At 45.3% G+C, this 115,343-nt stretch carries 94 protein-coding genes, 1 tRNA gene and 1 other RNA gene (2 of these 96 cut by a window edge); 59 read left to right on the plus strand and 37 right to left on the minus strand.

Annotated elements, in window-relative coordinates; translation table 11 throughout:
* The 10 genes from ACO1NU_RS14105 to xseB all read left to right on the plus strand — a co-directional run.
* Positions 1-207: the 3' end of a GlxA family transcriptional regulator gene (locus ACO1NU_RS14105; protein WP_448819134.1), read on the plus strand. The gene continues 780 nt to the left of window position 1, outside the view; 207 of the gene's 987 nt are visible here — the last part of the coding sequence; the start codon falls outside the window, past its left edge; it ends in the stop codon at positions 205-207.
* Positions 208-283: 76 nt separating this feature from the next.
* Complete coding sequence (locus ACO1NU_RS14110) at positions 284-1,105, plus strand: hypothetical protein (RefSeq protein WP_448819135.1); 822 nt, start codon at positions 284-286, stop codon at positions 1,103-1,105.
* Between the two features lie 122 nt (positions 1,106-1,227).
* A complete protein-coding gene (locus ACO1NU_RS14115; RefSeq protein ID WP_448819136.1) occupies positions 1,228-1,863 on the plus strand; it encodes a TlpA family protein disulfide reductase in 636 nt (211 codons plus the stop codon).
* The gene (locus tag ACO1NU_RS14120) at positions 1,860-4,091 is read left to right on the plus strand and encodes a response regulator (protein WP_448819137.1); all 2,232 of its coding nucleotides are present in this window, start codon (positions 1,860-1,862) and stop codon (positions 4,089-4,091) included. The genes ACO1NU_RS14115 and ACO1NU_RS14120 overlap by 4 nt, the downstream gene beginning before the upstream one ends.
* Positions 4,092-4,222: 131 nt before the next feature.
* A complete protein-coding gene (gene nrfH, locus ACO1NU_RS14125) occupies positions 4,223-4,873 on the plus strand; it encodes a cytochrome c nitrite reductase small subunit (protein ID WP_448819138.1) in 651 nt (216 codons plus the stop codon).
* 55 nt (positions 4,874-4,928) lie between these two features.
* Positions 4,929-6,416, plus strand: coding sequence for an ammonia-forming cytochrome c nitrite reductase (nrfA, locus tag ACO1NU_RS14130; RefSeq protein WP_448819139.1), 1,488 nt, complete (start codon positions 4,929-4,931; stop codon positions 6,414-6,416).
* Positions 6,417-6,510: 94 nt separating this feature from the next.
* Positions 6,511-9,690, plus strand: a complete 3,180-nt coding sequence (ccsA, locus tag ACO1NU_RS14135) for a cytochrome c biogenesis protein CcsA (RefSeq protein WP_448819140.1) — start codon at positions 6,511-6,513, stop codon at positions 9,688-9,690.
* A gap of 278 nt (positions 9,691-9,968) precedes the next feature.
* Complete coding sequence (locus ACO1NU_RS14140) at positions 9,969-12,788, plus strand: M16 family metallopeptidase (protein WP_448819141.1); 2,820 nt, start codon at positions 9,969-9,971, stop codon at positions 12,786-12,788.
* 5 nt (positions 12,789-12,793) lie between these two features.
* Positions 12,794-14,125: an exodeoxyribonuclease VII large subunit gene (gene xseA / locus ACO1NU_RS14145; RefSeq protein WP_448819142.1), complete on the plus strand. Its 1,332-nt coding sequence runs from the start codon at positions 12,794-12,796 to the stop codon at positions 14,123-14,125.
* Complete coding sequence (gene xseB, locus ACO1NU_RS14150) at positions 14,122-14,328, plus strand: exodeoxyribonuclease VII small subunit (protein ID WP_448819143.1); 207 nt, start codon at positions 14,122-14,124, stop codon at positions 14,326-14,328. Before xseA ends, xseB begins: the two co-directional genes overlap by 4 nt.
* Here xseB and ACO1NU_RS14155 read toward each other — a convergent pair.
* The 3 genes from ACO1NU_RS14155 to ACO1NU_RS14165 form a co-directional block, all read right to left on the minus strand.
* Positions 14,325-14,879, minus strand: coding sequence for a hypothetical protein (locus ACO1NU_RS14155; RefSeq protein WP_448819144.1), 555 nt, complete (start codon positions 14,877-14,879; stop codon positions 14,325-14,327). The genes xseB and ACO1NU_RS14155 overlap by 4 nt on opposite strands.
* A 134-nt stretch (positions 14,880-15,013) precedes the next feature.
* Complete coding sequence (idi, locus tag ACO1NU_RS14160; RefSeq protein ID WP_448819145.1) at positions 15,014-15,562, minus strand: isopentenyl-diphosphate Delta-isomerase; 549 nt, start codon at positions 15,560-15,562, stop codon at positions 15,014-15,016.
* Between the two features lie 57 nt (positions 15,563-15,619).
* The gene (locus ACO1NU_RS14165) at positions 15,620-16,057 is read right to left on the minus strand and encodes a DUF6526 family protein (RefSeq protein WP_448819146.1); all 438 of its coding nucleotides are present in this window, start codon (positions 16,055-16,057) and stop codon (positions 15,620-15,622) included.
* A gap of 95 nt (positions 16,058-16,152) precedes the next feature.
* Between ACO1NU_RS14165 and ACO1NU_RS14170 the strand changes: the two genes are divergently transcribed.
* The 18 genes from ACO1NU_RS14170 to ACO1NU_RS14255 all read left to right on the plus strand — a co-directional run bounded on the left by ACO1NU_RS14170 (position 16,153) and on the right by ACO1NU_RS14255 (position 43,247).
* Positions 16,153-18,045, plus strand: a complete 1,893-nt coding sequence (locus ACO1NU_RS14170; protein WP_448819147.1) for a M1 family metallopeptidase — start codon at positions 16,153-16,155, stop codon at positions 18,043-18,045.
* A 23-nt stretch (positions 18,046-18,068) separates the two neighbouring features.
* Positions 18,069-20,105, plus strand: coding sequence for a BatA domain-containing protein (locus ACO1NU_RS14175; protein WP_448819148.1), 2,037 nt, complete (start codon positions 18,069-18,071; stop codon positions 20,103-20,105).
* A gap of 15 nt (positions 20,106-20,120) precedes the next feature.
* Positions 20,121-21,389 carry a dihydroorotase gene (locus ACO1NU_RS14180; protein WP_448819149.1) on the plus strand — a complete coding sequence of 423 codons (1,269 nt, stop codon included), beginning with the start codon at positions 20,121-20,123 and terminating at the stop codon, positions 21,387-21,389.
* A gap of 5 nt (positions 21,390-21,394) precedes the next feature.
* The gene (locus ACO1NU_RS14185; RefSeq protein ID WP_448819150.1) at positions 21,395-22,069 is read left to right on the plus strand and encodes a hypothetical protein; all 675 of its coding nucleotides are present in this window, start codon (positions 21,395-21,397) and stop codon (positions 22,067-22,069) included.
* The gene (locus ACO1NU_RS14190) at positions 22,070-22,654 is read left to right on the plus strand and encodes a DUF4199 domain-containing protein (RefSeq protein ID WP_448819151.1); all 585 of its coding nucleotides are present in this window, start codon (positions 22,070-22,072) and stop codon (positions 22,652-22,654) included. It abuts the gene before it with no gap.
* A 19-nt stretch (positions 22,655-22,673) separates the two neighbouring features.
* Positions 22,674-23,624 carry a glycosyltransferase family 2 protein gene (locus tag ACO1NU_RS14195; protein WP_448819373.1) on the plus strand — a complete coding sequence of 317 codons (951 nt, stop codon included), beginning with the start codon at positions 22,674-22,676 and terminating at the stop codon, positions 23,622-23,624.
* Positions 23,624-24,595, plus strand: coding sequence for a glycosyltransferase (locus tag ACO1NU_RS14200; protein ID WP_448819152.1), 972 nt, complete (start codon positions 23,624-23,626; stop codon positions 24,593-24,595). Before ACO1NU_RS14195 ends, ACO1NU_RS14200 begins: the two co-directional genes overlap by 1 nt.
* Positions 24,592-25,380 (plus strand): hypothetical protein, encoded by a 789-nt coding sequence (locus tag ACO1NU_RS14205; RefSeq protein ID WP_448819153.1) that lies wholly within the window; start codon positions 24,592-24,594, stop codon positions 25,378-25,380. The genes ACO1NU_RS14200 and ACO1NU_RS14205 overlap by 4 nt, the downstream gene beginning before the upstream one ends.
* A 7-nt stretch (positions 25,381-25,387) precedes the next feature.
* Positions 25,388-26,887, plus strand: a complete 1,500-nt coding sequence (locus tag ACO1NU_RS14210; RefSeq protein WP_448819154.1) for a GH3 auxin-responsive promoter family protein — start codon at positions 25,388-25,390, stop codon at positions 26,885-26,887.
* Between the two features lie 15 nt (positions 26,888-26,902).
* Positions 26,903-28,057, plus strand: coding sequence for a 1-deoxy-D-xylulose-5-phosphate reductoisomerase (locus tag ACO1NU_RS14215; protein ID WP_448819155.1), 1,155 nt, complete (start codon positions 26,903-26,905; stop codon positions 28,055-28,057).
* A gap of 30 nt (positions 28,058-28,087) precedes the next feature.
* Positions 28,088-29,410 (plus strand): RIP metalloprotease RseP, encoded by a 1,323-nt coding sequence (gene rseP, locus ACO1NU_RS14220; RefSeq protein ID WP_448819156.1) that lies wholly within the window; start codon positions 28,088-28,090, stop codon positions 29,408-29,410.
* A 96-nt stretch (positions 29,411-29,506) separates the two neighbouring features.
* A tRNA-Leu gene (locus ACO1NU_RS14225) sits at positions 29,507-29,586 on the plus strand.
* A gap of 946 nt (positions 29,587-30,532) precedes the next feature.
* Positions 30,533-33,697 carry a SusC/RagA family TonB-linked outer membrane protein gene (locus tag ACO1NU_RS14230; protein ID WP_448819157.1) on the plus strand — a complete coding sequence of 1,055 codons (3,165 nt, stop codon included), beginning with the start codon at positions 30,533-30,535 and terminating at the stop codon, positions 33,695-33,697.
* 11 nt (positions 33,698-33,708) lie between these two features.
* The gene (locus ACO1NU_RS14235; RefSeq protein ID WP_448819158.1) at positions 33,709-35,595 is read left to right on the plus strand and encodes a RagB/SusD family nutrient uptake outer membrane protein; all 1,887 of its coding nucleotides are present in this window, start codon (positions 33,709-33,711) and stop codon (positions 35,593-35,595) included.
* Positions 35,596-35,630: 35 nt separating this feature from the next.
* Positions 35,631-38,669, plus strand: a complete 3,039-nt coding sequence (locus ACO1NU_RS14240) for a SusC/RagA family TonB-linked outer membrane protein (protein WP_448819159.1) — start codon at positions 35,631-35,633, stop codon at positions 38,667-38,669.
* A 19-nt stretch (positions 38,670-38,688) separates the two neighbouring features.
* Positions 38,689-40,452, plus strand: coding sequence for a RagB/SusD family nutrient uptake outer membrane protein (locus tag ACO1NU_RS14245; RefSeq protein ID WP_448819160.1), 1,764 nt, complete (start codon positions 38,689-38,691; stop codon positions 40,450-40,452).
* A 107-nt stretch (positions 40,453-40,559) separates the two neighbouring features.
* Positions 40,560-41,534, plus strand: coding sequence for a DUF5627 domain-containing protein (locus tag ACO1NU_RS14250; RefSeq protein WP_448819161.1), 975 nt, complete (start codon positions 40,560-40,562; stop codon positions 41,532-41,534).
* Positions 41,535-41,558: 24 nt separating this feature from the next.
* Positions 41,559-43,247, plus strand: coding sequence for an endo-1,4-beta-xylanase (locus ACO1NU_RS14255; protein ID WP_448819162.1), 1,689 nt, complete (start codon positions 41,559-41,561; stop codon positions 43,245-43,247).
* Positions 43,248-43,328: 81 nt separating this feature from the next.
* Here ACO1NU_RS14255 and ACO1NU_RS14260 read toward each other — a convergent pair whose 3' ends face one another.
* Complete coding sequence (locus ACO1NU_RS14260) at positions 43,329-43,781, minus strand: rhodanese-like domain-containing protein (protein WP_448819163.1); 453 nt, start codon at positions 43,779-43,781, stop codon at positions 43,329-43,331.
* Positions 43,782-43,962: 181 nt separating this feature from the next.
* Here ACO1NU_RS14260 and ACO1NU_RS14265 point away from each other — a divergent pair, with 181 nt between their 5' ends.
* A complete protein-coding gene (locus tag ACO1NU_RS14265) occupies positions 43,963-45,321 on the plus strand; it encodes a glycoside hydrolase family 28 protein (RefSeq protein ID WP_448819164.1) in 1,359 nt (452 codons plus the stop codon).
* A gap of 82 nt (positions 45,322-45,403) precedes the next feature.
* Here ACO1NU_RS14265 and ACO1NU_RS14270 read toward each other — a convergent pair whose 3' ends face one another.
* The 10 genes from ACO1NU_RS14270 to ACO1NU_RS14315 form a co-directional block, all read right to left on the minus strand.
* Positions 45,404-48,775, minus strand: coding sequence for a PAS domain-containing protein (locus ACO1NU_RS14270; protein WP_448819165.1), 3,372 nt, complete (start codon positions 48,773-48,775; stop codon positions 45,404-45,406).
* Between the two features lie 227 nt (positions 48,776-49,002).
* Positions 49,003-49,416, minus strand: a complete 414-nt coding sequence (gene mnhG / locus ACO1NU_RS14275) for a monovalent cation/H(+) antiporter subunit G (RefSeq protein ID WP_448819166.1) — start codon at positions 49,414-49,416, stop codon at positions 49,003-49,005.
* A gap of 1 nt (position 49,417) precedes the next feature.
* Positions 49,418-49,684: a monovalent cation/H+ antiporter complex subunit F gene (locus ACO1NU_RS14280; protein WP_448819167.1), complete on the minus strand. Its 267-nt coding sequence runs from the start codon at positions 49,682-49,684 to the stop codon at positions 49,418-49,420.
* Complete coding sequence (locus tag ACO1NU_RS14285; protein ID WP_448819168.1) at positions 49,681-50,157, minus strand: Na+/H+ antiporter subunit E; 477 nt, start codon at positions 50,155-50,157, stop codon at positions 49,681-49,683. Before ACO1NU_RS14285 ends, ACO1NU_RS14280 begins: the two co-directional genes overlap by 4 nt.
* A 6-nt stretch (positions 50,158-50,163) precedes the next feature.
* Positions 50,164-51,666 (minus strand): proton-conducting transporter transmembrane domain-containing protein, encoded by a 1,503-nt coding sequence (locus ACO1NU_RS14290; protein WP_448819169.1) that lies wholly within the window; start codon positions 51,664-51,666, stop codon positions 50,164-50,166.
* Complete coding sequence (locus ACO1NU_RS14295; RefSeq protein ID WP_448819170.1) at positions 51,663-52,019, minus strand: Na+/H+ antiporter subunit C; 357 nt, start codon at positions 52,017-52,019, stop codon at positions 51,663-51,665. Before ACO1NU_RS14295 ends, ACO1NU_RS14290 begins: the two co-directional genes overlap by 4 nt.
* 1 nt (position 52,020) lies before the next feature.
* Positions 52,021-52,434, minus strand: coding sequence for a Na+/H+ antiporter subunit B (locus ACO1NU_RS14300; RefSeq protein WP_448819171.1), 414 nt, complete (start codon positions 52,432-52,434; stop codon positions 52,021-52,023).
* A gap of 1 nt (position 52,435) precedes the next feature.
* Positions 52,436-54,751 (minus strand): putative monovalent cation/H+ antiporter subunit A, encoded by a 2,316-nt coding sequence (locus ACO1NU_RS14305; protein ID WP_448819172.1) that lies wholly within the window; start codon positions 54,749-54,751, stop codon positions 52,436-52,438.
* A 187-nt stretch (positions 54,752-54,938) separates the two neighbouring features.
* Positions 54,939-55,370, minus strand: coding sequence for a nuclear transport factor 2 family protein (locus tag ACO1NU_RS14310; RefSeq protein WP_448819173.1), 432 nt, complete (start codon positions 55,368-55,370; stop codon positions 54,939-54,941).
* Between the two features lie 208 nt (positions 55,371-55,578).
* Positions 55,579-56,274, minus strand: a complete 696-nt coding sequence (locus ACO1NU_RS14315; protein WP_448819174.1) for a hypothetical protein — start codon at positions 56,272-56,274, stop codon at positions 55,579-55,581.
* 99 nt (positions 56,275-56,373) lie between these two features.
* Between ACO1NU_RS14315 and ACO1NU_RS14320 the strand changes: the two genes are divergently transcribed.
* Positions 56,374-57,618 carry an aldo/keto reductase gene (locus ACO1NU_RS14320; RefSeq protein WP_448819175.1) on the plus strand — a complete coding sequence of 415 codons (1,245 nt, stop codon included), beginning with the start codon at positions 56,374-56,376 and terminating at the stop codon, positions 57,616-57,618.
* A gap of 29 nt (positions 57,619-57,647) precedes the next feature.
* On the opposite strand, the gene ACO1NU_RS14325 is transcribed toward ACO1NU_RS14320, so the two are convergent.
* A complete protein-coding gene (locus ACO1NU_RS14325; protein ID WP_448819176.1) occupies positions 57,648-58,889 on the minus strand; it encodes an MFS transporter in 1,242 nt (413 codons plus the stop codon).
* Positions 58,890-59,114: 225 nt separating this feature from the next.
* Positions 59,115-59,750, minus strand: a complete 636-nt coding sequence (locus ACO1NU_RS14330; RefSeq protein ID WP_448819177.1) for a DUF4468 domain-containing protein — start codon at positions 59,748-59,750, stop codon at positions 59,115-59,117.
* A 161-nt stretch (positions 59,751-59,911) separates the two neighbouring features.
* Here ACO1NU_RS14330 and ACO1NU_RS14335 point away from each other — a divergent pair, with 161 nt between their 5' ends.
* The 6 genes from ACO1NU_RS14335 (at position 59,912) to ACO1NU_RS14360 (ending at position 67,077) form a co-directional block, all read left to right on the plus strand.
* Entirely contained in the window at positions 59,912-61,945 is a 2,034-nt protein-coding gene (locus ACO1NU_RS14335) for a M13 family metallopeptidase (RefSeq protein ID WP_448819178.1), read from the plus strand.
* 66 nt (positions 61,946-62,011) lie between these two features.
* A complete protein-coding gene (locus ACO1NU_RS14340; RefSeq protein ID WP_448819179.1) occupies positions 62,012-64,375 on the plus strand; it encodes a beta-L-arabinofuranosidase domain-containing protein in 2,364 nt (787 codons plus the stop codon).
* Between the two features lie 136 nt (positions 64,376-64,511).
* Complete coding sequence (locus ACO1NU_RS14345; protein WP_448819180.1) at positions 64,512-64,904, plus strand: hypothetical protein; 393 nt, start codon at positions 64,512-64,514, stop codon at positions 64,902-64,904.
* A 461-nt stretch (positions 64,905-65,365) separates the two neighbouring features.
* Complete coding sequence (locus ACO1NU_RS14350; RefSeq protein ID WP_448819181.1) at positions 65,366-65,815, plus strand: GNAT family N-acetyltransferase; 450 nt, start codon at positions 65,366-65,368, stop codon at positions 65,813-65,815.
* Between the two features lie 64 nt (positions 65,816-65,879).
* On the plus strand, positions 65,880-66,452 hold the full coding sequence (locus ACO1NU_RS14355) for a helix-turn-helix domain-containing protein (protein ID WP_448819182.1): 573 nt from the start codon (positions 65,880-65,882) through the stop codon (positions 66,450-66,452).
* Between the two features lie 13 nt (positions 66,453-66,465).
* A complete protein-coding gene (locus ACO1NU_RS14360) occupies positions 66,466-67,077 on the plus strand; it encodes a hypothetical protein (RefSeq protein WP_448819183.1) in 612 nt (203 codons plus the stop codon).
* Positions 67,078-67,081: 4 nt separating this feature from the next.
* Here the strand turns inward: ACO1NU_RS14360 and ACO1NU_RS14365 are convergent, their stop codons facing one another.
* Positions 67,082-68,944: an Nramp family divalent metal transporter gene (locus ACO1NU_RS14365; RefSeq protein ID WP_448819184.1), complete on the minus strand. Its 1,863-nt coding sequence runs from the start codon at positions 68,942-68,944 to the stop codon at positions 67,082-67,084.
* A gap of 102 nt (positions 68,945-69,046) precedes the next feature.
* Here ACO1NU_RS14365 and ACO1NU_RS14370 point away from each other — a divergent pair, with 102 nt between their 5' ends.
* A complete protein-coding gene (locus ACO1NU_RS14370; RefSeq protein ID WP_407430841.1) occupies positions 69,047-69,517 on the plus strand; it encodes an Lrp/AsnC family transcriptional regulator in 471 nt (156 codons plus the stop codon).
* Here the strand turns inward: ACO1NU_RS14370 and ung are convergent.
* A complete protein-coding gene (ung, locus tag ACO1NU_RS14375) occupies positions 69,514-70,188 on the minus strand; it encodes a uracil-DNA glycosylase (RefSeq protein ID WP_448819374.1) in 675 nt (224 codons plus the stop codon). The two genes, ACO1NU_RS14370 and ung, sit on opposite strands and share 4 nt — an antisense overlap.
* A gap of 69 nt (positions 70,189-70,257) precedes the next feature.
* Between ung and ACO1NU_RS14380 the strand changes: the two genes are divergently transcribed.
* Complete coding sequence (locus ACO1NU_RS14380) at positions 70,258-70,809, plus strand: DUF2892 domain-containing protein (protein ID WP_448819185.1); 552 nt, start codon at positions 70,258-70,260, stop codon at positions 70,807-70,809.
* Positions 70,810-70,821: 12 nt separating this feature from the next.
* Here ACO1NU_RS14380 and ACO1NU_RS14385 read toward each other — a convergent pair whose 3' ends face one another.
* From ACO1NU_RS14385 to ACO1NU_RS14405, 5 genes are all read right to left on the minus strand, one after another.
* Positions 70,822-71,037 (minus strand): hypothetical protein, encoded by a 216-nt coding sequence (locus ACO1NU_RS14385; protein WP_448819186.1) that lies wholly within the window; start codon positions 71,035-71,037, stop codon positions 70,822-70,824.
* A gap of 89 nt (positions 71,038-71,126) precedes the next feature.
* Complete coding sequence (gene lysS / locus ACO1NU_RS14390; protein WP_448819187.1) at positions 71,127-72,848, minus strand: lysine--tRNA ligase; 1,722 nt, start codon at positions 72,846-72,848, stop codon at positions 71,127-71,129.
* A 59-nt stretch (positions 72,849-72,907) separates the two neighbouring features.
* Entirely contained in the window at positions 72,908-74,821 is a 1,914-nt protein-coding gene (locus tag ACO1NU_RS14395) for an AMP-dependent synthetase/ligase (protein ID WP_448819188.1), read from the minus strand.
* A gap of 99 nt (positions 74,822-74,920) precedes the next feature.
* Positions 74,921-75,247, minus strand: coding sequence for a HesB/IscA family protein (locus ACO1NU_RS14400; protein WP_448819189.1), 327 nt, complete (start codon positions 75,245-75,247; stop codon positions 74,921-74,923).
* 85 nt (positions 75,248-75,332) lie between these two features.
* Entirely contained in the window at positions 75,333-76,517 is a 1,185-nt protein-coding gene (locus ACO1NU_RS14405) for an IscS subfamily cysteine desulfurase (protein ID WP_448819190.1), read from the minus strand.
* Between the two features lie 218 nt (positions 76,518-76,735).
* On the opposite strand from ACO1NU_RS14405, the gene ACO1NU_RS14410 reads away from it, so the two are divergent.
* The 6 genes from ACO1NU_RS14410 (at position 76,736) to ACO1NU_RS14435 (ending at position 81,573) form a co-directional block, all read left to right on the plus strand.
* The gene (locus ACO1NU_RS14410) at positions 76,736-76,984 is read left to right on the plus strand and encodes a type B 50S ribosomal protein L31 (RefSeq protein ID WP_407430827.1); all 249 of its coding nucleotides are present in this window, start codon (positions 76,736-76,738) and stop codon (positions 76,982-76,984) included.
* Positions 76,985-77,047: 63 nt separating this feature from the next.
* Positions 77,048-78,235: a putative sugar nucleotidyl transferase gene (locus tag ACO1NU_RS14415; RefSeq protein WP_448819191.1), complete on the plus strand. Its 1,188-nt coding sequence runs from the start codon at positions 77,048-77,050 to the stop codon at positions 78,233-78,235.
* Between the two features lie 3 nt (positions 78,236-78,238).
* Positions 78,239-79,006, plus strand: coding sequence for a triose-phosphate isomerase (tpiA, locus tag ACO1NU_RS14420; RefSeq protein WP_448819192.1), 768 nt, complete (start codon positions 78,239-78,241; stop codon positions 79,004-79,006).
* Between the two features lie 3 nt (positions 79,007-79,009).
* Positions 79,010-79,846, plus strand: a complete 837-nt coding sequence (prmA, locus tag ACO1NU_RS14425) for a 50S ribosomal protein L11 methyltransferase (RefSeq protein ID WP_448819193.1) — start codon at positions 79,010-79,012, stop codon at positions 79,844-79,846.
* 9 nt (positions 79,847-79,855) lie between these two features.
* On the plus strand, positions 79,856-81,220 hold the full coding sequence (locus tag ACO1NU_RS14430) for a UDP-N-acetylmuramate--L-alanine ligase (protein WP_448819194.1): 1,365 nt from the start codon (positions 79,856-79,858) through the stop codon (positions 81,218-81,220).
* Between the two features lie 11 nt (positions 81,221-81,231).
* On the plus strand, positions 81,232-81,573 hold the full coding sequence (locus tag ACO1NU_RS14435) for a helix-turn-helix domain-containing protein (protein WP_448819195.1): 342 nt from the start codon (positions 81,232-81,234) through the stop codon (positions 81,571-81,573).
* A gap of 28 nt (positions 81,574-81,601) precedes the next feature.
* Here the strand turns inward: ACO1NU_RS14435 and ACO1NU_RS14440 are convergent, their stop codons facing one another.
* The 9 genes from ACO1NU_RS14440 to ffs form a co-directional block, all read right to left on the minus strand.
* A complete protein-coding gene (locus tag ACO1NU_RS14440) occupies positions 81,602-82,720 on the minus strand; it encodes a GNAT family N-acetyltransferase (protein ID WP_448819196.1) in 1,119 nt (372 codons plus the stop codon).
* A gap of 71 nt (positions 82,721-82,791) precedes the next feature.
* Complete coding sequence (locus tag ACO1NU_RS14445; RefSeq protein WP_448819197.1) at positions 82,792-82,926, minus strand: hypothetical protein; 135 nt, start codon at positions 82,924-82,926, stop codon at positions 82,792-82,794.
* Positions 82,927-83,071: 145 nt separating this feature from the next.
* Positions 83,072-83,635 (minus strand): SMC-Scp complex subunit ScpB, encoded by a 564-nt coding sequence (gene scpB, locus ACO1NU_RS14450; protein ID WP_448819198.1) that lies wholly within the window; start codon positions 83,633-83,635, stop codon positions 83,072-83,074.
* Positions 83,636-83,813: 178 nt separating this feature from the next.
* Positions 83,814-86,771 carry a two-component regulator propeller domain-containing protein gene (locus ACO1NU_RS14455; RefSeq protein WP_448819199.1) on the minus strand — a complete coding sequence of 986 codons (2,958 nt, stop codon included), beginning with the start codon at positions 86,769-86,771 and terminating at the stop codon, positions 83,814-83,816.
* A gap of 5 nt (positions 86,772-86,776) precedes the next feature.
* On the minus strand, positions 86,777-87,547 hold the full coding sequence (locus ACO1NU_RS14460; protein ID WP_448819200.1) for a LytR/AlgR family response regulator transcription factor: 771 nt from the start codon (positions 87,545-87,547) through the stop codon (positions 86,777-86,779).
* A gap of 54 nt (positions 87,548-87,601) precedes the next feature.
* Entirely contained in the window at positions 87,602-88,726 is a 1,125-nt protein-coding gene (locus ACO1NU_RS14465; protein ID WP_448819201.1) for a CofH family radical SAM protein, read from the minus strand.
* Positions 88,727-88,795: 69 nt separating this feature from the next.
* Positions 88,796-89,779 (minus strand): YpdA family putative bacillithiol disulfide reductase, encoded by a 984-nt coding sequence (locus ACO1NU_RS14470; RefSeq protein ID WP_448819202.1) that lies wholly within the window; start codon positions 89,777-89,779, stop codon positions 88,796-88,798.
* 57 nt (positions 89,780-89,836) lie between these two features.
* Complete coding sequence (gene fsa, locus ACO1NU_RS14475) at positions 89,837-90,496, minus strand: fructose-6-phosphate aldolase (protein ID WP_448819203.1); 660 nt, start codon at positions 90,494-90,496, stop codon at positions 89,837-89,839.
* A gap of 124 nt (positions 90,497-90,620) precedes the next feature.
* Positions 90,621-90,718: signal recognition particle sRNA small type (gene ffs, locus ACO1NU_RS14480), an RNA gene on the minus strand.
* A 283-nt stretch (positions 90,719-91,001) separates the two neighbouring features.
* Between ffs and gltB the strand changes: the two genes are divergently transcribed.
* Together gltB and ACO1NU_RS14490 are read left to right on the plus strand one after the other, a co-directional pair.
* Entirely contained in the window at positions 91,002-95,522 is a 4,521-nt protein-coding gene (gene gltB, locus ACO1NU_RS14485; RefSeq protein ID WP_448819204.1) for a glutamate synthase large subunit, read from the plus strand.
* Between the two features lie 2 nt (positions 95,523-95,524).
* The gene (locus ACO1NU_RS14490) at positions 95,525-96,994 is read left to right on the plus strand and encodes a glutamate synthase subunit beta (protein WP_448819205.1); all 1,470 of its coding nucleotides are present in this window, start codon (positions 95,525-95,527) and stop codon (positions 96,992-96,994) included.
* Between the two features lie 85 nt (positions 96,995-97,079).
* Here the strand turns inward: ACO1NU_RS14490 and ACO1NU_RS14495 are convergent, their stop codons facing one another.
* From ACO1NU_RS14495 to ACO1NU_RS14505, 3 genes are all read right to left on the minus strand, one after another.
* Positions 97,080-97,619, minus strand: coding sequence for an RNA methyltransferase (locus ACO1NU_RS14495; protein ID WP_448819206.1), 540 nt, complete (start codon positions 97,617-97,619; stop codon positions 97,080-97,082).
* A gap of 5 nt (positions 97,620-97,624) precedes the next feature.
* Complete coding sequence (locus tag ACO1NU_RS14500) at positions 97,625-98,779, minus strand: galactokinase (RefSeq protein ID WP_448819207.1); 1,155 nt, start codon at positions 98,777-98,779, stop codon at positions 97,625-97,627.
* Between the two features lie 82 nt (positions 98,780-98,861).
* Positions 98,862-99,881: a LacI family DNA-binding transcriptional regulator gene (locus tag ACO1NU_RS14505; protein ID WP_448819208.1), complete on the minus strand. Its 1,020-nt coding sequence runs from the start codon at positions 99,879-99,881 to the stop codon at positions 98,862-98,864.
* 158 nt (positions 99,882-100,039) lie between these two features.
* On the opposite strand from ACO1NU_RS14505, the gene ACO1NU_RS14510 reads away from it, so the two are divergent.
* The 4 genes from ACO1NU_RS14510 (at position 100,040) to ACO1NU_RS14525 (ending at position 106,772) form a co-directional block, all read left to right on the plus strand.
* Positions 100,040-101,524, plus strand: a complete 1,485-nt coding sequence (locus ACO1NU_RS14510; protein WP_448819209.1) for a xylulokinase — start codon at positions 100,040-100,042, stop codon at positions 101,522-101,524.
* 5 nt (positions 101,525-101,529) lie between these two features.
* The gene (gene xylA / locus ACO1NU_RS14515) at positions 101,530-102,861 is read left to right on the plus strand and encodes a xylose isomerase (RefSeq protein ID WP_448819210.1); all 1,332 of its coding nucleotides are present in this window, start codon (positions 101,530-101,532) and stop codon (positions 102,859-102,861) included.
* Between the two features lie 142 nt (positions 102,862-103,003).
* Positions 103,004-103,870 carry an EamA family transporter gene (locus ACO1NU_RS14520; protein WP_448819211.1) on the plus strand — a complete coding sequence of 289 codons (867 nt, stop codon included), beginning with the start codon at positions 103,004-103,006 and terminating at the stop codon, positions 103,868-103,870.
* 139 nt (positions 103,871-104,009) lie between these two features.
* Positions 104,010-106,772 (plus strand): PAS domain S-box protein, encoded by a 2,763-nt coding sequence (locus tag ACO1NU_RS14525; RefSeq protein ID WP_448819212.1) that lies wholly within the window; start codon positions 104,010-104,012, stop codon positions 106,770-106,772.
* Here the strand turns inward: ACO1NU_RS14525 and ACO1NU_RS14530 are convergent.
* A complete protein-coding gene (locus ACO1NU_RS14530) occupies positions 106,769-107,377 on the minus strand; it encodes an arylesterase (protein WP_448819213.1) in 609 nt (202 codons plus the stop codon). The two genes, ACO1NU_RS14525 and ACO1NU_RS14530, sit on opposite strands and share 4 nt — an antisense overlap.
* Before the next feature lie 245 nt (positions 107,378-107,622).
* Between ACO1NU_RS14530 and ACO1NU_RS14535 the strand changes: the two genes are divergently transcribed.
* The 9 genes from ACO1NU_RS14535 (at position 107,623) to ACO1NU_RS14575 (ending at position 115,047) form a co-directional block, all read left to right on the plus strand.
* Positions 107,623-108,936 (plus strand): MFS transporter, encoded by a 1,314-nt coding sequence (locus tag ACO1NU_RS14535; RefSeq protein ID WP_448819214.1) that lies wholly within the window; start codon positions 107,623-107,625, stop codon positions 108,934-108,936.
* A 42-nt stretch (positions 108,937-108,978) separates the two neighbouring features.
* Positions 108,979-109,707 carry a (Fe-S)-binding protein gene (locus tag ACO1NU_RS14540; protein ID WP_448819215.1) on the plus strand — a complete coding sequence of 243 codons (729 nt, stop codon included), beginning with the start codon at positions 108,979-108,981 and terminating at the stop codon, positions 109,705-109,707.
* 108 nt (positions 109,708-109,815) lie between these two features.
* A complete protein-coding gene (gene thrS / locus ACO1NU_RS14545) occupies positions 109,816-111,741 on the plus strand; it encodes a threonine--tRNA ligase (protein ID WP_448819216.1) in 1,926 nt (641 codons plus the stop codon).
* Between the two features lie 14 nt (positions 111,742-111,755).
* Positions 111,756-112,331 (plus strand): translation initiation factor IF-3, encoded by a 576-nt coding sequence (gene infC, locus ACO1NU_RS14550; RefSeq protein ID WP_448819217.1) that lies wholly within the window; start codon positions 111,756-111,758, stop codon positions 112,329-112,331.
* Positions 112,332-112,354: 23 nt separating this feature from the next.
* The gene (gene rpmI / locus ACO1NU_RS14555) at positions 112,355-112,555 is read left to right on the plus strand and encodes a 50S ribosomal protein L35 (RefSeq protein ID WP_106292689.1); all 201 of its coding nucleotides are present in this window, start codon (positions 112,355-112,357) and stop codon (positions 112,553-112,555) included.
* A 71-nt stretch (positions 112,556-112,626) separates the two neighbouring features.
* Positions 112,627-112,971, plus strand: a complete 345-nt coding sequence (gene rplT, locus ACO1NU_RS14560; protein ID WP_448819218.1) for a 50S ribosomal protein L20 — start codon at positions 112,627-112,629, stop codon at positions 112,969-112,971.
* A 65-nt stretch (positions 112,972-113,036) separates the two neighbouring features.
* Entirely contained in the window at positions 113,037-113,957 is a 921-nt protein-coding gene (locus ACO1NU_RS14565; protein WP_448819219.1) for a DUF72 domain-containing protein, read from the plus strand.
* Positions 113,958-114,067: 110 nt separating this feature from the next.
* Positions 114,068-114,706, plus strand: coding sequence for a peroxiredoxin (locus ACO1NU_RS14570; RefSeq protein WP_448819220.1), 639 nt, complete (start codon positions 114,068-114,070; stop codon positions 114,704-114,706).
* Positions 114,707-114,849: 143 nt separating this feature from the next.
* Positions 114,850-115,047: a cold-shock protein gene (locus tag ACO1NU_RS14575; RefSeq protein WP_448819221.1), complete on the plus strand. Its 198-nt coding sequence runs from the start codon at positions 114,850-114,852 to the stop codon at positions 115,045-115,047.
* A gap of 108 nt (positions 115,048-115,155) precedes the next feature.
* Here ACO1NU_RS14575 and ACO1NU_RS14580 read toward each other — a convergent pair whose 3' ends face one another.
* Positions 115,156-115,343, minus strand: partial view of a THUMP-like domain-containing protein gene (locus ACO1NU_RS14580; protein WP_448819222.1) — the final stretch only. 994 nt of this gene lie beyond the right edge of the window; 188 of the gene's 1,182 nt are visible here — the last part of the coding sequence; its start codon lies beyond the right edge, outside the window; the stop codon is at positions 115,156-115,158.

Genomic DNA, 115,343 nt, shown 5'->3' on the forward strand with positions numbered 1-115,343 from the left:
CCCATTGAATATATTCAGCGGGTGAGGATAGAGGCTGCAAAGCAATTTTTTGAGGTGTCACGGAAAAATGTGTCAGATGTGATGTACGATGTAGGTTATACGGATACAAAAGCTTTTAGAGAAATTTTCAAAAAGATTACCGGTCTTACACCCATAGAATATCGGAATAGGTTTGCGAAAGCAGGGCTGAGTTTGAGATATGAATGATGATGTTTTATTCAGGTGCGGGAGCATTATTATTTAGAGGATTTTTCTTAGATTGTGCTACACACAATTTATAGATATGAAAAGCCTAACTAACCTCCTTTTATCCGGGATCTTACTATTTAGTCTTAGTTCCTGTTCTACGTATTACATCAATACGCTAAGCAGCACCAATATGGCAAAAGATGAAACGACCGGGGATTTCGAATTTGAGAATGACTCTCTAAAAATTTCCTATCGCTTTGCCGGAGAAGATGCTCCGGTTAAAGTAAAAGTGTATAATAAGCTGAGTACTCCCGTTTTTGTAGACTGGACCAAGTCTGCATTGGTCTTTGATGGACAAGCTAAAGGCTTTATTCCTGAGGAGATTAAGTTTAAAGGCGATATTTCAACTAGTGCATGGAGAGATGGCAATTGGTCTTCCGCTGAATCTACAATAAGAGGATCTGTGCAGAATCAGAAAAGCACTTCGTTCATTCCACCTGCTTCAGGTATGGAAACCACCATCAAATCTTTTGAGGAAGGGACTTTCGGTGCTCTGCCTGAATCCGTTTTTAATGAAGTTGACTTCTTTTCAACTCTGCAGGGTGACCTAAAGGTAAAAGTTGGAAGATTTGACCGTTCTAATTCTCCAATGATTTTCAGAACCTACCTTACCTTGTATACGCAAGATGGCCAAAAGAATAACACATTTTCATTTGATCGCGAATTCTATGTGTCTAAGTCTGTGAAAACAACCGGCAAACCCTATACTATACTTGAATACAACCGTGATGCTGGGGATGTATTTTACACTTCAAAGCTCACAGGTTACGGAAAAACTGTTATGGGTGTTGGAGTAGCAGCAGCGGTTGTGGGAGCGGCTGCACTGGCGCCTACAGATGAGACGAAGAGCAAGTAGACAGATTATTTAATGTTCCGACCTTCAAGGGTATTATGTTGGTGTAGATTTTATGATAATGTCCCGCTTTTGTAATACCTTTGAAGGTTGACCGGAGGAATAGATCTGCCGGTCTGGTATATATGTTGAAGTTCTTTTCTGGCTCAGGCGGTTTGAAATCCCGCAAAATATTGGTGGTTTGTCTGCTCATCCTAATAATTTCAGGGATAGCTACAATCTTTTGGTATCAGGCATATGTCTACAGCATCCCTACGGATGTGCCACATGATTACCAGGTTGTTAATAATGGTACCCGCATTCTCCTGGAGAAACATATAGATATAAAGCCAGGGAAACCTGTTTTTATCCATTTTTTTAATCCTGAATGCCCATGCTCACGATTCAACCTCAAGGAGTTCAAATCTATTGCACAGTACAAGTCCCCTGAAGCCACGTTTGTTGTCGTAGTTCTCGGTCCTGAGAAATATTCTGCGCAAGAAATTCGGGAACGTTTTCATATTGATTATCCTATCGTTTTCGATAAGTCACTCGCCAGAGAGTGCGGCGTTTATTCGACACCACAGGCAGTGATTCTGGATAAAGATTTTCGTCTCCATTACCGGGGAAACTATAACAGGAATCGCTATTGTTCAGATTCCAGGACCAGTTTCGCCAGGATAGCGCTTGATCAGCTGAGTAACAGAGAGCAGGAATTTAAGTTCGGCCCTTCCGCGCTGAAAGCTTATGGATGTTCCATTGAAAAGTGTGTGGAGCAATGAAGAAGGAGGTAGCGTACTACGATCAGCATGCTGATCAGATTCTAAAGCATGAGTTAAGTGTAAAGGATAGGGCAGACAGGCTGATAGATTATTTCCTGATCAGCTATTTTACCACCGGTCTGATCTTTGCTTTTGCGTTCGACACCTGGTTGATCGCTCTCGGCGTGGGTTCGCTCTGTCTCGCTGCATATTATCTGACAAAGATTCTATTACCCGAATCCCGACTTTATCAATATGTGCTGAGTTTAATCCTCGGAATATTCATGGCACAGTTTATCTATCAGATGCACGGTCTCTTCGAGATGCATTTCTTTGCATTCATTGGCAGTGCCATTCTGATTATTCACCAGAACTGGAAGCTTCAGTTGCCTATGCTGCTTTTTGTGGTGATACACCACAGCCTTCTCGGATACTTGCAAAGTATCGGTTATGAGGATGTGTTCTTTTCCCAACTGGACATCGTCGGCTCTCAGGTTATCCTGATCCATCTTCTTCTGACTGTTATTATATACTTTATCGGCGGGCTCTGGGCGTACAATCTGGCGAAGTATAATACTGCTCAGGTGGCTATGGCCATGCACATTAAAGAGAGCAAAGAGTACAAGGATATTCTCGAGAAGAAGAATGAGGAATTGAAGGAAGCATCTGAGGCTGCCGAAAAAGCAAGGAGGGAAGCTGAGCAGGCTAATCAGGCGAAGAGTATTTTCCTGGCGACAATGAGTCACGAGATCAGGACCCCGATGAACGCGGTTGTGGGAATGTCGGCATTATTAAAGTCCACTGATCTTAATCCTGAACAGCGTGAGTATACCAAGGTTATCACCAGCAGTGCAGATGTACTACTGACAGTCATCAACGATATCCTGGATTATTCAAAGATAGAATCAGGTAATATGTACCTGGAAGATCAGCGCTTCAATCTTTATCATTGTATTGAGGATGTAATGGACATTTTTGCGATCAGTGCAGCCGAGAAGAACCTGGATCTGGTTTATGTGATTGATCCCTCCGTTCCGCATTTTATTATGGGAGACAGTCACCGTCTGCGGCAGATTCTGATCAATCTGGTTAACAATGCGCTTAAATTCACGTCGAAAGGTGAAGTGCTGGTCAAGGTATCGCAGGAGACGAGGGAGGATGGAAGCATGACCGTGTTCTTCAGTATCCGGGATACAGGTATCGGTATCCCGAAAGATAAGTTGCCAAGGTTGTTCAAATCATTCTCACAAGTTGACCCCTCCAACACGCGGCGATATGGGGGAACCGGACTTGGCCTTGTGATCAGTGAGCGTTTGACCAAACTGATGGGGGGTGAAATTTCGGTGAGTAGCGAATTCGGCCGGGGATCGACGTTCTCATTCTGGATCAAGACGACATCTGTAAAAATGGATACCCAGCCGAGTGAGCCTGATCAGCATGTGGAACTCAGTGGTAAAAAAGTCCTGATTGTGGACGATAATGCAACTAATCTCAGGATACTTTCAGCGCAGCTTGAACAATGGGGACTATATTCGGTTTCTGCATTGTCTGCTGCTGAAGGGATCCGCATTCTGGACGGTGGTTTGGAGGTGGATATGGTGGTCACTGACATGCAGATGCCGGAGATGGACGGACTTGCCTTTGGTAGAATACTGCGTCAGCGGTATGCTAAATTGCCTATAGCGCTGCTGAGTTCTATAGGCGACGATACAGGGGCACGCTTTCCGGGAATATTCAGTGAGGTGCTTGTTAAACCTGTGAAGCATCAGTTGCTATATAAATCGATTGAGCGACAGCTCAACAAGCGCGGAGTCAGCAAAGCACCCAGACCTACAATTGCATCGCTGCTGAATACGGACCTGGCCGGACGTTACCCGCTGAATATTTTGGTCGCTGAGGATAATCCGGTTAACCAGCGCCTGGCCCTGCTTCTTCTGCGGAAGCTGGGTTACGAGGCCCAGTTTGCCAATAACGGAATAGAAGCCATAGAGAAAGCCCGCGAAAATCATTATGATTTGATATTCATGGATGTATCGATGCCTGAGATGGATGGTTTTCAGGCCACAAGAGCGATAAGAAATCTGCCGGGCAAACAACCCGTGATTGTAGCGATGACTGCAAATGCCATGGCTGAGGATCGGGATATTTGCCTGAAGTCAGGTATGGACGACTATCTAGCGAAGCCCATTCGTGTAGAATTACTTACCGATACATTGCTGAAAGCACATAAGCTGGCATCAGGCAAATAGGGTGTCTCAAACTTTTATGTGCAGTATTTGTTAAAAATATCGGCATAAGTTTACAAATGCATGAGAATTTGTTTATAAATTTGATCGCAGCATGACAATCATGCGAGGCTAAACACCAAGAATATTGACCTATGACGAGATTCCGGAAGTTAAAACGCTTTCTCTTCAGATTCAACCTAATCCCTCCGAAGAAGTGGAGGCCAGCTGCAATAGTGGCAGTGGCATCATTCGTTGGAATGGGCCTGTACATTATCAAGCTGAGTAATGCAGCTTCCTACCTCTCTGATGACCCGCAAGCGTGTGTGAATTGTCATTTGATGACGCCACAATATGTTACCTGGAATCATAGCTCACACCGGGAGGTGGCCAGTTGTAACGACTGCCATGTGCCTCATAATAATGTATTCAATAAGTATTATTTCAAAGCGAAGGACGGACTGTATCATGCATCGATCTTTACGCTTCGTGCGGAGCCTCAGGTAATTAAGGCGAAAGAACCGTCAGTGGAAGTTATTCAGGATAACTGTGTACGCTGTCACGCAGACCAGGTTACTGACGCCAAGCTTGTGGGTTATGTAGCAGACCATTTTGAAAAAAGAACGGATCGTACGTGCTGGACATGCCATCGGGAGGTACCTCACGGTAGAGTAAAGAGTCTTTCATCAGTTGGACTCCAGATTGAGCCGATACGTGCGCATGCTCCTCCGGGACAGAAAGTGGTACCAGACTGGCTGGAAGAATCCATGAACCAGAAGAAAGAAACTGAAGCAAAAACCAAATAAGTATTGATGATCCGCCGGAGCATCATTGTTGTACAAATAATAAACTAAATTCCAAATGAAAAACTGGATACTCTTCATTGCTACCATTGTAGTTGTGTTCCTCCTCTCGATGCTGGTCTACTCGATCATGGACAGGAAAACCGAGGCGCGTTTTGCCTATCACCCTCAAGTTGCCATTGAGGGCATCGAACCCCGGGACACCTTGTGGGGTATGAATTATCCGCGGCAGTATCAGTCTTATCAGAAGACTCTCGACACGACCTTTAAGAGCAAATACAATACAAGCGGTTTTCGCGATGCTCTGGAGGAAAACCCTGAGTCCATCATTTTGTGGGCGGGATATGCCTTTAGCAAGGGATATAACCAGCCAAGAGGACATAATCACGCTATTCGGGATGTGCTGAGCTCAGTTCGTATCGGTGCCCCTAAAGATCCGGAAGCGGATAACATGCCAAGCACCTGCTGGACCTGTAAGAGTCCCGATGTTCCTCGTCTGATGAGCGAGCTGGGTGTTACGGAGTTCTACAGTAAGAAGCTTTCAGATTTTGGTAGCCAGATCATCAATCCGATTGGATGTGCGGACTGCCATGACCCCAAGACCATGAACCTGACCATTACAAGACCTGCTTTGGTTGAAGCTTTCAAGGCGATGGGCAAAGATGTTAATAAAGCCTCTCACCAGGAGATGCGCTCACTGGTTTGCGCGCAGTGCCACGTTGAATATTATTTTGATAAAAAGAAGCCGGGTGCTGAAGGTGCAGCTTACGTGACCTTCCCATGGAAGAACGGGTTTACTGTTGAAGATATGGAGAAATATTACGACAGTATCGATTTTGCCGACTGGGTACATCCGCTTAGCAAGGCCCGTATGTTAAAGGCCCAGCATCCTGATTATGAGATCTATTCTTTCGGTGTTCACGCGAAACGCGGTGTGTCTTGTGCAGACTGCCATATGCCTTATGGTACAGAGGGAGGGCAGAAATTTACGGATCACCATATCGGTTCGCCTCTCGCCAATGTGGAGAACTCTTGTTTTGTTTGTCACCGCGAGAAGGTTTCTGATTTGGTAAATGATGTTTACGAGCGCCAGACTAAGGTAAGACAAAGCCTTGTTAAGTTACAGCGGCATCTTGCTATGGCTCATTTAGAAGCTGAGAAAGCATGGAAATTAGGTGCAACGGAAGCGAAAATGGCCGGTATCCTCAAGGGTATTCGTAATGCACAATGGAGATGGGATTATATCGCGGCTTCACATGGAGCCGGATTCCATGCACCATTGGAATCAAGTCGTATCCTGGCTTCAGGTTCTGCCATCATTCAGGATGCCCGGGTTGAACTTGCACGGGTTCTGGCATCACTTGGTCATACTGAGCCTGTGAAAATGCCTAACCTGAGCAGCAAATCTGAACTGCAGGCTTATATCGGTGTTGATCTTGAGAAGGAAAAGATTCAGAAAGCGAATTTCCTGGAGCAGGTTGTTCCGAAGTGGCTTAAGGAGGGTAAGGCACGTGAAGCGAAGATGAAGATCAATATGGTGAACTAAGCCGATACTGCTCAAAATATCAAATCCTGCTGGAAGATATTCAATTTTTCTATGCCCGGTCCCACAAGGCGTCCGGGCATTTACACGCAATAGCATGACGTATTCCAAATTCTTTTTCTCTACCAAAATATCACTTGTTCTTCTTATTGCTTTCGCGGTGTCAAATGCGGTAGCTACGTTTATTGAAAATGATCACGGGACCGCAGTCGCCAGGGGCCTGGTTTATGAAGCCTGGTGGTTTGAGCTTATAATGCTCTGGCTGGCGATCAATTTTATTGCGCATATCGGAAAATATAAGTTGTTCCATAAGAGCCGTTGGCCGGTAGGTTTATTTCATATAGCTTTCGTTATTATCCTGCTTGGAGCGGGAGTCACGCGGTATTTTGGCGAGGATGGTGTAATTCACATTCGGGAGAAGCAACAGGAAAATACTTTTTACAGCAGCGCCCGCTATCTGCAAATCAAACAGATGGGTGATAAAGAGAGAAAGAGATTCGAAAAGCCTGTCAATCTGATCAGTCACAATTTCCAGCCGGTAGAGACCGACGCGAAGTTTAAGGATGCGTCTTTTCAGGTGACCTTCGAGGAATTCATTAAAGGAGCCAGGGAGGAGATGGTGCCGGGATCAGAGACCTATCTGGATATGGCGGTAGCTATGGGAGAAGGAAGGACCGATCACCTGATCACAGCAGGCGGATCATTGCAGATGGGAGAGATACTGCTAAATGCCAGTGAGGAGGGTCCCGGCAAGGTGAAGATCTTCAAGGAAGACAGTATCTGGATGATCAGATCTGATGTTCATCTTCAAATGATGGAAATGGCCACTCAAAAGATCGGTGTGCTTCATGCCGGAGAGACCCGGCCTTTGCAAATCCGCTCGCTGTATCAGTGGGAGGGGGGAGCTTTCATTGTGAAGGCCATTCATGAGAAGTCGTCGATGAAATACACCCGCGAAGATGATGAGCAGATGGCAAAGAACCTGCCTGATGTGGTGAAGCTAAGCGTTAAGGATGAAGGAGGCAAGTTGCTTCTCTCGCGATATGTTAAAATGGTGAGTCTGGAACCTGGATGGTTGCCATTTACGCATAATGGGAAACAGTACTCTATCACGTATGGTCCGAAGGCTGAAATATTACCCTTCAGCCTCTTTCTGAGAGAGTTCGAGTTGAAGCGCTATCCAGGCAGTCAAAGTCCGGAGAGCTATGCAAGTGAGCTGACCGTGATCGACGGTGAAAAAGAATTTCCATATCGTGTGTTTATGAATAATGTACTCGACTACAAGGGTTTCCGGTTTTATCAATCGTCATATGATACAGATGAAAAAGGTACAGTCTTGTCTGTAAATCAGGATCGTCCGGGTACCTACCTGACCTATCTCGGCTATTTCCTCTTATCTCTGGGAATGTTCCTGACACTATTCGCGAAGGGTAGCCGCTTTCGTATTCTAAACAAGAAGCTGGAAAGTATCCGGAGAAAAGCTGCGCCAGTAAGCATCGTTGCCCTGCTGCTGTTGACCGGGCAGGCAAAGGTCTTTGCACAACAACAACAACAACAACAACAACAACAACAACAACAACAACAACAACAACCGTCTTCGAGGGTCTTTGTTGTTCCAGACGATAAGGCGGCTGAGTACGGAAAGCTGATTGTACAGGATCTGGACGGGCGTATGAAGCCTCTCAATACGCTTGCAAATGAGATCTTGCGTAAGCTGAATGGAAAATCGCGCATATCCCTGCCTTCGGGTGGTTCTGAGGTTACACTCAGCTCGGAGCAGTTTCTGCTTGCGGTACAGATGGATCCTATTCTTTTCAGCGAGCTGCCAGTGATCAGGATTGACAAGGAAAAGTCCGGGCAGGCGTTTAAGGCACTTGGAATCCAGCCGGTAGACCGTATTAGCTTTAAAACATTTTTGAACGAAAATGGAGATTATCTTCTGCATGACCTTGTGGAGCAAGCAAACAAACTGAAGCCCGCGGAACGGAATGAAGGACATAAGGAGCTGCTGAAAACAGATGAGCGATTTAATATATTTTATGCGCTTTTGACAGGAGATTTCCTTCGCATCTTCCCGAACAAGCAAGATGCCAACAACACCTGGTTTACCAGTCAGGAGTCTCAGAAGGGGTTTGAAGAGGAGGACGCCAATTTTGTGAAAAACATTACCAATCTGTATCTCACGGGACTCCAGAAGGGAATCCAGCAAAACGACTGGAAACAGGCAGATGAGGCATTGGGATATATGCATCTCTTTCAGCAAAAGGCAGGGGAGAAAGTTTACCCTTCTCAGGGAGATATTCAAGCGGAGCTTCTATATAACGAACTAAACCTGGCCAATAAGTTATTCGGGGTTTTCTGGTTAGTAGGACTAGGAATGCTCATTCTTGGCATTGTTATGCTTTTTCGGGAATCTAAGTGGATGGACGCTATGTGGCTGGGTGGCAAGATCCTTAGCTGGATCGGGCTGATTGTTTTCACCTTCCACCTGGCCTTACGCTGGTATATTGCAGAGCATCCACCCTGGAGTGACGGCTTTGAAATGCTGGTGTTTGTAGCATGGGGCATCTTGTTGTTTGGGCTGGTATTCTCAGGGAAATCACGCTTCACCATCCCGCTTGGACTGCTGTTTTCGGGAACATTGCTGTTCGTCAGTTTTCTGGACTGGCTCAATCCGGAGATTACCAATCTGATGCCTGTTTTACACTCGTATTGGCTGAAAATCCACGTGGCCATTATCGTTAGTTCATATGCACCTCTGGCACTTGCAGCGATACTTGCTCTTCTCAGTTTGCTGTTCATTATTTTCAAACCCAAAAATCCGACTGCTAACTGGTGGATCAGTATGCAGGAGCTTACCATTGTAAATGAACTGGCGATCACGAGCGGTCTATTTCTTCTGGCCGTAGGAACTTTCCTGGGAGGGGTGTGGGCAAATGAAAGTTGGGGACGTTATTGGGCATGGGACCCAAAAGAGACCTGGGCACTCATCTCTGTAATCGTTTACGCCTTTGTTTTGCATCTCCGTCTGATTCCAGCTTTGCGGAGTGCTTTTATTTATAATCTGGCGAGTCTTTGGGCATTTTCTTCCATCGTGATGACCTCTTTTGGTGTGAACTACTATTTATCGGGTCTGCATTCCTATGCTGCCGGCGATCCTGTACCGGTTCCTGTTTGGGTATATTGGGTTGTAGCGGTATTGTTGCTGATATCTGTGACAGCGGGTGTGATGCACAAGAGGATGTCTACGGCGGATAAGAAGAATCTGGTTGTTTGATGACACTGGAATTGAGGTTCATATTGATGGTCATCTGACTTCGACCGGACCTGAGTATGGTTCTGATGTATTGATCTGATTTTATTCGGATGAGGTAAATTCGTATATTTCGGCCACAATCCCTTTGAAAACATGCTTCCATGCGGGCTCCACCAGGATGTCTCACAGGAACCTGCTTGTTTTCAGGGAGAGTTCGTTTACAGTGATCATTTTAAGCATAATGCAGATCAGTCCTGGACGTTTAATCAGTCGGTATTCTCTTTATTAACCTCATATCAATGAACTATATTAATCGTATCGTTGTCGTGCTTGTGGCTGTCAGCACAAGTGTACTATCCTTGAATGGCCAAACAAAGTTGCCATTGGACCCTCAGGTCAAAACCGGCAAACTGGCTAACGGATTCACATATTACATACGCAAGAACACGGAGCCTAAACAGCGGGTTCAGTTGTATCTTGCTCTTAAGGCAGGTTCCATACTTGAAGATGAAGATCAACGTGGTCTTGCCCACTTCATGGAGCATATGAGCTTCAATGGGACAAAGAACTTTCCCAAAAACGAACTAGTTAACTACCTCCAAAAGTCAGGTGTCCGATTCGGTGCCGACCTAAACGCCTATACCAGCTTTGACGAGACGGTGTACCAGCTCCCTCTTCCAACAGATGACCCGCAGCTTTTGAAAAACGGGATGCAGATTATGCGCGACTGGGCTCAGGAAGCATTGCTTGATCCTGAGGAGATTGAGAAGGAACGAGGCGTTGTACTGGAGGAAAAGCGCCTGGGGAAGGGTGCACAACAACGCATGCAGGAGAAATTCCTTCCGATGATCTTTAATAATTCGCGTTACGCGAACCGCCTTCCAATCGGTACGGACGGAGTGTTGACGAAATTCAAGCCTGAAACAATCACGAGGTTTTACAAGGATTGGTACAGGCCAGACCTCCAGGCGCTGATTGTTGTAGGAGATATTGATGTTGCCCAAATGGAGAAGATGATCAAGGATATGTTTTCTGATCTGAAAAATCCCGCAAAATCAAAGAAGAGGACAGAATATAATATCCCTTTGTTGAATAAGAACCAGTTCATTGCCGTTACGGACAAAGAATTTCCGTATACGGTTGCGCAGGTTATTATCAAGCATCCAGAAAAAGATATTAATACGACTGCAGATCTGCGGCATAATATCATTCGCTCCCTTTATAATCAGATGATGGATGAACGTTTTGGTGAGTTGATGAAGCAGGCAGAGCCGCCATTTTTACAAGGTGGAAGTGACATCAGCTCTTTCATGGCGGGTTTAGATGCAGCTACTGCGGTAGTTGTTGCAAAGCCAGGAGAACTTGAGAAAGGATTCAAAGCTGTGTTTACCGAGCTGGAACGTGTAAGGAAATATGGATTTACAGCCACGGAGCTGGAGCGTGCAAAAGCAAGCTATCTCACATCGATGGAAGCAGCACTCAAGGAAAAAGACAAAACAAACTCGAGCTCATATGTTCAGGAATATCTGCAGCTGTTTTTGAAGGGAACCGCAAGTCCGGGCATCGAATATGAGTATGCGTTTGCAAAGAAGGAAGTTCCTGCTATCGCGCTCAATGAAGTAAATGGTCTCACCAAACAGTATCTTACAGAGGTTAATCGGGATGTAGTGATTATGGCTCCCGAAAAGGAAAAAGAGGGACTACCGAATGAAGAGACAGTGCGTTCATGGATTCGGTCGGTTTCTTCGTCGAATGTTGTTGCTTACGTAGATCAGGTATCAGATAAACCACTGATGGCCAAAGTACCGTCTCCGGGTAAGATTGTTGCAGAGAAGAAAAACGAGAAGGTGGGGTTCACAGAGTTGACGTTGAGCAACGGAGTGAAGGTTGTTTTAAAGCCAACCGACTTCAAGAACGATGAGATACTGATCAGCGCATTTAGTCCTGGAGGAACATCATTGTACCCTGATTCACTATATGAAACTGCTTCTTTCTCAAGCGCAATTGTTTCAAGAAGCGGCCTGTCCTCATTTAATTCAATTCAGCTGCCTAAGTTACTAAACGGAAAGCGGGTTAATGTCAACCCTTACATTACGGAAAGAACCGAGGGTTTATCTGCGTTCGCAGCACCAAAAGATCTGGAGGTGGCGATGCAGCTTATTCACCTCTACTTTACTGAACCAAGGATGGATAAAGAGATATTCCAGTCTGTCATGCAACAGCAGAAGGGAGCATTGGCAAACCGCTCGAGCGATCCGAACAGCGTGTTTGGTGATACGATTGCAGCGGTGCTTGGAAATTACAACGTCCGCCGTACGGGTCCTAGCTTAGAGAAACTGAACATGGTGAAAGAAGCTAAGATACTTGATATTTACAAGGATCGTTTTGCGGATGCGGGAGATTTTACATTCACGATTGTCGGAAATTTCGATATTGCTGAGATTAAGCCACTTCTTGCCACTTACCTGGGGTCGCTGCCGTCAACATCGAGGATTGAAGAAGCCCGGGATCTGGGCATCTACACCCCAGAAGGGTTGATTACAAAGAAGGTGTACAAAGGGCAAGAGCCAAAGGCTACCGTGAGGCTTGTTTTCAGTGGCGGCTACAACTATAACGAAGATAATAATAATCAGATCCAGGCTTTAGGAGAGATCTTGCAGATCAAACTGATTGAGCGTCTCAGAGAGTTAGAAAGCGGAGTTTATAGTCCCTCTGCAAGAGCGGGCTATTCTAAGTTTCCAAAGAACAGATATTCATTTAGCGTATCTTTCGGTTGTGCTCCCGAAAATGTTGAAAGACTTGTTGCAGCTACCCTGGATGAAATTGCCAAGTTAAAGAGTTCAGGTGCTGAAATGTCTGATATTGAGAAGTTCCTGGCCGAGGAAAGAAGATCTACAGAGTTGCAGTTAAAGCAGAATAATTTTTGGCTGAGTTACTTAGGCTCGGCCTATCAGCTCCAGGATGATCCGGAAGAGATCTTGACTTATGTGGAATCCCTTAAGAAAATTACTCCGGAGAGCCTGAAGGCTGCTGCCAATACTTATCTGAGCGGAAAGAACATGATCAAGATGATCTTGCTTCCCGAGTCGGACGCTACCGCGAAAGTAAAAGCTAATTAGTGTCCATGCATAGTTACCTCACCCTCCAACAGCTTTTGTTAACCATCCAGGGAGAGCTGCGCCAGGCCTTCCCGGCGAGTTACTGGATCAAAGCCGAACTGGCAGGTGTAAGAAGGGTGGGAAATCATGTTTATTTTGAGCTGCTGCAGATCAGCAGTGGCCAGAAGGTTGCACAAATAAAAGGAACCGCTTTCTATAATGAAGGTGCGCGGGCCATACAAACCTTTGAACAAGTTACGGGTCAGAAGTTTACAGAAGGGATTAAGGTTGGCTTAAGAGCTTCTGTAAACTTTCACCCTGTATATGGGTTGAGCCTGAACCTGCTGGAACTAGATGCTGAGTTAACCATCGGGGGAATCGAACTGCAACGCAAGCAGACTCTTGAGCTTTTGCTGCGCAATCACCCGGAATACTTATCTATCCGCGACGGAAGCTACATTACTCCTAATAGCTTGCTGCCGCTTCCGGCAGTGATACAGAAGGTCGCCGTTATTACATCACCAACATCGGATGCATATGCTGACCTCAAGCACTGTCTGAATACGAATGATTACGATTATTGCTTTCATGCAGACCTTTATGAATCACTGGTACATGGATATAACGCTGCACAGTCTGTGCAGGAGTCGCTCGACAGAGTTCTTAACTCGGGTAAGCAGTATGATGTGGTTGTATTAACAAGAGGGGGAGGAGCTCCTGCAGATTTTTTGCCCTTTGACGATTATGATCTCGCTTTGAAGATCGCGCGATATCCTATTCCGGTGATTACGGGGATTGGGCACCAGATGAACCAGGGAATAGCGGACTTTTTTGCCCGGGTTCATATGAAGACTCCTACGATGGCGGCCCAGTTTATGATCGATCATAATCATCAGTTCGAAAAAAAGCTGAATTACTTGCTTGCTGCTATAAACCGAAGGGCACTGTCGGTGCTATCCGATAAGAAGAACCGGTTTATGATGCTACGATCCAGGTTTGGTTCATCAACAAGGGAAGTGCTCCATCACAAGCGCTATCAGCTTCAATATGTGAAATCCAATCTGTATCCGGCAAGTTTTCGGCTGGTAAAAAATGAGGATGCAAAGGTGCTCATGAAATCCGCAAAAGTTGGTTTTCGTTTACCATTCTATTTTGCCGCTGCTCAAAAGAACCTAAGTCATCTGAAGGAACATATTCAGAGCCTTAGCCCGGAGCGCTTACTTCAACGGGGATTTGCGATGGTTAGAAAGGAAGGCCAATATGTAACAGGCGCCATGCTGGCGGCCGGAGATGATATTGAAATTGTACTACAAAATGATATTTTAGAAGCTACTATTAATAAAAAGAAAGAAAGATGAGTGAAGAGATGACCTACGAAAGTGCATTTGCTGAGCTGGATAAGATTTACCAGCAAATAAATAATGAAGAAGTCTCTGTGGATCTGCTGGCTGAGAAGGTAAAGCGGGCTGCTGTGCTGATAGAATTTTGCCAGGCCAGGCTCCGCTCTACTGAAGATGAAGTAAATAAGATTATCGAAGGAATGCCTGGTACCGGCGATTAGTCCAGGATCTGCACAGCCCTTCTGAAAACTGTATAGATCTCCCTGAGCAGTTCCGGGTCAGTGATACCTGCCTGGATCTTGAGTTCGAGAAAGGGAACTTTTTCATCGGTTTCTTCAAGTGCATAGTCAATTATACCGAAGCTGAGATCCTCATAATCGAGAAGTATGCGTCTTAACTGATCATCGGCAAAAAGTGTAGCAGTCTTCAATTCACTGTTGGTTTTGACGATGAACTTCTCATCGAACTCCAGGTATCCGAGAACCGCATCCTGCATGCCAAAGAATTTGCCGATTTCATCAATAAAGCCTTGTTTGTGTATGGAGAAGCGGAAGGCATCGCGACTATACAGATAAGCGCTGAACGTGGTATAAGCGCTGCCGCTTTCGAATCCGCCGCCCAGATCGATGCCAATATCCAGCAATATGCGTCGTCCGGCCTGATCCAGCACGACGTGGTAGTCAAGAAGATCTTTGTTTAAGACAAAGTCGGCATTTACCTGATTCCAGACCTGTTCTTCTGTTTCTCCAGAAATGATATGTTCTTGTTCCATTAAGCTCATTGTTTTTCTAGTAAACTTAGAATCTCGTGTTAAGTTTGGACAAAGAGGCAGAAATGGCCTGAGCAGAGGTGGCTGAACAGATTTAACATCGGCTATTCAAGACGATAGCGAACAGGAATTTGTCTCTATCGCACAATATGCGCTTTCATCTCCGGGAATGCCATTTTAAACCAGTAGGTGTAGTTCTGGCCATTTCTTTCAAACTCCCGCTCTAAATATTCTAAAGTGACCCAGCTAAAATCACTTGCTTCAATAGTGTTGGGTGCGACATCGCCACTGTAGTAGCCGAGAAGTAAATGATCGTACTCGTGCTCCGTTAAGCCGTTGTCGAAAGCATGCTTGTATAGCAGATGGCCGATAGAAGTAAGATCACAGCTAAATCCCATTTCCAGTTGCAGTCTGATCCGGGCTGCTGCAAGCGTATTTTGTCCCGGTGCAGGATGGCTGCAGCAGGCATTGCTCCACAGTGCGGGAGAGTGATACTTTTCGGCAGCTCTTTTTTGAAGGAGCATTTCTCCTTTGTTGTTGATAATGAAGATAGAGAAAGCACGGTGTAACAGCCCTCGCTGATGAGCCTCCAGTTTCTCACAGGAGCCTACAGGACGGTCATTGTCGTCAACCAGGATGACCTGAGCTACATTATTGTCCAGAGGAAAATCATCATTTAAGAACATGGCGTGCGGGAGTTGTTCTTTAAAGGTAATAAATCTCCCTCAAGATTTCGTTTGCAGCTAAACACGCATGTGATCCGGATTCCAGTTCTTTATTGCTTTCTTGATTGATTTTGCATCCAGGTTTTGGGCTAGCGTTCTTTCGGTGAGGCCAACTAGTTCTTCGTTTGAGGCAAACCTCAGGGCAGCGATCTGGGAAAATGACAAACGACGTTCTGTTTCATCAAACGGCTGGCCCGTAAGCTGCAGGTAACGTAAACGCATTTCTAATCGGACTATTCGATTCTGGTTCGTGAGTGCATAGTGTTGTCGGGTCATAAAAGAGAGCCAACAGACCAGTACAAGAATTACCGTTATGAAGCTAAATACAACTCTGTTTTCGCTGTCGCTTACGATATAGTAGACAGAAGATCCAATGAGAAGGAATATAAGGGGATAAAAGACAAAATGATGAGGCGGATAGAAACGAATATGGTTTTCGTAGTTCTGATTCTTCATAAAATGGGTTTTCTGATTGTTTTATGTATGTGATAGCTGAATTTCGTTGCGCTTATAGTGTATTTGCCGTATTTTTCATGCAAAAATATCCTGCTATGCCTGTTTTTACAAACGTGTTTAAGTCTCTTCCTGTTTTTTATTTTTTTCTGCTGTTCAATTCTACTCATCTCAGGGCGCAAAGTTTAAATGAGCCAGATGAAATCCTGCGGGCTTATGAGAAATCTACGAGAACGGTGACCGGACAGCCAGGCAACAAGTATTGGCAGAACAGGGCACATTATGACATTTCCGTAAGTGCGCTTCCTCCGTCGCGTGTGATAAAAGGTTCTGAGACGATTACGTATGAGAATAACAGTCCTGATACACTCAGGAGTATCGTTATGAAGCTGATTCTAAATCAGCACAGGCCTGATGCGACCAGATATGGACGGGCCGATGAAGATTATCTGAGTACCGGCATAGAAATACGTAGCTTCCTGGTTAATGGAAAAAAAAGTAAATGGAAGAAGTCAATGGGTACAAAGACGTGGGAGGAACTCCCCTTGGAGGAGCCCTTAGGCCCTGGTCAGAAGTTGACGATGGAGATCGACTGGCAGTATACCATTGCGCGGCAGGCGGGGAGGGAAGGTATGCTTGATTCTACTACGTTCTACCTGGCTTATTTCTATCCCCGTATCGCTGTTTACGACGATTATGTTGGTTGGGATAAAACCGAATTTACCGGTGGTCCTGAGTTTTATAACGATTTCAATGAATATAGCTTGAAAGTTTCCGTTCCTTCAAATTACGCCGTTTGGGCGACAGGAGTCTTGAAGAACGCCGATCAGGTATTAGAGCCGCCGGTAGCTGCGCGTTTGCAGCGAGCTGCTGTGTCAGACTCAACCATCACCATTGCCGGATTAGAGGATTTCAGAAGAAGACAAGTAACGCGGAAGGCGAAGGTCAATACCTGGCATTTTGAGGCTTCAAACGTGTCGGATGTGGCGCTCGGACTTAGTGATCATTATATATGGGAAGCAGCTAGTGTGATTGTTGATGAGAGGAGTGGGAGAAGGGCAGAGATGCACGCAGCCTATTCGGACACCGCGAAAGCTTACCGTTCCATGGTCCAGAATGGACGATATGCACTAAACTGGTACTCACATCAAATGCCGGGAGTGCCGTATCCCTACCCAAAAATGACCGCATTTGAAGGTAACGCGGATATGGAATACCCGATGATGATCAATGACAGTTCGATTGATGGTCCCAACGGCCGTCGCGTAAGCGATCATGAGATAGCTCACACCTGGTTTCCTTTTTATATGGGTACCAATGAAACACGCTACGCTTTCATGGATGAAGGCTGGGCGAGTACACTCGAACTGCTGATCGGCAGAAGCTATTCAGCTACCGACGCCTCTGAACTTTACAAAATAAAGCGGGTCAAGCCATGGATTTATAATACTGCGAAGAAGAGTGAAGTACCTATCATTACGCCTTCCTATGAGTTAACAGATCAATATCGTTTCAATGCCTATAATAAGCCCTCTCTTGCCTATCTCTCTCTTATGGATTTATTGGGAGAGGATCTTTTTAAGAAGTGTTTGCTGGCCTACATGGATAGATGGAATGGTAAACATCCTGTGCCATGGGATTTTTTCAACACGTTCAATGATGTTTCAGGGAAGCCTCTGAACTGGTTCTGGAAGAACTGGTTTTTCTCGAAGCATTATATAGATCTCGCTATTGTGCGAGTGGAGAAAGTGGCAGATGGTCATGTCATAACGATTGCGAACAAAGGTGGTTTTGCAATCCCATTCAATGTGGCGGCGGAATATGAGGGAGGAACAGTGGGGGGGACACACGTAAGTCCTGCCGTTTGGGAACAGAACGACAAGGAAGCGAAAGTGAAACTTTCGGGGACAGCCGACGTTCGCCGGATTCGTGTAGACGGAGACTTGTTTCTGGACCGCAATCCTAAAGATAATACCATGGATCTCAAATAGCTGAATATGCGTACTTTTGAGTGATGCTTTTCTTTCACCCGGAATTCCTGTTTGCGCTTGTGCTCGTTGCAGTACCTGTAATCGTGCATCTTTTTAATTTCAGGCGTTTCAAGAGGGTACTCTTTTCGAACGTTTCCCTGTTGAAGAAAGTCAGTCTGCAAACATCGGGATCAAGGCAAGTTACAAGGTATGGCCTTCTACTCTGCAGATCCTTAGCCCTTGCTTTTCTCGTGCTGGCATTTGCGCAGCCCTACGTGCCGGATTCAGAAAATCAGTCGGAAATCCGGGATCGGATCGTTTCCATCTATATCGATAATTCGTATAGTATGGAGGCACAAAGCAAAGAGGGTACATTGTTGGATGAGGCCAAAAGCAGAGCAAAACAGATTGTTTCTTCGTATGGTTTGAATGATCGTTTCCAGTTGATAACGAATGACTTCGAGGGACTTCATCATCGCTTGATGACCAGGGAAGAATTTACTGAAGCTGTTGATACGATATCAGTTAGTCGCCGGAACCGTACATTCAGGCAGATAAGCCATCGACAGAAAACGCTTTTTGGAAGCAATGCCGCCAGGTCCTCGATAACGTACATTCTGTCTGACTTTCAGCAGAATCTTGATGATGGGAACTGGGTGGCAGGCGACTCGTCTACCCGGTATGTTTTGCTCAGATTTAAGGCAGCTGAGCTGACGAACATCTCCATTGATTCGGTTTGGTTCCTTTCTCCCTTGCATCGGCCGGAGAGCGAGGAAAAGGTGGTTGTGCGATTGAGGAATAGTTCAGATAAGAAATCGGGCGCCATCGCGCTTAAACTTCAGGTTGGAGGTCAGCAGAAAGCTATGTCAACGGTTTATATCGATCCCCGTGAACTTGTTCATGATACCTTGCAGTTTAGCTCCGGTGCGACAGGCTGGCAAGATGCTGAATTGGAAATTCAGGACCATCCTTTCACTTTCGACGATAAATATGTTTTTAGCTATGAAGTGCGGAAGTCTTTATCAGTTCTTGTTATTGAGAATGAAGAAATAAATCGCTATATCGCCGCGGTATATGCTGCAGAGCCCTTTTTTAGAGTCGAGCGTGTGGCTAGCGGGACCGTGAATTACGCTGAATTGGGTAGGTATCCCATGGTGATATTACCTGGTCTGCCGGCGCTTAGTGAAGGACTGATTCATCAGTTGGCGCAGTTTGTCAGGGAAGGAGGTACGTTAATGGTGTTTCCACCGGTTGAAGGGGATTTGTCGTCGCTGAGGAACCTTACGTTGCGGTTGGGAATTGACAATCCATTACAAAGGGTTAACCGCAAAGCGAAGACGCATTCCATTGATGTGGATCATGCTCTGTTTAGAGATGTTTTTCAGGGGGTAGCTCGAAATATTGACCTGCCGGAAGCAAGTTCCTATGTACAGTATTCTCATTCAAGCAGAGGCAGTCGACGATACATTCTGCGCTTTGAAAACGGAGATTCCTTTTTTACTCATTATAATGTGGGAGCAGGTCAGGTGTTTTTGTCCGCTGTGCCTCCCGCTGAGGAGAGTTCTAATCTGGTCACGCATTCTCTTTTCGTGCCCCTTATGTATCAGTCAGCATTTCTGAGCTTGAGGGATCAACCTCTCAGCTACACCATCGGACGGGATCAGCAGATCAGCTTGAGGCGCTTAGAAACCGGAAAGCGGGAGAGGCTACGACTAAAGTCGCAAAATGCAGAGATCATCCCTGATGCGAGGCAAACAGAAGACGGTATGAGATTGTTTATATCTGAACAAGTCACCGAACCGGGTGTATACGATTTGGTGCGTGGTGACAGCTTGATCAGCAAGGTAGCATTTAATACCAATCCTTCTGAGTCGGATCTCACTTTTCTGAATGATAAAAGGCTTACAGAGATATTTCCATCGGGGGCTTCCAGAATATCTAACGCCTCTGAAACCGCTCCCGCATCAGAAATAAAAGCAGCAAATTATGGTGCTCAGTTGTGGAAACTTTGTCTAATTTTATCCCTGATTTGCCTTGCTGCGGAAATCCTGCTCCTGCGCTATTATGGGCAGACGACATAAAAGATTAATGATCAAATGAATACACTACTCTTTCGCTCAGCTACTCTGCTTCATCCGATGTCTGAATACCATCAAAAGTCTGTCGACGTATTGATAAAAGACGGAAAAATCGATGCGGTGTCTGAGCACATTGATGCCAGCACAGACGGTCAGGAGATCATAAATGCAAAGGGGTGCTATCTTGCTCCCGGCTTTTTCGATCTCAATGTGAACTTTGGAGAACCGGGTCTTGAAACCCGGGAAGACCTGATGAGCGGAACAGCGGCAGCGTTGGCGGGGGGATTTACGGGAGTTGCTGTCCAGCCAGCTACGAATCCGCCGGTTCATTCTAAGTCGGAAGTCTCTTACATCGTGAACCGCAGTTCCAGGTTTCTTGCCGATGTTCATCCTCTCGGTTGTATCAGTCAGAACAGAGAGGGTAAAGACCTGGCAGAACTGTATGACATGAAGCTTGCTGGTGCTGTCGGATTTACAGATGGCAGCAGACCGATAAATGATTCCGGATTGATGAGCAGGGCGCTGCTTTATGCAAAGGCATTCGACGGACTCGTGTTCTCTTATCCGGAAGACAGTTCAGTAGCGGGAAAAGGAAAGATGAACGAAGGCATTGTCAGTACCTATCTGGGCATGAAGGGGATTCCAAGCCTTGCAGAAGAAATATCCATTTCGAGAGACCTTTATCTCGCTGAATATAATGAATCCAGAATACATTTTAGCACAGTATCCGCTGCTGGAAGTGTGAAGCTGATCCGGGAGGCGAAGGCCAGGGGAGTACGTGTGACCTGCGATGTTGCAGCGCATCATCTCGTACTTACCGATGAATCGTTGAAAGGATTTGATACTAACTATAAAGTCAAACCACCGCTGAGAACTCAGGACGATGTAAGTGCTTTGATTGAAGGACTAAAAGACGGGACGATAGACGCCATTGTGTCTCAGCATACACCCCACGAAATAGAGTTTAAGGATGTAGAGTTTGAAATTGCTTCTTTCGGCATTATCGGTCTTCAAACCGTGTTGCCTTTGGTTTTACAAACCGGACTTCCTGTGAATCTACTGGTTGAGAAGCTATCAATCAATCCCCGGAAGATCCTAAATTTGCCGGTTCCGACACTCGAAATTGGTGAGGCAGCAAACCTGGTATTATTCAGCACAGAGCTAGACTGGCTGTTCGATGCAGGGAGCAATAAATCAAAATCGGCAAACTCACCCTTCATTGGTCAGACTTTAAAAGGTAAGGTTCTGGCTATTTGTAACAATGAACAGTTTTATTATCAACAATAAGGACTATGGAAAAACAGATCGAAAAGGCAGTTAGTGCCGCGTTAGCGCAATTTGAGAGTATCTCAGGAAAGTCAGTTGCCGAGTTTCAGGACAAGATCAGTGCTGTATTCGATTCTGAGAAGGGGTTTATGGAAAAGGTTGCGGATCTGGATGCCGCATTTGATGATGAGCCTTCATTGGAAAATCTAAGGGAGGTATTCTTTGACCTGCTTATGGTGAATTTCTTCTCGGAGGATGTTCATAAGCTGGAAGAAGATTATCTGGATACCCCTGAATGGGAAGATATTGAAAATCAAACTATCGATCGTGGTACAGAATTACTGAATGTACTGCTTTATATTCAGGAGTGTGAGGATGAGGACATTCAGCCAGAGCTTGAGGACTTTTTAAAGGAGTTTTTGTTGGTTGATGAGGATGAGTTCCAGGATGAACACCGCATCTACGAAGATATGATCGCCAATCAGGTGCTGATGGAAAGCAATGTGGAAGAAATCAGTAAGGTTGCTGCAGGTCTTTCAGATGAGTCTGAAATAAAGGACCTGTTCTATCCGGTGATGTGTTTCTTCTTGCAGACTACTCCAGAGGAGGATGAAGTTCAGGAGGTGATCAATTACAGTGAAGATCCTGAATTTGACGCTGCGATCTATTCGATGTTGGTTGCTTTTAACGAAGGAGAATAGGTGGCCGAAGTGTTAATAGATCAAAAAGAGCTTAAAAAAGGTGGGGCAATAAATGGCCTCATCTTTGGCTTAATAATAACGCTGGCAGGTATCATCTCTGTTTACGTTCTTGCCAATACAGCCAACTTTGCACTTGTGGTTGCTACGCCACTTGTTGTCTCACTGCTCATACCGCTTGCAGTGGCCATCTTTTTGACGTTGAGCCTTAGAAAAAAAGTTGGGGGTTTCTGGACCTTGCGTCAGGCGACGACAGGAATTTTTATCATGTTCATTGTAGCTTATACGTGTTCCACCCTCGCGAATACGCTCTTTTATCAAATAAGCGGTTCCGGGTTGAAAGCACAGACCAAGGAAAATCTCGTTAAGGTGACTACTTCGTTCCTGGAGCGGCAAGGTGCTAATCAGGATGAAATTGATGCTTCCGTAACTAAGGTAACCGCGGGGTTTGCAGAGGGAGCAGCTTTGAGTCCGGGGCAGGTAATTCAAGGTTATTTACAGGCTATCATTATTATTTTTGTCGCTGCACTTATTTTCGCAGCAATCTTTAAAAAAGAGCCCGCTACCTTTATTAGGGTAGAGGATTAATACTATGTTGAACTCAAATATGGATATATCTGTAGTCGTACCCTTATACAATGAAGAAGAGTCTTTGCCTGAGCTGGTTGAATGGAACCAGCGGGTCATGGAGAAACAGAAGTTTTCTTATGAGATCATTCTGGTTGATGACGGGAGTACAGATCGTTCCTGGGAAGTAATTGAAGAACTGAAAAAGACCAATCCACACATTCGTGGTATCAAATTCAGAAGGAACTATGGCAAATCCGCAGCTTTGAATGTGGGCTTTGAAGCCGCGCAAGGAAAGGTTGTAATTACCATGGATGCAGATCTTCAGGACAGTCCGGATGAAATACCGGGTCTTTATAGCCGAATCGTTGATGACAAGTACGATCTCGTTTCCGGTTGGAAGAAGAAAAGGCACGATCCCTTAACCAAGACAATCCCCACCAAGCTGTTTAATTCTGCGACCCGTAAGATGTCGGGTATTTATAACCTCCATGATTTTAACTGCGGGCTCAAAGCTTATCGCCGGGAAGTAGTTAAAAACATTGAAGTATATGGAGAGATGCACCGCTACATTCCTGTATTAGCCAAATGGGCGGGCTTTAAAAAGATCGGAGAGCAGGTAGTGGAACACCGCCCCCGGAAATATGGTACAACCAAATTCGGGTTAAGCCGCTTTATCAATGGATTCCTTGATCTGCTGTCCATCGTTTTCGTAGGTAAGTTCGGCAAACGGCCAATGCACTTTTTCGGAGCTATGGGCGTGATCAGTTTCTTTGCAGGGACTATTATATCGATCTGGCTTATTGCCGAGAAGCTGTACGATATAGCTCAGGGTCAGAAATTTAGAAATGTAACGGATCAGCCCTTGTTCTTTATCGCTCTTGTTGCGATAATAGTCGGCTTTCAGCTCTTTTTAACCGGATTTGTTGCTGAACTGGTGGCCCGTAACTCATCTGAACGTAATGCTTACCAAATAGAGAAAGAAGCCTGATGTTCTTTTCTATCATTATTCCTTTATACAACAGACCTCAGGAGATTGATGAGCTTCTGTACTCGCTTACCCTTCAGACCTATACGCAGTTTGAGGTTCTGGTGATTGAAGATGGTTCTGCTAACGATGCACGTGAAATCGTGGAAGGCTATCAGGACAAGCTCGATGTGAGGTACTACTTCAAGAAGAACGAGGGCCAGGGCTTCACCCGTAATTACGCTTTTAAGCTTGCGAAGGGCGACTATTTTATCATGTTTGACTCTGACTGCCTTATTCCGTCAGACTATCTGGAAATCGTTCAGCGGCATTTACTGAAGTACCAGCTCGACACATATGGAGGTCCGGATACGGCACATGCATCATTTACACCGATTCAGAAAGCAATTAGCTATTCGATGACATCTCCTTTTACAACCGGAGGGATTCGTGGTAACAAAAAGCGCCTGGGAGGAGCCTTTCATCCGAGAAGTTTCAATATGGGTATTTCGAGGAAGGTATGGGAATCTACCAATGGATTCATTTTAACCCGTCTGGGCGAAGATATCGAATTCAGTATTCGTATTCAATCTATGGGCTTCAAAAGCGGATTGATCCCTGATGCAATAGTCTACCATAAACGGCGAACAGATTTTAAACAGTTTTATAAACAACTTCACTTTTTTGGCCGCGCCAGGATTAATATCTACACGTTTTTTCCGTCGCAGTTGAAAGCTGTCCATTTCTTCCCGGCATTGTTTACATTATTTATTATTTTTACAGTGCTTGCGAACGCGTTTAGCCTCAAGCTGGCAGAAATCTGCAATTTCCTAATTGCCCTTTATATTCTGCTATTGTTCTTTCATTCATGGAATGCGAACAAATCAGCCAAGGTCGCGTTTTTAAGCATAGTTGCGGCCTTTGTTCAGCTAATCGCTTATGGCTTAGGTTTTATGCAGGATTTTTGGAAGCGAATAATTCTTAAACATTCATGATTGAATTTCTAAAAGAAAGCACATTTGGCGTAAATGATGTAGTTAGTACAGCGTGGCGGGTGCTGAAACGCCAGTATTTTAAAGTATTGGGTTTGTGCCTTCTTATGTTCGTTATATTCAATCTTTCCGGCATTCTGGCGATGTTTATAGGGGGATTCAACTTTGCTTTGAGTATTCTCATGATGCTTATCTTTATCGTGGCTTACTTCGGATTCCAGCTCACACTATTTAAGTTTGTCCTGCGCGTGCTTGATGAGCCCGAAGCAGACGTCTACGTGAAGGATTCTTTTCCAACTACCAAGCAGATCCTGAGATTTCTCCTTGCTACTTTCTATTTCGTTTTATGTATTCTGCTGGTATACGGACTGATCGTTATCATCATCCTTCCCTTCGCCTATGTAAGGATTCCGATGGACATATTAACCCAGATCGCCACATCTTTAGGTGTGCTTGGAATAATCTTCACCTGGATACGGATATCTTTTTTTCCCTTCTTTATCATCGATAGAAACTGTACACCGTTTAAATCCATTCGCTTTAGTATGGCTATCACCCGTGGTAATTTTACTAAGCTCTTAATGCTCTTAATGCTCCTGGCAATATTTCAGGGTCTTTATTTAAAGATATATTCAGAACAGGATCTCGTTTCTGCTGCCATTATCAATCTCGTCAACTCCTTACTGATCATTCCCTTGTCGAGTGTGGCTATTGCTGTCGCTTATCGCCAGATGATGAATGAATATCACGGCGAAGATGATCCGGGTTTAATGGGGAACATTATCTAAGTGGAAGATGGGATTTAAGGCAATTCTAAGTAGACCCTTTGCTGCGTTCGCAGTTTATCAGATCAATAAATGGAAAAGCCGGGCAGTAGAAGCCCAGCGTCAGGTAATGGCAAGTTTAGTTGATGATGCCCGCCATACCGCATTTGGCAGGGATCATCATTTTGATCGCATCAAAACTTATGAAGATTTTAAAAGATATATCCCTATTCGTGACTATGAGGATTTGCGTCCTTATATCGACCGCGTAGTGAATGGAGAGGCCGACATACTCTGGAAGGGGAAACCTGCTTATCTCGCAAAAACTTCTGGAACAACCTCTGGTGTTAAATATATACCTATATCACGTGAGTCAATGCCTGAGCACATCAAAGCTGCTCGTAATGCCTTGCTTACCTATATTCATGAAACCGGAAAGACAGACTTTGTTAACGGAAAGATGATCTTTCTGCAGGGAAGTCCGGTGCTGGCCGAAAAACATGGAGTAGCCACAGGCAGGCTTTCCGGAATCGTTGCGCACCATATACCGCAGTATCTCCAAAAGAACAGGCTTCCTTCTTATCAGACGAACTGTATTGAAGATTGGGAAGATAAGGTGGACGCTATCGTGGAGGAAACGTTTCATGAAGATATGACGCTGATTTCGGGGATCCCCCCTTGGGTTCAAATGTACTTTGACCGTCTATCGTCTAAAGCCGGAGGAAAGAAGATTAAGGACATCTTCAAAAATTTCAGTCTGTTTGTTTATGGGGGCGTTAACTATGAGCCCTATCGTCAGCGGATGGAAGAGGTTATCGGTAAAAAGATCGACTCGATTGAAACGTATCCTGCCTCCGAAGGATTTATTGCTTATCAGGATAGCCAGACGGAAAAAGGATTGTTGCTGCTGGCGAAAGCAGGAATTTTTTATGAATTCATCCCTTCAGATGAATATTTTAACGAGAGCCCCCGCCGCCTCAGTTTAGAAGAAGTAGAGTTAAATACGAACTATGCCCTTATTCTGAATACAAATGCGGGACTCTGGGGGTATAGCATTGGCGACACCGTGAAGTTTGTATCCAAGGATCCTTACCGCATTGTAGTTACGGGACGCATCAAGCACTATATATCAGCTTTCGGAGAGCACGTAATAGGAGAGGAAGTAGAAAGTGCGCTCCTTGAAGCAACTGCAGAATATCAGGTGGAGATCACTGAATTTACAGTAGCACCCCAGGTAAGTCCTGAAGCGGGGGATCTTCCATATCATGAATGGTTTATCGAGTTTTCTCGTCCGCCAGAGGATCTCGCAGCATTCAGCAAGAGGGTAGATGAGGCGATGCAAAAAAAGAACATCTATTATTTCGATCTGATAAAGGGAAATATTTTACAACCCTCAATTATCAGACCTCTTGCGAAAGGAGCTTTTCAGCAATACATGAAAAGTGAAGGAAAGCTGGGAGGTCAGAATAAGGTACCAAGGCTCTCAAACGATCGAAGGATTGCAGATGGATTGACACCTTTCATCTCGTAAAAGAAATATTACACATTGAAACATATAGCAATTTTAGGGTCATCGGGAAGCATCGGCACCCAGGCTCTTGAGGTAATCCGGGACAATCCTAATCTATTTAAGGTTGCAGTGCTAACTGCCGGTAGGAATGCCGAGCTTTTGATTCAGCAGTCCCGGGAGTTCAAGCCACTTCAGGTGGTAATTGGCGACGAAAGTAAATATGAAACGGTAAAAACTGCCCTTCAGGACCTTGATATTGAAGTTTTGGCTGGCGATGAGGCTCTCGTCGAGGTTGTTAAGTTACCTATCATTGAGGTGGTTTTGACGGCTGTTGTCGGCTTTTGCGGATTGCGGCCAACAATTGCTGCGATTGAGGCCGGAAAGCACATTGCTCTTGCCAACAAGGAAACCCTGGTAGTAGCAGGAGAGTTGGTGACCGCACTGGCGAGGCAGCACCAGGTATCTATTCTGCCGGTGGACTCAGAGCACTCTGCGATATTTCAGTGTCTCCAGGGGGAAGAAGCTAACAGGGTGGAAAAGATCTATCTCACAGCCTCCGGCGGACCATTTCGAGGATGGAGTATAGAAGACCTTGCTCGGGTTACAAAGGCTCAAGCTCTTAAGCACCCCAACTGGGTTATGGGTGCTAAGATTACGATTGATTCTGCTTCCTTGATGAATAAAGGCCTGGAGGTCATAGAAGCCAAATGGCTTTTCGATTTGACACCTTCACAAATAGACGTCGTTGTACATCCGCAATCCATTATTCATTCCATTGCGCAATTTGAAGACGGGTCGATGAAAGCGCAGATGGGCCTGCCTGATATGAAGCTTCCAATACAGTATGCACTCGGATATCCGAACAGAATATTAAACACTTTTCCACGTTTTGATTTCTTGAAGCATACAGAAATGACTTTTGAACAACCTGATCGACGCACGTTTCGGAACCTGCAGTTTGCGTTCGATGCAATGGAGAAGGGTGGAAATACGCCCTGTGTGTTGAACGCAGCCAACGAGATCGTGGTCCAGGCATTCTTGAACGATCAGCTTGGCTTTCTGGAGATGAGCGATGTCATCGAAAAGTGTATGAACGAAGTTTCCTATATTCGTGATGCAAATCTGGAAGATTTTATCGAAACAGATAAGGAAACACGCAAGTTTGCCAGTAAGCTGGTAACAAATTATTAAAGAATTATTCTAATAGATTTTATAAGTACTATGGATGGATTGGTTATGACGGGCCAGCTTTTGCTGGGTCTTTCAATATTAGTTATACTACACGAGGCAGGGCATTTTTTTGCAGCCCGTGCTTTCGGAATAAAGGTGGAGAAGTTTTATCTTTTCTTTGACGCCTGGGGATTTAAGCTGTTTAGCTTCAAGTATAAAGGCTGTGAGTACGGAATGGGATGGCTGCCATTAGGTGGCTACGTGAAAATTGCCGGTATGATCGACGAATCTATGGATACTGAGCAGCTTGCCGGTCCCCCACAGCCTTGGGAGTTCCGTTCCAAACCGGCCTGGCAGCGTCTGATTGTGATGCTCGGCGGTGTGGCAGTAAATATAGTCCTGGGTATGTTCATCTTCTGGATGCTGACCTTCAAAATGGGCGAAACCTACATACCCAACGACAAGCTCGTTGATGGTGTTGTTCCCGGAACAGTAGGTAAGGCTATCGGTATCGAAACAGGAGATCGCATTGTGGCCGTGAATGGAGCGAAGGTTGTTCGGTTTGATGAAATAACCAGTTCTAAGGTGTTAATGGGCGGAGGTACGCTGAACATCATCAGAGATGGAGAAGCGAAAGACATTCAAGTCCCTGGAAATATTCTTGATGAAGTTGCTGACCACGGTGTTACTGAGTTTGTGCAGCCAAGAACCTCCATCAGCTCGATCAGTGAAGTCGTTCCAGGCAGCAAGGCGGCAGCAGCAGGCTTCGAGAAAGGCGATAGTATCCTCAGTGTGAATGGAAAGCAGATTACTTATTTTGATGAGTTCCAACAGCAGTTGATGGCCAGGAAAAATAACAAGATAAGTGTAAATGTATATCGGAACAAACAAGTGGTTACTTTGATGCCTGTCGTAGGCGAGGAGGGCACAATTGGTGTTTCGTTGAATATGAATCTGCCTACCGAAAGTCTGGATCACGGCTTCTGGGCTTCTCTGCCTATAGGTGCATCGAAAGCCTGGGGCATGTTTACCGACAATGCAAAAGGCATTGGAAAGGTAGTGACCGGACAAGTAAAGGCACAGAAAGCATTTACAGGCCCTGTGGGAATCGCTAATATGTTTGGCGCGGAAGTGAACTGGTTAAAGTTCTGGACGCTTGTAGGCTTGCTCTCCATGGCTCTGGCACTGATGAACTTATTGCCAATCCCTGCACTTGACGGTGGACACGCTGTTTTTTTGATTATTGAGATGGTGAAGGGAAGCCCGTTGAGTGATAAGTTTATGGAACGCGCCCAACTCGTAGGTTTCGTCATTATCGTTGCTTTAATGGTCTTTGTTTTGGGCAACGATATATTTAAATATGTTCTCAATTAATTACTCCTTTGATTATCAGTCACTATTGGAAAATCGGATTTTTTCTTGCAAAAATGTAGATTAATAAATACATTTGCATCCCGATAACGAGGGAACGCCCAGCTGGCGGAATTGGTAGACGCGCTGGTCTCAAACACCTGTGGGAAACCGTGCCGGTTCGACTCCGGCGCTGGGTACGTTAAAATGATAAAAGAGGGTAATCATGAATATGGTTACCCTCTTTTCGTTTGCTAGCTTTTTAGATTCTGAGCATACAGGAGCCTCCAAGTCAATGTTGGAGGCTCTGGCAGTTATAGTCTTATTGTCAAGCTAAGCTGTATGGTTTTCAAGTAAGGCCAAATTGGTGTCTTGTATCAAATTAAAAGATCGCCCGATATTTCGAATTGCTCTGGTTCAGGTACCACATCAATATAGGATATGGTGATCAGACTCGTGCAGGAGCCTGCCCAGGTACCAAGTGGTCAAGCTTTCAAATAGATGTTAGCTCGTCTCATTCTACCTTTATCTTAAGTGGATTTTTTGCTTATCAGCTGTGCTGAAATGCAGGCGGGGTTAAGTCGTCATGAGCGGATGATTTTCCGGGCCAGGAGGTCATAAACTGCGTTTTAAACAAATCATATAAGGATTTGTACAATTGTGCCATGAATTATCTAAGGCTTGCAGTACTTTAGATCAACCAAGTTTTATAAACCTGTTAAGCTAACTAGTCACGACGAAATTTAAAGAGGATGGTGTCTGTGCAATCCAGGCTTCAATCTTAAGCTAACCAAAATTTACAACGGCGATGAAGTACTATCGGCGGATTGATGATTAAATAACCAAACTATAATAACATGATTGAAAATTTACTTAAACGACGGGCACGATCTAAACAGGTGCCGAACGGCCCACCCTTTATTATTTATCACTACCTATCTTATTCATAACTCCTTCCCGGTATTGCGCTGCTTATATATCATCAGCTGTCTTAGGGATGTATTATGGCGGTGCCGGGTCCAGTCAATAAGAGAAACACCTCATTTTAGAAGCAGGATTGTTGTTTCGTACCAACATTCGGAGTGCATCTCTATGTCTTTGAATGAGAGAATTTCCTGCTATCAAATTATTTAAACCTTTTAACCAATGGAAAGTAGTAAAAAAGTTCATAAGGACTGGCGTCAAGCGTGGCACTCCCTTAAAAAAGTTCTGCTTGCAAGTATCGTTTTCGTTTTGCTGACAAACGTCGTTTTTGCCCAGCAACGAAGAACGATCACCGGGGTTGTAATGGAGGGGCAAAACACTCCGATCATTGCAGCAACCGTATCTGTAAAGGGTACGTCTATTAAAACTTCGACCAACGCGTCAGGGGAGTTCACTTTGAGCGTTCCTGCAAATGCGACGACTTTAACAGTGGTTTACATCGGTATGATGACCCAAGATGTAGACATCCGCAATAAGAGCACTGTTCGAGTGGTAATGAAAGATGACGTCCAGATGCTCCAGGAAGCTGTAGTTCAGGTTGGTTACGGCCAACAAAAGAAACAGAGTGTAGTTGGATCGATCACTCAGACCACAAGTGAAACATTGGAGCGTACTGGTGGGGTCACCAGTTTGGGGGCTGCTTTGACGGGAAATTTACCTGGTGTAATCACGACAGCCAGTACAGGGATGCCTGGAGAAGAGGATCCGCAAATTCTGATCCGTGGCCGCAGCACCTGGAATAATGCCAGTCCGCTTATTCTGGTAGATGGTGTGGAAAGATCCATCAATAATATCGATATCGGCTCGGTCGAGACCGTATCAGTCTTAAAAGACGCATCAGCTACTGCTGTATTTGGAGTTAAGGGAGCAAATGGGGTGATCCTTGTAACAACAAAACGCGGTCGCTCTGGTAAAGCTGAAATAAGGGCTTCTCTAAATACGGTTGTAAAAGCGCCGTCAAAACTGCCGGGAAAGCTTGACTCCTATGATATGTTTCGTGCCAGGAACCAGGTTATTGAATATGAGCTGGGTCTTGCACCAGGTGCATGGTCTTCTATTTTGCCTGAAGACGTGATGATGAAGTACCGTTCTCCCGCCAATCTGGAGGAGGCGGAGCGCTATCCAAATGTTGATTGGGTAGATGTGCTTTTCCGTGATAATGCGATGAGTTACAACGCGAACGTAAATGTCGCCGGTGGAACTGAATTCGTTAAATATTTTACCTCAGTTGATTATCTCGATGAAGGCGATCTTTTCAAGCGCTTCGATAATAACCGCGGATATGAAGGAGGATATGGCTTTAACAGATTAAATGTACGCAGCAATCTGGATTTCCAGCTTACCAAGAGTACAGTGTTCAGAACAAATCTTACAGGATCCAGAGGAGTAACCAACCGTCCCTGGATCGGCGTGAATCCTTATAATACCTGGACTGCGGCTTACTCTGCAGCACCGAACCTTTTTCTGCCAAAATATTCAGATGGAGTCTGGGGATTCTATTTTCCGAACGTACAGCAAGGACTCAACTCAGCGCAGATCTTGTCAACAAGTGGGATACAGGATATCACAACTTCCCGGATCACCACCGACTTTACACTCGATCAGGATCTAGGTATGGTTCTGAAGGGCTTGAACTTTAAGGGAACCCTCTCTATTGACAATACATTTGTTGAAAACGGCCGTGGAGTGAATGACGCGAACAACGGTGTCTTGAGTAAGTATATTGATCCTGAAACGGGCCTCGTGACTTACTCGCAAACTAAAGACGCCGGGACAGAACTTGAATGGAGGGAGAGCGTTCGCTGGGCAAGTAATGCAGGTACCGTAGATGATAGAGAGACTTTCAGGCGCATGTTTTCACAATTGCAGCTGAATTATGCAACGCAAATTGCAAAAAACCATAATGTAACAGCAATGGCGTTATGGAGCCGCGACCAGAATGCACGAGGTAGTATAATTCCATCATACCGTGAAGACTGGGTGTTCAGAACGACATATAATTACAAAGGAAAGTACAGTGCTGAATATAACGGAGCCTACAACGGTTCTGAGAAGTTTGGACCTGATTATCGTTTTGATTTCTTTTCTTCCGGAGGTTTTGGATGGATGATATCTGAAGAACAGTTTATGAAAGGTATCCGGTTCCTGGATATGCTTAAACTCCGGGGGTCATACGGTGAAATTGGAGATGATGGTGGTTCACCAAGGTTCGCCTACCTTGGCAACTGGGCATTTGGCGGCCGGACTCCCTTAGGTATAACTGGAGAATCTGCAGAACAGAGCCCTTACAACTGGTACAGAGAAACGGGAGTAGGAAACCCGAATGTACGCTGGGAAAGGGTAGTGAAAAAGAACATTGCGCTTGATTTTGGAATCTTCAAAAACTTCTTGTCAGGAAGTATCGACGTTTTTCAGGATGATAGAAGTGATATTCTTAGCACCACTCGTGCTGTGCCGTCATATTACGGAGCCGCTCCTCCTGTAGCGAACGTTGGAAAAGTACGATCAAGAGGCTATGAGTTTGATTTACGTTTTAACAAGCAGATTAACGATAATCTTCGTTTCTGGTCGAATATCAACTTTACCCACGCTAAAAATAAAGTACTTGAGGCCGACGTAGCATCCCTGTTGCCTCTTTACTCCAAGCCGTTGGAGAAGCAGATTGGTCAGGCTTATTCTTACGTGAGTCAGGGATATTATAACACCTGGGATGAACTCTTTGCCAGTACTCCGCATAATGCAAACGATAACCAGAAGCTTCCAGGTAACTTTCACATCATTGATTATAATGCAGATGGTATTATTGATGCCAATGATAATATCCCTTACGGGTACTCCGGTGCTCCAGAGAATACTTATAATGCTACCCTGGGATTTGACTGGAAGCGGTTCAGCGTGTTCGCGCAGTTCTATGGTGTGAACAATGTTACAAGGCAGGTGGTGCTGGGAAGTTTTGGCGGAAAAAATACTGTTGCCTATGAAGAAGGAAGTTACTGGTCAATGAATAATACCAACCCGGACGGACCAATGCCAAGATGGGAATCAACACCAACCGGCTTTTATACAGCAGACAGGTATATGTACGATGCTTCTTACATCCGCCTAAAGAACGCAGAAATTGCTTACACGTTTAATCAGAATTGGATTAAAAAAGCGGGTATGTCCAGCGTTAGGTTATTTATAAACGGAAACAACCTGTTCGTATGGACTAAGATGCCCGATGACCGTGAAGCAAATTACCAGGGCGCCGGCGGTCAGGGATGGGCTTCTCAAGGAGCTTATCCTACGGTAAAACGTTATAACCTTGGTGCAAACATCACCTTCTAATATTGATTGTAATGAAAAGATATATAAAAAGCATATTGATTATGGGACTCGTTTCTTCTATGATAGGAGGAGTTTCTTGTAAAAAGTATTTGGATAGGGATCCTGAGTCAATCGTATCAGAAGAGTCTGCCTTTAGAGACTTTCGGAATTTTCAGGGCTACACAGAAGAACTATATAATTGTATTCCTGATTTCACCAACCGGTACTGGACAAATAGCTGGAACTGGGGAGAAGACGAGATTCAATCTACAGTCCAGAACTTCCACATCGTAAACAAGATCGATAACGGTGACTTTTGGGGGTGGCAACGCGAGTTTGACGGCTGGGGTGCAGGCTTCATGGATAACGCGTCGGCAAATACGAATAATGACCGGATGACAAAAGGGCTTTGGCCCCTGGCATGGTACGCCATCCGCAAGACGAATTTAGGCCTGGAAAATTTGGATAAAATGGTCAATGCAACTGATGAGGAGCGAAAACTAATAAAAGGTCAGCTTCTTTTCTTCAGAGCCTGGTCTCATTTTATGCTCATGCAATATTTTGGAGGGCTGCCGTATGTTGATAAGGTTCTTCCATCTGATGAACCGCTCAAGCTTCCAAGACTAAGCTACCAGGAGTGTGCGGCATTGGCTGCAAAAGATTTCCGTGAAGCTGCCGATCTCCTACCCGTAAACTGGGATGAGACCCAGGCCGGAAGAACAACCCTGGGAAAGAACCAGTTGCGCATCAATAAGATTATGGCTCTGGGTTACCTGGGTAAAAACTATCTATGGGCAGCCAGTCCCCTGATGAACTCTGTGTCCACAGGAACGAAGGCGTACAATCCTGAGTTAAGTAAACTTGCAGCAGCCGCGTTTGCAGAACTTTTGCAACTGACAGAGAGTGGCGCTGCTCCTCACAAATTGCTGCCTTTTAATAAATACAGTGATAACTTTTATACGATCGGGCAGAATTTCATGATCCCCGGCGGTACTGAAGCGATCTTTACAGGTCCATACTGGGGAGCGCACGGTTCTACTTACGGAACCGCAAAGCAGTATACGACGCTTATTGCAGGCGCTGAGTCCCTTGTCTTCACACCTACTGCCAATTATGTGAGCTACTATGGAATGCAGAACGGCCTACCAATTCCTAATTCATCTGAGGCAGACGCTGCATCAGGCTATGATCCGCAGTTCCCATGGCGTGGGCGCGACCCGCGTTTTTACAACGACATCGGCTTTGATGGAGTGAAGGTGGTTCAGGGACCGCTCCCTGCAAACGTGGAGCCCAATCGCTACGCTAATCTACATACCGGCGGAAGCTATCGCGATGATCGTTCAGGCAGCCGTACAGGATATATTCTCTACAAATTCATTCCACGAACTGCCAATGGGTATGACCAGGGATGGAATTATGGTCAGAATCTTAATATAAAGGTACCGTATATGCGTTTGGCCGACATTTATCTGATGTATGCTGAAGCTGTTGCAACAGGTTATAATTCGCCTGGTGCGAGTGCTCCCGGATTCAGTAAGACCGCCGTTGATGCCCTTAATGTCATTCGCGACAGGGCAGGTGTTGCACATGTTGCGGCACAATTCCTTGGTTCTGCTGATGAGTTTATGAAAGAGGTTAGGAGGGAGCGCGCTGTGGAACTTGCCTTTGAGGGGCACCGCTTTAACGATCTTCGGCGCTGGTATCTCCTTGCAGAAGTACCTTATACATTAAAAACAGCCGCGGAGTTCGACAGGGCTTCACCACTCAATCCATCTGTTGATCCTAAGAATAACAGGGTGGCGAACTTTCGCGAACGGGTGATCTTGCAAAGGCCATTCACAGAGAAGCATTACTGGCTGCCACTAAAGAGAGCCGATGTAAACATGTATCCGGAGTTTAATCAAAACCCCGGCTGGTAATTCATCGAGTGTATAGATCAGATAAAAAAATTAATATGAAATATTCAAAAATAGCATTGGCTATGTACCTTTTTGTCACGCTCTCGTTTGGCGTGGCAAATGCTCAGGATGCCGCTAAAATAGCTGTCAAAGCAATTGTCCGGGGGGCTGACGGCGAACCGCTCGCAGGAGCTGTAGTTACTAATCAGTCGCTAAATCTCAGAACGGTTACAGACAGCCGCGGCATGTTAGAGGTTGAAGTTCCGCAAGAAGCAGCGCTTACTGTTAGTGCTGATGGCTACAAGCCTTCGCTTATTGTGGTCACACCAGGTTTGGAACGTATTGACCTGTCTCAAAATACCCGGTCTGTCAATGTGGCTTTCAAATCGGTTAATGATACAGATTTGCCATCGGGCGTATCCAGCGTAAATATTTCCGATCTGATGGAGAAGAACTATCTGCTTAATTTTGAGGGGATGGAAGCTTTTGCAGCCGGATACAATGGAAACCATTTATGGGGAATGAATAGCTCCCTGGTATTGATAGACGGCGTGCCTCGTGACATCTCCAGCATCTCACCTAATGAGATCGACCATATTACCTTTCTGAAAAGTGCTTCAGCCGTTGCTCTTTATGGCAGCCGGGGCGCAAAAGGCGTTATCATGGTAAGTACGAAGAGAGGAACAGAGGCAAAGCAACGCATAAATGTCCGCGCAAATGCTGGCATCAATACTCCGAAAAGATTTCCTCAATACCTGGGTTCTTCCGAATACATGACATTGTATAACGAAGCCAGAGTTAATGATGGCTTGGGCGTACTGTATTCGGACGAGACCATTTACAACCATTCAGGAGTAAATCCGTACCGTTATCCGAGCGTGGATTACTACTCATCTGATTACATTAAGAACAGTTTCGCGCGCTACGATGCCGTAACTGAAATATCCGGAGGTAATGAGCGTGCCCGCTATTATACTAATCTGGGGGTAAGTTCAAATGGTTCTCTTTTAAACTTCGGCGAGGCGAAGGATCATAATACAGCGCAACGTTTCAACGTGCGTGGTAATGTCGATATGAAGCTAAACAGGATTTTGAAAGCACGGATCGATGCAAGTGCGGTGTTCGCAAACGGTTCTGGTGTCAATACAGACTATTGGGGAAGCGCTGCGACATTACGTCCAAATCGATTCACTCCGCTGATACCTTTGAGCTACCTGGAAGAGAATGATGAAACGAATTGGGCTATAGTGAATGCTGCTACGATTATTGACAACAAGTATCTTCTCGGTGGCACATCTCTGGATCAAACAAACCCTTTCGCAGCAATCTACGCAGGGGGTAGCAATAAATTCGTGCAACGTGAATTTCAATTTACCACAGGTGTGGACGCGGACCTGAATGGTTTGCTGGATGGCTTGTCTTTTAGTACAACAATGGGTGTGGACTATTGGAACAGATATAACCAGGGTTACAGAAACGGGTACGCGACCTATCAGCCAACGTGGACATCTTACGCTGGTACAGATATGCTGTCGGGATTGCAGATCTTCGGGCAAGATACTCGTACAGGAAACGAGGAAATTGCAGATAGCTGGTACCGTCAAACGATTTCATTATCAGGGCAGTTCAATTACAATAAGACAGTAAACGGTGCCCATAATATCTCGGCTATATTGATGGGTGCAGCCTTCCGCCAGTCTCTTTCGGAAGTTTACCAGCCGACTACCAACTCGAACCTTGGTTTGCAGTTGGGATACAATTTTAATCAAAAGTACTTTGCAGAACTTACGGGTGCTGTAGTGCGCTCACCAAAGCTTGCTCCCGGCAATCGTACTGCATTTTCACCGGCAGGTTCAATTGGCTGGCGAATCAGCGAAGAACCCTTTCTTAAGGACGTATCGTTTGTTAACAACCTGAAGCTAACAGCCTCTGCCGGAATCTTACATACCGATCTCGATATTACGGATTATTTCCTATATGAGAGCATATACACGGGTACCGGAAACTGGTATGGCTGGAATGACGGCTCAGGAACACAATCAACTGACTCCAGGAGAGGCGAAAACTTCGATCTGAAAATGGCCAAAAGAGAAGAGATTAGTCTGGGCTTAGAGGGTGTCTTGTTCAAAAATCAGCTTAGCTTTGGTGCTAATGTTTTCCGTAATATTTTGTCTGGCAATGCTATACAGGCAGACGCGTTATATCCAAACTATTTTACTCAAAATTTCCCTAGCTCATCGTTCATCCCTTATGTCAACTACAATAATGATCAACGCACAGGAATGGATTTTTATCTGAATGTGAACAAGCGGCTTGGAGCGGTAAATTGGGTCCTGGGTACAGCATTGACCTATTACTCTACGAAAGCGGCAAAGCGTGCAGAAATCTATCAGGATGCTTACCAGAATCGCCAGGGAAGGCCACTTGATGCTATCTGGGGCCTTCAAAGCGATGGGTTTTATATGGATGCTGCAGAAGTTGCTGCGGCTGACGGTGTAAACAGTCCGAAGCCTGCATTTGGTCAGATTGCGCCTGGCGATATCAAATATAAAGATCAAAATGGCGACAATGTCATAAACGAGAGGGATGAGGTGTATCTCGGTCGTGGAGGATGGTTTGGAGGTGCTTCGACTGGAGCTCCTTTGACTGCAGGTGTGAATCTTTCTGCGACATGGAAGAACCTGACATTTTTCGCACTCGCGACCGGTCGTTTCGGAGCCCATGCGATTAAGAGCAATAGTTATTTCTGGGTTAATGGTGATGATAAATATTCGGCGGTTGTAAGGGACCGTTGGACGGAGGAAACTAAAAATACAGCGACCTTCCCACGGCTGACAACTCTTGGCGGTGATAATAATTTCAGGAACTCAGACTTCTGGATGTATAGTACAAACAGGATTGACCTCTCAAAACTGCAGATATCATACAAGATTTCCGATAGCGTATTGAAGAGTAAGCTTCTTCATGAACTCGGTGTATACGTAGCCGGATATAATCTACTTACCGGGGCAAAGGAACGAGAGATACTGGAAACGAATTTCGGCGGTGCCCCTCAGACGCGGCTGTACAACCTGGGCATAAAGGCTCTCTTTTAATGATTTAACACTTAATGATATGAACAGATTTTCAGTGCTACTTATAGGTGTTGTTTTAGCGATGACGGGCTGTGAGAAATTCACAGAACCAGCTCTTCAGAATAACGGCGACTTCGAAAATATATATGACGAACCGAGTTTGGCTCACGGTCTTCTATTGAATGGTTATACGCGCCTACCAACAAATGGCTGGACTTTTAGCGACGTCGCAACTGATAATGCGGTGAGTAATGATGCAACTAACAATTTCAGGCGACTTGCTACCGGACAATGGTCTTCTGTTTTCAACCCGGTGGACCAGTGGACTAACTCCCGGGCAGGCATTCAATACCTGAACATGTTTCTGGCTGAAGCCGACAAAGTGACCTGGGATTCTAAGGATCCCATGCTTGGCAGGATGTTCAAGGACAGGCTTACTGGCGAGGCATACGGACTCAGAGCATATCTCATGTTTTATATGTTGCAGGCTCATGCCGGCTGGGTAAATGGCGTATTATATGGCTTTCCATTAGTTTTAGACCCAGAAACACCAACCTCAGACTTTAACAAGCCCAGGGCCACTTTCGATGACTGTATCAAACAGATCTATAGTGACCTTGCAAAGGCGGAAGAACTTCTACCTCTCGATTATGACGATATTTCATCAGCATCTCAGGTGCCCTCAAAATATGACGGGGTAAAGGTGGAAAACTATAACAGGGTTTTCGGACGCCTGTTTAAACTGAGGATGACAGCAAGGATTGCAAAGGCGATTCGTGCAAAGGCAGCTCTAATGGCCGCTAGCCCCGCTTATTCAGCAACAAATAATCAGGACCGCTGGGTTGAAGCTGCTAATCGTGCCGGAGAAGTTCTGCAGCTCAATGGATGGTTAGCCAACCTCGATCCTAATGGTGTAACCTGGTACGATAACAAAGCTGAAATCGACGCTTTAGCTTCCGGAGCCAATCCTAAGGAAGTACTATGGCGTAGTAATGTAGGTTCCAACAGTGACCTTGAAGCAGACCATTATCCACCTACTTTGTTTGGAAACGGACGTTTGAATCCGACACAGAACCTCGTCGATGCGTTCCCCATGGCTAACGGATATCCCATCACCAATACTACATCAGGGGGTTACAGCGCTGCGGCTCCTTACGCGAACCGCGATCCACGTTTAGCGAAGTATATTCTGTACAACGGAAATACCGCAGGTCCAGCGAATAGTGTAATCAACACAGCAGCAGACGGCCCTACTAATGATGCTCTGAACAAAGTGGAAACTTCTACCAGAACCGGTTATTACATGCGCAAACTCCTTAGACAAGATGTGAGCCGGAATTCTGCTTCAATCAACAACCAGAAGCATTATCGACCACATATCCGTTATACCGAGATCTTCCTGGCATACGCTGAAGCGGCGAATGAAGCATGGGGACCAACAGGAACTGGTGCGAACGCCAATAGTGCCTATGACATCATTAAAGCACTGCGCAACAGGGCAGGGGTAGGAAGAACCAATGGAGATGCTTACCTTGAATCAGTGAAAGGTGATAAAGATGCAATGAGAACCCTGATCAGGAATGAGCGGAGATTAGAGCTTGCCTTTGAAGGTTTTAGATTCTGGGATTTGCGCAGGTGGAACCAGGATCTGAACGAAACTGCAAAGGGAGTTCGTATACAGCAGAACGTTCATCAGGTGATAGATGTTGAGGCGAGATCATATCAGGATTTTATGAGGTTTGGTCCTATACCTTATAGCGAGATATTAAAGTTTAACGCGCTGCAACAAAATACAGGATGGTAGTCCGGAACTTTCGCAGTGCTGACCTAAGATAAGCAGATTTTAAAACAAGGATAGGTATCAACGATCCGGTTGGACCTATCTGAGTTCATATTTAACTAAACATTGTAATGAAAAGAATTCTAAATATCGCGCTGGTGTTAATGACAGCATTCAGCTCCTGTAAAAACGAAGAATGGGCATTCCCAGACTATGATATTCAATCGGTTTATTTCTCGTATCAAGGTCCGATCCGTACACTAACTTTGGGCGAAGACATATTCGATACCTCATTGGATAATGAGAAGAAGGTGCAGATTATGGCTACTACAGGTGGTGTGTATAAAAATCGGAAGGATATAACGATTGACGTAGCTGTAAAGAACTCTTTGGCTCAAGGATTACGTTTCCCTTCTCCATATAGCGGAAATGTGATGCCGATGCCCGAAAACTACTACAAGCTTTCTTCGGATAAGATCGTTATACCTGCAGATAAACTGATAGGAGGGGTAGAGGTGCAGCTTACCGACGCTTTCTTTGCAGACCCTTTGTCTGTAAAAACGACTTATGTGATCCCCTTAGCGATGACAAATCTGACGGGAGCTGACTCTATTCTAGCGAGTAAATCGTATACGCTTTATGCCATCAGATACATAAATCCATGGGATGGTTATTACCTGCGCAGGGGAAAGGATGTATTCGTTGGAAAAAACGGAAACACATCTTTAAACACAACTGCAGTCAGACATATGCAATACGTGGAAAAAGACGAAGTGAAAAAGATCACGACCCGATCATTGAATCAGGTTGAATTCCCTGTAACCTTTACTGGTGCCAACGCTACAAACATCAATCGTACCTTGCTTCTTACCTTCAGTGACGATGGTAATTGCACCGTTACGGCAGCCGATGCGAGCTTCACAGCAAGCGGGAGTGGAAAGTTTGTAAAGAAAGGTGAAAAGAACAGTTGGGGTAGTAAAGACCGGGACGCCATTTACCTGACATACCAGGTGGAATTACCGGAAAGGAATGTTACTTCTACAGATACTCTGGTTTTGCGTGACCGAGGAGTGAAAGCAGAATTCTTTACGCCTATAGCGAACTAATTATAAACCTTTAGATCCGGAACAATGAAATTTTTTAACAAGTTCACATTAGGCCTGGCCTTCTCGGTGGGATTAGTTGCCTGTAATCAATATGAAGCTCTTGAATATGAGGTTGAAAAACCTGAGACGATCATCGAGCAAGAAAAAATAGATGCTTTGCAGCCATTAAAGGCGTATGTAGATAGAGCGGCAAATCCATCTTTCAAGCTTGGCATGGCGCTTTCATTATCCCAGTATACAAACAAGGGATTGATGTACAGGCTTGCAAACAGTAACTTCGATGAAATAACGATCGGATATGAAATGAAGCATGGCGCTGTTGTCCAGGCAAATGGAACATTAAACCTTGCTAGTGTAACAGCGCTTCTTGAAACAGCATCAAAGGCGGGTACTTCAGTGTATGGGCATACGCTCGCCTGGCATGCAAATCAGAACGCAGCATATCTAAAAAGTTTAATAGCACCGGTGGTAATCCCTTCAACCGGAGGGCCGAGTTGGGATATTGTAACATCTGCCGACTTTGAGACGGATGCTGCACCCAATTATCAATACAATGCTAATGCGGTGGCCGGTTTTACTGCTGCGGGACAGGGTGCTAATGGATCAGGAAGAGCATTGAAGATCACCAATACGGCTGTTCGTACCAACGACTGGGACGTTCAATTGTTTGTGAAATTCGCTCCAGCTGTACAGGTCGGAGAGAAGTATCGACTTACAATGCAGGTACGCTCTGACGCAGATGCTTCTTATCCTACCCAGGCTCATGTTACGCCAGGAGCCTATAAACACTGGGACTTTTTTGGTACTGTCAACTCAACTCCGAATTGGACAACATATACCAGTGAAATTACGGTTACCACTGATATGGCGACCAGCGGCTCGATCGCATTCAATCTCGGAAAGTTTGCAACAACTTATTACTTCGATAATCTAAAGTTGGAGAAATTGAATCCGAATGGCGGAAGTACCATCATTGAGAAGACGGCAGAGGAAAAGAAGACAATTCTTACAGCTGCACTTGAGACCTGGATTAAAGGGATGCTTGAAGCATCTAAACAGTATGTTAAGGCTTGGGATGTTGTTAACGAGCCAATGGATGACGGAAGGCCTGCGGAACTCAAGACTGCGACGGGAAGAACAGATATTCCTGCAGATTATTTCTTTTGGCAGGATTATTTAGGTAAAGACTATGCTTTGATGGCCTTCCGGTTTGCAAGGCAGTATGGTAATCCCGGAGACCTTCACTTTATCAATGATTATAATCTCGAATACAGTCTGGAAAAGTGTCGTGGTTTAATTGAATACGTAAAGTATCTAGAATCTAAAGGTGCAAAAATCGACGGAATTGGTACTCAAATGCATATTGATGCTACGTCGGATAAGGCGAAGATTGAGGAAATGTTTAAGTTGCTGGCAGCTACAGGTAAACTGGTAAAGGTGTCAGAACTAGATATGGGCCTTGGAGGAAAGGTATTAACTCCACAGGCGACATCTGCTCAGTATGCTGCACAAGCGGAAATGTACAAGTTTGTTGTTCAAAAGTATCTGGAGCTTATTCCCGCAGCACAAAGGTACGGTATCACTATTTGGAGTCCGCTGGATAGTCCATCCGGATCAGGTTGGAGAGCAGGAGAACCTGTGGGTCTGTGGACGGAAGGATATGTGAGAAAGCCGGCTTACATGGGAGTGGCGGAAGGTCTTCAAAAGAAGTAGTCTGATCCGCAAAGAAAATCAATGTATAACAGGGTGCACCAATAAAATGGTGCACCCTGTTTTGCTTTTGAGACGCACGATTTATTCCATCGGGTATCCTTTATCAATCCAATCCATTTTTACATTAGTTGGCAGATCAAGCAGTTTACGGTTCTTGAATCCTGCATCGCGGAGAGCGGGCATCGCCGAACGAATGTTTGGACGGCGCTCGAAAGGACAGCAACCACAATACACAACAACTGTTGCTGTCTTAGGAATAGATGCTAATGCGTCTTTAAAACGATTAAGATTTTCTTTGTCGCTTACTCCCCCGATCAGGCGTGCACCTTTAATATTGTCGACAACTCCTATGTTGAAAATCACCGGTTGGGGTACCGCTTTATTTTTTAACCATCCAGCCAGGCTTGCCGCATCTATCACCTGACTTGCAGTCCATGGATTGCTCTGAAATTGTGGCCTCTCGTTGAACTGTGCCATCAGAGGCAATGTTAAAACGAAAGTCAGAATAAGGGCGCTTGTGATTTTTTTAAGCATTGAGTAGGGATTTTGGGGCTGATCTATCTGTTATGCTATATCAAGGTGCTTTCGCATCTGTTGCTGACTAGAATCTGATTAATGGCAAATATCTGAAATTTAATCTAGATCAATCTCCAGGTTAGGGACACCCTTCCCGAAAATCTATTCCTATATTGGTGCCGTCAAATCGATATACCATATGAAAAAATATCTATTTTTCCTTTTCGTTTCTTTTTGTGTAGTCTCTTGCAGCAGATCTCCGCGCACAGAGCCTTCTCCGAAAGAGAAGCTTGAGTCCATCCTCAAGAACATTGTCCCTCCTCAGATTCCGAAAAATATTATTATGCTTACCGAATATGGTGCGGTTGGTGATTCATTGACGAATTGCAAGCCAGCATTTGATAAAGCCATCCAGGCCTGCAGCGAGCAGAAGGGAGGCAGGATAGTTGTTCCTGCAGGAATATATCTGATAAACGGGCCGATTCATCTGACCAGTAACCTTTGTATAGAACTTCAAAAAGGTGCCAGGCTGATATTCGGAACCAATCCTTCCGACTATCTCCCCGCGGTTCTCACCAGTTGGGAAGGAACGTTTCTCTATAACTACAGCCCTTTTATCTACGGTTATCAACTGGAAAACGTGTCTATTATCGGAGAAGGTGTTATTGATGGGAACGCGAAACATTCGTTTAGCCCCTGGGCGGGAAATCAGAAAGAAAGTCAGCTATTAAGCCGGAAGATGAACCGGGAGAATACACCTTTGAAAGACAGGATCTTTGGGAAAGGGCATTTCCTGAGGCCCCACTTTATTCAGTTTTTTGAATGCAAAAACGTTCTGATTGAAGGTGTCACTATAACGAACTCACCGTTTTGGTGTGTCCACATCTTGAAATCAGAGAATGTGACAGCTCGAAAGGTAAAATTTGATGCTTACAATAAGAACAATGATGGATTCGATCCCGAGTATTCGAAAAATGTGTTGATTGAAGATATCGATTTTAACAATGCGGATGACAACGTTGCTATTAAGGCCGGACGTGATTATGAGGGAAGAAGAACCGGTATTACATCAGAGAACATCGTGATACGGAACTGCAGGTTCAAAGGTCTTCATGGCCTGGTCATCGGTAGTGAAATGTCCGCAGGTGTGCAAAACGTTTTCGTGGAGAACTGTACCTTTGGTGGCTACTGTAAGCGCGGAATTTACCTGAAGTCTAATCCAGACAGGGGCGGTTTCATCCGGGATATCTACGTCAGCAATGTCACCTTCGGTGAAGTCGAAGACTGCTTTTTCATCACATCCTATTATCATGGAGAGGGCCAGGGCTTCGAAACAGATATCAGCAATGTTTTTGTCGACCATGTAAAATGCCGGAGAGCGACCAACGCCGGAGTGGTCATTCAGGGCTACCCATCCAAGAAAGTGCGTGATATTCATTTTTCGAATGTGACGATAGACTCTGCTGCTACCGGCATCAGCCTGAGCAACGCCGAGAAAATTGTCTTCAACGATGTCATTATCGGACAGGAAGTAAAAGTGCCATCCCACGCCAAATAAGGCGCTGGGATCTCTGAAGCACTGACCCGGTATGAGGTTCCGATCTGGTCCACTATGAGTCCTGATGCTTTGCTGCGAGGTCCTATGATGTTTTCGGAGAACCCGGCTGCCCCTGCTGCAGATTTTGACTCTTCCGAACAATATCTTTGATGATCGTATCCAGCTCAAGCGCCGAGCTCGAAAGGAAAGGTAACATTTCGCTTAGCGTTTCGTGGGAGTTTTCGGTAACTGTCGACAAGATCTGTGTGATTCCAAGAATACGTGCCAAGGGAGCTCTTACCAGGTGAGATTGCATCCAGGCAATTTCCCGCAGGCGCTCATTATGTTGCTCTATAGCGTGGACATACTCCACCCGGGCGGTAATATCCTGCATACAACCGATCATCCTTACGGGCTGCCCATTATCTGAGTAGATGATAAAGCCGCGGTCTAATACGGTCTTATAATCCCCGTCAATACATCTGAAGCGGTACTCACAAGTCCATTTTTCCTGGCCAGAATTCAAATGCGCTTCAATCAGCTCCGTAACTCTGCCCACGTCTTCTGGATGCACATGATCGCTCCACCAGTCCAGGGACGTATGCTTTTCTTCATACCCGAATATGTCCGAAATTGAGTGATTCCACAGAATTTGTTTAGCCTGGATATTTGAATCCCATATCGCGTCGCTGGTGGCCTTCGATACCGCATTATATCTGTCCAGCAGCTTCTTGTTCTTCAAGATGCTCTTCATTCTTGCGCTGATATCACGCGAGTTTGCAATAATACCTTCAATCGCCGGATCTTTGGTTTTGTTCGTAATAATCGTTTCCAGCCATCTGATTTCGCCGCCTTTCAATTTTACCCGGTAGGGCGCAATCTTAATTGTTTGGTTCTCTTCAATCATCAGCAGTTGCTGCTTAATTAAAGACTGGTCTTCTTCGTGTATATAGTCAAACGGATTGGTCAGTATCATGTCCGCAGGAGCGGAATTAAATAAACGCTGTATGTTCGGACTGATGTAAGAAATATTCCCCATCCTGTGCAGGATAGCAATCAGATCGGACCCCTCCTGGATCATCGTTTTAAACCGGCGTTCACTTCTCAGTAGCGCTTCTTCAGCCCTTATCCGTTCTGAATTGTCTATCGCCACAACCATTCGGGCATGTCCTCCTTTATAGCGGATCAAGGTCCCCCTGGTATTCACAAGGATGAGCTTGCCCTTCTTTGTCAGATGTCTGCTGAATCCGGTATGTTCAGCGCCAGAATCGACGATGCTCCTGATGATCTCTTTTACGACCGGCACATCCTCAGGGGGGCGGATATCCAGCAAGGTTAAGGATAGAAATTCTTCGAGAGAATACCCATAGTGTTCAACTGCTGCTTTATTCACATCGAGGATCTTCAACGTTTCCGGGTCATATACCCACAGCGGAAGCGGACTCAACTGGAAGAGGTCGGCATAGCGATCGTTGGAAAGTTTAAGGGCTTCCTCTGCTTTCCGGCGCTCTGTGATGTCCCGCACCACCCCGATCATGCGCTTTGCACTACCGTCCCCATTCCTCAGGATGTAGCCGTTTTCTTCCACATCAACATATTCACCGTTTTCTCTTCGAATCCGGAATCCAGCAGACCATCTCGACTGATCCTTTCTGCTGATGGCAGCCTTCAGACTTAAGCGGATGTTCCCGGCATCGTCAGGGTGTAGCAACTTAAACCAATCGTTTAGAGACTGCTTAAGAGGCAGCATGCGATACCCGAATACGCGGTTGAAACTTTCACCCCATTCTATCAAATCGACGTCGATGTCCCAGTCGTAGATTGCATCATTAGTTGCCTTGTTGACATAAAGATAGCGGTCCAGCAACTTCTGCAGTGCAGCTTTACTCGCCAGAAGTTCGTTCTGAGCTTTCTTACTTTCTGTAATGTCCAGGCAGGCTCCAATAATTTTCGCTACATCACCGCTGGCGTTCCGGATCGCCTTCGCCCAGCTCCGCAGGTATCTTATTTCTCCGTCAGGTCGTATAATGCGCTCCTCAAACGCCGCATCCTGGCCGTTTGTCAGCAGACCGCTTATCACGTCAAACATCATTTGCCGGTCGTCTTCGTGAACGAGGTGCAGATAGGTATTGAAGGTCGGCTTAAAGCTCTCCGGGATTTGTCCGAAGATCGGGTACAGATTCTCAGACCAGAACAATATGTCCGAATCGAGTTCCCAAGACCAGTTTCCAAACTGCGCGAGCTCCTGGCTCTCCAGCATGATCATGGTGATTTCCTTCGATAGCTTAGAGTATTGCCTTTTTTCCAGAATGACCTTTAATAACGCGACGATCCGCTCCATGATATCTGACTCCTCAGGCGGAAGCTCATCAAATCGCCGATGGTAAACATCAAAGGCAGCAATAATCTCCCTTTTGCTGTTATAGATCGGATGATGCAGATAGCCTTTAAACCCCTGATCCGAAACAACGCTGTGGAAAGTACTCCAGGATTGACCCGATACGCCTGCATTTCCTGCTGAGATGTCCATATCGACAGAAAGCTCTTTGCTGGCATCCCTGATTTCCTGAGGAAGCGAGGGGGCAGCCCAGTAGCTGTACTTTCCGTTCTTGATCCGCATGAGAGAACATGACATTCCCGGAAATTGCTGTTCGATACCACTCAGGTATTCATGCAGAACATCTTTAAATGGTATGTCTTCTTTTGCACTCTGTGTCAGGAAGTTTTTATCAAGCTGATCCAGTTCCATGGTTCGTCTCGCTACCGAAACGTCTGTCGCTGCAACGATCCTCGCATTTGGTCCCCAGGAGGGAAGAGGCGTACTATGTACGTTCACCACGATGATCTCTCCTGATTTTTTTACGTGCCTCACCGTTCCCTTATTCTCCAGGTTTCTTCTAACCCGGGTAGCTATCATCTCCTCCATTATCGGGATCTCATCTTCCGGCCAGAAGATACTAACCGTAGCGTTTAGAAGTTCACTCCGTGTATATCCATAATCAGCGAGTGCCGCTTTATTCGCCGCGAGGATCTGCAGCGTTTCCACGTCGTAGACCCACATCGCTACGGGACTAAAGTCAAACAAGTCAAGCGATGAGCCGGGAATGTGCTTTATCTCTGTAGTTACTCGTTCAGACGTGAGTTCTCCCGTCAACTGTAATACAACCAGATCAACCGATTCCCCAGCCCCTGAGATTGGATAGGCAGTAATGTTCATGCCGCCCTCTAAGCGGCGGCATGATTGACCTTTAGACACAACCAGATTAAAAGCATCCCGGCTGCTCCTGATTTCAGCCGATACATCACACAGCTCCGCATAAGCGCTTCCTAATACCTCCGTTCGCTTCAGCGATACCATGTCCAAAAATGCATCATTTACGGTCCGAATAGTAAATAGCGGTGCGTTCGCCTCTATAAGAAGTGTTGGATTGGGGTTCGCATCGAATGCTTTTTCTAAAGCCTTTATCTCCATCATCAATGCAAAAGTGTTTATAATCTGGTTACCATCGTATGAAAAGGTCTTTCACGTGGCTAAGTTTACTTGAAAAACGTCCTACAGCACGTTCCCAAAGTGTTCCACAAGATAATTCAAAATTTCACATAGTCATCATAAATGATAAACAAATGTGTAACTTTGTGTAATTCTGTAGATTATCGCTCAAGTTGCAGAAGAGGGAAGGCCAGACGCCTTCCCGTTTTTTATCAATCAGCGTCTTTCTCTCTCTCTTGGCGTTCTTGTGCCTGCGCGGCAGCTTCTTTATTTGCATCCTCTAGCTGGCCTGCACGCTGTATCCTGTAATCTTCATCCAGCTCGTCAAGCAAGGTGCCCTTCCAGGTGGGCGTTCCGGTATGATATGCTGTCCTTCCAATCATATGGGCAGCTACCGGCGAGGTCAGGATCAGGAAGAAAACTATTGCTATCGCCTTGGTGGTGACGGATACGTCTGGGAAAAAGAAGGCTGCGCAAGCCAGCAAGAGGCCCACACCGAGTGTTGCTGCTTTTACCGTCACAGAAAGACGCAGGTAGAAATCGGGCATGCGGAGGATGCCTATTGAAGCGAACAGTATCGCCAGCGCCCCTATAGTACTGAACAAACAGATTAGAATATTCGTCATCTTATTTCTTTTTATCTAAGTAGAATGCAAACGCAATAGTTCCCAAAAACGCAATCAGCGCCAGAATCATCGCCACATCCAGGAAGATGGCCTGCGCAGCGCGGATGCTGTATGCCGTAATCAGCGCGATACCGATAGTGATGATCAGATCGAGTGCGATAACGCGGTCAACTACATCCGGTCCTTTAAAGAGACGGATAAAAACCAAAACGACACTGATGGCCAGGATCGGGAAAATCACATAATCGAAATATAAATCTAACGTCATCGTAGTATCTCCAGTAAACGTTTCTCAAATCCGTTCTGTATCTGAGCGATAAACTCTTCCTTGCTCTTCAGGTACATCACATGTATAAAAAGTGACTTTTTATCCTCGCTGATATCTAATATCAGCGTCCCGGGTGTCATAGATATCACGGTTGATAGAAGGTTGATCTCCAGATCGGTCGTGGCCTGCATCGGAAAGCGAACGATCCCCGGCTTCGAAAAATACCTGGGCGTAATTACATCGTAGGCCACCTGAATATTAGCAACGATCAGCTCATACAAAAAAAACAGGATGAACCCGATCGTTTTGGGCACCCGGTAAAAATACCGCTGGTCGGCTTCATTTCTGTTCATGATCCAGAGGATGAAGAAACCGAGCAGAAAACCAAACAGAAAGTTTGAGTAAAACAAGGATCCTGTTAGCGCTACCCAAATAAAGCTCAGCAGGAGGTTCATCAAAAAATTCTTAATCATATCTTTTTATTTACCCAATACCGCCCGTATATAGGGCCCTGTATCTAACATTTCGGTGGAGATCCGGTCGGCAACCTGTATCACCATTTCCGCATTCAGCCCGATGTATAAAGTGGCAGCTCCCAGTATGCCAATCGGAAGCAACAGCAGCAGCTTTTTAAAAGGCTTCAGCGGTTGAAAATTGTCAACTACCACTAGGTCAGCTGATGCATTTTTCCAAAACACCTCCGACCAGAGTTTAGCTATTGTATAAAGCGTAACAAAACTCCCGATAATAATAGTTACTACAAAGCCGTAATTATTGCCAGAAAACGCCGCTTCTATGAGATAAATTTTCGGCCAGAATCCCGAAAGGGGAGGAATACCTGCCAGCGAGAACAATACCACCGCGATAAGCAGCGATATCTTCGGATAATGTGCATACAGTCCACCCAGCTTTGACATGTTCATGGTTCCTCTCAGCTGACGGATCAGGCCGGCAATCAGGAAAAGGTTAGTCTTCACGATCATATCATGTATAAGATAGAAAACAGCCCCCAAAAGCGCAACTTTCGTATACAAGCCCAGTCCTCCGATGATAAAGCCAATATGGCACACAATCAGGTACGAAAACATACGGCGCACATTATTCTTGATAACTGCCCCGAAAGCACCCGTAAGTACGGTTAAAATACCGATCACGAGAAACAGTGTTTTTACAAATTCATCGGGTACAAACACAAGCGTGAAAACGCGGAACAGCGCATAGATCCCCACCTTTGTGAGCAGTCCACCAAAAGTAGCCGCTACTGCGGAAGGCGGTGTATGGTAGGAGGAGGGAAGCCAGAAATACAAGGGGAATACGGCTGCTTTGATGCCAAAACCGATCAGAAAGAACATTGCTGTAAGGTTGACGATCGACTGGTTCTCTACTTGCGGGATCTTGAGCGACAGATCTGCCATGTTCAGCGTTCCCGTGATGCCGTAAAGCAGGCCGATCCCCGTCAGGAAAAAGGTAGACGCCAGGATGTTCATCGCCATGTATTTCACCGCTCCCTCTAACTGTGCCTTTCTTCCACCAAGGGTTAGCAGCACGAAAGAAGCGATGATTACGACTTCAAACCAGACATACAGATTGAAGATATCGCCGGTCAGAAAGGCTCCATTTAGGCCCATCACCAGAAAATGAAAAATGGGGAAGTAACCGTACAGCATCCTGGCCCTTCCTACACCGGTGGCCGAGAATATCGATACAGCCAGCGCGGCAACAGAGGTCAGCAACACCATGGTTGAGCTGAGCATGTCGGCAACAAACACAATGCCGAAAGGCGCTTCCCAGTTTGCGGCATTCATGGTCAGAATGGTTCCTTCCGACACGTTATTGAACAGGTTCAAAGCAAATAAAAAGCCCGTCAGCGCTCCTGCAATACTTAAAACACGCTGCGTGACCGTCTTTCTCCAGAAAACCAGTTGAAGCAGCGCCGTGAACAGGTGGACGATCACTGTTGAAATTATTTGATTATCAATCATATGTCTTCTTCTTCCGGGGTGTTTAAGTCATCCAGGTCATCAGACCCGATGAGTGCATAGACCCGCTTAAGCAACACGATGGCGAAAGAGGTCAGACCAAAGCTGATTACGATCGCCGTAAGGATCAGCGCCTGTGGTATGGGATCTGCATAGATGTCTGCAAAAACCTTTAGGTCTGCTTCAATAATAGGAGGCTTCCCCTTGGTAATGTTTCCGAGCAGGAAAATGAGGATATTGGTACCGTTACCCAGCAGCATAATACCCAAGAGGAGACGTACCATGCTCCTTCGCAGGATCAGGTAGACGCCTGCCGCATAAAGAACCCCGATGAGCACCACTAATAATAACTCCATATCAATGTGTGTATAGGGAAATGGTAAACAGAATGGTTAATACGACACCGATCACAACCAGGTAAACACCCACGTCAAAGAACAGAGCGGACCCGATCATACCAATGACCGGAATAGGTTGGTCAAACCAGAGCCCGGTCATTACAGGCAAGCCAAAAAGCACCGGGAGAAACATAGAAACACTTGCGATGATCAAGCCTATGGGTATCAGCGTGAGCGGTTTATACCAGAGTAACTTCATCGTATTATCAGTGCCGTAAGCAAAGCTGTGCAGTACAAATGCAATCGAGGCCACAAGCCCCCCAACGAAACCTCCACCGGGGTAATAGTGTCCTCTAAGCAGGAGAAATACGGAGAATAAAAGCAGTATAGGCAGCAGATACTTGGCTGCTGTTTGTAATATAGGGCTTCTCATATTATTCTTTTTCGGAGGCTTTCAACCTCAGTTTTAGTAAGCTATATACACCCAGTGCGGCAATGCTCAGTACTACAATTTCAAACATAGTATCGACACCACGGAAATCTACAAGGATCACATTCACCACATTCTTTCCTTTCCCTAGCTCGTAGGCAAACTTTCCGTAAAAATCACTAATCTCTATTTTCGTAGGTACCTGCAGGACCTTGATAGCAATCAAAGACAAAATTGCGCCGAAGCTGATAGCCACACATGCATCTCTCACCACTGTTGCCCGGTTGTTGGTCGAGAAGTTGAGAAATGATGGCAGGTTGAACAGCACGAATACAAACAGCACCACCGTTAGTGTGTCTATTGTAAATTGGGTGATAGCCAGGTCGGGAGCACTGTAAAATACGAACATCAGACATATCGCATAGCCGACTACGCTCGTGCCTACTACGGCTGTGAGCCGGGATGATGTAGTCACCGTCAGCACCAGTGCACCGATCAGAATGAGCACGTTAATTGCCTCATAGAATGTGATGGGCGATAGCTGATCATAGTCGATATAGATGGGGCCTCCAATCAATAGCTCATAGATCAGCAGAGCCTCTGCGAAGATAATGATCTTGAAGAGATAAGACCGCAGAAACCCATTGTGAAAGAAGTTTGTGTAAAGCTCAGACAGCCGCATAAACGTGGCCGAAAGCTTGCTAAAGACCGTTTGTGGGGACCAAACCTGAAAGCGCTCCAGCAACTGAAGCTTTCGTTCGCTGGGCTTATTTGCCAGGTATAAGATAGTACCCGCGAGCAGCGTTCCGATACTAAGCAGGAGCACCAGATTGAATCCGTGCCATATCTTGAAATCGGTCACAACAGATGTTCCAGTCATGGTGCTGATGACCGAGTTTACCATATAGCCGCCTACAATCCCAGGAAAGCAGCCGAAAATGAAAGCTGCTACAGCCAGAATCAGCGGTGGAACCCACATCGTAACATGGGGCAAGTGCACGTCCCGGAAAGCTGGATTTAGATTTCCGGTAAAAGGTTTGATCCCGGCCATAAAACCCGCAGCGACGAGACTCATATTGGTAACTATTGCTGCAATGGTTAAATAAAGTGCAAACTGTTCATCGGCGTGCAAGGTCGCCTCATAAATCAGGTCTTTTCCGACGAAGCCCAGAGACAGGGGCAGACCCGCACTTGAGAGCGCCGCCAATAATCCCGCGAAGAAAACCGGCGCCAACACTTTCCGTAAGCCTGAAAGCTGCGTCAGTTCCCGCGTGCCCGTCTCATGATCAATGATGCCCGTTACCAGAAATAACGTGGCCTTATAAAGGGCATGTACCAATATGAATGTGCAGGCAGCGACGAGCGCTTCTTCTGTTCCCAAACCAATCAGGAAGGTCAATATGCCGAGCGCTGATATAGTCGAATATGCCAGCACGCCTTTTAAATCCGTACGGAAAAGAGAGTGAAAGGCAGAATATATCATTGTAAATCCACCAACAGCCATCAGGGTCCACGACCAGGCTTCGGTTCCGCCGAGTACAGGCGTGAACCTGGCCAGCAAGAAGATCCCTGCCTTAACCATCGTTGCCGAGTGCAGATATGCTGAAACAGGCGTGGGTGCTTTCATCGCTCCGGGAAGCCAGAAATGAAAAGGGAATTGAGCCGATTTAGTGAAAGCTCCAATAAACACCAGCGCAATAATGATGGGGTAATAGGCGTGATTAGTGATCAAATCCGAAGAAACAGTCAACTGAGTGATTGAGTACGTTCCCGCTACCTGACTAGTCAGAATTAATCCGGCGAGAAGAGCGAATCCGCCCAATCCCGTCACGCTCAATGCCCTGATCGCACTTTTTCTTGACTCGACATTTTCATTGTTAAACCCAATCAGGAAAAACGAACTGATGCTGGTAAGCTCCCAGAACACGAAGAGCAAGAGAATGTTATCTGATAACACGACGCCCAGCATGGCCGACATGAACAGACAAAGGTAAGCCAGAAAGCGATCCTGGTAGATGTGGCCCTTCAAATACGAACTGGCATAAATGAAGATGATCGATCCGATACCTGTAATCAGCAGTGAAAACAGAAGCGAAAGCCCATCCAGGCTAAAGTCAAAATTAATCGACAGAGATGGTACCCATTCCACACTTTCCCTGATGGTATTTCCTTGACTTATATAGGGAATCTGCGCAGCAAAATAGCTAAACAGAATTATAGGCAGCACCGCCAGTCCGAGGCTCCATTTAGATCGGAAAAATCTCCCAAATGGAATGAGGAGACACGATGTGATTAATCCTGACAGTACAATTAATAGCATGTAGTCTTGTTTGATTTTGTATTCGGAATCACCCCAAAATATAAAGAATTATCCGGTTTTTGGGTCTTTTCTGCCCAGAAAAGGATAATTCTCTAAAATTGTTACTTTTTATCAAGCAAGAAAAATGCTCTGAATAGGGGGACGTAAATCAGGTCGGAGTCTCTTCCATCCTGAACTTCAAGAGCTATCAGGGATTTACGAATGAGGTAGATACATTGGTAATCTTCCATCCCTTTTTCGTATTGGCCAGCGAGAGAAAATTCACTTTGCTGAAAGTGTCATACTTCAACGTTACCTTCACGATAGCCTGTGCTGCATCTATCTCCATAATCTTATAGTCGGAAGAGCAGTTCTGATGAATCCCCTCGTTGTTTTTTAAAGAACTGAGCGTTTCATAGCGACTAAACCGGATGATCTTTTCACCTTGTGTAAGAGTGAATTTGGCATCACTCTCCAGAACGTCTGAGAGACCCTTTACTTTTCCATGGGTGACAGCCTCAATGTAGGTTTTTACCGCGTAATCCATTTTTAGCTTCTCCGTGTTGTTTTCGTCTTTCCCGAAGGAACTTAATGAGATGATGAACAGAAATGCTGTGGTCAGAAGTTTGATAGTTTTCATTGCCTTAGTTTTGATGTTTATCGCTTTTGTTTGATTTGTTGTCTCAAAACTACGGGCCGGCATGCTGCTTTTAAATGCCAAAAAGGCCAATGGCCATGGCTTTTCGGTAAAAGCCCCAATGTCGTCGGTAAGTCGCTTCAGAACCGCTAATAAACAGAAAAGGCCCGTAATGGGCCTTTTCTGTTACAAAGAGAAAAACTAAGAGAAATTATCTGCTGGGAGGCACGGTAGATCCGCTTCCTGAACCTGTTCCAGTACCTGAACCTGTTCCTGTTCCAGTTCCGCTACCCGGAGATGTGGATGTACCAGTTCCGGTTCCCGGATAGGTTGTTGTTCCGGTGCCTATTCCTGATCCCGGGCTTGGGTTTGTACCTGTTCCTACTCCTGTACCTGTACCCATTCCGGTTCCAGGTGAAGTGCTTGTTCCGCTACCAACCCCGGTTGGCGCACCCGTTCCAGGATAGGTGGTAGTTCCTGTTCCTACTCCCGTTCCAGGTGATGTTGTTGTTCCTGTTCCTACTCCTGTTCCAGGTGATGTTGTTGTGCCTGTTCCCACTCCTGTTCCAGGCGATGTTGTTGTTCCTGTACCGCTACCAACCCCTGTACCATTCCCTGTACCGGTTCCCGGAGTTACACCTGTTGCAGATCCGGGTGATTGGTTTCTGCCACTGTCCGTACCAGTGCCGCTGCTTCCGCTTCCGCTGGTGCCATTGGTAGTACCTACGCCTGTAGTGCGGTCGCTTTTACCGGATTTCTTTTTCTTTCCGGTTTTGCCGGTGTCATTTTGATTCGTTCCTACGGATGATCCCTGATTGCTGGTGCCGGTCGTGCCGGTCTGAGCAAATCCTTCGCTGAACATGAAACACGTGAACGCGAAGCTCAGTAAAACACATACTTTTTTCATAATGCTTTTCTTTCTTTAGGTAAGGTAAATGAATTGTTAATGCACTTTATGCAATTGCGATGCCGCAGATCTGCTGAAAGGAATTTTAAGCAAAGGTTAATGCGCTTGCCTGAGAAGCCTATTCATGTTTTTAAGATTAAAAAACGCGACTATAAATTCCGGCACTATCCGCTAATCTGGACAGATGGTGTTAAATTTCTGAACACTATGTGGTTTAATGAGACATCTTCCTCGCGCGCCAACAACAAACAATTAGAAAACAAAATGCATACTCCGGCTATTTATCTCCTACTGAAAACAGATATGGAATACAGACAACTTAGCAATTCAGGCCTCAGACTACCCGTCCTGAGTTTCGGTACGGCCACCTTCGGAGGTGGAAATGAGTTCTTCAAAACCTGGGGAGCCACGCAGGTGGAGGAAGCCAGTTACATGCTCAATCTCTGCCTTGATGCAGGCGTTAACCTCTTCGACACGGCAAACACCTATTCAAACGGGATGTCTGAAGAGATCCTCGGCAAGGCTGCCAAAGGCCTGCGTAACCGCATGCTTATCTCTACGAAGGCATCCTTCCCCATGTCCGATCAGGTGCACGACTACGGATCTTCCCGCCACCACCTTATCCGGGCGTGCGAAGACAGCCTGCGCAGACTGGATACGGATTATATTGATATTTACCATATGCACGGCTTCGACGCGAATACGCCAGTAGAGGAGACTTTGAAAACCCTTGAGAACCTGGTGCAAAGTGGAAAGGTGAGGTATATTGCATGTTCTAATTTTTCGGGCTGGCATCTGATGAAATCGCTCTCGGTGTCGGAGCGCTACGGCTGGGCCAAGTATTCGGCCCATCAGGCCTACTATTCACTGCTTAACCGTGATTTTGAGTGGGAACTTATGCCATTAGGTGTTGATCAGCAGGTGGATACAATTGTCTGGAGCCCCCTGGCGAGCGGGTTGCTCAGCGGGAAGTATCGACGAAATCAACCCTTGCCACCGAATGCACGTGTTACACAGGGAGGCAGCCCGGTCTCAAGCGGTACGGTTGATTATCAGCGCTTGTATGACATTATTGAACTCATGGATGAACTGGTGGAGGAAACCGGCAAGTCGCACTCACAAATCGCCCTGAACTGGCTTCTCCAGCGTCCAACTGTTGCCAGTATTATTATCGGTGCACGCAATGAAGAGCAGCTGAAGGAGAATCTCGGCTCGATAGGATGGAAGCTTACTGTAGAGCAGGTGATGCGTCTGGACCGGGTCAGCGAGGCGTTTCCGGCCTATCCTTACTGGCACCAGCGTCAGCATGCGATGCTGAACGCCGCACCAAAGCTTTATCCCTGACAGGTGGGAATACTTGTGCTACGATCTACTTACTGGTTGACAGCATGAGCACGTGAACGGATGATGTTGCTAACTCTATACATCATCCATATTCCCAGCAGCGATATGAGCACCACGGCGTAGCCTACAATGTTATAGTTCTCAAGCGGACTGAACTTATCTTTCTGCATAACGATCATACCTGCCACGGCTGCTGCCAGGCCGCCGGCTATCTGTTGCAGGGAAGAGTTGATGCTCATGAAGGCTCCACGATCGTGTGGCTCAGGGACGGCACTTGTGAGGGCCGACGAAGGTACCATCCGGCTCAGAATACCCATCATCATCAAAATATTGAAGACGACTACCCACACAAAAGGGGTAACTGAGAGATTGGTGTAAATAACACAGACTAGCATGAGCCAGATTGATGCAAAAGCAAACAGCTTAAATTTGTCTATGCGGTCGCTCATTTTACCGATCAATGGCATTATCACAAGCGAGCTGATCCCCGAAATCATGAACAGCAACGGAAGCTGCTCCATAGTAACATTAAGATTGTTGATGGCGAACGCGCTTCCAAAGGGCATCATCATGAAGCCTCCCAAAGATAGCAGGGCAGTAGCTCCGAAGCCGATGCGGTACTCCGCTTTTCCCAAAGTATGCCAGAGGTGCAACAAGGCTGATTTATCATGCTGTACCCCCAGGTGCCCCGTAACCGGCTGAAGCCTGAAAAGGATCAAGGCAAAGATGATCAGGGCTACCGCCGCGACCATCAGGAAAGGTGCTTCCCAACCCAGGTGAGTCGCTATATACAAGCTGATCGGAATACCCAGGACCTGACTGGCACCAAATCCCATCTGGATAAACCCCATCACTCTTCCTCTTTGCTGCAAGGAGAACAGGTCGGTGATGATTGCCATGGAAATGGAGCCGATCACGCCTCCAAAGAGGCCGGTGATGATGCGCGCGAGAATTAGCGTGAGATAGGAGTTGGCCAGACCGCAAAATATCGTTCCCACAATAAAGCCGGAATAGAAGAAGATCAGTAGTTTTTTGCGGTCGTAACGGTCAGCGAAGCCTGCCGTAAGGAGTCCGGAAATGCCCGCACTAAAGGCATAAGCCGATACCGCGAGTCCAAATGCGGAAGGCTCCAGGGCGAGCGATTTCATCAACATATCACCTAAGGGAGACATAACCATGAAATCGAGTATGACCGTGAACTGCGTGATCGCCAGTACGAAGATGACGAATTTCTGGTAAGCGCTGAAGGTTGAAGTTTCTGCAGTTATCATATCTGATGATCCTTGTTATTCCTGATAAGGGATGCCCTAAGCCTGCCGGTGACTTGCACAGCACATCCTTCTGGTTTACTAGTGGGTAGAGCCAGGTCATGGCGGGAGCAGTGTGGCTGCACTTTGAACATCACCCGAAGCTAACCTCAGAAAGCGCTGGCCAAGTATATAGTGATTGCTTTCTCATTGCTATAGCATGGTCTCTCAACACCTGCAAAGCCGGATCTACCACTCGTCTTTTTTCGTCGGCTTTGTTGCGTTGGCCATGAAACTTTTTACTGAACCAAGTGTCGACTTGCCAAACTTATCTGCCGTGATCAGGATGGTTTTGGCAGAGAAAAGCTGCGTTCTTTCCAGGGAGGTCAGCTTACCGAACGTGTATGTATCCGGAACCTGGTTATAGTATCTCTCAATCGGATTGGTAGACGATGGGATGTATGATTTGCCCATTCGGGCAGCAATGTTTTCGATCTGGAAAGACGTGAGGACCAACCTGTAACGTCCTTCTTTGATAGAAAATTCTATCTTCATATTTTGATAATACTTTTTCGGTACCAATACGCCGAGGGTTTTGACGCTATACTTCTCCTCGGTAGATCCTTCTGCAATAATGGTTCCCGCATCTTTATCCTGCAGTTTGATTACTCCGGTATCGTTTTTGAAGGCTTCGCCGATCCAGGCAAGTGCCTGGTTGTATAGTTGTTCCTTCGTTGCTTTAGGCTCTTCGCCGATCAGCGTATAAGTGATTTTTTTATCGTCGTTGAGCGGGATGTTCTTTTTGTTGAAGGGGATGTCCGTGTCTTGCGCACGAACGGTATTCAAAATAAGAACTGACAGGGCTAAAAAGAAAAGTTGTTTCATGATATTGATTAAGGGGGCAAAAATAGTAAAATCTCACCGGAGCCCCATGACCGGGGGCAAGATGTGAAGTTCCTGCGGTGCGTACGAGAATAAACGCCCCGCAAATTCTCTTATTGCCAAAAAAGATGTAAATTTCTCGGGTCATTTAACGATTCGACAATATGCAACTTAAGAACCTATCTTACGCGGCGGCAGCTGCGGCTCTTATGACGTTTGGGGCATGTAACAACGAGATGCCCAGCAGTTCGCAAAAATTTATCGATGTTGCGGGCCTGGATTCGTCCGTTGCGCCTGGAGATAATTTTTTCAAATATGTCAATGGAAAGTGGATCGATACGGCCGTCATTCCATCTACACAGACCAGCACGGGTTCATTCAATGAGCTATACAACAAGACCAGAGACAATCTAAGGAAGCTGCTTGAAGATGCAGCTAAGGCAAAAGCCAATAAAGGAACAGTAGAGCAGAAGGTGGGTGATTTCTACGCTTCGGGTATGGATTCCGCGGCGATTGAAAAGCGCGCTTACCAGCCCGTAGAACCCTATCTGAAAAAAATTAATGCGATCAGCAATGCTCAGCAATTGATGCGTTACGAGGCGGAAATGGAAAAGCAGCAGGCTTCTGTTTTCACGAGCTTTTATGTTGGGGCTGACGAAAAGAACAGCTCTACAAATATCCTGACCCTGTACCAGGCGGGGCTCGGTTTGCCGGACCGCGACTATTACATGAAGAAAGATGCGGAGACAAAAGCGATTCAGGAGGCGTATAAAAGGTGCCTTGCCCAGCTGTTTACACTGACAGGTACCCAGGACTCTGTTGCTGCCAAACAGGCGGAACTGGTATACAAATTCGAAGAAGACCTCGCCAAGAGCCACCGTACCAATGTGGAACTTCGCGACCCGCAGAAGAACTACAATAAGTTTGCCGTGGCCGACCTGGACAAAAAGATGCCGGTTTTTAAATTGGGGTCTTATCTGAAAAACCTGGGAAGTAAAACCGATTCGGTAAATGTAGGTCAGCCGGCCTATTATGAAAAGGTGAACGAACTATTAAAAACCGCTCCGATTGATACGTGGAAGTGGTATCTGAAGGCACATCTTCTCCGTAACTACTCTTCGGCTTTAAGTACTCCATTCGTGAATGCAACGTTCGAATATAGCAAAGTGCTTTCAGGACAGAAGCAGATCAAACCACGTTGGGAGCGGATCTACAGAAGTACTGACGCGCATCTGGGTGAGCTACTTGGGCAGCTGTACGTGAAGAAACACTTTACAAAAGACGCGAAGGAAAGAATGATGGACCTGATCGACAATCTGGAAAAAGCATTCGACACCCGTATAACGAACGTCGACTGGATGAGCGATACAACAAAGAAAGTGGCCAAAGAAAAGCTGCACGCCATTATTAAAAAGATCGGCTATCCGGATAAGTGGAGAGATTACGGAAAGCTGGAAATCGACAGGGGCAACTATTTCGAAAATGTTGTGGCTTGCGACAAAGCTGACTTCGACTACAATATGGCTAAAGTGGACAAACCGGTCGACAAAGATGAATGGGGAATGACTCCTCCAACCATCAATGCCTATTATAATCCAACCATCAATGAAATCGTGTTTCCTGCGGGAATACTCCAGTTTCCTTTCTTTGAGCTGAGTGCAGATGATGCCGTGAATTACGGTGCCATCGGAATGGTGATCGGACATGAAATGACCCATGGATTTGACGATATGGGCGCCCAGTACGATAAGTCGGGTAACCTGAAGAACTGGTGGGCCCCCTCTGATAATCAGAAGTTCCGGGCGAAGTCTAAGCAGGTCATTGATCTGTACAACAGCTTTGTGGTGATTGACTCCATGCGTATTAATGGGGCTCTTACCACCGGTGAGAACATGGCTGATATCGGCGGAATCGCGATCGCCTATGATGCATTTAAGCTGACTAAGCAGGGACAGGATACAACCAAAATCGACGGTCTGACTCCCGATCAGCGCTTCTTCATTGCTTATGCGCAATCATGGAAGGAAAAGATTGAGGATAAATCGCTGAGACTTCAGTTGAGTACAGATCCGCATTCCCCTGCGGAGTATCGGGTTAACGTCCCTTTAATGAATTTCACACCTTTTTATAAAGCTTTTAATGTTCAGCAGGGACAAAAGTTGTTCCTTCCTGAAGATAAACGAATTAAGATCTGGTAAAAATGTACAGGCACTATGCTCCTGCATGGTGCCTGTACATTTTTTGCCATGAAAAACCAACCAATTATGAACGCAAAGTTATTAACCCTTGTACTTCCATTTGTATTTCTTGGTTCCGTGTCAGCACAGGAAAAGCCTCTTCAGGCCTTTCCTTTATCGGCAGTACGCCTGACAGAGAGTCCATTCTTTAAAGCCCAGCGCACCGACTTAAACTATATCCTGTCCATGAATCCCGACAGGCTGCTTGCTCCTTATCTCCGGGAAGCCGGTTTTACTCCTTTAGCACCAAGCTATGAGAACTGGGAGAACACCGGACTCGACGGTCACATAGGAGGTCACTATATCAGTGCTTTGGCGGATATGTACGCTGCCACCGGCGATAAAGAGATCCTGCGTAGGTTGAATTATATGGTCGACTGGCTCGACAAATGTCAGCAGCGAAATGGGGATGGGTATGTAGCCGGTATCCCGGGTGGAAAGGCTATGTGGAAAGATATTGCATCGGGTAAGATCAAGGCCGCCAGTTTTTCCCTGAACGACAAGTGGGTGCCCTGGTACAATATTCATAAGACGTATGCCGGGCTCAAAGATGCGTATCTGATTGCCGGGAATGAGCAGGCAAAACGGGTGCTCTTGAAGTTGTCAGATTGGTGTGTGAATCTGGTTTCGAATCTGAGTGAAGAGCAGATGCAGGACATGCTACGTTCCGAACATGGGGGCATGAATGAGATCTTTGCAGATGTGTACGAGTTTTCGGGTGATAAGAAATACCTGACGCTCGCGCGCCGGTTCTCTCATCACGCCATTCTGGATCCCCTGTTGCAGAAGCAAGATAAGCTGAATGGCATCCATGCCAATACGCAGATTCCTAAAGTGATCGGCTATATGCGTGTGGCCCAGGTTGACCATGACGATAGCTGGCGTGATGCTTCGCGCTTTTTTTGGGAAACCGTAGTGGATCATCGTACTGTTTCGATCGGTGGTAATAGTGTAAGCGAGCATTTCAACCCATCGGGAGATTTCTCGTCGATGATTGAATCGAAAGAAGGCCCTGAGACCTGCAATACCTACAATATGCTGAAGCTCAGTAAAGAGCTTTTTCTGAACGACCGCTCAGGTAAGTATATGGATTTCTATGAGCGTGCGCTGTACAATCATATCCTTTCTTCGCAGCATCCCGATAAGGGGGGATTTGTGTACTTTACGAGTATGCGGCCAAACCACTACCGGGTTTACTCTGAATCCCAGCAGGGATTCTGGTGCTGTGTGGGTTCAGGATTGGAGAATCATGGGAAATACGGAGAGATGATCTATGCTCATGATGATCAGGATCTGTTTGTGAACCTCTTTATACCTTCTACGCTGAGCTGGAAAGAGAAAAATCTATCCGTCACGCAGCTTACGAATTTCCCATACCAGGAGGAGACGAAATTATTAATCAATCTCAAGCGGCCACAGGAGTTCGGGCTTCAGATCCGCGTTCCTAAATGGGTGCCCGAAGGTTCGATGAAAGTACTTGTGAATAATCAGGAAGTTGCCGTAAGCGGCCAGAAGTCTAACTATGCTTCAGTAAAGCGTCGCTGGAAGAGCGGGGATGTGGTTACAGTACGCCTCCCAATGGAAACGCGGCTGGAGCAGCTGCCAGATGGATCCCCGTGGGTTTCCTTCGTACATGGTCCGGTTGTTCTTGCCGCCGCCGATCAAACGACGGATTTGCCGGGTTTGAGGGCGGATGGAAGCAGGATGGGACATGTGGCCAACGGACCGCTGTATCCGCTTGATGAAACGCCCTTCGTGGTGGGAGACATGAAGTCGGCAGCTTCGGCTCTAAAGCCAGTATCGGGAAAGTCACTTTATTTCACTGCGTCTGATATTATTTCATCGGACAAATTTCGTGATCTGCAGCTGAAGCCTTTCTATGAAATTCATGATGCACGATATATCGTCTACTGGCCAATCAGTTCAAAAGCAGGTCTAGCCGAGATGAAAGCGGCACTGAAAGCTTCTGAAACGCAGAAGATGGAAACAGAAAAACGGACGATTGACCGGCTTAATCCTGGTCAGCAACAACCGGAATCTGATCACGGCTTCAAGGGAGAAGACACCGAGACAGGCTTGCAGAGTAACCGGCAGTTCAGGAATGCAAAGGGCTGGTTTAGCTACAATTTGAAAAATCCGGGGGGAGATGCACGAGTACTTCGCCTGACCTATTACGGTAAAGATAGCGGCAAAAAGTTTGATATCTATTTGAACGGCATTTTGATAGCTTCTCAGGAGCTTAAAGGAGAGAAGGGAGACCGGTTTTTCGATGTGGACTATGAGCTTCCAAAAAGTCTCCTTCAGAACTCAAAGGAAGGTTTTACCGTAAGATTTGTTGGAAAAGAAGGATCAAAAACAGGCGACATTTACTTTCTTAGATTGCTCCGGTAGACTGTAACTATCAATCAGTCAGTAGTAAATACCTGCTTGTTCGTATAAACACGTGTTTTAAATACTTATTTGTATGCGGCAAAACTATTTTCTGGAAAATTCATTATCAGTTTACAAATAACCTAATGAACTATCTATGAAATACAAAATCTTAGCAGTACTTGCAGTGGCGGGGGTGTCATTTGCAAGTTGTGGGTCCAACAATAAAAACAGTGCGGACTCTGACACATCTATGATGGAGAACTCTTCGATGGACACCGTTGGAGGTACATCAACGATGACTGATTCTATGAGCACCGACAACAGTGGGGTAACATCCGGCTCAGGATCAGCGACAGGTGAAGGCAGCACTACTGGCGGCAGCGGAACAGGAACAAATGGCTCAGGAACGGGAACTGGGACTGGCACCGGATCAGGTGGTTCTGGGACCGGCACTGGGACAGGTACTGGAGGTTCTGGTAGTGGAAGTGGAACAGGGACAGGCGGTGCCGGATCGAATGGCAGCGGATCTGCTCCAACTCCAAGATAACGACAGACAGGCTGCAGGTCATTTAACTTGCAGCCTTTATACTGTGTTCGACTTCAGTTCAATGTTTTCAACCGGCTTTGCAGCTGGTTTTTTTGTATAAAGCAATGCTCGCATGATGCTGATCCTGCTCATCGTGACTCCGAAAATATCGCCTGAATTCGTTATGTGCCCGGAATCCTCGTGAAAGGTCGTTCAGATATCCCGGACAGCTCAGGCGATATCTCATACTTGAATTTTTTTGCTCGGGGCTTGTGCCGGGGGAATCTACCGAATCAGATAAACGCAAGCGATGGTCTCGCTAACTGGAAAATTCCGCTAGACTTGGCCAAACGCTCCGTTTCAAATACGAATGCCTGGCAAAGACCATGTTCAAACGTGTTTTTCAAGCGACGAACCCGCCCAGATCAGGGTATTTTTACCCTTGAGCAAGGTATTACAGATTATAACGGTTAATTTCGCCCATGTCATATATCAAGATCACGAAGAGATTCCAGGATCTCAGTCTCGAACAGCTGTACCAGATACTGCACCTTCGCAATGAAATCTTCATTGTGGAGCAGAAGTGCGCCTACCAGGATCTGGATCACCTGGATGAGCAATGTCATCACTTCATGATGTATGATGAAGGGAAGCTGATCGCCTACGCACGGATTATTCCTCCCGGTATCGCTTACCCGGAGGCTTCCATCGGCAGGATCGTTACTCATGCGGGTTACCGGGGTAAAGGGGTAGGTGCGACGATGATGAAGCTCATCTTATCGGACGTGGAGGATCTTCTGGGAAACCGGCCAATCAAGATCGGTGCACAGTTATATGCAGAAAAATTTTACGAGAAATTTGGCTTTATTAGAAGCAGCGAGGTATACGATGAAGATGGCATTGATCATATCAAGATGATTAAGTCTTTCTGATATACCGCCTATGGTTTCTTTTCGTTATAGTAGTAGACAAATGAATAACACATCAGCTGGGCCGATGACAGAAATTTACATCAAAAATATGGTTTGTCCGCGTTGTATAGCAGCAGTCAGGCAGACTTTCGAAGAACGTGGATATCCGGTTGAAGAGATAACTCTTGGCTATGCCAGGCTGGGTAATGAGCTTGGTACATCAGAGATTGAGGCCGTTAGCGTCGCACTCCGCGAGCAGGGGTTCGAATTGCTGGATAATGGCAAGAATCGACTGATTGAGGGGATTAAAACACTTGTGATCGATCAAATTTTTCATCAGAACCCGGCTGAGCGGAAGTGGAATTGGTCGGCTCAGATTGCAGATGCACTTTCTCATGACTACAACTACCTGAGTACACTTTTTTCGGCTAACGAGGGAATTACGATTGAGCAGTATATTATCCGCCAGAAAACGGAACGGGTGAAAGAGCTGCTCTGTTATGATGAACTCAATTTGAAGGAAATATCTTATATGCTAGGCTATAGCAGTGTAGCCCACCTCTCATCTCAATTTAAGCGTGTAACATCATACACGCCCACTCAGTTCAAGGCAATGAACCAGAAAAGAAACAGTCGTATTCATCTGGACGCCGTGTAAATGTTCTAACTCTATGAAATATTATAAGATCATTTTTGCATTGGTCCTAATCGGATCTGTCTGCTCATGTGGAGTTAAGACACAAGTTAGTCAGCTGGAGGCACTTCAGCATTGTGTTTTTAAAGTTGATGCGATTGATAGTGTTTATTTAGCTAAGCAGCCTGTAGATAAGTTGGTGGGAAATGGTGGTTTCAACATGTCGCGCGCTCCACAACTGGCGCTTGCGTTCTTTCAGCAGGAGGTGCCCCTCAAGGCCCGTCTTGATCTTGGTATCGCCAATCCGGGGAGTCAGGATGCGGGGATCAACGATTTCGAATACATCCTTCTTGTTGGAAATTATGAGTTGCTCAGGGGCGTCTATGAGCATTCAATTCTGGTTCCGGCGAACGGGGGGCGAATCTCTGTTCCGTTTCCGATAAATACAGATATTTATCCGGTGATTTCCAAGCCGGAGAATCAGCGACTGCTATCAGACTTCTTTTCTTTGAAGAAAGATACAGCGGTGACGATTACGCTTAAGGTGAAGCCTAACATTATCGTAGCCGATCAAAAAGTATCTTACCCGGGATATATCGACATCAAAAAGCAGCTGAGTAACCGGGAGGTACTCAGTTACCTTCGCTAAAGCATTATTTTCTAACGATCAGAATTGGTATTCTGACACGGTGCCTGACTGCATTGACAGTGGTTCCGAAGACCATGTCTTTCATGGCTTGATGACCATGGGCACCCATCACCAGCAGGTCCAGATGATTCTCCCTGGCAAGCCGGGAGATAGCGCGTGCCCGGTCTCCGTAGCCTATTCGGGTTTCCGCCTTGTACCCAAGTTGCTCCAGGTTTAGCCTGTAAATCTCCAGATTTTCGGCATCGCTTTTTGTCTCGTAGTCCATCACCGTGTCGCCATGATAACGGGCTCCTGCGGTTTCCACGATGTGGATAAGGAAATACATAGCGTTTTTACCCCCCTGCATCAATGCATGTTCGATAGTTGCTTTATCGTACTTGCTGAAGTCGACAGGAATGCCAACGGCGTGATAAGATACGTTCTCAATACTCGGAATTTCAAGCGCTCTGCCATGCGGAACATTGGAGTTGATCATCATAGTCTGTTTTTTAAACAGCGGATGGAAGGAAACATAAAACAAGAGGAACACCACGGCGATTGCCAGTGGCACAATAAAGACGTACACCCACCAGTTGTTGCCCGTACTCATCCAGGAAGAGATTTCTTCGTAAACCAGCTTGATGTTGAGGGATACAATAATGATTGCGCTAAGCCAGGCGAGGACCTTTACCCAAGGCTTGATCGCGAACTCGCCCATCTTCTTTTTGTCGGACGTGAAATGGATCAGGGGGATGACGGCAAAGCCCAGTTGCAGACTGAGGACGACCTGGCTGAGAACAAGCAGCTCGCCGAGTGCGCCCTCTCCGAAATACAAAATGGTGAAGAAAGCAGGAACTATAGCCAGCAAGCGGGTGATTAGACGCCTGATCCAGGGCTGTATCCGCAGTTTGAGGTGACCTTCCATGATGATCTGTCCGGCCAGGGTTCCCGTTACGGTGGAACTTTGTCCCGCGGCAATCAGAGCAATGGCAAACAGGGCAGGGGCGAGTGATCCAAATATATTTTCAAGGAGTTTGTGAGCATCCTGGATCTCGGCAACCTGGAAGTACCCGTTCTTGTGAAAGGCCGTGGCCGCGAGGATCAGGATCGAAGCGTTGACGAAAAAAGCCAGGTTCAGAGCAACGCTCGTGTCGATGAGGTTGTACTTCAGCGATTCTTTGATGCCTTTGCTGGTCCTGTCAATTTTTCTTGTCTGGACCAAGGAGGAATGGAGATATAGGTTATGGGGCATTACAGTAGCCCCTATAATTCCGATTGCGATGTAGAGTGCGTCTCCACTCAGCATGGAGGGTTCCAATCCCGCCAGCACGTCTTTCATCTGGGGTTCGATAATGAACATTTCTGCCAGGAAGGAGAGGCCGACTATGAAAACCATAGACAGGATGAAGCTTTCCATGGCCTGCATGCCTTTGTTTAACAGGAATAGCAAGAGAACCGTATCGAGGATAGTGATGGATATGCCCCAGATCATGGGAAGCCCAAATAGTAGGTTGAGCCCGATGGCCATACCGATTATCTCCGCAAGGTCACAGGCAATGATGGCAATTTGTGCCAATATGTAAAGCGGGAAATTAGCCCAGCGTGGGTAAGCGTTTCGCGAAGCCTGAGCAAGGTCGAGGCCTTGGACAATACCCAGGCGTACGCTGAGCGACTGCAATAAAAGCGCGATCAGGTTGGACATTAATAGCACCCAGATCAATTTATATCCAAATTGGCTGCCTCCGGCGAGATCGGTGGCCCAATTACCGGGGTCCATATATCCGACACTTACAAGGTAAGCAGGACCCAAAAAGGACAGAAGTTTACGCCAGCCTTTTTTGCCGGCAGTGTTTACAGATGAATGTACTTCTCCAAGTGATTCGTTCATGTTTAAGCTGCACGTTAAGCAAACCTAATAAAAAAGATTAGATTACTCTAAAATAAGATTTCTTTGCAAATTGTTTTAAATTGGCGCCATAAATAAAACAATATGCCGTTCCAACCCGATAAAACAGATTTACAAATTCTCAAGCGTCTCCAGGAAAATGGACGAATCACCAACTTGCAGCTTTCGAACGAGATTGGTCTTTCTCCCGCGCCCACACTCGAGCGTGTAAGAAAGCTCGAGAATTCGGGAATGATCAAGAGCTATCACGCGGTCGTGGACGAAGAGGAGCTGGGGCTTGGTATAAAAACGTTCATTCAGATCCAATTAGACTTTCATCACAACAACACTATCCAGACATTTGTTGATGAAGTGAAAAAAATCGACGAGATTACGGAATGTCATCACGTGACCGGCGGCTGCGACTTCATCCTAAAGGTTTATGTGAAGGACATTAAGTCCTACGAGAAATTGATCATGGAGAAGATCGGCAAGATCCAAGTGGTGAAGACCTTCCAAACGATGATGATCCTATCAACCAGCAAAAAGGAAGCTGTGCTTCCCTTTCAATATTAAATCTGCCAGTCAATGGCCGTTTTTCCCTGATGCTCAAGTATTTCGTTGGTTCTGGAGAAGTGACGGCATCCAAAGAAGCCGTTGTAAGCGGAAAAAGGGGAGGGATGTGCAGCGCTAAGAATAGTGTGCTTTTCTTTATTGATAATCGGGATCTTTGCCTGAGCGTTTTTCCCCCAAAGCAGGAATATCAGTCCTGATCTTTTTTCAGATAGAGTTTTAATTACCTGATCGGTGAATATCTCCCAGCCTTGTTTCTGGTGAGATGCGGGTTGAGCCTTTCTGACAGTAAGCGTAGCGTTGAGGAGCAATACGCCCTGATCCGCCCACTTCGTCAGCTCCCCGTGGGAGGGCGCGACAAATCCGGGAATGTCGCTTTCGAGTTCCTTATAGATGTTTTTCAGAGACGGCGGGACTCCAACACCTTTTTGCACGGAGAAAGAAAGTCCGTGCGCCTGCCCATCTCCATGGTAGGGGTCCTGGCCGAGAATGACAACTTTTACCTGGTCGAAAGGTGTGTGGTTGAATGCATTAAAGATCAAGGAGCCTGGAGGAAAGATGACTTTTCCATCCTGCTTTTCTTTCTGAAGAAATACTTTGAGATCTTTCATATAGCTCTTTTCAAATTCTGGGGCCAGAACGTCTTTCCAGGACTCATTAATTAACACAGTCATCATTCTATATTTTTGGTTTTGGAGGCGAAATAAGCGATATTTGCAACCTATTTAAAAGAAAATACAAATATGCCAAATTTTGTCAGATTAATAATCGGCTTTGCTTTATTGGGGGCAGCTGTTGCCTTGATGTTCTTTAGCCATTGGGGATGGGGAGTTCTTGTAATTTTACTATCAATAGTGGTTTTTGTGACATTCTTCTTCAACGAGAAGATGCTGATAGCTCAGTATTATCTGAGAAAGGAGAATATGGAAGCATCAGAGAGCTGGTTGAAGAAGATCAAGAACTACGAAAGCGAGTTGCTGAAGGCACAGCACGGTTATTACCATCTGCTGATCGGACTTATCGAGTCGAGAAAGGCACCCTTACAATCGGAAAAATACTTCAAGAAATCACTTGCCCTGGGAATGACCATGGATCATAACATTGCCTTAGCAAAGTTGAGCCTGGCGGGCATTGCGATGGCAAAGCGGAATAAGAGGGAAGCAACCATGTACCTGCAGGAAGCGAAGAAAGCGGACAAGAATAAATTGCTTGCTGAGCAGATCAAGATGATGCAGGCACAGATGGGACAGCTGGATAAGCAGCAGGTTCAGACAAGGGGCTTCAGGCCGAGATAGGTCTTCTGCCTGCTACTTGTCGTCAAGGTGATCAAAGAGGCTGACGCGGTGATCGTTTGCGCGTTTGCTGATGATATCTTCTTCGTCTTCGTCGCGTAACTTCGGTTGGAAGAACGTTTCTGCCTGAATACGCTTAACAAGTGAGTTGACCAGAGAAAGATCAAAATCTTGTTTATTTAGTTTGATCAGATATTCGTTATCTGTTATTTCAATACTGGATAGATTCATAACCTTTAATTTTGCATCTAAAATAATAAAGCCCTGTAAATTTAGTATTTACAGGGCTTTATGTTTATGTTAAGCAGCGATGCGCCGGCCTATTCAAACCATTCCATCACCGCTTCTTTAGAAGGGATGGAGATATCAAGTTTAAGCTTCTTGCGCATTCCTCCGAGATCGTTGAACACCTTATTCGGATTGGCAGCCTTAAGTTCTTCAATCGTGTTGAATCCCATTTTAATCAATACAGGGACCCATTCTTCAGGTACACCTACCGCCACATAGTCGCTAACAGATGCTACCTTAAGTTTCTTTTCCGGACGCATCTGCGGGAAGAATAGAACTTCCTGGATGGTGCTTTGATTCGTCATCAGCATGACCAATCGGTCGATACCAATTCCTAAACCTGCGGTTGGAGGCATACCGTATTCAAGAGCCCTGAGGAAGTCTTCATCCATTGCCATAGCTTCTTCATCACCGCGGTTTGCCAGCAGGAGCTGGTCTTCAAAGCGTGCACGCTGATCAATAGGATCGTTCAGCTCTGAGTAGGCGTTTCCGATTTCCTTACCTCTTACAAAAAGCTCAAAGCGTTCAACAAGGCCGTCTTTGCTTCTATGTTTTTTGGCAAGAGGAGTCATTTCGATGGGGTAGTCGGTAATGAAAGTAGGCTGAATTAAGTTGGCTTCCACCTTTTCACTGAAGATCTCGTCGATGAGCTTGCCTTTTCCCATGGAGGTATCTACTTCGATGTTCAGGTCGCGGCATACCTGGCGTAATCCAGCTTCATCCATGGCTGAAACATCGATACCGGTGTATTTTTGTATGGATTCGAACATGGTCAGTTTCTCATACGGGCCGGCAAAATCAATCTCGTGCTGTCCGACGGTAACTTTCGCTTTTCCGTGGATAGCTAGCGCTATTTTCTCCAGGCATTCCTCCACCATTGACATCATCCATATATAGTCGCGGTACGCTACATATATTTCCATAGCCGTATACTCCGGATTATGCGTGCGGTCCATGCCCTCGTTACGGAACATTTTACCAAACTCAAAGACACCGTCAAAACCGGCAACAATCAGGCGCTTCAGGTAAAGTTCGTTTGCGATACGCAGGTACAACGGCATATCCAGTGTATTATGATGCGTCATGAACGGCCTTGCTGCTGCGCCCCCATGTATGGATTGCAGGATCGGCGTCTCAACTTCCATCCAGCCCTGGCTCTCGAAATAATTTCGCATGGTACTGATAACCTTGGAGCGATTGATAAAGATCTGTTTCAGATCCGGGTTAACAGTCAGATCCACATAACGCTGGCGATAGCGCATCTCGGGGTCTGTAAAGCCATCAAATATGTTCCCTTCCTCGTCGCGTTTCACCACAGGAAGTGGTTTAAGCGACTTTGACAACAGGGTCATCTCTGTCACGTGGATGGAGATTTCGCCGGTCTGGGTGGTGAAAACAAAGCCTTTCACGCCGATATAGTCTCCTATATCAAGCAGCTTTTTAAATACGGTATTGTATAAGGTCTTATCATCTCCAGGGCAGATATCATCGCGCTTGATGTACACCTGCATTCTTCCGGTTGAATCCTGTAACTCAGCGAAAGACGCGCTACCCATGATTCGTCGGCTCATGATCCGGCCGGCAAAGCTGATGTTCTTATAGGATGTTTTATCCCGTTCGTAGTTCTTCAGGATATCTTCAGTGGTGACGTTTATTTGATATGCTTCTGCGGGATACGGGTTGATCCCGAGATTGCGCAGTTGCTGCAGCGCCTCACGGCGTATAATTTCCTGTTCGGATAAGCCAATACTCATTCTTCGTAATTTTTGCAAATATAGATATTCGAGCCTAGTGTACCAATCTATGCGGGTTTTTACTCGTTAAAACTTTCCTCTGCGTAAAGCGTGTTGATGTCTTCAGCGTATTTGTTTTCGATGACCTTTCTCTTCGCCTTCAGTGAAGGTGTCATTTCACCTGCCTCAAGGGAGAAAGGATTGCGTTTGACTTTGAAGTTTTTGATACGTTCAAATTTTGCAAGTTCGTTTGAGAGTCTTTTGATATCTTCACCGATCCATGATATGACTTCAGGATCAGAGATAAACATTTCAGGATCTTCAAAATACGCTTCATTGAAGCCGAAGGCTTCCTGCAGGCCTTCTTTGGAGGGAACGACAATCGCGGTGATGTATTCACGTTTGTCGCCGATCAGAAAGATCTGCTCAATCTTCTGACTTTTCAGATAGGTGTTCTCGACGGGCGTGGGGTAGATGTTCTTGCCAAAGGAATTCACGAGAATATTCTTTATTCTGTCGGTAATCTTCAGGTTTCCTTTGTAGAACTGTCCGATGTCTCCGGTGTGGAACCAGCCATCCTGATCAATAACGAGGGCCGTTTCTTCTTCCTTGTTCCAGTATCCCTTCATTACACAATGGCCCCTCACGATGATTTCTCCTTCAGGAGAGATCAGATCTTCATCAAAGGTATGGTGTGTCTGGATGGTATGTATTTTCCTGGTGTCTGCATCCTGAATGCCCACTTCGATTCCCGGAATGATGCGGCCCACTGTGCCGTAAATTTGCCTGTCAAACTCTGTCACTGCCATTACCGGAGACGTTTCGGTAAGTCCGAAGCCTTCAAGTACCTTGATGCCGAGATTGCCAAAGAACTCGCCTACATTTTTAGGGAGTGCAGCACCGCCCGATATAAAGAATTTTAGATTTCCGCCGGTTTTCTCTTTTATTTTGCTGAATACAAGTCTGTCTGCAAGCTTTTGCTGGATGGACAGCAGGAGTCCCGCTGAACGGCCGGATTCTATTGCATTACGATATTTTTCGCCTGTGGCCAGCGCCCACGTGAATATGGCTGCTTTCGGCCCACCTCCTTGTGTTCCACTTTTAATGGCCTTATCATGAATACGCTCCAGCAAACGTGGTACGCAGGCCATGATGCTCGGTTTGACTTCTTCCATGTTTCGAGCCAATAATTCGAGACTTTGAGAGAATGCGATACGGGATCCTATGGTACAGCAGATATGGTACGTTGCGGTTCGCTCAAAAACATGTGAAAGCGGCAGAAAAGACAAAAATAGGTCGTCTTTGTTCACCACGGTAATCTGTTGCAGACTGGACTTCGCATTTTCCACAAAATTGGCATGTGTAAGCATGACGCCCTTTGGAATACCTGTGGTCCCGGAGGTGTAGATCAGGGCAGACAGGTCCGAGGGCAGAATGGCCTGCCTGCAGGCGTCAATTTGCTTTTTGCGACTGGACAGCGACTTTTTTCCTTCCTCGATCAGTTGTTTGAAGCCGATAACTCCGGCGTTGATGCTAATATCCTGGACGTGTTTCTCGAATGACTCAAAAGCGGGAATGATACGCTCGAGAGATGGACAGCAGTTAGCAATTTTCAGGATTTTCTTTAGTAGGAATACGGTTCCTACGATAATCGTTCTAATGCCGGCATCATTGATGATATATTCTATTTCGCTTTCGGTCAGTGTAGGGTAGATGGAGACATTTACAGCTCCTATCTGTTGCAGTCCCTGATCGTAGAAAATATAGGATGGTGAGTTTTCCAGAATTAATCCCAGGCGATCCCCCTTTTTAATGCCCATATCAAGAAAGTACGACGATATCGCGTCTGCATGGTCGAGCGTCTCCTTGTAGCTAATCTCTTTCCAGGAATCCCCGGATTTATGTAGGAGAAAAGTGTGCGTTTCGGGATGAACATTTGCGACTATATTCCGGAGCAGCGCGGGAACGGTATGGGGTTCGTTGATATGATGCATCTAAGTTCTATTGGTTGTCAAAACAATTTACATATATAATGACAGATATACAAAAAGGGGCTTTTAGGCCCCTTTTCCTCACAAAGATATTATTTTGTATTAAACTGAAAAACTTTCGCCACATCCGCATGTGCGCGTTGCATTCGGATTGTTGAAGCTGAATCCTTTTCCGTTCAGGCCGTCTGTGAAGTCGAGCTCAGTACCGGCAAGATATAGGAAGGACTTCATATCCAGGGCGATCTTTATTCCTTTATCTTCGAAGAACTGGTCGTCTGACTTGGCGGTATTATCGAAATCCATATTATAGGACAGGCCCGAACAACCTCCGCTTTGAACAGAAACCCTGAGGAAGTAGGACTCATCGTAACTGGACTCTTTGATCAGATCGTCGATTCTCGCTTTTGCTTTTTCTGTTATTGTTATCATTGTATTCGTTTCTTGATCATTAATTTAACAACGGGGGCAGTAAGTTGTTTTTCTGTATGTACCCCGCCCTTGTTTGTGTTATTTGTTAGTTATTTTCATCCTGAGCCATCAACCAAGCCGGTGATAAGGTTCTCAGATGATTGACTGCGTTTGTTATCTGTAAAGTAGCAAATTCTATCTCTTCTTCTGTATTAAAGCGGCCAATTCCGATCCGGATGGCTGAATGTGCGAGTTCATTGCTAAGTTTCATGGCGGTGAGCACGTATGACGGTTCAAGTGATGCCGATGTGCAGGCTGATCCGGACGAGACCGCAATGTCTTTCATAGACATCATCAGGGCCTGTCCATCCACATGCTGGAAGGCAATATTTAATACATGAGGTAGGCGTGGGGCATCTGCACTGGAGACGAGGCTATTGTCGATATTCCGTAAATTATTCTCCATCCTATCTCGCAGCGAAAGTGCCCTTTTTTGTTCGTGCTGCATTTCGGTGGCGCAGATTTCCGCGGCCTTGCCTACGCCCACGATCCCCGGAACATTCAGGGTGCCTGAACGCATGCCCCGTTCGTGCCCGCCGCCGTGGATAAGAGCGGAGGTAACAACCCGTGGGTTGCGCCGTCTTACATACAGCGCACCGATGCCCTTGGGGCCATATAGCTTATGGGCCGACATAGCTAGCAAGTGGATGCCATCATCTGTGACGTTTACCGGGATCTTGCCTACAGCCTGAGTGGCATCACTGAAGAAAAGCGTATTGTTTTCGGCAGCTAAGCGGCCAATCTCCCGGACAGGCTGGATGACGCCGGTTTCATTGTTGGCATACATGATGGCAATGAGGATGGTTTCGGGAGTGATCGCATCCTGAAGCGCGTCGATGTCGACCAGCCCATTCGCGTCTACAGGCAGGTAGGTGACGCGGCCTCCGATTTTCTCGATCTGTTTACAGGAATCGAGGACCGCCTTGTGTTCCGTAACGCAAGTAATGATGTGATTGCCCTTAGAACGATAGCTTTCAAATATTCCTTTTATAGCCAGGTTGACGGCCTCGGTTGCACCGGAAGTGAAAACGATCTCACTTGGATCAGCAGCAATGAGGCTGGCAACCTGCGCCCTAGCCTGGTCTACTGCTTCTTCTGCGATCCATCCGAAACTGTGGTTGTGGCTGGCGGCGTTTCCGAATTTTTGCGTAAAATAGGGCAACATCGCATCCAGCACCCGCGGGTCCACGGGTGTCGTTGAGTTATTATCCAAATAAATGGGAAGATTCATCGTATAGTGCCAGCTTTAGATGTGCAAAGTTAAGAAAACTTCGAGGGGAGCGATCTTGCGGGCGCCGGATATGATAATTATTTCAGTCATTTTTTTGACATAATCATTGTTTATTCTATATTTGCGACTTGAACCGGTAAGCGAAGTAGACAAAGTGAAATTTCATTTTGATGTAATAGAAATTTGTTCCATATTTGCGCCCTGAAAAAGTTTAGATCATGAAGGCTGATTTGCACCCAAAAAATTATAGATTAGTTGTTTTTAAAGACATGTCAAACGACTATTCTTTCATTACAAAATCTTGTATTGACACTAAGGAATCCATTAAATGGGAAGACGGTAATGAATACCCTCTTATCAAATTGGAAATTTCACACACATCTCACCCGTTTTATACCGGTAAGATGAAGCTGGTAGATACTGCCGGTCGTATTGATAAATTCCGTACTCGTTACTCTAAGAAGTAATATTTCTCAAAATATTTTGAAAGTCCCGGTTTACAGCCTGGACTTTTTTTATTTTTGCCCTAAATGACCGTTATCTTATTTGATGATTCTGCGCGCGATAATCTGTTGCCGCTGACGTTTACCCGGCCTGTCGCCTTGCTTAGAGTTGGCATTTTGACGATCGCAGAGAAGTGGGCGAAGCATCTTGGAAGTGACACTGCTTTTCTGACGGTAGCTTATCTTCAGGAAAAGTATCCCTATCATCAAAGTGCCGGTAGTCTGTTCATCAACGGATCCGTATGTCCCGATGAGCATCTGATTGAAGCCATTCAGTCACTTGAGACAGGCGAAGCTCTACATGCTTCAGATGTGTTGCTCGCCGTACGGGGGGCAGAGGCCCTTTCGGGCGTCCCCAATATCGATCTGGAAGGCTTCAAGTTGATCTCTTATTCCCGCAATTTTACACGTATCTTTTATCCCGAGCATATATTTTTGAATAATGAGCAGGAGATTGTACGTGACTTTAAATTGCTGACCCATAACAGGACCTCAGCGCCGCTCAGTTCAACCAATACCGTGCTGGGTGACCAGATATTTGCCGAGGAAGGAGCCGAGGCTGAATGCAGTACCTTCAATACATTGAAGGGCCCTATTTATCTTGGACGCAATTCGGGCGTCTGGGAGGGATCTATGGTCAGGGGCGCATTTGCCTTGTGTGAGGGAGCTCAGCTGAAGATGGGAACACGAATTTATTCCAAGACCACCATCGGTCCTTACTGCCGCATCGGCGGGGAAGTTAACAACGCCGTGATCATGGGCAATTCGTCAAAGGGGCATGATGGTTACCTCGGAAACTCTGTCATTGGCGAATGGTGTAATCTAGGTGCAGACACGAATAATTCTAACCTGAAAAATAATTACGCATCGGTGAAGCTTTGGGATTACTCGAACGAAACGTACCGCGACACAGCTCTGCAGTTTTGCGGGCTGATCATGGGTGATCATTCTAAGTGTAGTATCAACACGATGTTTAATACAGGAACGGTTGTCGGGGTGAGTTCTAATATATTTGGAGCTGGATTCCCAGACCACTTTGTGCCCGACTTTTCATGGGGAGGAACAGCAGGCTGTGCCGAGTACCGTCTGGATAAGGCCATCCAAACTACCGAGAGGGTGTTTGCCAGAAGAGAGAAGAACCTGGATCAGGTGGAGAAGAATATCCTTTCTGCTATATTTGAATTGACTAAACATTACAGAAACATAAAAAACTAAATTATGAGAAAGAAAATCGTTGCAGGAAACTGGAAGATGAACCTTGATTATACAGCAGCACTCAGTTTATTTTCGGAAGTGTTGAATATGGCAAGGGACGAAGTACGAGGTGAACAGAAATTAGTGGTATGTCCGCCTAGTCCTTACCTGCACAGTCTTAGTCAGATGGCTGGCCAGACCAGCAATGTCAGCATTGGTGCCCAAAATAGCCACCAGGCCGATGGCGGGGCTTACACAGGCGAGATAGCTGCCTCGATGGTGAAGTCTGTTGGCGCGGAATACGTGATTCTCGGACACTCCGAACGCCGGCAGTATTTCGGTGAAACGAATGAATTGCTCGCGGAAAAGACAAGAGCTGCTATCAAGGCAGGATTGAAGCCGATTTTCTGTATTGGAGAGACTTTAGAAGAAAGAAATGGCAATACGCACTTTGAAGTGATCAAAAGGCAGCTTACAGAAGGTGTTTTTGAGCTGAGTTCTGGCGACTTTTCTACCGTTGTACTGGCCTACGAACCCGTGTGGGCTATCGGCACAGGTGTGACTGCAAGTCCTGAGCAAGCACAGGAGATCCATGCTTTCATCCGTAAGGAAATTGAGGCGAGATACGGAGACGCTGTTGCTGAAGATACCAGCATTCTATATGGTGGAAGCTGTAATCCAAAGAATGCATCAGAACTGTTCTCTCAGTTAGATATTGATGGTGGACTAATTGGAGGAGCATCTTTGAAATCACGCGACTTCATTGACATTGCGAATGTTTTTAATAGCTAAGATTTGAATTACTACGAGTTTGTCTTTAAAATAGAACAAGGCGAAGAAGTTTATCGGGACCTGCTCATCCATTCATTGGGTGAAGCAGGTTTTGATACTTTTGAGGAGACCGATTCCGGCTTCAACGCATACATATCAGAGGGACTGGCAGAGGGTTTGGATGAGGAAATTCTTTTAAACCCGTTCAGGCAGACCCTTGCGTTTTCATATAAAAAGAATTTGATTCCACAGAAGAATTGGAATGAGGTATGGGAAAGCAACTTTGAACCACTGATCATTGGTGATCAGTGCTACGTGCGGGCTACGTTTCATCAGGCCAGGCCAGAGTTTCCGATTGAGATTATCATTGATCCGAAGATGTCGTTCGGTACGGGACATCATCAAACCACTGCGATGGTTATGGAATTCCTTCTAGCTATCGACTTTTCAGGAAAGTCAGTACTGGATATGGGATGTGGAACAGGTATCCTGGCGATTCTGGCAGCAAAGAGAGGAGCGAACGATATTACTGCGATTGATTACGATCCGGTCTGTTTTGAAAGCACCCAGGAAAATGTTGCATTAAATAAGGCGCCTTTTATTAAAGCCTTGTGCGGATCGAAGGAAGTTATTCCCGATGCTGTTTATGATGTTGTGCTAGCGAACATCAATCGGAATATCCTACTTGATCAGATTGAAAGCTATGCAAACGTGCTGAAGCCGGGTGGCACCCTGATCCTAAGTGGTTTTTACGACGAGGATTGCGAGGTTCTGCTGCAGAAGGCTGCCGAGTTTGGAATCCGATTTTCGGAGAAGCGTTTGACTGATAACTGGGCTTCATTGAAGCTGCTGAAAGTTTAAATTTATTCTATGCGTGTACATTTTATAGCTGTTGGAGGGAGTGCTATGCATAACCTCGCTATTGCTTTGAAGTTAAAAGGATTTAACGTGTCGGGATCTGACGATGCGATTGTTGAGCCATCAGCCTCCAGGTTGAAGAAGCATGGTATTTTCCCTAGCGAAATGGGCTGGGATGCAGGCAGAATACATCCGGAACTCGATGCAGTCATTCTGGGTATGCACGCACGTGCTGACAATCCGGAATTGCTTAAGGCACAGGAACTCGGGCTAAAGGTATATTCATATCCTGAATATATATATGAACAGTCGAAAGATAAGCTCCGCGTAGTTATCGGTGGAAGCCATGGCAAGACAACCATTACATCAATGATCCTGCATGTACTGCAGAAAAACGGTATTGACTTCGACTATCTGGTCGGCGCACAGCTGGCTGGTTTCGAGACTATGGTCCGCATTACAGACGCGAAGATCATCGTGATTGAAGGGGATGAGTATCTATCCTCGCCGATCGACAGGCGTCCCAAATTTCATTTGTATCATGCCCATGTTGGGGTGATCAGTGGGATTGCCTGGGATCATATCAACGTATTTCCAACCTTCGAAAACTACGTGGAGCAGTTCAGTATCTTCCTGAAGAGTATGGAACCTTCAGGGACACTGTTCTTTAATCAGGACGACGAAATAGTGAATAGTGTTATCAATACAGATCAGTCCTCTATAGAAAAGGTAGGATATGCTGCGATTGAAAGTATAACAAAGCAAGGTGTAACTTATCTTTTACATCAGGGCAGAGAGATTCCTCTTCATGTTTTTGGGGCGCATAACCTCTATAATATGCAGGTGGCCTATCTCGTATGCAGGAAGTTGGGAGTAAATGATCAACAGTTTTTTGCTGCTGTCAGCTCGTTCAGGGGAGCGGCGAGAAGGCTTGAACTGTTAGGTTCTAATGAAGGAACCTCAGTTTATAAGGACTTCGCGCATTCTCCATCCAAACTGAAAGCAACCGTTCAGGCCGTAAAGGAACAGTTTCCAGACAGGGAGCTTGTTGCCGTGATTGAACTGCATACGTTTAGTAGTCTCAACCCGGATTTTCTTTCTGAATATAAAGGCGCTATGGATCGAGCGGATGTCCCTGTAGTATATATCGATGAGAAGACGTTTAAGCAGAAGCAGCTAGCACCTTATGATGAAGATACTGTAAAGGCGGCTTTTGGTAATGATAAGTTGATTTTTTTTAATAATTGTGAAATATTGGACGAATTTTTGAGTTGTATTAATTATAAGGGTAAAAATTTGCTTCTTATGAGCTCAGGTAATTTTGGCGGATTGAATCTCGAATCAGTCGCTGAACGGGCCACCGCTCATGCAACCTAAGAATAAAAAAGATGAACACACTAGGAAAGAAAATCAGGCTCCTCCGGCATCAAAATGGCTGGAGCCAGGAAGACGTGGCTAAGCGACTGGACATTTCTATTCCCGCGTTTTCCAAAATCGAGACGGGCATTACGGATATTAATTTATCCCGCTTGGAACAAATTGCCAAGCTGTTTGACCTCTCTGTGATACAGCTTCTGACGTTTAATGATACAGAAGAGCAGGAGAAGTACGTTTCGGACCTCGAAGTAAGCAATAAAAAGCTACGTGAGCGGGAAACGGAGATCATAGCGCTTCAAAAGAAAATCATTGATCTTTTCGATGAGTTGAGACAGTCTAAGATATTGTCGTAGGAACCCCCGGATACGCGGGTTCCGGCTCTCAAAAGGTCTTGCGGAGCGTTACATGCTTCTTCCCGAAGGAAGCTCCCGTAGCTTCGTGGAGTGAAAGCATCTTGTCATTAAAATCTCCTACCCATGAAAGTTCGAGCTCTTTGTATCTGCCCAGAGGCAGCACATATTCTTTCAACTTGATAAACATCGCCGATTCCAAACCGTGCTTCTGATATGCTGTCTTCGTTCCCATAACAATTGCCCGCATTCTGGAAACGCCTTTCCAGCGGAGGTATAAAAACTTCAGCTTCTGGATCAATCCTAACTTTCCGTTAAACGACTTGATGATTTGATTTGCGTCGGGGAGAATAATGACGAAGGAAGCAGGCTCTCCATTGACATAAGAGAACCAGATCAGATTGGGGTCCATGATCGTCTTCATCTTCTGAAACGTTTCGATGATGGTGGCGTTGTTGATGGGCACGAAATTGTCGAAGTCTTTCCACGCATCATTATATATTTCCATGAAGTCGCCTGCGAAATCGTTTATCTTTTTAGGATCGAGGGGTTTGAAGCTATAGCCCGGTTTTTTAATTACCCAATTTGCAATGCGGGTGAAGCGTTCCGGGAAGGGTTTATTCACGTCGAGGTGATTGGTAATCTGCTCGTAAAGAGGCAGGAAGCCGTAGTTGGAAAACAGCGACTTATAATAAGGATGATGGTAGTTCATTCCGTAGGAGGGTTGTGTAAATCCCTCTACAAGGAGACCCCAGAATGTGTCATTTTCTCCAAAGTTGATCGGGCCGTCCATCGCTTCCATTCCCTGCAACTGGAGCCACTGGCGGGCCGTATCGAAGAGGACGTTGGCGGCTTCCTGATCGTTGATGCATTCGAAAAAACTGATTCCACCGGTGGGCTGAGAATAGGTGTATGCTTTCTTTTCATTGATGAAGGCGGCGATGCGACCTATAAGATCACCAGAGGGACTTTTTAGGATCCACCTGGTGATCTTACCATGCTTGTGGAAATTGTTCTTTGCAGGGTCGAAAACAGCCTCGATGTCCTGATCGAGCGGGGATACCCAAACCTTACTGTCCTTGTATATGATTCTCGCTATCTCTAGAAATTGCTTCCTGTCTTTTTTTTCGTTTACTTCAGTAATAATCATATTTGAAAGGTTGTCAGGCTGTATTCCCTAAACATCTGTTTACAGGCCTTAATTAGCTCACGTTAGTGACTTTAGAATTCCTCATCATCAAAATCATTGAATTCTTCGAATCCGGCCAGGTCGTCTATCGAATTGTCGAATCCATCTTCATCGTCGTTAAAAAGCTCGCTATCTAACTCTTCTGGTTCAATCACTGAATTTTTCATGTTCGTATTTGCTCTTAGATTATTATGTCGATTTCGGTAGTGAAGTTTTTATGCTGATATAAATTTAGAATAATTTGCGCTTGCATGCTCTATTTCGATTTCAAAAATAATAGAAAATAGGGCTTTTAAGAAACGGAATCACCTATTATCCTTCATCAGCTTCTCCAATGGCGTTAGTCTCTGCCGGTAAATCCTTAATCTGAGGGAGTTCTGCGGCAGAGTTGATTCCAAAGTAATCCATAAACGTGGAACTGGTACTATAGAGCAAAGGTCTACCAATATTCTTAGACTTACCGGAAATAGCAATCAAGTCTTTTTCGAGGAGCTTTTGTATCGTATAGTCGCAGTTAACTCCTCTGATTTGTTCGATTTCCAGCTTTGTGATTGGCTGTTTGTATGCCACTATTGAAAGTGTTTCCAGAGCAGCCTGACTCAGCTTTTTTTTAGAACGCTGGGTCTGCAGCTTGCTGATGGCAGCGTGGTAGGGTGACTTGGTCAGGAACTGATATCCTCCATTAACTGCGACGACGGAGAATGGAAAGTCGTCACAATCGTACTTTCTGATGATGCTATCGAGATGACTTTGTAATTCTTCGGGGGGAAGAACGGCGCCGGTCAGTTCGTGTAGGACCTGCAGAATGTCTTTCTTTGTTATGCTTTGTTCGGAAGCAAATATCAATGCTTCGATATGTTGTGCTATATTTTCCAATGGCTGCAAAGTTAGTCAAAACTAAAATTCAGGCATAAAAAAAGCGGTGAAACTTTTGGGAAGCTTCAACCGCTAAACACACACTTAGATAAAAATATTTTGGTCCCTTAAACAATCATATTGAACAATACAATAATAGGTATATGAATCGTACTCTTTTATGTAAGTGAGTAAGCGGCTAATTTGATTGAGTAAACGGTTTGAGAGGGACTTTAACGGCAACTATTGTTCCTCCTGTCTCTTGCTGTAGAGCAGAAATCGAGATGCAATCTTTGTTAAACCTGTTCAACAGATCCACACGTTGCTGGGTGAGCTGCATTCCTCTACTGATATGATCACTACTTCGAGATCTCATCGATTCATCGATTCCGATGCCATTGTCTCGTATCGTTATGACGAGAGCGTTGTCGGCGGTGGTGATCTCAATGAGAATCTCACCTGGCTCGCTCATAGGCATAATACCGTGCCATATGGCATTTTCTACGTAAGGCTGAAGAAGCATGGAGGGTATATAGGTAGACGTAAGATCTACATCAGCGTTTGCGACAATGCTATAGCTTAGTCTGTCTCCAAAGCGGAGCTTCTCCAGCGAAAGGTATAGATTGAGATAGGTGATTTCTTCCTCAACGCTTATATAACTTTTGTTGCAGATATCGAGGTTCTTACGAATCAGTCTGGCAAACCCAGTCAGCACTTGGTTGGCCATTGCGTTATCTCTTGTGTTGATGAAGTACTGGATGGAGTTCATGACGTTAAATATAAAGTGCGGATTCATCATGGCCTGCAAGGCCTGCTGTTCTAGTGATATGATCCTGGTCTTTGTCAATAACTTTTCTTCTTCCCGCACTTGTTTAATGCGGTAATAGTGACGCACAAACATGAAAAGAGCGAAAATAGAGAGCCCCGAAGTGATCACAATAAACCACCAGCGCATCCAGAAGGGTTCATGGATATTTAATCGAATGGAGGTGGGCTGGGTCCAGTCAGTATACATGCTTTTTGCCCGCACTTCGAGTTCGTAGTGTCCAGGCTTCAATGAACTGAATTCTATGGTTTGTTCCTTTGTTTCAATCCATTCTTCATCGTGGCTGGTGCGGTAGCTATAAACCACTTGATCAGGGTGGGTGAAGTCCATGCACACGAAGGTGACGCTGACGTTATTTTCCTCGTGTGAAAGGTGCCGTACTTGCCTCATATCGGATGGATGATTGTTCACGAATATTGACCGTATGGTTACTGGAGGGATTGTTGTATTAGCACTTTGACCTGGCTCTCTGAAAATGGTCAAGCCGCTGTTGCTTGCAATATATGCCGTATCCTGATCAACATAGATGTCGTTGATTTCGTTGGATAGTAGTCCGTTGGCGGTACTGTAGTTTGTTATTTTCGGTTTATCCCGATTGAAGTGTATTTTGCTGACCCCCTTTCCTGTTACCACCCAGACGTTGTTGCCCTCTGCAAACAGCTTTTTGCATATATTACTTTGCAGGCCATCTTCTATCGTGATGGTTTGAATTAACTTAGCATCTTTTAACACGAATACGCCAAATCCATAGGATGAACAAATTGTCGTATTGTCAGGCAGGGTGATGATATCGGTAATGCGGTGTCGAAGTTTTGGATACTGTTTATAGGGTTCCAGCAGGCGACCATCTTTATACTGGTGCAAGCCTTCAATGTTTGAAAACCACAGTCCACCGTTCCGGTCATAATGGACAGCAAAAGCGCGGTTTGGGAAGTGTCTGGCAGTAGACAGATCAATGTGTGAGTCTCGCTTTGCCGAACGATCAACATTGAGGATGTATACGCCTGAAGCTAAAGCGACGGCGACATTATTCTCTTTATCGAGGCTGAAAGATTTAAGTGCGTAAGAGCTCCATTTAGGATCGTTCAGAAAATTCGTCTCAGTGGTGTTTCTGCTCCGACCAGAAAGTTTGCTGTCGGTGCCATACCAGAGTGTGCCTGAGGTTTTATCAAAGAATATTTTTTTGACGGGACTTTGACCGGCTGCTGGACGAGCGACGACGTTTTTGATGCTTTTTTGATCGAAAATGTCGATAGCGCCATCGGCATAGCCTAGCATAGAACCCTTGGCAGACTTTGCGAGAGCGGTGATAGCGTCTCCAGATAAGCCGTCGGATCGGGTAAGATGCCTGACAAAGCCGGTATAATAGGGCAGGAGGTAAACTCCGTCTCCGAGCGTGGAGATCCAGATATTGCCTTGTCTATCAGTTAGTATATGTGAAATGCTGAGGCCTTCGAGGTGATATTCGGATCTTTGACTCTCCAGGTTGCAGAGCAAGACCCCCTGGCCCATAGTGCCGATCCACATTTGCTTTTTGTTGTAAACGAAACTGCTGGCCGTTGCGGGTAACCTTTCAGGAAGGTTTACCACTTTGGTGGTTTGATTATCGTGAAGACGAATCAGGCCCTGCTGCCCAGGAAAAAAGATACTCCTATTGCTGCGATCGTAGTATATTGACTTCGGTGACAATGGATTGTGCCGAAGCCGAATACGCGTAAACTGCTTATTGTTTAGCTTAAAGACTGACCCTTCTGAAAATACGAGGATTTCCTTTGTATCGTTTTCCAGCACCGTTGCATTTACGAAAGAATTTTCAGGAGAAGAATAGACATCGACCTTTTTCTTGGGACTTATCTGAATTATCTTATTTTGATTTGTGGAAAACCAGAGCCGTTTGGATGAATCTTCAAAAAAGGCAGTGAGACTTCCGTGTCCCATAAACTTCTTGAGTAGGGGGTCGGTAGATGTATTGAAGAATTTACCACCGAGAAAGTAGCTGGGTTTTCCGTTGAGTGTCAGGAACCAGATCCTTCCTGAGGAATCTTCCCGGATTTGCAATACTTCATTGTCAGACAAGCCGTTGTCCATTGTGAACAATTCAAACTTATTGCCATCGAAGCGGTTGACGCCACTTTCTGTTGCGATCCAGATGAAGTCTTTACTGTCCTGAAAGACGTCGTACACAGTTGAATTAGCAAGGCCTTCTCTGACGGAGTAGTGACGAAAGTTAAGTGTGGCGGAGTAGGACTGCAGGTATGAACAAGCTGAAAAAAGAATAATTGATAATTTGATGCAGCTTTTAAGCCACTCTGTCTGAGGTTTCAGCATCATTCCGGTCATCGTTGAAAGTACAGTTTAGACTTTTCCTGAAACTCATTCGATCTTCTTCTGGAAATGGGCAGTGCGATGCCGTTTTTAAGAATTACCTGCATGCCGTTCTTATTAGAATACTCGCTCACAAAACGGAAATTTACAATGACTGATTTGTGAATCCGCATAAAATTGTTTTCTTCCAGATAATGCTCGAATTCCTTGAGCGGTTTCGAAATAATCATTTTATCGCCTCTTTCTAGATAGAAAATTGAGTAATTGCTGTCGGCCTCTACGTACATGATCTCGGACAGATCAATAATATGGAAACCATGAGTATGAGGGAGAGTGAGTTTAGGCATGGTATTTGGCCGGGGAACGATATTCCTTGGCTCAGTTTGCGCATTTCGAAGCGATGCATGGGCATTGTTGAGCTCCACCCATTTCGTTGCCTTCTGAACGGACTCTTTAAGTTCAGCAATGTCAATTGGTTTCAGGAGATAGTCTACAGCGTTTGACTTCAGTGCTTTCAAGGCATACTGATCATATGCTGTTGTGAAAATGACCATAATATTTTGCTCCTGCAGGGATGGAAGCAGATCAAATCCGCTTTCTTTTGGCATAGCAATATCAAGGAATGCGAGTTCAATCCTGTTTTTGCTGACGAACTCCCTGGCTTCCTGTGCTGATTTTGCGATGTAGCTTACATGAACATCAGGGCAATTCTCTTGAATAAGAAAGAAAAGCGATTTTCTGCTGTATTCTTCGTCGTCGACAATAATTGCTTGAAGAGCCATTTAGGTAATTTTGTTGAAAATACCCAAAAAAATGATTAATGTGGCAGTGCGCCTTTAATACGTGATGGTTTGTTGCTGTATTTCCTGTGGTATTTCTCTGAATCCATATTGCTGATTGCGCAGCTGAGGCTCGAATCCAGCTTCGCGTATAGATTGCTGAATACCGGCCGATGTGAACCGGTGCGGTGCGCCTGCAGCACTCACAACATTCTCTTCAATCATGATAGAACCGAAGTCGTTTGCACCTGCGTGTAGACAGATCTGTGCAACTGATTTTCCAACTGTCAGCCAGGATGCCTGGATGTTCTTGATGTTAGGTAGCATGATTCTACTGAGCGAAAGCATTCTGATATATTCATCGGCAGATACATCATTCTTAATACCTCTGACTCTTTTAAGAAGCGTCCCATCATCCTGGAAAGGCCATGGGATGAAGGCAATAAAGCCGGTAGAGCCTTCTGGTTTTTCGGACTGAACATCCCTAATCCAGACCAGGTGCTCAAAGCGTTCCTCTATCGTTTCGACATGTCCGAACATCATCGTAGCGGAAGAGCTCAAGCCCAGCTGGTGAGCTGCCCGCATAACATCAAGCCACTCCTGCCCACCACATTTTCCCTTCGAAATCAGGCGGCGAACACGGTCATTTAAGATCTCTGCACCTGCACCGGGAAGGGAATCCAGTCCAGCGTTCATCAGCTCCCTCAGTACCTCGGAATGGCTGAGGCCCTCGAGTTTGGCAATGTGAGCAATCTCTGGCGGACCGAGGGAATGCAACTTAAGGGTAGGGTAAAGTTCTTTAAGCTGTTTGAAGAGGTTTGAATAGAATGCCAGTCCCAGGTCGGGATGGTGACCACCTTGCAAAAGAAGTTGATCTCCGCCCAGGCGGAATGTTTCTTCAATCTTTACTTTATATGTTTCAATATCAGTGATGTAGCTGTCTACGTGCCCTGGACGGCGGAAGAAGTTGCAGAACTTACAGTTAGCAATACATACGTTGGTGGTATTAACATTGCGATCTATTTGCCAGGTGACTTTTCCGTGGGGAACCTGTTTCTTCCGGAGTTCGTTCCCGGTATACATCAGTTCATTCGTGGTCGCATGTTTAAATAAATAAACACCTTCTTCCTGACTTAGAAAATCAAAGTTGAGTGCTTTCTGCAATAGCTCCTGTACGTTCATCGGTGCAAAGATACAGAGTGTTTGTGCGAATTTTCACAGAAATTTGGAAATGGGGTCATCGAAGCGTAATTAAATCCTCTCAGAGCAGATATGCCGGATTATCTTTTGCGCATGGACGCGTGAATTCTCAATAAAATAGCTGTGGGTGTTCATTCCACCACAAACTACCCCTGCCAGGTAAATGTGAGGAATGTTTGTTTGCATCGTCTCGCTGTCGTGGGTGGGTAGCTGCACGTCGTCGACCGAACACTCTACACCGAGATTCTTTAAAAAACTAAAGTCCGGCAGATATCCGGTCATTGCAAGCACGAAGTCATTTGGAATGGTAACATCTCCTTCAGGAGTGTTGACGATGATGGACGAGGGTGTGATCTCTTTCAGTGATGAGTGGAAGTACGCTTTAATACTGCCTTCATTTATCCGGTTGATAATATCAGGTCTCACCCAATATTTTACGCGATGACTAATTTCAGAACCTCTGATCACCATGGTTACGTTTGCCGATTTACGATATGTTTCGAGGGCGGCATCTACCGAAGAGTTGCTGGCTCCTACGACAGCCACGTTTTGAAAAGCATAGTAATGAGGGTCTTTGTAATAGTGCTTGACTTTCGGAAGGTCCTCTCCGGGGATGTTGAGTTTCACGGGAACATCGTAGAACCCGGTCGAAACTATCACATTTTTAGCCGCATAGTTTCCCTTAGAGCTTTGAATCACAAAGGAGCCGTCTGGTTTGCGGATCACTTCCGTAACTTCTTCGAAAAGACGGATATTTAACTCGTAGTGTACAGCGGCGCGGCGATAATACTCCAGAGCTTCGGCACGCGTAGGTTTCAGATTAACGGATACGAAGGGGATATTGCCTATTTCCAGCTTCTCTGAAGTAGAGAAGAAGGTCATGTTTGCCGGATAGTTGTAGAGCGAATTTACCAGACAACCTTTCTCTACGATCAGGTAGGACAGGCCAGCCATTTTTGCCTCGATGCCGCAGGTTAATCCAATGGGTCCTGCTCCGATTATGAAAACATCAACTTGTGAGAGGGTCTCAGACATGAAAAAAAGCGCGTTAAAAGAAACGTCCGTCTATTGAACGGACGTTTCCATAAATTGTTACTTACCAGCTGCCTTTGCATGATCAGCAAGGAACTGCGTAAGACCACTGTCTGTAAGAGGGTGTTTCAGCAGTGCAGCAATAGCGGAAAGAGGTGCTGTAATTACATCGGCACCAACCATAGCACACTGAATGATATGCATAGGGTGGCGAACAGATGCCGCCAGTATCTGAGTTGTGTATCCGTAGTTAGTGTAGATTGTAGCGATGTCTTCGATAAGTGCAACACCGTCAGTCGAGATATCATCAAGGCGTCCAACGAAAGGAGAAACATATGTCGCTCCGGCTTTCGCTGCTAGCAGGGCCTGTCCGGGAGAGAAAACCAGTGTACAATTGGTTTTGATTCCTTTTGAGGTGAAATATTTGATTGCTTTGATGCCGTCTTTTATCATAGGAACTTTGACTACGATCTTCGGATGAAGTTTCGCCAGGGCCTCGCCTTCAGCAATTATTTCGTCAAATGTTGTGGCAATAACTTCAGCACTCACATCGCCGTCAGTTATCTCGCAAATCGCTTTGTAATGGTTGATAACGTTCTCATGGCCTGTAATTCCTTCTTTAGCCATCAGGCTTGGATTCGTAGTAACACCATCAAGAACTCCCATGTCGTGAGCCTCTTTAATCTGAGCCAGATTGGCCGTGTCAATAAAAAATTTCATGTTAATATTTAATTAGTTTTCAGCTACCGGGGACAAATCAAGGCTTGAATTACCTGCAGCCGCTCTAAAGGTAAACTTTTGATTTTGGTAATGGAAAAATAACGGAATTTTTGGAAACAAAAAAAGGGGCTAGCCCCTTCTATCGCACCGCTACGACTTTTTACCCTTGCTGCGTTCCCGCCCTGGGGGAGTTCAAAAGGAGCTGGTCGTAGAAGACTAACCCTTGGCACAAAGGTATGAATTAAAACAAAACCTGAAAATCATTTTGAAAAAAAATAAGAAATACCTAACTTGGATAAAAAATTCCTTGACTCATTTATTGATTCTGCGAGATTGTTTGGGAGTGTTGATGAATTAAGAGAATTCTAAAAAATCTCAAATCACTTTAAAAACTTGTCAAGAAAAGTTATGTTTGCTTTAGTGAACTTGAATGTTTCGTAAATATTGTTGAAGAATTGAAACTGTGAGGTAGAACCTTAATTCGTAATTTGCATTTATAAATCTGATGAAACAAACTGAAAATGACCAGATGGGTTTATACCGCCCGGAATTTGAACACGATTCTTGTGGAGTAGGCTTTATTACCCATATTAACGGACACAAAACACACCAGAATGTCTCAGATGCATTAACTATTCTGGAGAATATGGAGCATCGTGGGGCTTGTGGCTGTGATCCGGAGACAGGAGATGGTGCCGGACTTCTAATACAAATCCCTCATGAATTTTTGATGGAGGAGTGTATTTCGCTTGATATTCACTTGGGAGAACCCGGTCATTATGGTGTGGGGATGGTATTCTTTCCAAAAGATTCAGGTTCGAAAGAAGCATGCAGAACGGCATTGGTCAGTGCTGTAGAGAGGCTGGGATTGCCGTTTTTAGGATTCAGAGCTCTTCCCGTAGATCCCTCCGTCGTTGGCGAAACGGCTCTGGCTGTTGAGCCGTCAGTTGAACAAATGTTCATTGGCCGTCCGGGATCATTCATGAGTCCTGATGATTTTGAGCGCAAATTATATGTTCTAAGGAGACTTATCACAAAGACGGTCAACGAGACGACCAAGTATGGAGAAGATTTCTATATTGCTTCGTTGTCGAGCCGTATTATTGTATACAAAGGGCAATTAACCACCTATCAGCTAAGAACTTATTATAAAGATCTTGGTGACGAGAGGTTAACATCTGCATTTGGTATGGTGCACAGTCGTTTTTCTACGAATACCTTTCCATCATGGAAGCTGGCACAGCCATTCCGTTTTATGGCGCACAATGGTGAGATCAATACCCTCACAGGAAATCTGAACTGGTTCTATTCAGGATTAAGATCGTATGCCTCATCCTATTTTACTAAAGAGGATATGGATATCATCCTTCCGGTAATTGATAGTAATCAATCAGATTCTGCATGTCTGGATAATGTTGTTGAGATACTTGCACATACTGGCCGGTCATTACCGCACGTGATGATGATGCTGGTTCCTGAGGCATGGGATGGCAACGAACATATGGATCCTTTGAAGAAAGCGTTTTATGAGTTTCATGCCACGCTTATGGAGCCGTGGGACGGACCGGCCGCGTTAACCTTTACGGATGGCAGTCAGATTGGTGCGCTGCTTGACAGGAACGGTCTGAGACCGCTTCGTTACGCTATGACGAATGATAAACGCATTATCGTCGCGTCAGAGGCGGGTGCTTTACCTATCGCCGAGAGCATTATCATAAAAAAGGGTCGTTTGCAGCCAGGAAAGATGTTCCTTGTAGATCTGAAAGAAGGAAAGATCATCACCGATCAGGAGATTAAGCATAAGATCGCATCCAGCCAGCCTTACGGCGAATGGCTGGAAAACTACAAGATCAACATGGAAGAGCTTCCTGAGCCAAGGGTAGCCTTTACAAACCTGGCGAAGGATGCGGTGCTGAAATACCAACAGGTATTTGGTTATTCACGTGAGGATATTGAAACGATCATCAAGCCAATGGCTATTGACGGGAAGGAACCTATAGGGTCTATGGGTACTGACGTTCCTCTAGCTGTACTTTCTGATCGTCCCCAACATATTTCCAGTTATTTCAAGCAGTTTTTTGCTCAGGTAACCAATCCTCCCATAGACCCGATCAGGGAGCGAATGGTAATGAGTCTTGCTACTTTCATTGGAAGCAATGGTAACCTGCTTGATGAAGATAAAATGCATTGCCATGTTGTGGCGTTAAAGCATCCGATTTTAACCAACTACGAACTGGAAAAATTAAGAAGTATCGACACAGGCATGTTCCATGCCAAGACATTACAGACCTACTTCAAGGCAGACGGGCAGCCGGGTGCACTAAAAAATGGTCTGGAGCGTCTATGTCGTTATGCAGAAGACGCGGTAAACGACGGCTTCGAAGTGCTTATACTATCCGACCGTGCAATCGACTCTGAGCATGCTCCGATCCCGTCGCTTCTTGCGGTGTCTGCTGTTCATCACCACCTGATCAAACTGGGCTTTAGAGGGCAGGTTGGTTTGGTTGTTGAAGCAGGTGACATTTGGGAAGTTCATCATTTTGCATGTCTTCTCGCGTTTGGTGCGACTGCGATTAATCCATATCTCGCATTGGCGACTATTCATACGCTTAAAGAAGAGAATAAACTAGAGACATCTTTAGATTATTCATACTTATCAAAGAATTATATTAAGGCTATTTGCGACGGCTTGCTCAAGATATTTTCTAAAATGGGAATCTCTACGTTGCAATCGTACCAGGGAGCTCAGATCTTCGAAATTCTCGGTATAAACAAAGAGGTTGTTGACCGTTATTTTTCAGGAGCTGTAACCCGCATAGGAGGCCTTGGACTGGATGAGATTGCGAAGGAAAGCTTGTTCAAGCATAACTTCGGGTTTATCCATTCCAAGCCTGAGGAGCAGCTGCTTCCGGAGGGTGGAATCTATCAGTGGAAGAGAAGAGGAGAAGCTCACCTTTTCAACCCGCAGACGGTACACCTGTTGCAGCAAGCGACTCGTGCAAATGACTATTCTGTTTACAAGCAATATGCAAAGCACGTAAACGACCAGTCGCAAAAGATGTATACGCTGCGAGGTTTATTCGACTTTGCACATCATCGGGAGCCTATATCAATAGAGGAGGTTGAGCCGATCGAGTCAATTATGAAGAGATTCGCTACGGGAGCGATGTCTTTTGGTTCGATTTCTCATGAAGCCCATAGTACCCTTGCGATTGCGATGAACCGTATCGGTGGAAAGAGCAATACAGGAGAAGGGGGAGAAGATGACATTCGTTATCAGGCACTTCCAAACGGAGACTCGATGCGTTCTGCGATCAAGCAGGTGGCTTCGGGACGTTTCGGTGTGACATCCTATTACCTTGCGAACGCAGATGAGCTTCAAATAAAGATGGCCCAGGGTGCTAAGCCTGGAGAAGGTGGACAGCTGCCTGGCCATAAAGTTGACGAGTGGATTGCTAAGGTTCGTCACTCTACACCAGGCGTTGGTCTGATTTCGCCTCCTCCGCACCACGATATTTACTCAATTGAGGATCTGGCGCAGTTGATTTTTGACTTGAAGAACGCTAACCGTGCTGCGAGGATAAACGTGAAGCTGGTATCAAAAGCCGGAGTTGGAACGATTGCTGCGGGGGTTGCTAAAGCTCATGCCGATGTCATTCTGATTGCCGGTTATGACGGCGGTACAGGTGCGTCTCCGATCAGTTCTATTAAACATGCTGGCTTACCATGGGAGTTAGGATTGGCAGAAGCACATCAGACATTGGTACGCAATAAACTGAGAAGTCGTGTGGTCTTACAGGCTGACGGTCAATTGAAAACCGGACGAGATATCGCTATTGCTGCACTACTTGGTGCTGAAGAATGGGGTGTTGCTACGGCAGCTCTGGTTGCTGGCGGTTGTATTATGATGCGTAAATGCCATCTGAACACTTGTCCGGTTGGGGTTGCGACACAAGATCCTGAACTGCGTAAGTTATTTACAGGAAAGCCTGAGCACATTGTGAATTTATTCCGCTTTATTGCAGAAGAGCTTAGGGAAATTATGGCTGAGCTTGGATTCCGCACCATAAACGACATGGTAGGCCGATCTCAGTTCCTGAAGGTTCGTGAGAATAATACTCATTGGAAGACGAAAACACTGGATCTTTCATCAATACTGTATCCGGTGACCAATCCTTCGAATCTGACGTTGTACAATAGCGAGTCCCAGGATCATGGAATGGATAACATTATTGACTGGAAATTGCTAGAGCATGCGCAGCAGGCCTTGGAGAATAAAACACCGGTGTTTGGAAGTTTCAATGTAAAGAACACAGACAGAACTATTGGAACACTGTTGTCAAATGAGGTATCGAAAATATATCATTCCGCAGGGTTGCCGGATAATACGATTAATTATAAGTTTATCGGATCAGCCGGGCAGAGTTTCGGAGCGTTTACAGCTAAGGGACTTTCGTTTGAGCTGGAAGGGGAGGCTAATGACTACGTAGGTAAAGGCTTGTCGGGAGCAAGGCTGGCGATCTATCCATCCGCAGAGAGCACGCTGGTACCGGAAGATAATATCATTATCGGTAACGTGGCTCTGTATGGAGCTACCTCGGGAGAACTTTTCGTTAGGGGACAAGCCGGAGAACGGTTTGCCGTACGAAACTCAGGAGCTACTGCTGTAGTGGAAGGTGTAGGAGATCATGGATGTGAGTACATGACTGGTGGCCGCGCTCTTGTATTAGGCAAGACCGGACGTAACTTCGCTGCGGGTATGAGTGGCGGTATTGCCTGGATCTATGACGTAGATGGCACGTTCGCCGAAAATTGCAACCCGGAGATGGTGGATCTTGATCCGCTGACAGGAGAAGATGAGGAACAGATTTTAGCCTTGCTGAAGACCCATCTGCAATTGACGAAGAGCCATTTGGCACTATTCCTCTTAAGCAATTGGACAGAAGAGTCACGGAAATTTATCAAGGTATTTCCAAAAGAGTATAAAAGAGTATTACAACACGCACAATATCAACCAGCTAACTGATTATGGGAAAAGTGACAGGGTTTAAAGAATTCGACCGCGAGCTTCCTTCAAAAAGATCTCCGGAGGAAAGAATTAAAGATTATAAAGAATTCAATTTAATGTTCGCAGAGGACAAGCTGAATAACCAGGCTGCCCGCTGTATGAATTGTGGTATTCCATTCTGCCACTCAGGCTGCCCTCTGGGTAATATTATTCCTGAGTTTAACGATGCCGTATATAAGGAAAATTGGGAAGAGGCTTACCGCATTCTTTCCTCGACAAACAACTTCCCGGAGTTTACAGGTAGAATTTGTCCGGCACCATGCGAGTCTGCGTGTGTACTTGGTATCAATAAACCTGCTGTAACTATCGAGGAGATTGAAAAGCACATTATTGAAATCGCCTATGCAAAAGGTCTGGTTAAACCGAAGGTGCCCTTGGTTCGATCAGGAAAAACCGTTGCGGTAGTTGGATCAGGTCCTGCGGGCCTTGCAGCTGCGGCTCAATTGAACAAAGCAGGTCATTTGGTAACTGTTTTCGAACGTGATGACCGGGCCGGTGGATTGCTGCGATACGGGATTCCCGATTTCAAACTCGAGAAGTGGGTAGTAGAACGTCGTATTCAAATTATGGAAGAAGAAGGCGTTATATTCAAGTATAACACAGAAGTTGGTAAAGATATTCAGGCTAATCAACTGCTTGCCGACTATGATGCCGTTGTACTTGCAGGAGGATCAACTATTCCGCGTAACCTGCCCGCGCCTGGCCGTGAGCTGAAGGGTGTATATTACGCGATGCAGTTCCTGAAGCAACAGAATAAACGCGTGAGCAACATTGAGGTGCAAGGTGAAGAGATTCTTACTACAGACATGGATGTAGTAGTTATAGGTGGTGGAGATACCGGTTCTGACTGTGTGGGAACTTCTAACAGACAAGGTGCTAAGTCGATCACTCAGTTTGAACTGATGCCGAAGCCGCCGGTGAGTCGTACTGAGAGTATGCCGTGGCCAACTTATCCGATGGTCTTGAAAACGAGCTCGTCACACGAGGAAGGTTGCGAACGTTCCTGGGGTGTCAATACGAAGGAGTTCATTGGCGACGAGAACGGCAATTTAACAGGAATTCGTATTGCTGATGTAGCCTGGGAAACCGATGTGTTCGGCCGGCCGACCAAGTTTGCGGAAGTTGAGGGTTCGGAGAGGATACTACCAGCTCAGCGTGTATTCCTGGCTATGGGCTTCCTGCATCCGCAAAAAGAAGGCCTTTTGGAACAATTGGGTGTTGAGTTTGATGAACGTGGTAATGTTCGCGCTCAGGAAGGAATCTTCCAAACCAATATTGACAAGGTTTTTGCTGCCGGAGACATGCGTAGGGGACAATCATTGGTTGTTTGGGCTATATCTGAAGGTAGAGAAGCTGCGCGGCGAGTAGATCTGTTTCTGAACGGACATACTGCTCTGGAGAGTAAAGATGCCGAGAGCATGTATGCCTAGTAGCGTCATCATCTTATAATAAAAAAGCCGTTGTAAAACTTACAACGGCTTTTTTATTATGAGGTATCTGCACCAACGTGCCCTATCAGGAACGTGAGGCCTTTAACTTAGAGAACATGTCCCAGAGAACAATACCTGCTGAGACCACGATGTTAAATGAATGTTTCGTTCCAAATTGCGGAATCTCAATACAGTCGTCAATTTTCTTCATTACATCTTCTGAAACCCCATTTACTTCATTTCCGAATATTAGGGCGTAACGTTGATTTATATCGGGCTGATATTCGTCCAGCACGATACTGTTATTTGCCTGTTCAACAGCGATGATAACTTTTCCGTTTTCTTTTAGCCAGTCGATCGCATCTACGGTGTTTTCGAAATAGCTCCATTCTACCGATTGAGTTGCACCTAAAGCCGTCTTCTCAATTTCTCTGTGAGGAGGTTGGCCAGTGATGCCGCATAATACAATTCGTTCCAGGGCGAAGGCGTCTGAAGTTCGAAAAATCGAACCTACGTTGTGCATGCTTCTAACGTTGTCGAGAACCACTGTGAGTGGTAGTTTTTCCTGCACTTTGAACTCATCAACACTAACCCTGTTTAACTCGTCAAGTTTCAGCTTTTGCATAGTCATCAAGTCAGCTCTACTACGCCTGTACCAATTTCAGAACTATATACCGAAGGCGCGTATCCAATCTTCTCCGTGTAGTATTCGGATATGGATTTGCTGAAGTGTTCAAATTTGTCTTTGTTGACGAGGGCGATTGCACAACCTCCAAAGCCAGCACCTGTCATGCGTGCACCGGTAACTCCTGAATATGTCTTACAAAACGAGACGATGGTGTCTAACTCAATACCTGAAACTTCATAAAGGGATTGTAGGGATTGGTGGGAAGCAAACATCAATTGGCCGAATTCACTCAGTCGGTGGGCTGCCAATGCGGCTGCAGCGAGCTGAACTCGATCGTTTTCTTCAATCACGTGCTGTGCTCTGTTCTGTACGGTCGGGTTTTTAATTAGCTGCTTATGCTTTTGGAAAGTGTCACCATCGATATCGCATAAGTTCTCGATATCGAGCTCCGTCTGTAGCGCTTCCAATGCTTCGGCACACTCACTTACTCTCTCATTGTATTTTGATTCAGCAAGTTTGCGAGGCTTGTTTGTATTGATGATCGCCAAAAGGTTGTCAGCAAGATCGCATTCAACAGCCTGGTATTCCAAAGATTCACAGTCGAGTTTTAGTGCCTTGTTCTTCTCCCCGAACGTAACAGCAAACTGATCCATAATCCCTGAGTTAACGCCAATGAATTCGTTTTCCACTCTTTTTGTCAGTTTGACTAAGTCTAGCTTAGTATATCCCGCATTAAAAATGGTATTCAGCGCATAAGCCATCACTACCTCTACTGAAGCAGAAGATGACAGTCCGGCACCTATAGGAAGATCTCCGTAAAATAGCAGATCCAAGCCCTGGATGTCTTTTTGATCTGAAACAAAGTTGTGAATGACGCCTAATGGGTAATTAAACCATTCCTTTCCGGTTTTGGAATATGCCTTTTGGAGGGGAGTTTCATACGTCTCTTCGAAGTTCACGCTCGAAAAACGGAATACTCCGTCTTTATTCGGCGCTGTCAGGAGATACGTGCCATATGTAACTGCACAAGGCATTACAAGTCCGCCATTATAGTCGATATGTTCTCCGATAAGATTCACCCTTCCAGGTGCGAAAAATGTACGCTGAGATTCCTGGCCGAACAGCTCAGAAAATGTACGTTTCAGGTTATTTAACATAGCAGTTTTTGTGATACCAGCAAATGTAATGATTTACGTGATTTCTGGAAGGGAGCTATGATTGTTTCTGATGTGAAGTATCCTAATTTAACTTGCGTGACGATTCCCTCACGATCAACAATGGTTCAAGTTTGATCTCTTCTGCAACAGGTTTTACATCGTTATTCTTGATTCGTTTGAGGAAAAGGCGGGCTACTTCTTTTCCCATATTTAGGGTTTGCTGATCTATGGTTGATAATTTTGGAGTCACCAAGCTACCAAAGGCTTCGTTAGCGAATCCAATCACGCCAACTTCGTCGGGTATTTTTACGCCGTATTCCAGTAGCTGATGCATGACCCCCATTGCCGTGAAATCCTCCAACGCGAAAACAGCGTCGAAGATCAATCCGGCGGATTTCGCATTTCGAATGACCTCTTTGCCGAATTGAAGAGAAAAGTTCCCTTTAATAATCAGTTGTTCATCTACTTCCAGGCCGTGGTGCTTAAGTGCATCTATATAACCTTTAAGACGATCACGGAAAATGGGGATGTCGCGTTCCGCGGTTATGTGCAGAATTCGCTTATACCCTTGTTTTATCAGATGTTCTGTGGCGATAAATCCTCCCTTATAATCGTCAATGCTTACCGATGGCGCATTCAGTTCTTTGGGGTACCGGTCGAAAAAAAGTAGGGGTGTGTTGCGACTGATGATTTCTTCGTAATGACTGAACGTTGTTGTTTCTGTTGTTATAGAAGCGATGATTCCGTCTACACGCGATTGCAGGAAGGTTTCAATGCCATTCGCTTCCTGATCCATTTTTTCATTTGATTGATATAAAAGGATGTTGTAACCATTTGCATTCATAACCTGTTCGATACCGTACACAACGGAGCTGAAGAATGTCACCTCAAGGCTGGGGACGATCACGCCGATTACATTAGTCTTCCCGGAGCGGAGAGAGGAGGCTATCTTATTCTGGCGATAATTTAATCGTTCAGCAACTTCTCTTACCGCCTTTTTTGTATTGGCACTGATAGCCGGGTGGTCATTAAGAGCCCGGGCTACTGTAGAGAAAGTAATATTTAACTCTTTAGCTATATCCAGAATAGTTACCTTTTTCATCTGATTATCGTTATTCAATACCTTTCGCAATTTCTGATTTTCACCGGGCAGCCGAAGGTATGTATTAGAATAAATGTTTTTAAAAATATATTTTTCTAATATCAGAATTTATTTCTACAATTGTGCAAACGTTGGCATTAGCCCTTAACCAATTTGTAATGTTATTATTAGGAATAGATGTAGGTACATCATCAATAAAGGTTTCCGTAGTAGATTCGCAAACACAAGCCGTTCTTCAGTCAGCACAATACCCTGAATCGGAATCAGAAATCAGTTCACCTCAACCGGGTTGGGCAGAACAGTCTCCCGAGATGTGGTGGGAGCACGTGAAGATGGCTATCCAGAAGCTTAATGAGGCTGGGGAATTCAGTTCAGCTGACATAAGTGCAATCGGTATCGCTTACCAGATGCATGGATTGGTGGTAGTAGACAAAGAACAGCGTGTCCTGCGGGATTCCATCATTTGGTGTGACAGCAGAGCTGTTAAAATAGGAGATGATGCTTTTTCGGCAATAGGCGCGGAGAAGAGCCTTGCCCGTCTGCTCAATTCACCCGGGAACTTCACGGCATCTAAACTTGCTTGGGTAAAACAAAACCAACCTGACATCTACTCGAAAATTGATAAGGTAATGCTTCCTGGTGATTTCATCGCCATGAAACTTACAGGCGAGATCACTTCCAGTCCATCTTCTTTATCAGAAGGCATTTTCTGGGACTTTCAAAATGATGAACTCTCAGAAGATGTTATCCGGTACTTTGGGTTTGACAAGGCCTTGTTCCCCGAGGTAAAACCCGTTTTTTCGGCTCACGGCTATCTTAGAGATGATGTGGCTGCCATGTTGAAACTCAGCTCCGGAATTCCCGTAAGCTATAAATCTGGAGATCAGCCTAATAATGCGCTTTCTTTGAATGTTCTCGAACCAGGGGAAGTTGCCGCTACAGCAGGTACCTCTGGTGTTATATATGGTGTGAGCGACCAGCTTTTCAGGGATCCAAAGTCCCGTGTTAATACGTTTGCGCACGTTAATCATTCGTCAGAGGAGAGACGACTTGGTGTTCTCTTGTGTATAAACGGCACGGGAATACTCAACAGGTGGGCTAAAACAACCTTTGGAGCAGGATTAAGTTACAACCAGATAAACCATCAAGCTGCAGAAGTAGCAATAGGAGCCAACGGCTTGAGAATCCTTCCCTTTGGTAATGGTGCAGAACGGATGCTGGGTAATAAAGTTATTGGCGCACAAATTCACGGCATAGACTTTAACTTGCATCAATCTGCTCATATGTTCCGCGCCGTACAAGAGGGTATCGCCTTTGCATTCAGATACGGTCTGGATATTATGCGTGAAAATGGCATGAGCCCCTCAGTAATACGAGCAGGTAAAGCCAATCTCTTCCAAAGTGACTTATTCACTGAAGCATTTGTTAATGCAACAAACGTACCTGTAGAGCTTTATAATAATGACGGTAGTGTGGGAGCAGCCCTTGGGGCGGGGATCGGAGCTAAGGTATTCGGCTCAGAGAAAGAAGCTTTCGCAAACGTACGTTCCGTTAAATTGATAAGTCCGGATGCCTCTCAGAAGTATGACGACTTATATGAAGACTGGAAGAGAATTTTAGATGAACAATTAATTAATAAATAAACAAAATGGGAAAGATCATTACTGGCGAGAAAGAATTCTTTAGCGGAATTGGCCAGATTCAATTTGAAGGTTTGGAGTCAGATAATCCACTAGCATTCAGGTGGTATGATGAGAATCGTGTAGTTGCCGGAAAAACTTTGAAGGAGCACTTCAAGTTTGCCTGCTCATACTGGCATTCGTTCTGCGGTGATGGATCAGATCCGTTTGGTGGAGCGACTCACGTTTTTCCATGGAATGAAAAAAGCGATGCGGTTGAACGGGCTAAAGATAAGATGGATGCCGCTTTTGAATTCATCACTAAAATGAACCTTCCTTATTACTGTTTTCACGACGTTGATCTGGTTGATTATGGTAATGACATTCTTGAAAATGAGCGCCGCTTAAATGCTATTGTAGAATATGCAAAGCAAAAACAAGAAGAAAGCGGTGTTAAGCTTCTGTGGGGAACGGCAAATCTATTCTCTCACCGTCGTTATATGAACGGTGCTTCCACGAACCCGGATTTCCATGTGTTAACCCATGGAGCAGCACAGGTTAAGGCTGCTTTGGATGCAACGATCAGCTTAAAGGGAGAGAACTACGTATTTTGGGGCGGAAGAGAAGGATATATGTCTCTTTTAAATACGAATATGAAGCGTGAGCAAGAGCATCTGGCTAAGTTCCTTCACACGGCTAAGGACTATGCACGTAAGAACGGCTTTACTGGAACGTTCTTCATCGAACCTAAGCCATGTGAGCCAACAAAACATCAGTATGACTATGATGCAGCTACGGTGCTTGGCTTCTTACGTCAGTACGATCTGTTAGAAGATTTCAAATTAAACCTTGAAGTTAACCATGCTACATTGGCTGGACATACTTTCCAGCATGAAATGCAGGTTGCTGCAGATGCCGGACTTCTTGGATCAATGGACGCTAACCGTGGAGACTATCAAAACGGTTGGGATACAGATCAATTTCCGAACAATGCTTCTGAACTTACAGAATGTATGTTGATTTTCCTTGAGGCAGGTGGTTTGAAAGGTGGCGGTGTCAATTTTGATGCGAAAATCAGAAGAAATTCTACTGACAAAGAAGATCTGTTTTATGCTCATGTAGGCGGTATGGATACGTTTGCGAGAGCTTTGATCGCAGCAGATAACATTCTTCAAAAGTCTGACTACAAGAAAATCAGAGAAGAGCGTTACGCTTCTTTTGATGGCGGAAAGGGTAAGGAATTTGAAGAAGGAAAGCTTAGTCTTGAAGATCTCAGAACATTTGCTATTGAAAATGGTGAGCCGGCTACACGAAGTGGAAAGCAGGAGTATCTGGAGAACATAATCAACAGATTCGCTTAACTAGCAAAGATATCTTAACGAGAGGCCATTTTAATCTTGCAGCGCAAGATTAAAATGGCCTTTTTTCATATCTCTTCTTGCCATTTTATACCTATGGGATCAATATGCTATCTTTGACCGTTACGAAACAGCTTAACGGCATATGGCTTTTATCCTCTTCAGTGTTTTTTGCAATATCATCGTTTCCATACTTCTCAAGCTAGCAAAGCGTTATGAAATCAGTGTCCCGCAGGCTGTAGTATGGAATTATGGCATTGCAGCAATTCTAACTTATTTTTTGCTGAAGCCTGAGGTGGCATCTTTGTCAATACAGCAGGCGCCGCTTCACATCTATTTTTCGCTGGCAATCCTGCTTCCATCAATCTTTGTTGTTCTCGGCCTCTCGGTCCGGCACACCGGGATTGTGAGAACGGACCTGGCTCAAAGACTGTCTCTATTTATCCCACTGCTTACTGCTTTCCTTGTTTACCGGGAGGAGCTATCGTGGTTGAAAATATCAGGGATCATACTTGGCTTTGTGGCTATCGTACTTTCCATTCCGTGGCACAAGCAAGCACTGAAAAGCAAGGTAACAGTGTTGAACTGGCTCTATCCGCTTATTGTCTTTATAGGAATGGGGGTGATCGACATTTTCTTCAAGCAGATAGCTGCGTTCAGGTCAGTCCCTTATACAACATCTTTGTTTGTGATATTTGCGTTCGCATTCATGTTGGCCGCAGCGGTGCTAACCGTGGGGATCCTTTCAGGCAAGGCCCGCTTTAGCTGGAAAAATTTGCTTTGTGGAGCTATTCTTGGTGTTTTCAATTTCGGAAATATCTTGTTTTATCTGAAAGCACACCAGGCGATTCCCGAGAATCCATCAGTTGTATTTTCCGCAATGAATATCGGCGTCATCGCTTGTGGGGCTCTGGTAGGTATTTTGTTCTTCCGCGAAAAAGTCAGTAAGCTCAACTTTTGGGGAATTGGTATCGCTGTGATTGCGATCCTGCTTATTTCTTTGTCGGCTTAAAAAGCGTCATCGGTATTCCGAGTTGTACTTAGTCGTTAGCGCCAGGTAAAGCATTGCTCGCGTTAAATATGGACCGCTGCCACCACAAACAAATCTTTTTTGTAGTTTTATGGTTGTATAGATTTATAGATCATTTTATATGCAAGGGTCTTACTCTGAAGAGGACGAATTTAGGCGGGTCAAGGGACTGGAGGCTTATCAAATACTTGATACTGAGGATGAAATACCTTTCAATGCTATTACGGAATTAGCGGCTGAACTTTGTCAGATGCCGATGGCTATTATCACCCTTCTGGACTCGCATCGGCAGTGGTTTAAAGCCAAAATAGGCTTATCTTTACGAGAGACCTCCCGGGAATTTTCCTTCTGTAATTATACAATCGAGAATGATCATGTGTTGGAGGTAAACGACACCCTTGCGGATGATAGGTTTTCAACTAACCCTTTCGTAACCGGCTACCCGAACGTGCGCTTTTATGCAGGCGCACCCTTGATCTCTGAAGATGGATATAGGATCGGTGCACTATGTGTAATGGATACGAGTCCTGGTCAGCTAAGCGATCTGCAGCGTAAAACACTCCACCTACTAGCAAAGGAAATTATCCTTCACATCGAGTCTGCAAAAAGGAACCGCGAGTTAAAGCATCATCTTGCTGCTGCTCAGGAATATCAAGAGTTGTTTAATCATTCCGGCGACATCCATTGCATTCTTAATGACACAGGTCAGATCGATTTCGTTAATAATTCAGTTGTTGATATTATAGGCTATACGGCAGATGAACTTAAAGGTCGGTTCATTTGGGAGTTTTGTCTTCCGGATGAACGCTCTAGAGTGCTTCCCGGCCTGGAAGAAGCGAAATCCAGGGGGATTGATCACTTTAAGTTAGAGATAGATATCATAACAAAAAGCGGAGAGATTAAAGTATTCGCTTGGAATACAGTAATCAGGGGTAAAAGATGGTTAATCAATGGACGAGACATAACTCATCAAAAAAGAAATCAGAAGTTATTAGAGCAGCTTTCTCTGGTCGCCAGTCACGTAAATAACGGGGTGATCATTAATGACGCAGAGAACAAAGCTATATGGGTCAATAAGGCTTTCGAGGCTATTACCGGATATTCTGCAGCAGACGTTTTAGGAAAGCGGATAGGAAATCTGCTTCTCAGAAACTTTACTCAGGATGAAACTCTACTCTATGCAAGAGCTCAAACTGCTGAAAAAAAATCGTTTTCAGTGGTGTTGCATGCCCAGCGCAAAGACTCAGCTCCCGTGTGGCTATCTGTCATGAATACGATCCTCCTGAATTCAGAAGGAGAGACGGAAAAGACGATCGAAATACTAACGGACATCACGCAACATAAAGAAGCTGAGAGCCGCAATGAAACGCTTAGCCTTGCCTTGAGCAAGTCTAATGTCGGAATCGTTGTGCGCGACAACGCCAATAAGGTTGTATGGTTCAATGATGCCTTTGAGGATATTACAGGCTATAGTCTGGAAGAATTCAGGGGAAAGCATTTGGGAGATATTTTGATAGGTCCAGACACTTCTTTAAACGATTACAGGAAGGCGAAGATCGCATTTGCAAACAAAGAGGCTTATGAGATAGAAAATCTCTTCTATACAAAGGCGGGGGATAGGGTATGGCTTTACCTGTCTAATACCCCACTTCTCAATAATGCTGGTGAATTAGAGCGTCAGGTATGTATAGTTGTTGATATTACTGCACGTAAAAAAGCCGAGCAGGAAATTATTGCTGCCAGGGAAGAAGCGATCAAACTGGGTAAGGCTAAAGAAGCTTTTCTTTCCGTCATGAGCCATGAGATGCGCACGCCCTTAAATGCGATAATAGGCATCAGCCGCATCTTGCTTGAAGAAGATCCGCTGGACCGGCAGCTGGAGAATCTGAACATGCTGAAATTCTCAACTGAAAATCTCCTTACCTTAATCAACGATGTGCTGGATTACACTAAGATTGAAACAGGAAATTTGAAGCTTGAACAGCGCCCTGTAAACCTGAGGAAGATTGTTAATTCGACAGTTGAGTCATTACAATTTAAACTTGACAAAGGTCTTGTTCTGATGAAGGTTGACATCGATGAGAGTATACCGGAAATGGTTATAGGAGATAAAACCCGTATATACCAAATACTAATGAATCTCTTGGGGAATGCTATTAAATTCACTGAAGAGGGTGAGATCTCGACCTCGCTCAAAGTGGTTTCTCAGGATTCAGATTCTGTCACAGTCAACTTCGAGGTTTCAGACACTGGCATAGGCATTAGTCCGGAAAAGTTGGACTATATATTCGAAACCTATACACAAGAAAGTGCAGATACAACCCGAAAGTATGGAGGTACGGGTCTCGGGCTCGCCATTACCAAGAAGCTGCTTCAACTACATCAATCGGATATTTATGTGAAGAGTGAGAAGGGCAGAGGGTCCTGCTTTTACTTTACCCTGAAGTTTGAACGCTCCAAGGTGAGTGTTGGCGACGACGAAAATATGGTCCCTATGGCAACACTGCCTTCTTATATTCTTATTGTAGATGACAACCCGATTAACAGGATGGTGGCCCAAAAAGCAGTTATGCGGTGGGGGATCAAGTCAGATACAGCCGATAATGGGAGAGAAGCTGTTGAAATGGTAAAACGGAAAGATTATGACCTGGTGCTGATGGACCTGCACATGCCCGTATTAGATGGCTATGAGGCAACCCGCCTGATTCGTGCTTTGCCAGATCGAAAATATCAGAAGTTACCAATTATAGCACTCACTGGTAGCGAGCTTGCCATACGGAAAGATTTGATTTCGCAATCAGGAATTAATGATACGGTCATGAAACCCTTCGTACCTGTGGAACTATTTAAGAAGATCCGGTACTATCTAGAGCGAAAAGATTAAAGAATGGTTTTCAGCTCATCCCAGACATTCTCAGCTAATATTTTCTGCCCGTTCGCCGTAGGATGTACACCGTCTCTAAGATTCAAGTGAGGTATTCCGGCTACCTTATTCAATAGGGAAGGTACTAGCAACATGTCGTTTTTAGCGGCTATGCGTGGAAAGACAGCATTGAAGTCTCTGGCGTATTTACCTCCCATATCGGGCGGTACTTGCATCCCTAGAAGCACGAGCTTTGCTTCTGGATACCTTAACTTTACAGTATCTATAATTGACTGAAGGTTCTCTTCAGTTTGAGATACAGGCACGCCTCTTAATCCGTCGTTTGCTCCAAGTTCTAGTACAAATATGTCCATCTTATTCTTCAGCAACGATCCGATACGTCCCTTGCCTCCGGCAGTGGTCTCTCCGCTTAAACCTGCATTTACAGCCTTATATCCAAGCCCGAGTGAATCAAGTTTTACCTGAATCAAGGCTGGAAAAGATTCACTTCCGGGATCTTCCAAACCATAACCGGCAGTCAGGCTGTTCCCGAAAAATAATATGTTTTTAACCTGTTCATTCTTATTGTCGACTAAACTGTCTGTATTCGCCTGTTTATCTTTCATAGTATCATGGGTGCAGCTAATAACAGACAGCATAAATAATAAGCAGATATGTAGTCTGACCATAAGCTTGGTTTTTATGAAACATCAACACGAATCAGTGAAGTTAGTTTAGACGACCAAAAAAATACTATTACCAGGCCGGGAAAGATGTACTTTCAGCCAACCGGCTATCTCGGTGCTACGAAAAGAAGCATAAAGCCTCACATTGTTCAATTAAGCCTAAAATTATCTATTTTCGGCATTAGATGCAGACGATAAAAAACGACAAAGAGACCATACGGGCATGGGCGATGTTTGATTGGTCAAACTCAGCCTATAATCTGGTTATAACGTCCACAATTTTTCCGGCGTACTATACCATTATCACAACCACGGAGGAGCACGGTGATAAAGTCAGATTCTTTGGATGGGAATTCGTGAATACAGCTCTTTCAAATTATTCACTGTCCGTCGCTTACCTTATCATGGCATTGTTGCTTCCTTTTCTTTCCTCCAGTGCGGACTTTCATGGCAACAAGAAAACGTTTATGAAGCTGTTTACATATATAGGGAGCTTCGCATGTATGTTACTTTATTTTTTCAGGCTTGAAAGCCTGGAGCTTGGTATAATATGCTCCGCAGTAGCGGCCATGGGATACATCGGAGGTGTTATGTTCAGTAACTCTTATTTGCCTGAAATAGCAAGTGTCGATCAGCAGGATCGGGTAAGCGCCCAGGGCTTTGCTTATGGGTATATCGGAAGCGTTCTGTTACAGATCATCTGCTTTGTTTTTATCCTGAAGCCAGACTGGTTCGGAATCTCCGACTCCTCATTTCCAGCAAGATTATCCTTTTTGTTGGTAGGAGTATGGTGGATTCTGTTCTCTCAGATTCCATTTGCAAAGCTCCCCAAAGGGGGAAGCGGAATCAACGAAGGCCGGCAACGAAAGAATGGCTACCAGGAACTCGTTTACGTTTTTAAACAAATCCGCAGAATGGCAGTGTTAAAACGATTTCTTATTGCTTTCTTCTTTTATTCGGTAGGAGTACAAACAATCATGCTGGTGGCTGCCAGTTTCGGAGAAAAGGAACTACACCTTGGAACAGATAATTTAATCATAATCATTTTGATCATCCAGATTGTGGCTATAGCAGGTGCATATCTGATGTCTGCTCTTGGTCGTCGTATGGGCAATATAGGGGTGCTGATACTTGTTGTTTGCATATGGATCTGCATCTGTGTTTCCGCGTACTATATATCCTCAGCTAAACAGTTCTATCTCCTGGCAGTAGTGGTAGGCCTGGTGATGGGTGGAATCCAAAGCTTATCCCGCTCGACATATTCCAAATTTCTGCCCGAGAACACGCGAGATACTGCGTCTTTCTTTAGCTTCTACGATGTGACTGAGAAACTTGCCATTGTATTAGGCCTGGCCTCGTTCGCTTTTATCGAAGAACAATCAAACATCCGGAACTCGGCTCTGGCTTTAAGTGTGTTCTTCTTTGCGGGCTTGATTGGTCTCATCATTGTTGCCAGGACAAAAAAAAGTCAGGATTACACCATTATCTCTGAAAATTAAATTTGGCTTTTCCTCAATACAAATTACCTTTACGCACTGACTATGACTGTAGAACTATTCATTCCATGTTTCATGGATCAACTATACCCGGACACTGCCTTTAATACAGTGAAAATCCTAGAGAAAGCCGGCTGTAAAGTATCTTATAATCCTGAACAAACATGTTGCGGGCAACCTGCATTCAATGCCGGCTTTTGGGATGAAGCAAAAGCTGTCGGCGGAAAGTTTCTAAATGATTTTTCTGGAGAACACTATATTGTTTCCCCTTCGGCCTCCTGTACAGGCATGGTAAAAAACTATTACAGCGACCTATTTACCAATACAGCTGTACATAATAAATGTCGATCCATTCAGGGGAATATTCACGAGTTATCAGACTTCCTGGTCAACACTCTTCAAAAAGATTACTTCGGCGCGGAGCTTGACGGGCGTGCTGTTTATCACGATTCATGTGCCGGGCTCCGAGAGTGTAAGATCAAGGCCGAGCCCAGAGCGCTTCTATCTAAGGTACATGGTCTTGAGTTGCTTGATCTTAAAGATAATGACACCTGCTGCGGATTTGGAGGAACATTCGCTGTGAAGTTTGAAGGCATTTCAAGTGCCATGGCACAACAGAAAATCGATAATGCACTGGCAGTAGGAGCTGAGTACATTATTTCGACAGATGCATCCTGCCTTTTGCATATGCAGGGCTATATTGACAAGCATCAACTTCCAATCAAGTCTATGCACCTGGCAGATGTACTTGCCCACGGCTGGGGAAATGTATAATAGCGCCGTGTTTTACTTCTAAAATTTTACTTTTGCAGATCGCATTAGATCACCTCAGTATGTGATCTGAATATTTTTATATACAAGAACATAAAATCATAGTTGTAGATGATTAAAATTACACTCCCCGATGGTTCCATTCGTGAATACGAAGCTGGAATAACTCCCTATCAGATCGCTTTGTCAATCTCAGAAGGATTAGCCCGGAATGTCCTGGCTGCAGAAGTTGATGGTCAGGTTTGGGACTCGTCCCGATCGATTGAAGCTGATTCTCATGTCAGGTTGATAACCTGGAATGACAAAGAAGGCAAATCAACTTTCTGGCACTCTTCAGCTCACTTGATGGCTGAAGCACTCGAAGCACTCTATCCGGGTACCAAATTTGGTATCGGTCCCGCTATTGAAACCGGCTTTTATTACGATGTCGACTTTGGAGACAGGGAGTTTTCTTCTGATAACTTCAAGGAAATCGAAAACAAGATGCTGGAGCTGGCAAAAAAGAAGTCAGTATTCGAGCGTAAGCCCATCAGTAAAGCAGACGCGGTTTCTTTTTTCACCGACAAGGGAGATGAGTATAAACTCGACCTCATAAAGGACCTTCCTGACGGTTCAATCACATTATACACGCAAGGCGATTTTACTGACCTTTGCCGTGGCCCGCACATTCCGAATACGGGCTTCATCAAGGCTGTCAAGCTGATGAATGTTGCTGGCGCTTATTGGCGTGGAGATGAGAACAGGAAACAGCTTACCCGGATTTACGGAGTTACTTATCCGAAGCAAAGTGAGCTTGCCGACTATCTGAAGATGATAGAGGAAGCGAAAAAGCGGGATCACAGGAAACTGGGCAAAGAGCTTGAACTTTTTACCTTTTCCGAGAAAGTAGGTATGGGATTACCGATGTGGTTGCCGAAAGGCACTGCATTGCGCGAAAAACTTGTTCAATTTCTGCAACGAGCTCAGGTGAAATCCGGCTACGAGCAAGTAATCACACCGCATATAGGTCATAAAAACCTGTACGTGACTTCTGGTCACTACGAAAAGTATGGCGCCGATTCGTTTCAGCCGATTAAGACTCCACAGGAAGGAGAGGAGTTTTTCCTGAAACCCATGAACTGTCCGCATCACTGCGAACTCTACAAGTTTAAACCTCGCTCTTACAAGGATCTTCCGGTTCGGTTTGCTGAGTTCGGTACAGTGTATCGTTATGAGCAGAGTGGCGAACTTCACGGACTTACCCGGGTGAGAGGCTTTACGCAGGATGACGCACATTTGTTCTGCCGCCCTGATCAGGTAAAAGAAGAATTTAAAAAGGTAATTGACCTGGTTCTCTATGTTTTCAACGCGCTGGGATTCAATGACTATACAGCTCAGGTTTCTCTTCGTGATCCGGAAAATAAGACCAAATACATCGGAACAGACGAAAACTGGGCCCTTGCTGAAGCTGCAATCATCGAAGCGGCGGCAGAGAAAGGTCTTCCTACAGTAGTGGAGCTTGGAGAGGCAGCTTTCTACGGTCCGAAACTCGACTTCATGGTGAAAGATGCTCTTGGTCGTAGATGGCAGTTGGGAACTATACAGGTGGACTATAATCTTCCGGAACGATTCGAACTGGAGTATACAGGAAGCGATAATCAGAAACATAGGCCGGTTATGATTCACCGGGCACCTTTTGGTTCACTGGAAAGGTTCGTTGCCGTGTTAATTGAGCATTGCGCAGGTAACTTCCCGCTTTGGCTAACACCAGACCAGTTTATCGTGCTCCCGATATCGGAAAAATATGAAGATTACGCAAAAAAAGTTTTAGAATCTCTTAATAATTCCGATATTCGCGGCTTGATTGACTTGCGTGATGAGAAGATCGGAAGAAAAATCAGAGATGCGGAAATCAAAAAGATTCCGTATATGTTAATAATCGGCGAGAAGGAAATGAGCGAGGGATTAGTTTCGGTCCGTAAACACGGGGAAGGCGATTTAGGAAGCATGACGGCAGAAGCATTTGAAAAACAATTAATAACAGAAGTAACAGTTTAAATAAAGAATAACATTTGGCATTAGGAAGACCAGGTTTTAATAAGGGTCCTCGCGGACCGAGACCTCCGTTTAAGAAAAAAGAGGCTGAGCACAACATTAATGAGTATATCAGAGCTCAACAAGTTCGTCTTGTTGGTGATAATGTTGAACAGGGTATCATGTCTTTGGCAGAAGCCAGACGCATTGCTGAAGAGCAGGAGCTGGATCTAGTCGAAATATCTCCTAATGCTGACCCTCCCGTTTGTAGAGTTATAGACTACAACAAATTTATCTATGAGCAAAAGAAAAAGCTTAAAGAGATAAAAGCGAATGCGAAGCAAACGGTAATCAAAGAAATTCGTTTTGGACCAAACACCAATGAGCACGACTTTCAGTTTAAACTGAAGCATGCTATCGGATTCCTGGAAGCAGGAGAGAAGGTTCGTGCCTACGTTCACTTCAAAGGTAGAGCGATCGTTTACAAGGAGCAGGGTGAAATCTTGTTGCTGCGTTTTGCTCAGGCACTTGAAGAAGTTGGTAAGGTAGAGCAGTTGCCTAAGTTGGAAGGAAAACGAATGTTCTTAATCGTTGGCCCTAAAGCAAAAAAATAATAAAACAATTAATAAATAGAGTTATGCCAAAAATGAAAACCAATTCCAGTGCTAAAAAGCGCTTCAAGCTTACTGGAACAGGTAAAATTGCAAGGAAGAATGCGTTTATGAGCCACATCTTAACCAAGATGTCTACTAAACGTAAGCGTAACTTAAGTCAGACAAGCTTAGTTTCTGAAGCTGACTTAGGAAACGTGAAGAGAATGCTTTGCATCGGAAAGTAATTTAATTAAGTAACCAGACACCCGGTACCTAAGATTGCATAAGCAACACCGCTGTCAAAAAACAAACAAACATGCCACGTTCGGTTAACGCAGTAGCGTCAAGAAGAAGAAGAAAAAAGATCTTAAATTTAGCCAAAGGCTATTACGGATCACGCAGCAAGGTCTATACCGTTGCTAAAAACACAGTTGAAAAAGGTTTACAGTATGCATACCGCGACCGTAAGACCAAGAAAAGAGAATTCAGAGCTCTATGGATTCAACGTATCAATGCTGGTGCACGTCAACACGGAATTTCTTATTCTCAGTTGATTGGTAAATTGGCAGCAAAAGAAATCGGTTTAAACCGTAAAGTATTAGCTGACCTTGCAATGAACGAACCAGCTGCATTCAAGGCAATCATTGATGCAGTGAAATAAAAATTGTTTTTATTACAAATGAAAAGGGAGTCACACAATGGCTCCCTTTTCTTGTTTTACGTCATATGGATTTTGGCAAAATACCCGAACACGACCTCCCTAATGTAGATTTTACACTCCCCGCAGACGGCCTTCTAACACAAGATGTACTTCGTCTGCAAAGCCCTGTAAGCCAATTAACATCTTATATTGGTTGTGCTAAATGGGGCCGTAAAGAGTGGAAAGGATTAATCTATCCCCCCAAGACAAAAGACGCGGTCTTTCTTGATGAATATGTGAAGCATTTCAATTCTATTGAGTTAAATGCTATATTTTATAAGATGCCTGATAAGCAGCAGATTATTACCTGGAGACAGAAGGCCGAAGCACAAAAGGCTGATTTTAAGTTCTGTCCGAAGATCAGCCAGACGATCAGTCATATCAAAAGACTAAAGAACGCTGAAGACGCAACTTCGCAATACCTGGAAAGCATTCTGGAGTTTGGTCCTTACCTGGGTCCCTGCTTTCTTCAGTTGAGCGACAACTTTGGACCAGCGAATCTGGAAATCATCGCCGACTACCTCAAGTCTTTACCCCGCGACTTTAATCTGTTCCTCGAAGTGCGTCATCAGGCCTGGTTTAGTGATCAGGAAGCAAGACGGGCCTTGTTTGAGGTTCTACGGGAGAGCCAGATCGGTGCAGTCATAACAGATGCAAGCGGCCGCCGCGATTGTCTTCACATGGAGCTGCCGGCACCCCATGCATTCATTCGCTTCGTTGGAAACGGTCTGCATGAAAGTGACTTCAGGAGGGTGGACGAATGGATCTCCAGAATCAAAGACTGGAAAGACCAGGGCCTGCAGTCGGCCTATTTCTTCCTGCATCAGCACGATGAAAAAGATACACCTATTCTGGCCGATTATACTGTTCGCCGCTGGAATGAAGTACTGGGTACTAAGATCGACCCTCCCGGTCTCCTTAGCCGCCAGGGTGATCTTGGTTTCTAGTCCACTGTGGATAAAGTGTCAAAACATCTGTCAATCATAGACGTTTCTTTTTTTATATTGGAAAATCTATTAATTTAGTAGACTTACAAACCAAACTTAAAACAAATATTATGAGCTTAAGAATAGGTGATATAGCACCAAACTTCACTGCCCAAACTTCACAAGGCGAAATCAACTTTTATGATTACGTAGGAGATAGCTGGGTTGTTCTATTCTCACATCCTGCAGATTATACGCCGGTCTGTACAACAGAGCTGGGGAAAACCGCTTCCCTGAGCGGTGAGTTCGCGAAACGTGACGTAAAGGTAATAGCCCTAAGCGTAGATCCGGTAGGAAAGCACCAGGGCTGGATTGAAGATATAAATGAAACACAGGGCGTCGAGGTTAACTTTCCGCTGATAGCTGATGAGAGTAAAGAGATCTCAAATGCTTATGGGATGATTCATCCAAACGCATCAGACTCATTAACTGTGAGGTCTTTATTCATCATTTCACCTGATAAGAAAGTGAAACTGATTATCTCATATCCTGCGTCCACAGGTAGAAACTTCCAGGAGATTCTTCGTGTTATCGACTCCCTGCAGCTTACTGCCAAACACAGTGTTGCTACTCCGGCCGACTGGAAGCAAGGTGAGGATGTAGTTGTTGCCAATTCGATCAAGACAGAGGATATCCCCGACAAATTCCCTAAAGGTCATCGTATCGTGAAGCCGTATTTACGCTTTACGCCGCAGCCAGATAGCGAATAGATTTTGACTCCTGATAGAATTGTATATCTTAGTCAAAATTTTTAAATTTGGTTAAGAGTTCTGTGCCATACGCCTTGATAAGTAAATGAATATTTCTTTTTCAGTTGTTGCACATTATCAGTACCTAAACAAATCTTATTATTATGAAAACTGGAAAAGTAAAATGGTTTAATGCCGAAAAGGGTTATGGTTTCATCGTTGGAGATGACGGAAAAGAGGTGTTCGTTCACTTCAAAGACGTTCAGGGCGGAGTTAACGCACTGAGAGAAAATGATTCAGTAGAGTACGATGTTGCCGAAGGTAAAAAAGGCCTGCAGGCAGTAGACGTTAAGAAAGCTTAATTTTTATTGTACCCTTATACTAATTAGTAAGCCCCATGCCATGGGGCTTTTTTTATGCCCGGACTCTAGCTCGAAGAGAGCTTCGATCGTTTCAGAAAGGAGGTTCATCTACAACACTCTTTTCGCCTTAATGGTAATCAATTCATTGACCGCCATCGTAAAAATCAGAAAGTCTTCCCCGCCGTCACGAAGCTTATATTTCTTCTTCAGCTGATCCGGAGACAATGGAAAATTCCTGCTCAGTACATTGAAGCTCCCCGGGTTCTTTTCCCGTGCAAATAATTTATACGGTTGGC

The sequence above is a fragment of the Arcticibacter sp. genome (genome assembly GCF_053551015.1).

Bases quoted from the DNA above. Each gene is read 5' to 3' on its own strand.
- ACO1NU_RS14110 (WP_448819135.1), top strand. From the start codon at position 284: ATGAAAAGCCTAACTAACCTCCTTTTATCCGGGATCTTACTATTTAGT.
- ACO1NU_RS14115 (WP_448819136.1), top strand. From the start codon at position 1,228: ATGTTGAAGTTCTTTTCTGGCTCAGGCGGTTTGAAATCCCGCAAAATA.
- ACO1NU_RS14120 (WP_448819137.1), top strand. From the start codon at position 1,860: ATGAAGAAGGAGGTAGCGTACTACGATCAGCATGCTGATCAGATTCTA.
- nrfH (WP_448819138.1), top strand. From the start codon at position 4,223: ATGACGAGATTCCGGAAGTTAAAACGCTTTCTCTTCAGATTCAACCTA.
- nrfA (WP_448819139.1), top strand. From the start codon at position 4,929: ATGAAAAACTGGATACTCTTCATTGCTACCATTGTAGTTGTGTTCCTC.
- ccsA (WP_448819140.1), top strand. From the start codon at position 6,511: ATGACGTATTCCAAATTCTTTTTCTCTACCAAAATATCACTTGTTCTT.
- ACO1NU_RS14140 (WP_448819141.1), top strand. From the start codon at position 9,969: ATGAACTATATTAATCGTATCGTTGTCGTGCTTGTGGCTGTCAGCACA.
- xseA (WP_448819142.1), top strand. From the start codon at position 12,794: ATGCATAGTTACCTCACCCTCCAACAGCTTTTGTTAACCATCCAGGGA.
- xseB (WP_448819143.1), top strand. From the start codon at position 14,122: ATGAGTGAAGAGATGACCTACGAAAGTGCATTTGCTGAGCTGGATAAG.
- ACO1NU_RS14155 (WP_448819144.1), bottom strand. From the start codon at position 14,879: ATGGAACAAGAACATATCATTTCTGGAGAAACAGAAGAACAGGTCTGG.
- idi (WP_448819145.1), bottom strand. From the start codon at position 15,562: ATGTTCTTAAATGATGATTTTCCTCTGGACAATAATGTAGCTCAGGTC.
- ACO1NU_RS14165 (WP_448819146.1), bottom strand. From the start codon at position 16,057: ATGAAGAATCAGAACTACGAAAACCATATTCGTTTCTATCCGCCTCAT.
- ACO1NU_RS14170 (WP_448819147.1), top strand. From the start codon at position 16,153: ATGCCTGTTTTTACAAACGTGTTTAAGTCTCTTCCTGTTTTTTATTTT.
- ACO1NU_RS14175 (WP_448819148.1), top strand. From the start codon at position 18,069: ATGCTTTTCTTTCACCCGGAATTCCTGTTTGCGCTTGTGCTCGTTGCA.
- ACO1NU_RS14180 (WP_448819149.1), top strand. From the start codon at position 20,121: ATGAATACACTACTCTTTCGCTCAGCTACTCTGCTTCATCCGATGTCT.
- ACO1NU_RS14185 (WP_448819150.1), top strand. From the start codon at position 21,395: ATGGAAAAACAGATCGAAAAGGCAGTTAGTGCCGCGTTAGCGCAATTT.
- ACO1NU_RS14195 (WP_448819373.1), top strand. From the start codon at position 22,674: ATGGATATATCTGTAGTCGTACCCTTATACAATGAAGAAGAGTCTTTG.
- ACO1NU_RS14200 (WP_448819152.1), top strand. From the start codon at position 23,624: ATGTTCTTTTCTATCATTATTCCTTTATACAACAGACCTCAGGAGATT.
- ACO1NU_RS14205 (WP_448819153.1), top strand. From the start codon at position 24,592: ATGATTGAATTTCTAAAAGAAAGCACATTTGGCGTAAATGATGTAGTT.
- ACO1NU_RS14210 (WP_448819154.1), top strand. From the start codon at position 25,388: ATGGGATTTAAGGCAATTCTAAGTAGACCCTTTGCTGCGTTCGCAGTT.
- rseP (WP_448819156.1), top strand. From the start codon at position 28,088: ATGGATGGATTGGTTATGACGGGCCAGCTTTTGCTGGGTCTTTCAATA.
- ACO1NU_RS14230 (WP_448819157.1), top strand. From the start codon at position 30,533: ATGGAAAGTAGTAAAAAAGTTCATAAGGACTGGCGTCAAGCGTGGCAC.
- ACO1NU_RS14235 (WP_448819158.1), top strand. From the start codon at position 33,709: ATGAAAAGATATATAAAAAGCATATTGATTATGGGACTCGTTTCTTCT.
- ACO1NU_RS14240 (WP_448819159.1), top strand. From the start codon at position 35,631: ATGAAATATTCAAAAATAGCATTGGCTATGTACCTTTTTGTCACGCTC.
- ACO1NU_RS14245 (WP_448819160.1), top strand. From the start codon at position 38,689: ATGAACAGATTTTCAGTGCTACTTATAGGTGTTGTTTTAGCGATGACG.
- ACO1NU_RS14250 (WP_448819161.1), top strand. From the start codon at position 40,560: ATGAAAAGAATTCTAAATATCGCGCTGGTGTTAATGACAGCATTCAGC.
- ACO1NU_RS14255 (WP_448819162.1), top strand. From the start codon at position 41,559: ATGAAATTTTTTAACAAGTTCACATTAGGCCTGGCCTTCTCGGTGGGA.
- ACO1NU_RS14260 (WP_448819163.1), bottom strand. From the start codon at position 43,781: ATGCTTAAAAAAATCACAAGCGCCCTTATTCTGACTTTCGTTTTAACA.
- ACO1NU_RS14265 (WP_448819164.1), top strand. From the start codon at position 43,963: ATGAAAAAATATCTATTTTTCCTTTTCGTTTCTTTTTGTGTAGTCTCT.
- ACO1NU_RS14270 (WP_448819165.1), bottom strand. From the start codon at position 48,775: ATGATGGAGATAAAGGCTTTAGAAAAAGCATTCGATGCGAACCCCAAT.
- mnhG (WP_448819166.1), bottom strand. From the start codon at position 49,416: ATGACGAATATTCTAATCTGTTTGTTCAGTACTATAGGGGCGCTGGCG.
- ACO1NU_RS14280 (WP_448819167.1), bottom strand. From the start codon at position 49,684: ATGACGTTAGATTTATATTTCGATTATGTGATTTTCCCGATCCTGGCC.
- ACO1NU_RS14285 (WP_448819168.1), bottom strand. From the start codon at position 50,157: ATGATTAAGAATTTTTTGATGAACCTCCTGCTGAGCTTTATTTGGGTA.
- ACO1NU_RS14290 (WP_448819169.1), bottom strand. From the start codon at position 51,666: ATGATTGATAATCAAATAATTTCAACAGTGATCGTCCACCTGTTCACG.
- ACO1NU_RS14295 (WP_448819170.1), bottom strand. From the start codon at position 52,019: ATGGAGTTATTATTAGTGGTGCTCATCGGGGTTCTTTATGCGGCAGGC.
- ACO1NU_RS14300 (WP_448819171.1), bottom strand. From the start codon at position 52,434: ATGAGAAGCCCTATATTACAAACAGCAGCCAAGTATCTGCTGCCTATA.
- ACO1NU_RS14305 (WP_448819172.1), bottom strand. From the start codon at position 54,751: ATGCTATTAATTGTACTGTCAGGATTAATCACATCGTGTCTCCTCATT.
- ACO1NU_RS14310 (WP_448819173.1), bottom strand. From the start codon at position 55,370: ATGAAAACTATCAAACTTCTGACCACAGCATTTCTGTTCATCATCTCA.
- ACO1NU_RS14315 (WP_448819174.1), bottom strand. From the start codon at position 56,274: ATGAAAAAAGTATGTGTTTTACTGAGCTTCGCGTTCACGTGTTTCATG.
- ACO1NU_RS14320 (WP_448819175.1), top strand. From the start codon at position 56,374: ATGCGCTTGCCTGAGAAGCCTATTCATGTTTTTAAGATTAAAAAACGC.
- ACO1NU_RS14325 (WP_448819176.1), bottom strand. From the start codon at position 58,889: ATGATAACTGCAGAAACTTCAACCTTCAGCGCTTACCAGAAATTCGTC.
- ACO1NU_RS14330 (WP_448819177.1), bottom strand. From the start codon at position 59,750: ATGAAACAACTTTTCTTTTTAGCCCTGTCAGTTCTTATTTTGAATACC.
- ACO1NU_RS14335 (WP_448819178.1), top strand. From the start codon at position 59,912: ATGCAACTTAAGAACCTATCTTACGCGGCGGCAGCTGCGGCTCTTATG.
- ACO1NU_RS14340 (WP_448819179.1), top strand. From the start codon at position 62,012: ATGAACGCAAAGTTATTAACCCTTGTACTTCCATTTGTATTTCTTGGT.
- ACO1NU_RS14345 (WP_448819180.1), top strand. From the start codon at position 64,512: ATGAAATACAAAATCTTAGCAGTACTTGCAGTGGCGGGGGTGTCATTT.
- ACO1NU_RS14350 (WP_448819181.1), top strand. From the start codon at position 65,366: ATGTCATATATCAAGATCACGAAGAGATTCCAGGATCTCAGTCTCGAA.
- ACO1NU_RS14355 (WP_448819182.1), top strand. From the start codon at position 65,880: ATGACAGAAATTTACATCAAAAATATGGTTTGTCCGCGTTGTATAGCA.
- ACO1NU_RS14360 (WP_448819183.1), top strand. From the start codon at position 66,466: ATGAAATATTATAAGATCATTTTTGCATTGGTCCTAATCGGATCTGTC.
- ACO1NU_RS14365 (WP_448819184.1), bottom strand. From the start codon at position 68,944: ATGAACGAATCACTTGGAGAAGTACATTCATCTGTAAACACTGCCGGC.
- ACO1NU_RS14370 (WP_407430841.1), top strand. From the start codon at position 69,047: ATGCCGTTCCAACCCGATAAAACAGATTTACAAATTCTCAAGCGTCTC.
- ung (WP_448819374.1), bottom strand. From the start codon at position 70,188: ATGACTGTGTTAATTAATGAGTCCTGGAAAGACGTTCTGGCCCCAGAA.
- ACO1NU_RS14380 (WP_448819185.1), top strand. From the start codon at position 70,258: ATGCCAAATTTTGTCAGATTAATAATCGGCTTTGCTTTATTGGGGGCA.
- ACO1NU_RS14385 (WP_448819186.1), bottom strand. From the start codon at position 71,037: ATGAATCTATCCAGTATTGAAATAACAGATAACGAATATCTGATCAAA.
- lysS (WP_448819187.1), bottom strand. From the start codon at position 72,848: ATGAGTATTGGCTTATCCGAACAGGAAATTATACGCCGTGAGGCGCTG.
- ACO1NU_RS14395 (WP_448819188.1), bottom strand. From the start codon at position 74,821: ATGCATCATATCAACGAACCCCATACCGTTCCCGCGCTGCTCCGGAAT.
- ACO1NU_RS14400 (WP_448819189.1), bottom strand. From the start codon at position 75,247: ATGATAACAATAACAGAAAAAGCAAAAGCGAGAATCGACGATCTGATC.
- ACO1NU_RS14405 (WP_448819190.1), bottom strand. From the start codon at position 76,517: ATGAATCTTCCCATTTATTTGGATAATAACTCAACGACACCCGTGGAC.
- ACO1NU_RS14410 (WP_407430827.1), top strand. From the start codon at position 76,736: ATGAAGGCTGATTTGCACCCAAAAAATTATAGATTAGTTGTTTTTAAA.
- ACO1NU_RS14415 (WP_448819191.1), top strand. From the start codon at position 77,048: ATGACCGTTATCTTATTTGATGATTCTGCGCGCGATAATCTGTTGCCG.
- tpiA (WP_448819192.1), top strand. From the start codon at position 78,239: ATGAGAAAGAAAATCGTTGCAGGAAACTGGAAGATGAACCTTGATTAT.
- ACO1NU_RS14430 (WP_448819194.1), top strand. From the start codon at position 79,856: ATGCGTGTACATTTTATAGCTGTTGGAGGGAGTGCTATGCATAACCTC.
- ACO1NU_RS14435 (WP_448819195.1), top strand. From the start codon at position 81,232: ATGAACACACTAGGAAAGAAAATCAGGCTCCTCCGGCATCAAAATGGC.
- ACO1NU_RS14440 (WP_448819196.1), bottom strand. From the start codon at position 82,720: ATGATTATTACTGAAGTAAACGAAAAAAAAGACAGGAAGCAATTTCTA.
- ACO1NU_RS14445 (WP_448819197.1), bottom strand. From the start codon at position 82,926: ATGAAAAATTCAGTGATTGAACCAGAAGAGTTAGATAGCGAGCTTTTT.
- ACO1NU_RS14455 (WP_448819199.1), bottom strand. From the start codon at position 86,771: ATGATGCTGAAACCTCAGACAGAGTGGCTTAAAAGCTGCATCAAATTA.
- ACO1NU_RS14460 (WP_448819200.1), bottom strand. From the start codon at position 87,547: ATGGCTCTTCAAGCAATTATTGTCGACGACGAAGAATACAGCAGAAAA.
- ACO1NU_RS14465 (WP_448819201.1), bottom strand. From the start codon at position 88,726: ATGAACGTACAGGAGCTATTGCAGAAAGCACTCAACTTTGATTTTCTA.
- ACO1NU_RS14470 (WP_448819202.1), bottom strand. From the start codon at position 89,779: ATGTCTGAGACCCTCTCACAAGTTGATGTTTTCATAATCGGAGCAGGA.
- fsa (WP_448819203.1), bottom strand. From the start codon at position 90,496: ATGAAATTTTTTATTGACACGGCCAATCTGGCTCAGATTAAAGAGGCT.
- gltB (WP_448819204.1), top strand. From the start codon at position 91,002: ATGAAACAAACTGAAAATGACCAGATGGGTTTATACCGCCCGGAATTT.
- ACO1NU_RS14490 (WP_448819205.1), top strand. From the start codon at position 95,525: ATGGGAAAAGTGACAGGGTTTAAAGAATTCGACCGCGAGCTTCCTTCA.
- ACO1NU_RS14495 (WP_448819206.1), bottom strand. From the start codon at position 97,619: ATGCAAAAGCTGAAACTTGACGAGTTAAACAGGGTTAGTGTTGATGAG.
- ACO1NU_RS14500 (WP_448819207.1), bottom strand. From the start codon at position 98,779: ATGTTAAATAACCTGAAACGTACATTTTCTGAGCTGTTCGGCCAGGAA.
- ACO1NU_RS14505 (WP_448819208.1), bottom strand. From the start codon at position 99,881: ATGAAAAAGGTAACTATTCTGGATATAGCTAAAGAGTTAAATATTACT.
- ACO1NU_RS14510 (WP_448819209.1), top strand. From the start codon at position 100,040: ATGTTATTATTAGGAATAGATGTAGGTACATCATCAATAAAGGTTTCC.
- xylA (WP_448819210.1), top strand. From the start codon at position 101,530: ATGGGAAAGATCATTACTGGCGAGAAAGAATTCTTTAGCGGAATTGGC.
- ACO1NU_RS14520 (WP_448819211.1), top strand. From the start codon at position 103,004: ATGGCTTTTATCCTCTTCAGTGTTTTTTGCAATATCATCGTTTCCATA.
- ACO1NU_RS14525 (WP_448819212.1), top strand. From the start codon at position 104,010: ATGCAAGGGTCTTACTCTGAAGAGGACGAATTTAGGCGGGTCAAGGGA.
- ACO1NU_RS14530 (WP_448819213.1), bottom strand. From the start codon at position 107,377: ATGAAAGATAAACAGGCGAATACAGACAGTTTAGTCGACAATAAGAAT.
- ACO1NU_RS14535 (WP_448819214.1), top strand. From the start codon at position 107,623: ATGCAGACGATAAAAAACGACAAAGAGACCATACGGGCATGGGCGATG.
- ACO1NU_RS14540 (WP_448819215.1), top strand. From the start codon at position 108,979: ATGACTGTAGAACTATTCATTCCATGTTTCATGGATCAACTATACCCG.
- thrS (WP_448819216.1), top strand. From the start codon at position 109,816: ATGATTAAAATTACACTCCCCGATGGTTCCATTCGTGAATACGAAGCT.
- rpmI (WP_106292689.1), top strand. From the start codon at position 112,355: ATGCCAAAAATGAAAACCAATTCCAGTGCTAAAAAGCGCTTCAAGCTT.
- rplT (WP_448819218.1), top strand. From the start codon at position 112,627: ATGCCACGTTCGGTTAACGCAGTAGCGTCAAGAAGAAGAAGAAAAAAG.
- ACO1NU_RS14565 (WP_448819219.1), top strand. From the start codon at position 113,037: ATGGATTTTGGCAAAATACCCGAACACGACCTCCCTAATGTAGATTTT.
- ACO1NU_RS14570 (WP_448819220.1), top strand. From the start codon at position 114,068: ATGAGCTTAAGAATAGGTGATATAGCACCAAACTTCACTGCCCAAACT.
- ACO1NU_RS14575 (WP_448819221.1), top strand. From the start codon at position 114,850: ATGAAAACTGGAAAAGTAAAATGGTTTAATGCCGAAAAGGGTTATGGT.